This window comes from gamma proteobacterium SS-5 (genome assembly GCA_009497875.2).
Classification (GTDB): domain Bacteria; phylum Pseudomonadota; class Gammaproteobacteria; order Chromatiales; family Chromatiaceae; genus Magnetovirga; species Magnetovirga frankeli.
The window spans coordinates 3,240,001-3,352,547 of sequence record CP032508.2; the positions used below are offsets into that span (position 1 = coordinate 3,240,001).

General features: G+C 61.1%; 117 protein-coding genes and 2 pseudogenes (2 of these 119 only partly in view). 67 read left to right on the forward strand and 52 right to left on the reverse strand.

The features are described from left to right. Positions 1–1,394 carry the 3' portion of a peptidoglycan DD-metalloendopeptidase family protein gene (locus tag D5125_03125; GenBank protein QFY88548.1) on the forward strand. 124 nt of this gene lie to the left of the window's left edge, so the window shows 1,394 of its 1,518 coding nt (coding positions 125–1,518); the start codon falls outside the window, past its left edge; the stop codon is at positions 1,392–1,394. A 196-nt stretch (positions 1,395–1,590) separates the two neighbouring features. Here the strand turns inward: D5125_03125 and D5125_03130 are convergent, their stop codons facing one another. From D5125_03130 to D5125_03160, 7 genes are all read right to left on the reverse strand, one after another. Continuing rightward, the gene (locus D5125_03130) at positions 1,591–4,776 is read right to left on the reverse strand and encodes a transporter substrate-binding domain-containing protein (GenBank protein QFY88549.1); all 3,186 of its coding nucleotides are present in this window, start codon (positions 4,774–4,776) and stop codon (positions 1,591–1,593) included. A gap of 103 nt (positions 4,777–4,879) precedes the next feature. Next, positions 4,880–6,469: a BCCT family transporter gene (locus D5125_03135; protein ID QFY88550.1), complete on the reverse strand. Its 1,590-nt coding sequence runs from the start codon at positions 6,467–6,469 to the stop codon at positions 4,880–4,882. A 141-nt stretch (positions 6,470–6,610) separates the two neighbouring features. Beyond that, a complete protein-coding gene (locus D5125_03140) occupies positions 6,611–9,154 on the reverse strand; it encodes a TRAP transporter permease (GenBank protein QFY88551.1) in 2,544 nt (847 codons plus the stop codon). Positions 9,155–9,302: 148 nt separating this feature from the next. After that, on the reverse strand, positions 9,303–9,776 hold the full coding sequence (locus tag D5125_03145; GenBank protein QFY88552.1) for an ankyrin repeat domain-containing protein: 474 nt from the start codon (positions 9,774–9,776) through the stop codon (positions 9,303–9,305). A gap of 21 nt (positions 9,777–9,797) precedes the next feature. Next, complete coding sequence (locus tag D5125_03150) at positions 9,798–10,679, reverse strand: dihydroorotate dehydrogenase electron transfer subunit (GenBank protein QFY88553.1); 882 nt, start codon at positions 10,677–10,679, stop codon at positions 9,798–9,800. Continuing rightward, positions 10,676–10,960 carry a glutaredoxin family protein gene (locus D5125_03155; protein ID QFY88554.1) on the reverse strand — a complete coding sequence of 95 codons (285 nt, stop codon included), beginning with the start codon at positions 10,958–10,960 and terminating at the stop codon, positions 10,676–10,678. The genes D5125_03150 and D5125_03155 overlap by 4 nt, the downstream gene beginning before the upstream one ends. After that, the gene (locus D5125_03160) at positions 10,960–11,847 is read right to left on the reverse strand and encodes a phosphoribosylaminoimidazolesuccinocarboxamide synthase (protein QFY88555.1); all 888 of its coding nucleotides are present in this window, start codon (positions 11,845–11,847) and stop codon (positions 10,960–10,962) included. Before D5125_03160 ends, D5125_03155 begins: the two co-directional genes overlap by 1 nt. 53 nt (positions 11,848–11,900) lie before the next feature. Here D5125_03160 and D5125_03165 point away from each other — a divergent pair, with 53 nt between their 5' ends. From D5125_03165 to D5125_03175, 3 genes are all read left to right on the forward strand, one after another. Continuing rightward, positions 11,901–12,371 carry a hypothetical protein gene (locus D5125_03165; protein QFY88556.1) on the forward strand — a complete coding sequence of 157 codons (471 nt, stop codon included), beginning with the start codon at positions 11,901–11,903 and terminating at the stop codon, positions 12,369–12,371. Between the two features lie 129 nt (positions 12,372–12,500). Continuing rightward, a complete protein-coding gene (locus D5125_03170) occupies positions 12,501–12,917 on the forward strand; it encodes a DUF2384 domain-containing protein (GenBank protein ID QFY88557.1) in 417 nt (138 codons plus the stop codon). 122 nt (positions 12,918–13,039) lie between these two features. Further along, positions 13,040–13,471, forward strand: a complete 432-nt coding sequence (locus D5125_03175) for a hypothetical protein (GenBank protein ID QFY88558.1) — start codon at positions 13,040–13,042, stop codon at positions 13,469–13,471. Positions 13,472–13,511: 40 nt separating this feature from the next. Here D5125_03175 and D5125_03180 read toward each other — a convergent pair whose 3' ends face one another. Further along, the gene (locus tag D5125_03180) at positions 13,512–14,558 is read right to left on the reverse strand and encodes a type IV pilus twitching motility protein PilT (GenBank protein ID QFY88559.1); all 1,047 of its coding nucleotides are present in this window, start codon (positions 14,556–14,558) and stop codon (positions 13,512–13,514) included. A gap of 151 nt (positions 14,559–14,709) precedes the next feature. Here D5125_03180 and D5125_03185 point away from each other — a divergent pair, with 151 nt between their 5' ends. The 5 genes from D5125_03185 to D5125_03205 all read left to right on the forward strand — a co-directional run bounded on the left by D5125_03185 (position 14,710) and on the right by D5125_03205 (position 19,550). Continuing rightward, the gene (locus D5125_03185) at positions 14,710–15,411 is read left to right on the forward strand and encodes a YggS family pyridoxal phosphate-dependent enzyme (protein ID QFY88560.1); all 702 of its coding nucleotides are present in this window, start codon (positions 14,710–14,712) and stop codon (positions 15,409–15,411) included. A 302-nt stretch (positions 15,412–15,713) separates the two neighbouring features. Beyond that, positions 15,714–16,547 (forward strand): pyrroline-5-carboxylate reductase, encoded by an 834-nt coding sequence (locus D5125_03190; protein ID QFY88561.1) that lies wholly within the window; start codon positions 15,714–15,716, stop codon positions 16,545–16,547. Further along, complete coding sequence (locus D5125_03195) at positions 16,540–17,121, forward strand: YggT family protein (protein QFY88562.1); 582 nt, start codon at positions 16,540–16,542, stop codon at positions 17,119–17,121. Before D5125_03190 ends, D5125_03195 begins: the two co-directional genes overlap by 8 nt. 10 nt (positions 17,122–17,131) lie before the next feature. After that, positions 17,132–17,428, forward strand: a complete 297-nt coding sequence (locus D5125_03200) for a YggU family protein (protein QFY88563.1) — start codon at positions 17,132–17,134, stop codon at positions 17,426–17,428. Positions 17,429–17,582: 154 nt separating this feature from the next. Next, a complete protein-coding gene (locus D5125_03205) occupies positions 17,583–19,550 on the forward strand; it encodes a dynamin family protein (GenBank protein ID QFY88564.1) in 1,968 nt (655 codons plus the stop codon). A gap of 170 nt (positions 19,551–19,720) precedes the next feature. On the opposite strand, the gene rpmG is transcribed toward D5125_03205, so the two are convergent. The 3 genes from rpmG to radC all read right to left on the reverse strand — a co-directional run bounded on the left by rpmG (position 19,721) and on the right by radC (position 20,926). Beyond that, positions 19,721–19,888: a 50S ribosomal protein L33 gene (gene rpmG / locus D5125_03210; GenBank protein ID QFY88565.1), complete on the reverse strand. Its 168-nt coding sequence runs from the start codon at positions 19,886–19,888 to the stop codon at positions 19,721–19,723. Positions 19,889–19,898: 10 nt separating this feature from the next. Further along, positions 19,899–20,135 (reverse strand): 50S ribosomal protein L28, encoded by a 237-nt coding sequence (gene rpmB / locus D5125_03215; GenBank protein QFY88566.1) that lies wholly within the window; start codon positions 20,133–20,135, stop codon positions 19,899–19,901. A gap of 116 nt (positions 20,136–20,251) precedes the next feature. Next, complete coding sequence (gene radC / locus D5125_03220; protein ID QFY88567.1) at positions 20,252–20,926, reverse strand: DNA repair protein RadC; 675 nt, start codon at positions 20,924–20,926, stop codon at positions 20,252–20,254. 65 nt (positions 20,927–20,991) lie between these two features. Here radC and coaBC point away from each other — a divergent pair, with 65 nt between their 5' ends. The 3 genes from coaBC (at position 20,992) to argB (ending at position 23,889) form a co-directional block, all read left to right on the forward strand. Then, entirely contained in the window at positions 20,992–22,275 is a 1,284-nt protein-coding gene (gene coaBC / locus D5125_03225; GenBank protein QFY91041.1) for a bifunctional phosphopantothenoylcysteine decarboxylase/phosphopantothenate--cysteine ligase CoaBC, read from the forward strand. Positions 22,276–22,352: 77 nt separating this feature from the next. Continuing rightward, the gene (dut, locus tag D5125_03230; GenBank protein ID QFY88568.1) at positions 22,353–22,808 is read left to right on the forward strand and encodes a dUTP diphosphatase; all 456 of its coding nucleotides are present in this window, start codon (positions 22,353–22,355) and stop codon (positions 22,806–22,808) included. Between the two features lie 184 nt (positions 22,809–22,992). Next, positions 22,993–23,889: an acetylglutamate kinase gene (argB, locus tag D5125_03235; GenBank protein QFY88569.1), complete on the forward strand. Its 897-nt coding sequence runs from the start codon at positions 22,993–22,995 to the stop codon at positions 23,887–23,889. 36 nt (positions 23,890–23,925) lie between these two features. Here the strand turns inward: argB and D5125_03240 are convergent, their stop codons facing one another. Further along, a complete protein-coding gene (locus tag D5125_03240; protein QFY88570.1) occupies positions 23,926–24,861 on the reverse strand; it encodes a DUF4124 domain-containing protein in 936 nt (311 codons plus the stop codon). Positions 24,862–24,917: 56 nt separating this feature from the next. Then, the gene (gene pyrE, locus D5125_03245) at positions 24,918–25,562 is read right to left on the reverse strand and encodes an orotate phosphoribosyltransferase (GenBank protein ID QFY88571.1); all 645 of its coding nucleotides are present in this window, start codon (positions 25,560–25,562) and stop codon (positions 24,918–24,920) included. 289 nt (positions 25,563–25,851) lie between these two features. Between pyrE and D5125_03250 the strand changes: the two genes are divergently transcribed. From D5125_03250 to ubiB, 4 genes are all read left to right on the forward strand, one after another. After that, positions 25,852–26,229 carry a DUF971 domain-containing protein gene (locus D5125_03250; protein ID QFY88572.1) on the forward strand — a complete coding sequence of 126 codons (378 nt, stop codon included), beginning with the start codon at positions 25,852–25,854 and terminating at the stop codon, positions 26,227–26,229. Between the two features lie 157 nt (positions 26,230–26,386). Continuing rightward, positions 26,387–27,136 carry a bifunctional demethylmenaquinone methyltransferase/2-methoxy-6-polyprenyl-1,4-benzoquinol methylase UbiE gene (ubiE, locus tag D5125_03255; protein QFY88573.1) on the forward strand — a complete coding sequence of 250 codons (750 nt, stop codon included), beginning with the start codon at positions 26,387–26,389 and terminating at the stop codon, positions 27,134–27,136. Continuing rightward, on the forward strand, positions 27,136–27,750 hold the full coding sequence (locus D5125_03260; GenBank protein QFY88574.1) for an SCP2 sterol-binding domain-containing protein: 615 nt from the start codon (positions 27,136–27,138) through the stop codon (positions 27,748–27,750). Before ubiE ends, D5125_03260 begins: the two co-directional genes overlap by 1 nt. Before the next feature lie 400 nt (positions 27,751–28,150). Then, complete coding sequence (gene ubiB, locus D5125_03270) at positions 28,151–29,800, forward strand: ubiquinone biosynthesis regulatory protein kinase UbiB (GenBank protein QFY88576.1); 1,650 nt, start codon at positions 28,151–28,153, stop codon at positions 29,798–29,800. A gap of 10 nt (positions 29,801–29,810) precedes the next feature. On the opposite strand, the gene D5125_03275 is transcribed toward ubiB, so the two are convergent. The 11 genes from D5125_03275 to napF form a co-directional block, all read right to left on the reverse strand. Continuing rightward, positions 29,811–30,332, reverse strand: coding sequence for a hypothetical protein (locus tag D5125_03275; GenBank protein ID QFY88577.1), 522 nt, complete (start codon positions 30,330–30,332; stop codon positions 29,811–29,813). Further along, the gene (locus D5125_03280; protein ID QFY88578.1) at positions 30,329–32,416 is read right to left on the reverse strand and encodes a YgiQ family radical SAM protein; all 2,088 of its coding nucleotides are present in this window, start codon (positions 32,414–32,416) and stop codon (positions 30,329–30,331) included. The genes D5125_03275 and D5125_03280 overlap by 4 nt, the downstream gene beginning before the upstream one ends. 116 nt (positions 32,417–32,532) lie before the next feature. Continuing rightward, positions 32,533–33,204 carry a guanylate kinase gene (gene gmk, locus D5125_03285; GenBank protein ID QFY88579.1) on the reverse strand — a complete coding sequence of 224 codons (672 nt, stop codon included), beginning with the start codon at positions 33,202–33,204 and terminating at the stop codon, positions 32,533–32,535. Between the two features lie 31 nt (positions 33,205–33,235). Then, entirely contained in the window at positions 33,236–33,814 is a 579-nt protein-coding gene (mobB, locus tag D5125_03290) for a molybdopterin-guanine dinucleotide biosynthesis protein B (protein ID QFY88580.1), read from the reverse strand. Between the two features lie 66 nt (positions 33,815–33,880). Continuing rightward, positions 33,881–34,483: a NapC/NirT family cytochrome c gene (locus tag D5125_03295; GenBank protein QFY88581.1), complete on the reverse strand. Its 603-nt coding sequence runs from the start codon at positions 34,481–34,483 to the stop codon at positions 33,881–33,883. A gap of 34 nt (positions 34,484–34,517) precedes the next feature. After that, positions 34,518–34,994, reverse strand: a complete 477-nt coding sequence (locus D5125_03300) for a nitrate reductase cytochrome c-type subunit (GenBank protein QFY88582.1) — start codon at positions 34,992–34,994, stop codon at positions 34,518–34,520. 99 nt (positions 34,995–35,093) lie between these two features. Further along, positions 35,094–35,957 carry a quinol dehydrogenase ferredoxin subunit NapH gene (gene napH, locus D5125_03305; protein QFY88583.1) on the reverse strand — a complete coding sequence of 288 codons (864 nt, stop codon included), beginning with the start codon at positions 35,955–35,957 and terminating at the stop codon, positions 35,094–35,096. Then, the gene (gene napG, locus D5125_03310; protein ID QFY88584.1) at positions 35,954–36,814 is read right to left on the reverse strand and encodes a ferredoxin-type protein NapG; all 861 of its coding nucleotides are present in this window, start codon (positions 36,812–36,814) and stop codon (positions 35,954–35,956) included. Before napG ends, napH begins: the two co-directional genes overlap by 4 nt. Positions 36,815–36,989: 175 nt before the next feature. After that, positions 36,990–39,563 carry a nitrate reductase catalytic subunit NapA gene (gene napA, locus D5125_03320; GenBank protein ID QFY88586.1) on the reverse strand — a complete coding sequence of 858 codons (2,574 nt, stop codon included), beginning with the start codon at positions 39,561–39,563 and terminating at the stop codon, positions 36,990–36,992. Positions 39,564–39,781: 218 nt separating this feature from the next. Continuing rightward, on the reverse strand, positions 39,782–40,027 hold the full coding sequence (locus D5125_03325) for a chaperone NapD (GenBank protein QFY88587.1): 246 nt from the start codon (positions 40,025–40,027) through the stop codon (positions 39,782–39,784). Further along, positions 40,028–40,579: a ferredoxin-type protein NapF gene (gene napF, locus D5125_03330; GenBank protein ID QFY88588.1), complete on the reverse strand. Its 552-nt coding sequence runs from the start codon at positions 40,577–40,579 to the stop codon at positions 40,028–40,030. It lies immediately after the preceding gene. Positions 40,580–40,861: 282 nt separating this feature from the next. Here napF and D5125_03335 point away from each other — a divergent pair, with 282 nt between their 5' ends. The 4 genes from D5125_03335 to D5125_03350 all read left to right on the forward strand — a co-directional run bounded on the left by D5125_03335 (position 40,862) and on the right by D5125_03350 (position 45,585). Further along, complete coding sequence (locus D5125_03335) at positions 40,862–41,851, forward strand: hypothetical protein (GenBank protein QFY88589.2); 990 nt, start codon at positions 40,862–40,864, stop codon at positions 41,849–41,851. A 3-nt stretch (positions 41,852–41,854) separates the two neighbouring features. After that, positions 41,855–44,806, forward strand: a complete 2,952-nt coding sequence (locus D5125_03340) for an EAL domain-containing protein (GenBank protein QFY88590.1) — start codon at positions 41,855–41,857, stop codon at positions 44,804–44,806. Between the two features lie 114 nt (positions 44,807–44,920). After that, positions 44,921–45,178, forward strand: a complete 258-nt coding sequence (locus D5125_03345; protein QFY88591.1) for a hypothetical protein — start codon at positions 44,921–44,923, stop codon at positions 45,176–45,178. Continuing rightward, positions 45,175–45,585 (forward strand): type II toxin-antitoxin system VapC family toxin, encoded by a 411-nt coding sequence (locus tag D5125_03350; protein QFY88592.1) that lies wholly within the window; start codon positions 45,175–45,177, stop codon positions 45,583–45,585. The genes D5125_03345 and D5125_03350 overlap by 4 nt, the downstream gene beginning before the upstream one ends. 207 nt (positions 45,586–45,792) lie before the next feature. On the opposite strand, the gene D5125_03355 is transcribed toward D5125_03350, so the two are convergent. Beyond that, on the reverse strand, positions 45,793–46,533 hold the full coding sequence (locus D5125_03355) for a pteridine reductase (GenBank protein ID QFY88593.1): 741 nt from the start codon (positions 46,531–46,533) through the stop codon (positions 45,793–45,795). 120 nt (positions 46,534–46,653) lie between these two features. On the opposite strand from D5125_03355, the gene D5125_03360 reads away from it, so the two are divergent. Together D5125_03360 and D5125_03365 are read left to right on the forward strand one after the other, a co-directional pair. Next, positions 46,654–47,850: an SAM-dependent methyltransferase gene (locus tag D5125_03360; protein QFY88594.1), complete on the forward strand. Its 1,197-nt coding sequence runs from the start codon at positions 46,654–46,656 to the stop codon at positions 47,848–47,850. Between the two features lie 179 nt (positions 47,851–48,029). Beyond that, positions 48,030–48,833: a sulfite exporter TauE/SafE family protein gene (locus tag D5125_03365; GenBank protein ID QFY88595.1), complete on the forward strand. Its 804-nt coding sequence runs from the start codon at positions 48,030–48,032 to the stop codon at positions 48,831–48,833. On the opposite strand, the gene D5125_03370 is transcribed toward D5125_03365, so the two are convergent. Beyond that, complete coding sequence (locus tag D5125_03370; protein ID QFY88596.1) at positions 48,817–49,389, reverse strand: hypothetical protein; 573 nt, start codon at positions 49,387–49,389, stop codon at positions 48,817–48,819. The two genes, D5125_03365 and D5125_03370, sit on opposite strands and share 17 nt — an antisense overlap. Positions 49,390–49,508: 119 nt before the next feature. On the opposite strand from D5125_03370, the gene D5125_03375 reads away from it, so the two are divergent. Beyond that, a complete protein-coding gene (locus D5125_03375) occupies positions 49,509–49,973 on the forward strand; it encodes an Rsd/AlgQ family anti-sigma factor (GenBank protein ID QFY88597.1) in 465 nt (154 codons plus the stop codon). 30 nt (positions 49,974–50,003) lie between these two features. Here D5125_03375 and tatC read toward each other — a convergent pair whose 3' ends face one another. From tatC to D5125_03405, 5 genes are all read right to left on the reverse strand, one after another. After that, positions 50,004–51,101 (reverse strand): twin-arginine translocase subunit TatC, encoded by a 1,098-nt coding sequence (tatC, locus tag D5125_03380; GenBank protein QFY88598.1) that lies wholly within the window; start codon positions 51,099–51,101, stop codon positions 50,004–50,006. Beyond that, a complete protein-coding gene (gene tatB / locus D5125_03385; protein ID QFY88599.1) occupies positions 51,094–51,414 on the reverse strand; it encodes a twin-arginine translocase subunit TatB in 321 nt (106 codons plus the stop codon). Before tatB ends, tatC begins: the two co-directional genes overlap by 8 nt. A 20-nt stretch (positions 51,415–51,434) precedes the next feature. Beyond that, entirely contained in the window at positions 51,435–51,692 is a 258-nt protein-coding gene (gene tatA / locus D5125_03390) for a Sec-independent protein translocase subunit TatA (GenBank protein ID QFY88600.1), read from the reverse strand. A gap of 309 nt (positions 51,693–52,001) precedes the next feature. After that, a complete protein-coding gene (locus D5125_03395) occupies positions 52,002–52,322 on the reverse strand; it encodes a phosphoribosyl-ATP diphosphatase (GenBank protein ID QFY88601.1) in 321 nt (106 codons plus the stop codon). Positions 52,323–53,220: 898 nt separating this feature from the next. Continuing rightward, positions 53,221–56,688 carry a hypothetical protein gene (locus D5125_03405; protein QFY88603.1) on the reverse strand — a complete coding sequence of 1,156 codons (3,468 nt, stop codon included), beginning with the start codon at positions 56,686–56,688 and terminating at the stop codon, positions 53,221–53,223. Here D5125_03405 and D5125_17305 point away from each other — a divergent pair. Together D5125_17305 and D5125_03410 are read left to right on the forward strand one after the other, a co-directional pair. After that, the gene (locus D5125_17305; protein ID QPB72198.1) at positions 56,663–56,833 is read left to right on the forward strand and encodes a hypothetical protein; all 171 of its coding nucleotides are present in this window, start codon (positions 56,663–56,665) and stop codon (positions 56,831–56,833) included. The two genes, D5125_03405 and D5125_17305, sit on opposite strands and share 26 nt — an antisense overlap. Positions 56,834–57,042: 209 nt before the next feature. Continuing rightward, positions 57,043–57,465, forward strand: coding sequence for a M50 family metallopeptidase (locus tag D5125_03410; GenBank protein ID QFY88604.1), 423 nt, complete (start codon positions 57,043–57,045; stop codon positions 57,463–57,465). Here the strand turns inward: D5125_03410 and D5125_03415 are convergent. Beyond that, on the reverse strand, positions 57,450–58,976 hold the full coding sequence (locus D5125_03415; GenBank protein QFY88605.1) for an Eco57I restriction-modification methylase domain-containing protein: 1,527 nt from the start codon (positions 58,974–58,976) through the stop codon (positions 57,450–57,452). The genes D5125_03410 and D5125_03415 overlap by 16 nt on opposite strands. 76 nt (positions 58,977–59,052) lie before the next feature. On the opposite strand from D5125_03415, the gene D5125_03420 reads away from it, so the two are divergent. Then, positions 59,053–59,727 carry a DNA adenine methylase gene (locus D5125_03420; protein ID QFY88606.1) on the forward strand — a complete coding sequence of 225 codons (675 nt, stop codon included), beginning with the start codon at positions 59,053–59,055 and terminating at the stop codon, positions 59,725–59,727. A gap of 8 nt (positions 59,728–59,735) precedes the next feature. Then, positions 59,736–61,166 carry an IS66 family transposase gene (locus tag D5125_03425; protein ID QFY88607.1) on the forward strand — a complete coding sequence of 477 codons (1,431 nt, stop codon included), beginning with the start codon at positions 59,736–59,738 and terminating at the stop codon, positions 61,164–61,166. Here D5125_03425 and D5125_03430 read toward each other — a convergent pair whose 3' ends face one another. From D5125_03430 to D5125_03445, 4 genes and pseudogenes are all read right to left on the reverse strand, one after another. Further along, complete coding sequence (locus D5125_03430; GenBank protein ID QFY88608.1) at positions 61,167–61,346, reverse strand: SAM-dependent DNA methyltransferase; 180 nt, start codon at positions 61,344–61,346, stop codon at positions 61,167–61,169. Beyond that, positions 61,339–62,397: pseudogene (locus tag D5125_03435) on the reverse strand (AccI family restriction endonuclease). The gene D5125_03430 and the pseudogene D5125_03435 overlap by 8 nt, the downstream one beginning before the upstream one ends. A gap of 168 nt (positions 62,398–62,565) precedes the next feature. Further along, a complete protein-coding gene (locus D5125_03440) occupies positions 62,566–62,970 on the reverse strand; it encodes a type II toxin-antitoxin system death-on-curing family toxin (protein QFY88609.1) in 405 nt (134 codons plus the stop codon). Then, entirely contained in the window at positions 62,967–63,158 is a 192-nt protein-coding gene (locus D5125_03445; protein QFY88610.1) for a hypothetical protein, read from the reverse strand. The genes D5125_03440 and D5125_03445 overlap by 4 nt, the downstream gene beginning before the upstream one ends. A gap of 239 nt (positions 63,159–63,397) precedes the next feature. On the opposite strand from D5125_03445, the gene D5125_03450 reads away from it, so the two are divergent. From D5125_03450 to D5125_03460, 3 genes are all read left to right on the forward strand, one after another. Beyond that, positions 63,398–63,586 carry a hypothetical protein gene (locus D5125_03450; protein QFY88611.1) on the forward strand — a complete coding sequence of 63 codons (189 nt, stop codon included), beginning with the start codon at positions 63,398–63,400 and terminating at the stop codon, positions 63,584–63,586. A gap of 152 nt (positions 63,587–63,738) precedes the next feature. Continuing rightward, positions 63,739–64,011 (forward strand): DUF1778 domain-containing protein, encoded by a 273-nt coding sequence (locus D5125_03455; protein ID QFY88612.1) that lies wholly within the window; start codon positions 63,739–63,741, stop codon positions 64,009–64,011. Next, on the forward strand, positions 64,008–64,502 hold the full coding sequence (locus D5125_03460) for a GNAT family N-acetyltransferase (GenBank protein ID QFY88613.1): 495 nt from the start codon (positions 64,008–64,010) through the stop codon (positions 64,500–64,502). Before D5125_03455 ends, D5125_03460 begins: the two co-directional genes overlap by 4 nt. A gap of 276 nt (positions 64,503–64,778) precedes the next feature. On the opposite strand, the gene hisF is transcribed toward D5125_03460, so the two are convergent. The 6 genes from hisF to typA all read right to left on the reverse strand — a co-directional run bounded on the left by hisF (position 64,779) and on the right by typA (position 70,415). Further along, a complete protein-coding gene (gene hisF / locus D5125_03465; GenBank protein ID QFY88614.1) occupies positions 64,779–65,534 on the reverse strand; it encodes an imidazole glycerol phosphate synthase subunit HisF in 756 nt (251 codons plus the stop codon). A gap of 112 nt (positions 65,535–65,646) precedes the next feature. Continuing rightward, positions 65,647–66,381: a 1-(5-phosphoribosyl)-5-[(5-phosphoribosylamino)methylideneamino]imidazole-4-carboxamide isomerase gene (hisA, locus tag D5125_03470; GenBank protein QFY88615.1), complete on the reverse strand. Its 735-nt coding sequence runs from the start codon at positions 66,379–66,381 to the stop codon at positions 65,647–65,649. A gap of 150 nt (positions 66,382–66,531) precedes the next feature. Further along, positions 66,532–67,155, reverse strand: a complete 624-nt coding sequence (gene hisH / locus D5125_03475) for an imidazole glycerol phosphate synthase subunit HisH (protein ID QFY88616.1) — start codon at positions 67,153–67,155, stop codon at positions 66,532–66,534. Beyond that, the gene (gene hisB, locus D5125_03480) at positions 67,155–67,745 is read right to left on the reverse strand and encodes an imidazoleglycerol-phosphate dehydratase HisB (GenBank protein QFY88617.1); all 591 of its coding nucleotides are present in this window, start codon (positions 67,743–67,745) and stop codon (positions 67,155–67,157) included. The genes hisH and hisB overlap by 1 nt, the downstream gene beginning before the upstream one ends. 129 nt (positions 67,746–67,874) lie before the next feature. Then, positions 67,875–68,312 carry a D-tyrosyl-tRNA(Tyr) deacylase gene (locus D5125_03485; protein ID QFY88618.1) on the reverse strand — a complete coding sequence of 146 codons (438 nt, stop codon included), beginning with the start codon at positions 68,310–68,312 and terminating at the stop codon, positions 67,875–67,877. Positions 68,313–68,603: 291 nt separating this feature from the next. Then, entirely contained in the window at positions 68,604–70,415 is a 1,812-nt protein-coding gene (gene typA / locus D5125_03490; protein QFY88619.1) for a translational GTPase TypA, read from the reverse strand. Positions 70,416–70,718: 303 nt separating this feature from the next. On the opposite strand from typA, the gene D5125_03495 reads away from it, so the two are divergent. From D5125_03495 to rpsT, 5 genes are all read left to right on the forward strand, one after another. Beyond that, the gene (locus D5125_03495) at positions 70,719–71,648 is read left to right on the forward strand and encodes an SPFH/Band 7/PHB domain protein (protein ID QFY88620.1); all 930 of its coding nucleotides are present in this window, start codon (positions 70,719–70,721) and stop codon (positions 71,646–71,648) included. After that, positions 71,645–72,130: an NfeD family protein gene (locus D5125_03500; protein ID QFY88621.1), complete on the forward strand. Its 486-nt coding sequence runs from the start codon at positions 71,645–71,647 to the stop codon at positions 72,128–72,130. The genes D5125_03495 and D5125_03500 overlap by 4 nt, the downstream gene beginning before the upstream one ends. After that, a complete protein-coding gene (locus tag D5125_03505; GenBank protein QFY88622.1) occupies positions 72,127–73,320 on the forward strand; it encodes a hypothetical protein in 1,194 nt (397 codons plus the stop codon). The genes D5125_03500 and D5125_03505 overlap by 4 nt, the downstream gene beginning before the upstream one ends. A gap of 63 nt (positions 73,321–73,383) precedes the next feature. Beyond that, entirely contained in the window at positions 73,384–74,163 is a 780-nt protein-coding gene (locus D5125_03510; GenBank protein QFY88623.1) for an SIMPL domain-containing protein, read from the forward strand. 75 nt (positions 74,164–74,238) lie between these two features. After that, positions 74,239–74,502 carry a 30S ribosomal protein S20 gene (rpsT, locus tag D5125_03515; GenBank protein QFY88624.1) on the forward strand — a complete coding sequence of 88 codons (264 nt, stop codon included), beginning with the start codon at positions 74,239–74,241 and terminating at the stop codon, positions 74,500–74,502. 187 nt (positions 74,503–74,689) lie between these two features. Here rpsT and D5125_03520 read toward each other — a convergent pair whose 3' ends face one another. Both D5125_03520 and gshB read right to left on the reverse strand, forming a co-directional pair. Beyond that, positions 74,690–75,724, reverse strand: coding sequence for an FAD:protein FMN transferase (locus D5125_03520; GenBank protein QFY88625.1), 1,035 nt, complete (start codon positions 75,722–75,724; stop codon positions 74,690–74,692). Between the two features lie 53 nt (positions 75,725–75,777). Beyond that, on the reverse strand, positions 75,778–76,710 hold the full coding sequence (gene gshB, locus D5125_03525; GenBank protein QFY88626.1) for a glutathione synthase: 933 nt from the start codon (positions 76,708–76,710) through the stop codon (positions 75,778–75,780). A 427-nt stretch (positions 76,711–77,137) separates the two neighbouring features. Here gshB and D5125_03530 point away from each other — a divergent pair, with 427 nt between their 5' ends. From D5125_03530 to D5125_03540, 3 genes are read left to right on the forward strand one after another with little or no spacing between them, the layout of a single operon-like run. Continuing rightward, on the forward strand, positions 77,138–79,144 hold the full coding sequence (locus D5125_03530; protein ID QFY88627.1) for a TonB-dependent receptor: 2,007 nt from the start codon (positions 77,138–77,140) through the stop codon (positions 79,142–79,144). A gap of 15 nt (positions 79,145–79,159) precedes the next feature. Then, positions 79,160–79,741 carry a YfiR family protein gene (locus D5125_03535; GenBank protein QFY88628.1) on the forward strand — a complete coding sequence of 194 codons (582 nt, stop codon included), beginning with the start codon at positions 79,160–79,162 and terminating at the stop codon, positions 79,739–79,741. After that, positions 79,742–81,652 carry a response regulator gene (locus D5125_03540; GenBank protein QFY88629.1) on the forward strand — a complete coding sequence of 637 codons (1,911 nt, stop codon included), beginning with the start codon at positions 79,742–79,744 and terminating at the stop codon, positions 81,650–81,652. Here the strand turns inward: D5125_03540 and D5125_03545 are convergent. Genes D5125_03545 through rsxA form a run of 6 tightly spaced genes read right to left on the reverse strand, consistent with a single transcriptional unit; the run spans position 81,649 to position 86,988 of the window. Then, positions 81,649–82,374: an electron transport complex subunit E gene (locus tag D5125_03545; GenBank protein ID QFY88630.1), complete on the reverse strand. Its 726-nt coding sequence runs from the start codon at positions 82,372–82,374 to the stop codon at positions 81,649–81,651. The genes D5125_03540 and D5125_03545 overlap by 4 nt on opposite strands. After that, a complete protein-coding gene (gene rsxG / locus D5125_03550) occupies positions 82,371–83,051 on the reverse strand; it encodes an electron transport complex subunit RsxG (protein QFY91042.2) in 681 nt (226 codons plus the stop codon). The genes D5125_03545 and rsxG overlap by 4 nt, the downstream gene beginning before the upstream one ends. Next, a complete protein-coding gene (gene rsxD / locus D5125_03555) occupies positions 83,048–84,091 on the reverse strand; it encodes an electron transport complex subunit RsxD (GenBank protein ID QFY88631.1) in 1,044 nt (347 codons plus the stop codon). Before rsxD ends, rsxG begins: the two co-directional genes overlap by 4 nt. A 4-nt stretch (positions 84,092–84,095) precedes the next feature. Next, on the reverse strand, positions 84,096–85,829 hold the full coding sequence (gene rsxC, locus D5125_03560; GenBank protein QFY88632.1) for an electron transport complex subunit RsxC: 1,734 nt from the start codon (positions 85,827–85,829) through the stop codon (positions 84,096–84,098). Then, entirely contained in the window at positions 85,826–86,407 is a 582-nt protein-coding gene (rsxB, locus tag D5125_03565; GenBank protein QFY88633.1) for an electron transport complex subunit RsxB, read from the reverse strand. Before rsxB ends, rsxC begins: the two co-directional genes overlap by 4 nt. Next, positions 86,407–86,988: an electron transport complex subunit RsxA gene (rsxA, locus tag D5125_03570; protein QFY88634.1), complete on the reverse strand. Its 582-nt coding sequence runs from the start codon at positions 86,986–86,988 to the stop codon at positions 86,407–86,409. Before rsxA ends, rsxB begins: the two co-directional genes overlap by 1 nt. 490 nt (positions 86,989–87,478) lie before the next feature. On the opposite strand from rsxA, the gene D5125_03575 reads away from it, so the two are divergent. Continuing rightward, positions 87,479–87,931 (forward strand): hypothetical protein, encoded by a 453-nt coding sequence (locus tag D5125_03575; GenBank protein QFY88635.1) that lies wholly within the window; start codon positions 87,479–87,481, stop codon positions 87,929–87,931. 123 nt (positions 87,932–88,054) lie between these two features. Continuing rightward, complete coding sequence (locus D5125_03580) at positions 88,055–88,489, forward strand: DUF1841 family protein (protein QFY88636.1); 435 nt, start codon at positions 88,055–88,057, stop codon at positions 88,487–88,489. A gap of 411 nt (positions 88,490–88,900) precedes the next feature. On the opposite strand, the gene rimO is transcribed toward D5125_03580, so the two are convergent. Both rimO and D5125_03590 read right to left on the reverse strand, forming a co-directional pair. Further along, positions 88,901–90,220 (reverse strand): 30S ribosomal protein S12 methylthiotransferase RimO, encoded by a 1,320-nt coding sequence (gene rimO / locus D5125_03585; protein ID QFY88637.1) that lies wholly within the window; start codon positions 90,218–90,220, stop codon positions 88,901–88,903. Beyond that, positions 90,217–90,552 carry a transcriptional regulator gene (locus tag D5125_03590; GenBank protein ID QFY88638.1) on the reverse strand — a complete coding sequence of 112 codons (336 nt, stop codon included), beginning with the start codon at positions 90,550–90,552 and terminating at the stop codon, positions 90,217–90,219. The genes rimO and D5125_03590 overlap by 4 nt, the downstream gene beginning before the upstream one ends. 298 nt (positions 90,553–90,850) lie before the next feature. On the opposite strand from D5125_03590, the gene D5125_03595 reads away from it, so the two are divergent. The 27 genes and pseudogenes from D5125_03595 to D5125_03715 form a co-directional block, all read left to right on the forward strand. Continuing rightward, positions 90,851–91,750 carry a prenyltransferase gene (locus D5125_03595; protein ID QFY88639.1) on the forward strand — a complete coding sequence of 300 codons (900 nt, stop codon included), beginning with the start codon at positions 90,851–90,853 and terminating at the stop codon, positions 91,748–91,750. Further along, on the forward strand, positions 91,747–92,223 hold the full coding sequence (locus D5125_03600; protein QFY88640.1) for a hypothetical protein: 477 nt from the start codon (positions 91,747–91,749) through the stop codon (positions 92,221–92,223). Before D5125_03595 ends, D5125_03600 begins: the two co-directional genes overlap by 4 nt. A 287-nt stretch (positions 92,224–92,510) precedes the next feature. Then, on the forward strand, positions 92,511–93,551 hold the full coding sequence (locus D5125_03605) for a porin (GenBank protein ID QFY88641.1): 1,041 nt from the start codon (positions 92,511–92,513) through the stop codon (positions 93,549–93,551). Positions 93,552–93,591: 40 nt separating this feature from the next. After that, complete coding sequence (gene proV, locus D5125_03610; protein ID QFY88642.1) at positions 93,592–94,782, forward strand: glycine betaine/L-proline ABC transporter ATP-binding protein ProV; 1,191 nt, start codon at positions 93,592–93,594, stop codon at positions 94,780–94,782. 2 nt (positions 94,783–94,784) lie between these two features. Then, positions 94,785–95,948 carry a glycine betaine/L-proline ABC transporter permease ProW gene (gene proW / locus D5125_03615; GenBank protein QFY88643.1) on the forward strand — a complete coding sequence of 388 codons (1,164 nt, stop codon included), beginning with the start codon at positions 94,785–94,787 and terminating at the stop codon, positions 95,946–95,948. Positions 95,949–96,011: 63 nt separating this feature from the next. Further along, positions 96,012–96,995, forward strand: coding sequence for a glycine betaine/L-proline ABC transporter substrate-binding protein ProX (proX, locus tag D5125_03620; GenBank protein ID QFY91043.1), 984 nt, complete (start codon positions 96,012–96,014; stop codon positions 96,993–96,995). A gap of 413 nt (positions 96,996–97,408) precedes the next feature. Next, positions 97,409–97,984: a GNAT family N-acetyltransferase gene (locus D5125_03625; protein ID QFY88644.1), complete on the forward strand. Its 576-nt coding sequence runs from the start codon at positions 97,409–97,411 to the stop codon at positions 97,982–97,984. A 164-nt stretch (positions 97,985–98,148) separates the two neighbouring features. Beyond that, positions 98,149–98,388 carry an acyl carrier protein gene (locus D5125_03630; GenBank protein QFY88645.1) on the forward strand — a complete coding sequence of 80 codons (240 nt, stop codon included), beginning with the start codon at positions 98,149–98,151 and terminating at the stop codon, positions 98,386–98,388. Between the two features lie 32 nt (positions 98,389–98,420). After that, positions 98,421–98,792, forward strand: a pseudogene (locus D5125_03635) (type II toxin-antitoxin system RelE/ParE family toxin). Then, positions 98,789–99,112 (forward strand): DNA-binding transcriptional regulator, encoded by a 324-nt coding sequence (locus tag D5125_03640; GenBank protein ID QFY88646.1) that lies wholly within the window; start codon positions 98,789–98,791, stop codon positions 99,110–99,112. The pseudogene D5125_03635 and the gene D5125_03640 overlap by 4 nt, the downstream one beginning before the upstream one ends. A 6-nt stretch (positions 99,113–99,118) precedes the next feature. After that, positions 99,119–99,889, forward strand: a complete 771-nt coding sequence (locus tag D5125_03645) for an SDR family oxidoreductase (GenBank protein QFY88647.1) — start codon at positions 99,119–99,121, stop codon at positions 99,887–99,889. Next, on the forward strand, positions 99,886–101,250 hold the full coding sequence (locus tag D5125_03650; protein QFY88648.1) for an AMP-binding protein: 1,365 nt from the start codon (positions 99,886–99,888) through the stop codon (positions 101,248–101,250). Before D5125_03645 ends, D5125_03650 begins: the two co-directional genes overlap by 4 nt. Before the next feature lie 51 nt (positions 101,251–101,301). Further along, positions 101,302–101,529 (forward strand): type II toxin-antitoxin system Phd/YefM family antitoxin, encoded by a 228-nt coding sequence (locus D5125_03655; GenBank protein ID QFY88649.2) that lies wholly within the window; start codon positions 101,302–101,304, stop codon positions 101,527–101,529. A gap of 2 nt (positions 101,530–101,531) precedes the next feature. After that, a complete protein-coding gene (locus D5125_03660) occupies positions 101,532–101,954 on the forward strand; it encodes a type II toxin-antitoxin system VapC family toxin (GenBank protein ID QFY88650.1) in 423 nt (140 codons plus the stop codon). An 11-nt stretch (positions 101,955–101,965) separates the two neighbouring features. After that, positions 101,966–103,021: an acyl-protein synthetase gene (locus tag D5125_03665; protein QFY91044.1), complete on the forward strand. Its 1,056-nt coding sequence runs from the start codon at positions 101,966–101,968 to the stop codon at positions 103,019–103,021. Further along, positions 103,011–104,306: a hypothetical protein gene (locus D5125_03670; protein QFY88651.1), complete on the forward strand. Its 1,296-nt coding sequence runs from the start codon at positions 103,011–103,013 to the stop codon at positions 104,304–104,306. The genes D5125_03665 and D5125_03670 overlap by 11 nt, the downstream gene beginning before the upstream one ends. 138 nt (positions 104,307–104,444) lie before the next feature. Beyond that, complete coding sequence (gene rfbF / locus D5125_03675; protein ID QFY88652.1) at positions 104,445–105,218, forward strand: glucose-1-phosphate cytidylyltransferase; 774 nt, start codon at positions 104,445–104,447, stop codon at positions 105,216–105,218. Then, complete coding sequence (gene rfbG, locus D5125_03680; protein ID QFY88653.1) at positions 105,215–106,273, forward strand: CDP-glucose 4,6-dehydratase; 1,059 nt, start codon at positions 105,215–105,217, stop codon at positions 106,271–106,273. Before rfbF ends, rfbG begins: the two co-directional genes overlap by 4 nt. Continuing rightward, on the forward strand, positions 106,270–106,473 hold the full coding sequence (locus tag D5125_17310) for a hypothetical protein (protein QPB72199.1): 204 nt from the start codon (positions 106,270–106,272) through the stop codon (positions 106,471–106,473). Before rfbG ends, D5125_17310 begins: the two co-directional genes overlap by 4 nt. Next, positions 106,463–107,023, forward strand: coding sequence for a dTDP-4-dehydrorhamnose 3,5-epimerase (gene rfbC, locus D5125_03685; protein QFY88654.1), 561 nt, complete (start codon positions 106,463–106,465; stop codon positions 107,021–107,023). The genes D5125_17310 and rfbC overlap by 11 nt, the downstream gene beginning before the upstream one ends. 130 nt (positions 107,024–107,153) lie before the next feature. After that, complete coding sequence (locus D5125_03690) at positions 107,154–107,627, forward strand: hypothetical protein (GenBank protein QFY91045.1); 474 nt, start codon at positions 107,154–107,156, stop codon at positions 107,625–107,627. An 84-nt stretch (positions 107,628–107,711) separates the two neighbouring features. Then, a complete protein-coding gene (locus D5125_03695) occupies positions 107,712–108,623 on the forward strand; it encodes an NAD(P)-dependent oxidoreductase (protein QFY88655.1) in 912 nt (303 codons plus the stop codon). After that, positions 108,620–109,567, forward strand: a complete 948-nt coding sequence (locus D5125_03700; protein QFY88656.1) for an IS1595 family transposase — start codon at positions 108,620–108,622, stop codon at positions 109,565–109,567. Before D5125_03695 ends, D5125_03700 begins: the two co-directional genes overlap by 4 nt. Positions 109,568–109,700: 133 nt before the next feature. Further along, positions 109,701–110,909, forward strand: a complete 1,209-nt coding sequence (locus D5125_03705) for a glycosyltransferase family 4 protein (protein QFY88657.2) — start codon at positions 109,701–109,703, stop codon at positions 110,907–110,909. A gap of 27 nt (positions 110,910–110,936) precedes the next feature. After that, positions 110,937–111,212 (forward strand): hypothetical protein, encoded by a 276-nt coding sequence (locus tag D5125_17315; protein ID QPB72200.1) that lies wholly within the window; start codon positions 110,937–110,939, stop codon positions 111,210–111,212. Continuing rightward, positions 111,209–112,036: an FkbM family methyltransferase gene (locus D5125_03710; protein QFY88658.2), complete on the forward strand. Its 828-nt coding sequence runs from the start codon at positions 111,209–111,211 to the stop codon at positions 112,034–112,036. Before D5125_17315 ends, D5125_03710 begins: the two co-directional genes overlap by 4 nt. A 2-nt stretch (positions 112,037–112,038) precedes the next feature. Then, on the forward strand, positions 112,039–112,547 hold the 5' portion of the coding sequence (locus D5125_03715; protein ID QFY88659.2) for a radical SAM protein. It continues 490 nt past the right edge of the window; only the first 509 of its 999 coding nucleotides appear in the window; it begins with the start codon at positions 112,039–112,041; the stop codon falls past the right edge of the window.

The window sequence follows — 112,547 nt, forward strand, 5'->3', positions numbered from 1 at the left end:
TGGGCGTCAGCTTTTTGGATTTCTCCGCCTTTAACGACAACCAACCCGATGCCGAACCCCTTCCCCCCATTACCTCTACCCCGCAGCTAGAACCCCTACCCACCAGACCCAGTGATGAGGTCGAACTCACCCCAGGCCTGGATCTGAACGGCAGCGACAAGACCTCGCCAACGGAACAGGAACTTACCGCCAGCCTGCCCAGTGAGGCGCAGCCCACTACAGAACCAGAACCAGAACCAGCACCAGAAGCAGAACCCGAGGCTGCCGCAGGCTGGCTGGAACACCGCATCAGCAACGGTGAATCCCTATCCACCATCTTCGACGACTTGGGCCTGAGCCAGGGCCTGCTGATCCGCATGGATCAGGCCGCGCCCAAGGGGCTGAGTCTGAGCAAGATCCGCCCCGGTCAGACCTTTCGCGTCAGGCTTGATGGCCAGGGGAGGTTCGAAGAACTCATCTGGATCAAAAATCCGGTGGAGAGCATACGCATCACCCCGCAGGGCGAAAGCTTTGATTATCAGCAGGAAATCAAGGAGCTGGAGCACAAAGAGAACCAATCCAACGGGGTCATCAACAACTCATTATTCATCGACGGACAGAAGGCCGGCATGTCCGACAACCTGATCATGCAACTGGCCAATGTGTTTCAGTGGGATATAGATTTCGCCCTGGGACTGCGCCAGGGAGACCGCTTCAACGTCATCTACGATCAGTACTACCTGAACGACGAAAAATACTCGGATGGCGAGATCATCGCCGCTGAGTTCATCAACAAAGGCAAGAGTTACAAGGCCATACGCTACCAACACAAGGATGGCCGCAGCGGCTACTATGACCCGGAAGGCAAGAGCCTGCGCAAGGCATTCATCCAGACCCCGGTGGAATTCACTCGCATCAGCTCCGGCTTCACCCCCAAGCGCTGGCACCCGGTGCTGAAGAAGTGGCGCTCGCACAAGGGCGTTGACTACGCCGCCCCCACCGGCACCCCGGTCAAGGCCGCCGGTGATGGCAAGATCAAGGTCAGCGGCTGGCAGGGTGGCTACGGCCGGGTGGTGATAATCGAGCACGAACGCAACTACACCACCGTCTATGGCCACCTGTCGCGCTTTGCCAAACGCAACGAGGTGGGAGGCCTGGTGAAACAAGGGCAGATCATCGGCTATGTGGGCCAATCGGGCCTGGCCACCGGCCCCCATCTACACTACGAGATCCGCATCAAGGGCAAGCATGCCGACCCGGTCAAGATCAGCGCGCTGCCCTCCACCAACAGCATTCCCAAGGCCGATCTGAAAAATTTCAAGGCCAGGGCCAACGAACTCCTGGCCCAGCTGGCCCTGGTCAACAGCGAGAAATTTGCCCAGCTGGAACAGGCAACCCAGGAAGAGAAACCCTGATTTCCCGGTCAAGTAGAGTCCCTCTAAGCCCTTATGCAGGGTACCAATAGACGTAAACGGCCTGCCCGTCCTGGCCCAAGGCGGCCGCCCATGACCGAGAAGGCTGTGGTGCAAGCCCACGACAAGACCTTTACAGACCATCAGCAACGGGCGCGAGGCGGCTGCGTCCGGGTGTGGACGGGGACGGCAGGCACAGCTAGCGCTGCATCGCGCAATTGAGATAGGACTGGATATCCACCTCATCGATCTGCTCTGCCAGCAGGTATTTTTCGGCGTACTCGCGGTAGATGCCGGAGTTGAGGAAGAGCTTGAAGACGTCGGCATCTATGTGGCCATCCCGGCACATGAAACCCATGATCTTGATCGACTCAGACAGGGTCTTGGGCCTCTTGTAGGGCCGGTCCGATGCCGTGAGGGCCTCGAAGATATCCGCCAGGGTCACAATGCGTGCCGCCATGGATAGCTGGTCCGCGCTCAGTTGACGTGGATAGCCGCTGCCGATGAGGGTCTCATGGTGGGTGCCGGCGTACTCGGGTACGCGCTTGAGGTTGTCCGGCAGGGGCAGGGCTTCGAGCATGCGGATGGTCATGATGATGTGCTCGTTGATCTTGAAGCGCTCCTCATCGGTCAGTGTGCCGCGAGAGATGCTCAGATTGTACAGCTCGCCATAGTTGTACAAATGCTCGGGCACAGCGGGCTTGAAGCCCTGGGCCTGATAGGCCGCGTGATCGAACTGGGTGCGCGGCAGTATATGCTCGGGGCGATCGTCCAGCAGGGGCTCCTCGACCGGCAGGGATTCTGCAGGGCGGTCGGCAAAGCGATTGAGCTCTTCCTCGGACAGCCCCAGCCGGTTGTCGAAGTGCCGCCGCCAGGTGCGTCCGGCGATCTGCTGTAGGCGCTCAAGCCTGTCTTGGCCCATGAACTCACCACCGATATTGCACTCGGCGATAAACCGGAAGTCATCTCTCAGGGATTGCCGCTGCTGCTCCAGCCAGGCATCCAGCTCGACACTATCCTCCCCCTGCAAGCGGCGTTGCAAGGCGCTGATTTCGGCATCACGCCAAAGTACCTCGAAGCGGGTGCGTACCTCGTGGATACGGTTATAGATGGTCTCCAGCTTGGTGGCCTTGTCCACCACATATTCCGGCGTGGTAACCTTGCCGCAATCGTGCAACCAGGCACCGATGCGAAACTCGCGCCATTCGTCTTCTGTTTGTAGGTGGAAGGGGGCAAAGGGGCCATGGTCGCGTTCATGGGCCTGGCGTGCCAGCATCAGGGCGATCTCGGGTACCCGGATGCAGTGCCCGGCGGTATAGGGAGATTTGGCATCGATGGCATCGGCGATGAGCTGGATAAAGGCATCCATCAGCGCCTCCTGGGATTTCTCATAGGCCTGGATGCTCTCGGCCATGTGAATCATCGAACAGGAGAGATCGCGCAACTCGCGGATATTGGTGTGAATCGGCTCTACATCGGCATAACGCCGCTGGGCGATCTTGTCGTTCTCGACCATCAAGGCCTTGACCGGTCGGTTGATCTTGGCGATGGCGTAGAGGATCACCGGGATGGTCACAAGAAGGATGACGAAGGCAAAATTCAGCGAGATCTTGACCTGCTGCATATAGGGGGAAAGGAAGCTGTCCGCCGCCTCCAGCAGCCCGAGGCGATGACCGCTGTCACCGAAAGTAGCCAGGGGCGCGCTGTGGGCGAAGTAGCGCACCCCGTCCTGCTCGAATTGAATCAGGCCGCTGGGGCGGTCCATGGGTGTCTGCATGAAGGCCTGGTTCACCACATCCCGGTTCAGTTGCCGTTCGCAGTCGGTGGCCCCGCTGCTACAGCCCTCTCCCTGCCAGTAGGCACGCAGCTGGGTCAGCTCCTCCTCGCTGACCGAGGCGATGGCTTTATTGATGAGATCGCGCAGAATCGGGCTGTCCTTCTGTAGCATGATGAACAGGTGCCGTGCCGCGCCCTCATCGAACTCCTTGAGCCAAGGCCCCAGCCGCAGGTTCTGCAGGCCGTATTTGCTGCTCAGATACTGCATCGACAGGGCATGATCTATGGTCGCATCGGCCTCGCCCCGATCCACCGCCAGGTAGGCGTCGAAGCTCTGCGGATACTCGACCACCTCAATCTCGGGGTATCCGGTGCGCACCTGATCAACGGTGGCCCAACCCTTGGGCAGGGCAATGGTCTTGCCCTTGAGATCGGCAAGCCCGGTGGCGTTCAACCCCTTGCGCAGGATGAGTGCCGTGCGGATCTCGTTGATCGGCTGGCTGAACAGGGCAATGCGCTCGCGCTCCTGGCTGTGGTAGGCCGAATGCAACATATCCAACTGCCCCTCGGCGAACAGATCCATCAACTCGCTCCAGGTGTAGCCGTTGACAAACTGCCACTGAATGCCGATCTTTTGCGCCAACAGTCTTAGGTAGTCGATAGAGAAGCCGTTGGGTACGCCACGGATAGCGAAGTCGAGCGGTGGCCAGTCGTTTTCGTTGGAAACGCGCAATACCGGATTCTCGGCCACGAAGGCACGCTCCTGCGCGGTCAGCTCGATCGGTTGCGTCTCGATCTGCAACGCGCCCTGTCTGCCGCTGGACTGGGACAGGGGTTTGGAGGAGGCGTATTTCTCGCCATAGCGGTCGTAGAGAAAGATCTCGCCACTGGAACCGAAATTGGCATCGACGAGGAATTCATTCATCGCCCGCATGGTGATATCCAGGGCCAGCACGCCGTTACCGGTTGCCAGCCTCTTGGCATAGGTGACGCCGGAGGAGTCGATGAAGCTGAACAGGTAGGGCTCGGTACGTATGACCTGATCCGATCTGGTAGCCTTGCGATACCAGGGACGTACTCGGGGTTCGTAATTGCTTGCCAGGGTCTGGCTGGCCAGGGTCTGCAACTGTTCATCGAGGAAGCGCAGGCGCTTGAGCCGATCCTTGCCGTTGCCGTGGATATGGATCACCGCCCAGCGGGCCGTCGAATCGGCCTGGAAGCGTTGATGCAGGCCGGGATAGGCCTCCAGGCTGATGACCTCGTAGAAATCCCCGCTGGCACTACCGACATAGAGGGCATAGAGATCGGGGTTGCTGCTCAGGATATTGATGAAGCTATCGATTTCATCATGCAGCCGACCCGGCTCGGGCAGATGGCCGATGTTCTTGTCCTGGGCCACCAGGTCGATGACGCTATTGTAGTGGGCATCGCGCTCCTTGATGAAGATACCCAGCCGGGCCGCCACCTGGGCAAAGGTGCCCTCTGCCGCCGAATCGGCCAGCTTCAGGCTGAAGTAATACTGCACCGAGATCAGCGAGATGGCAACAGCGCCGACGATCAGCAAAAAGTAGGTCAGCAGACTGATACGGATGGAGATGGGGTTGATCATGCCAATTTCCGTATGGATTCAAGCCGCCCAAGCTTAGCACAGTCGCTCGCAACAACCAGCCCGGAACAAGGCCCAGCGGGTCTAAGCCCGCTGGGTGGTGCCATCAGATCTTGCCGCTGCGGATCAGCCCCAACTCGTGGCGCAGGCCCATGTAGAGGCTGACGCACATCACCAGCAGCACCAGGGTAAAGGGCAGTCCGACGGTGATCGCCGCCGCCTGCAGGGCACCCAGGGCATCGGCCCCGCCGCCAAACAGCAGGGCACCGGCGACCACGCCCTCCATCACCGCCCAGAAGATACGCTGGGGCACTGGGGCATCGATCTTGCCGCCGGCGGTGATGCTGTCGATCACCAGGGAGCCGGAGTCGGAGGAGGTGATAAAGAACACCAGCACCAGACAGATGGCAACGAAGGAGATGATCGAGGTCAGCGGCAGCTGTTCAAACATCTGGAACATGGCCAGGGGTACCTCGCTCAGGCCATTGGCCAGGGCACCGACATTGGCCTGGACCTGCTCCAGGGCGGTACCGCCGAACACGCTCATCCACACCAGGGTGACCAGAGTGGGCACGATCAGCACGGCGGCGATGAACTGGCGCACGGTGCGGCCCTTGGAGATACGGGCGATGAACATGCCGACAAAGGGTGACCAGGAGATCCACCAGGCCCAGTAGAACACGGTCCAGCCGTGGTAGAACTTCTCGTCCTCGCGACCGATCCAGTTGCTCAGGGGGATCAGGTTCTCGATATAGCTCAGCCCGGTGCTGCCCATGGTGGTGAGAATGGCCAGGGTCGGGCCAACGGTAAAGACAAACAGCAGCAACACAAAGGCCATGCCCATATTGAGGTTGCTCAACACCTTGACCCCGCCCTCCAGGCCGCGCACCACCGAGATCAGGGCAATGGCGGTGACGCCGAGGATGATGGCGATCTGGGTGTTGATGGTATCTGGGATGCCGAACAGGAACTTCAGGCCGCTGGCTGCCTGTTGGGCACCAAAGCCCAGCGAGGTGGCCAGGCCGAACAAGGTGGCGAGCACGGCGACGATATCGATGACATGCCCAAACCAGCCCCAGGCGCGGTCACCGATCAGGGGATAGAAGCCGGAGCGAATGGTCAGCGGCAGGCCCTTGTTGTAGGCAAAGAAGGCCAGGGTCAGTCCGACCACGGCATAGATCGCCCAGGGGTGCAGGCCCCAGTGGAACAGGGTCGCGCCCATGGCCATGTCGGCCCCCTCCGGGGTGTGCGCCACGGCATTCAGCGGGGTGCCCCACCAGTCGGTGTAATAGGCGGTGGGCTCGGCCACGCTCCAGAACATCAGGCCTATGCCCATGCCGGCGGCGAACAGCATGGCGAACCAGGAGAGCAGGGAGAACTCCGGCCGCGCCTGTTCGCCACCGATGCGAATCCCGCCCACCGGCAGCACCAGCAGGGCCAGGCAGAACAGGACAAAGAGGTTACCGCCGACCATGAACAGCCAGTCGAAATTATTGATCGACCAGCTCTTGCTGCTGTCGAACAGGGCCTTGGCCTCGGTGGGGGCGATCAGGGTGGCGATAACAAAGACCAGCACCAGGCTGGCGGCGATGGGAAAGACCGGATGGTGGATATCCATGCCAAACCTCTGCAGGTTATCCTGACCGATCTCGTAGTCGGTGTTGTAGGGATCGTCGTGATCCAGGTTGTTTTTCATCTTGCTCGCTCCTGTTCTGGTCAAAAGCCCGGCCCGCCGATAGGGCGCGCTTGGCAGACTTGAGTCCAGGTTTGATTAAGACGCGGTACCCTAGCAAGATAAACCGGCAAGATCAAAACAACGGGCCGAAATACGGGCCGATCAGCCCCCGCGCCGCCGCCGTTGGGCCCAGGCGACCAGCCCCAGCAGGGCCAGGGCGGGGAGGAACATCAGGTACTTGGGCGGCCGCTCGGCGGCCACCTCCAGGGCGGTGATCTGCCAATCGAAGTCTATCCCCAGACGCTCGGCGGGGCTGCCAAAGATGACCGTATCCACCAGCACCCGCCCCCCTTCCTCGCGCAGTTCAAGCCCGGCCTGGCGTAGGCGCTGCTCGCCCCCCTGCACCGGCCCCAAGGGCAAAAGCAGGCGGCGTTGCAGCCAATCCCCCTCCAGGGTCTCGCCCTCTACCTGCAACCTGAGCTTGGCCTGGTCCGGTGCCTGCGCGGCCTGCTCCAGGATCTGACTGGCGGGCAGGGTCTGCATCGGTGGATAGATCGGGTCCCACCAAAAGCCGGGGCGGAACAGGGTAAAGGCCACCAACAGCAGGGTCAGGGATTCCCACCAGCGACTGCGGGTCAGCCAATAGCCCTGGGTTGCGGCGGCAAACAGCAGCATGGCGGCGGTGGCGGAAAGGACCACCAACGACAGATGCCAGAGGCTATGGATGCCGATCAGCAACAGCTCGGCATTGAAGATGAACATAAAGGGCAGGATGGCGGTGCGGATATCGTACATGAAACCCTGCACCCCGGTAGCTATGGGGTCACTCTTGGCAATGGCAGCGGCGGCGAAGGCGGCCAGCCCCACCGGCGGGGTGTCGTCGGCGAGGATACCGAAATAGAACACGAACAGGTGCACGGCGATCAGCGACACCACTACGCCCTCGTTCGCAGCCAGGGCCAGCACCACCGGGGCCATCAGGCTGGAGACGACGATATAATTGGCCGTGGTGGGCAGGCCCATGCCGAGAATGATGCAGATCAGCGCGGTGAGTACCAGCGCCAGCAGCAGGTGGCCGGCGGAGAGGAACTCGACGAACTCGATCATCACCTGGCCTATGCCGGTGAGGGTAATGGTGCCGACGATGATCCCCGCCGCCGCCGTGGCCACGCCGATGCCGATCATGTTGCGCGCCCCGCTCACCAGCCCTTCATGGCAGTCGGCCAGGGCCTGCCGGGCCGCCGGCAGCGGCGGCTGACGGCGCAGCAGGGCGAGCAGGGGGGCCTGGCTGAGCAGGATGAAGAGCATCAGCAGGGTCGCCCAGAAGGCCGACAGCCCAGGCGAGAAACGCTCCACGATCAGGCACCACATGAGCACCACCAGGGGCAGCAGAAAATGCAGCCCGGAGCGCAGGGTCGGCCCCAGTTCCGGGGTCTGCAAGGGGGCGGAATCCGACACATCCCAGGCCAGGTCGGCCTGCTGGCTGGCGTGGTAAAGCAGACCCAGATAGGCCAGCAGCAACAGCCCGATCAACCAATAGATGGCCCCATCCCCGGCCAGTTGCTTGATCCAGCCGACACCGAAATACACCAAAAGCCCGAGCAGGCACAGGCCCAGCAGCGAGCCCACCAGGTGCAGCAGGCGCTGCGCCGCAGACGGCCGATGGCGGCGCGGCAGGCCCTGCATGCCCGCCTTGAGCGCCTCCAGATGGACGATATAGATCAGGCCGATGTAGGAGATCAGGGCGGGCAGGATGGCGTGCTTCATTACCTCCAGGTAGGAGATGCCGACGTATTCGATCATCAAAAAGGCTGCCGCGCCCATCACCGGCGGGGTCAGCTGGCCATTGGTGGAGCTGGCCACCTCCACCGCCCCGGCCTTGCTGGCGGGAAAGCCCACCCGCTTCATCAGCGGGATGGTGAAGGTGCCGGTGGTGGCGACATTGGCGATGGAGGAACCGGAGATCAACCCGGTACTGGCCGAGGCCAGTACCGCCGCCTTGGCCGGGCCACCGCGCAGGTGGCCGAGCAGGGCAAAGGACAGCTGGATGAAATACTGCCCTGCGCCAGCCTTCTCCAGCAGGGCACCGAACAGCACGAAGAGAAACACAAAACCGGTGGATACCCCCAAGGCCACGCCGAACACCCCCTCGGTGGTAAGCCATTGGTGCGACATCACCTTGCTCAGGCTCTGCCCCTTGTGGGCGATGACATCGGGCATCCAGGGCCCGGCAAAGGTGTAGGTGAGAAACACCAGGGCAACGATCATCAGCGGCGGGCCGAGGGCGCGGCGGCTGGCCTCCAGCAACAGCAGCAGGCCGCTCAGGGCAACCACCAGGTCCAGGCCGGTGGGCGCGCCGGAGCGCTGCGCCAGTTGGTCGTAGAAGATCAGGATATAGGCGGCGCAAAAGGCGGCCAGGGCACCCAGCAACCAGGCCAGCAGGGGGACGCGGTCACGCGGGGCACTGCGTCGGGCGGGGAAGGCGGCAAAGGCCAGCAACAGGGCAAAGGCCAGGTGAACGGCCCGCGCCTGGGTGTCGTTGAACACGCCAAAACCGAGCTGAAACGCCAGCGGCGAGGCATACCAAAGCTGAAACAGGGACCAGGCCAGGGCCAGCAGCCCCAACACCCGCCCGGCCAGGCCCGCAGGGTGGCGCGGTCCGGACTCGACATCGGCGGCTATCTGCCGGGGTTGATCACTATGCATGACAATTTGACCTGTAAACCTGACGCAGGAGATCGGGCTGCCCGGTGGCAGGAGCTGGCCAATGAGGGTCGCGCCCCATGGGGTAGCCCAGCTGCCCTCGCGGGGATGCGCGGGTTGAGACCGCGCCCCCTGGCTCAGGCTTGATCCCTCAAGGGGCGGGCTCGCCCTCGGTGGCCCCTGCCTCGCTCAGGCGCTTGCCTGCCTGCTCCTGTTTGGCCAGCCCGGCACGTTTCAGGGCGGTCTGACCGGCCTTGTTGGCCAGATTCAGGTCGGCTCCGGCGCGGATCAGCAATTCCAGGATCTCCATCTGGCCACGGGCGGCGGCCTCCATCAGGGCCGAGTTACCGGCGGCATCCACGGCATTGACATCGGCCCCGCCGACGATCAGGGCCTGGACGATACGCCGACTGCCCATGGCGGCGGCGATCACCAGGCCGGGGCGGCCAACGCTGTTGGCGGCATTGGGGTCGGCCCCGCTGGCGATGAGATCCCGCACGGCGCTGGCCCGGCCCTGAGCGATGGCCGCCACCACCGGCGGATTGGCATCCGCCGCCGTCAGGGCCAAAGGGAACAACAGCAGGCCGATCAGGCCAGCAAGGATGGTAGGTGAACGCTTGGACATAACTCCTCCCCTTTGCGGGCCTCAGGTGAACACCGCCCGGGCATCGAACACCGGACCATCGACGCAGACCCGCTTCATCGCCAGCCCGTGTTCGGTCTGTACCGGCACCGTGCAACCGGCGCAGCCGCCAATGCCGCAGGCCATGTGTTCCTCCAGTGAGACCTGACAGGCCAGGTCGAATTCAACCGCCAGCGCCGCCACCGCCTTGAGCATGGGCTGGGGACCGCAAGCGTACAACACCAGCCCGGCTTGGGTGGCCGCATCCAGGGTCTTGAGCCAGTGCCGCGCCAGTTCGGTGACATAGCCCAAAAAGCAGCCGGCAAAGCCCTGCAGGCTGGCCAGGCGCGAGGGGATGCCCCAGTCATCCAGCAGGGGCATGGCGGCAATGGCCTCGGCGGGCAGGCCGGGCAGCAGGATCTGCGAGGGACGTGGGTCGAACGCAAAGGGCACTTCAGAGCCGAGGATCACCAGGGGCAGCGGCAGCCCGCTGCGCCGCAGGGTCTCGGCCAGGGCGATCATCGGCGGCATACCAACGCCACCGCCAATGAGCAGGGCGCGCTCCTTGCCCAGCGCCGGGGGCAGGTCGAAGGGGCGGCCGATGGGGCCGAGGATGTCCAGCGCCTCACCCGCCGGGCGTCGGGCCAGCAGGGCCGTGCCCTCGCCCACCACCTTGTAGAGCAGCTCGATCCAGCCCTGATCGGGGGCAAAGCGCAGCAGCGAGATGGGGCGGCGCAGCGGCCGCTGCGGGTCCACCTGGACATGTACAAACTGCCCGCTTCGTGCGCGGGCGGCGCACTCCGGCGCGTGCAGGCGCAGGATGTGCTGATCCCCGGCCAGGTGTTCATGGCCGAGGATCTCGGCCTGCTCGTTGTAGATGCTGTCTCTGTGTGCGGGCTGTGTCATGGCTTGTACTTGGTTGGCTGGTGTTTTGTCGTCCCGGCCAGCGCCTGGCCGATACGCTCGGGCTCGAATCCGGCGATCTGCCGCTGGCCGATCAGACTGACCGGCACCCCGCGCAGGCCAAGACGGCGATACTCGGCAGCGGCGCTCTTGCTGCGCTGGATGTTGCGCTCCCGGTAGCCTATGCCCTGGCGCTGTAGATATTGCTTGAGCTGGCGGCAGTAGGGGCAGTTGTCCCCGGTATAGATCAACAGCCTGGGCTGGGGTCGTTGCGAACGGGCCATCAGCGTCCGCTCAGCAGGCGTTCCGCCTCACGGTATTTGGCCGCGGTCTTGGCGATGATCTCCACCGGCAGCGGTGGCGGTGGCGGCTGCTTGTTCCACTCCAGGGTCTCCAGGTAATCGCGCACGAACTGCTTGTCGAAGCTGGGCGGGCTGATACCGATACGGTAGCCCTCCAGCGGCCAGAAACGGGAGGAGTCCGGCGTCAGCACCTCATCGATCAGGTGCAGCCGACCCTGCTCATCCAGGCCGAACTCGAACTTGGTATCGGCGATGATGATGCCGCGCTCGCGGGCAAAGGCGGCGCTGTCGCGGTAGATGCGCAGGCTGATGGCGCGCACCTGCTCGGCCAGCCCCTGACCGAGCAGCTGCGCCGTGCGGGCGAAATCGATATTCTCATCATGGCCACCAAGCGCCGCCTTGGTGGAAGGGGTGAACAGGGCCTCGGGCAACTGCTCGGCCAGCTGCAGCCCGGCGGGCAGACGGATGCCGCAAACCGCGCCGGTTTTCTGATAATCTTTCCAGCCCGAGCCGATCAGATAGCCGCGCACTATGGCCTCGATCGGCAGCGGTCTGAGCTTGCGCACCACAATCGCCCGCTCGCCCAGGCGTTGCGCCTGCTCGGCGTTGGGGATCACATCGCGCGGGTCTATGTCGCTGAGCTGGTTGGCAATCAGGCCCTGGGTACGGCCAAACCAGAAATTGGCCAGCCGGGTGAGCACCTCGCCCTTGCCCGGCACCGGCTCGTTCATGATCACGTCAAAGGCGGACAGGCGGTCGCTGGTGACAATCAGCAGATGCCGCTCATCGACATCATAGATGTCGCGCACCTTGCCGCGGTGCAGCAGTTGCAGGCCGCTCAGATCAGATTGATAAAGGGCTTGGGTCATGCGCCTGGTCCCGTTGGTAAAACCCCATTATAGCCCCCGTTGGATGAGAAATTATGCCGAAAACCCAAACCCAGGCCGCAGCGGCCGATACCCCGCCGAGGGATGATTTCATGCAGGCCTTTCGCGGCAGCTTCACCTCGGCACTGCGCTGGCATCATCTGGACAGCCTGTGGCAGTTGGTAAGGGCCGACGCCGGTGGCGGCTGGTATCTCTATGCCATAGGCACCCAGCCGCCGACCCAGCCGGCCAGCGCCGGGCAGGTGCTGCGTTTTGTCGATGAACTGGATGCCCTGCTGCGCCAGGAGCACGATGAGGACTACTGCGGCATCGTCTATGCCGATGACCTGAGCCAACCGGGCTTCATCAAGGTCTATGACCCCAACAACCTGGGGGTCAGCTGCGGTTACAGCGACAATCCGCCCCTGCCGGGCTGGATCCTGTGCAAGCTGCCGCCGAGCCTGCTCGCGCAGGACAGCCTGCTGGCCAAGGGCCGACAGCGCTGGTGGCAGCGGCTGTGGCGCTGAGGCCGCTATAACCAACCAAACAGGTAGGAATTGGATTGGGCCTGTGCTAGTCTTTGGCTCAGGCTTGACCCTCTCGCCCCCTGGGTGAAGGGAGGGTCGTCACACTGAATTTACACGAGGTACAAGGGCATGACAGCGGAACAGATTGTGTTGCAAACCACCGATGAGCGGATGGGCTTGACCCGTGCCACCATGCAGGTGCTGGACAACTGGGGCCTGGACGCGGCGCAGATGCATGCCCTGCTGGCCATGCCGGAGACGGTGCGCAAGCGCGCCTTCAACGGCTTTCGCAACCAGACCCCCTTCCCCGCCGACCCGGTAGTGGAAAAGCGCGCCGGTTATGTGCTGCGCATTGCCGAGGCCCTGCGCACCAGCTTTCCCACCAACCCGAAGATGGGTGGCCGCTGGCTGCGTCAGGGCCATCGCCGCTTCGGCAACCAATCCCCCCTGTCGGTGATGTTGCAGGGAGAGGACGGCCTGGTGGCCATCCTGGCCCAGGTGGATTGCACCTTCGCCTGGGACCAGTCCGGCTCCAGGGCGCACTGATCCGGCCTTGCCAGGCACGCCCCTGCCCTACCCGCGATTGATAAAGATCAACTGCTTGTCCCCTTCAGGTAATTGCACTAAATTAGCCTTCAGTAAGATGTTTTTTGTGTTCGGAGAGGGCAATGCAAGTGATTATCTGCCACATCCCAGCCAGGATCGGCCTGGGGGAGCTGTTTGCCTTTGCCGAGTCGGGGGCGCGCTCCCTGCTGCGGTTTTCGCGTAAACCAGCGGTGGTGGACTGCGAGATCCTGGAGATCACCAACCGACGGGATCTGAGCCAGGAGTTTCACGGCCTGGTGACCTACGCCAGCCCGGCCGATGGCGAGCGGGCGATCAAGGCCCTCAACGGCAAGCGGCTGGCCGGCAAGCTCGTGGTGGTGCGCGCCTATGTGCACCGCAGGCCGGGAGACCGGCGCGTGACCGCAGATACCTCAGGCCTGAACCGGCCGGAGAACCAACGCCGTCAGGACCTCATCATCCGCAAACGCAGCGATGCGGAGCAAATTGATGTGCGCGCCTACAAGGACGAGGCCCGCATCCACAAAAGCAAATAACACTAAGGCAAACAAGTAGTTGTCAGCGCCAGCGCCCCACTCAACCGCCGCCGGCGAACAACTCCTTGTTCATCGCCTTGGAGCGGGCATCCTGACGGCTGATCAGGCCCTGCTTGTAGAGGGTTTGCAGGTTCTGATCCAGGGTCTGCATGCCCACCGCCTGGCCGGTCTGAATGGATGAATACATCTGCGCCACCTTGTCCTCGCGGATCAGGTTGCGGATCGCCGGGGTGCCGATCATGATCTCATGGGCGGCGATGCGCCCACCGCCGATCTTTTTCAACAAGGTCTGGGAGATAACCGCGCGCAGGGACTCCGACAGCATGGAGCGCACCATGCCCTTTTCTGCCGCCGGAAAGACGTCGATGATACGGTCGATGGTCTTGGCCGCTGAACTGGTATGCAGGGTACCGAACACCAGATGCCCGGTCTCGGCGGCGGACAGGGCCAGGCGGATGGTCTCCAGGTCACGCATTTCACCCACCAGGATCACGTCCGGGTCTTCACGCAGAGCCGAGCGCAGGGCCTCGGTGAAGCCCAGGGTATCGCGGTGTACCTCGCGCTGGTTGATCAGGCACTTCTTGGATTCATGAACGAATTCAATCGGGTCCTCGACGGTGAGGATGTGCCCGTATTCGGTGTTGTTCTTGTGGTCCACCATGGCCGCCAGGGTGGTGGACTTGCCCGAGCCCGTGGGGCCCGTGACCAGAACTATGCCGCGGGGATAGTCGGAGATGTCCTTGAATATGGGCGGGGCCGCCAGCTGTTCCAGGGACAGGATCTTCGATGGAATGGTACGGAACACCGCGCCGGCCCCCCGGTTCTGGTTGAAGGCGTTGACGCGGAAGCGGGCAAGCCCTGGGATCTCGAAGGAGAAGTCACACTCAAGAAACTCTTCAAAGTCTTTGCGCTGCTTGTCGTTCATGATGTCGTACACCAGCCGGTGCACCTCAGTGTGCTCCAGGGCGGGTACATTGACGCGGCGCACATCGCCATCCACGCGGATCATGGGCGGCATACCGGCGGACAGATGCAGGTCCGATGCGCCGTGTTTCACCGAGAAGGCCAAGAGTTCCGAAATATCCATCGATCACCTCTGTTAAGCTAGAGCCTGAAGACCCTGGGGCGGATCGAACCGCCGCAGCTGGCTGGGTTCGCCCCGGCATCCCCAACCCAGGGGGCGATGCTCGGACTGCAACCCACAGCCGCCATTATTACCTATAACCGCAGGTTATGGCATGACCGAGATCGCAAAAAACCTCAATCAACTGCGTGAACAGATCCAGCAACTGGCGCAACGGCACGGATACCGCGCCGATGACATCCTGTTACTGGCGGTGAGCAAGACCAAACCGGCCAGCGCCATCCGCGCAGCCTTTGCCGCCGGCCAGCGCCATTTCGGCGAAAATTACCTGCAAGAGGCCCTGGAAAAGCAGGGCGAGCTTGCCGATCTGCCCCTTGAGTGGCATTTCATCGGCCGCATTCAGGGCAACAAGACCCGGCCCATCGCCGAGCATTTCAGCTGGGCGCATAGCCTGGACAGCCTCAAACACGCCCAGCGACTGGCCGAGCAGCGCCCCGCGCCGCTGCCGCCGCTGAATGTTTGTCTGCAGGTCAACCTCAGTGGCGAGGCGAGCAAGGGCGGCGTTGCGCCCGAGCAGCTGCCGTCCCTGGCCGAGCAGGTGGCGCAACTGCCCAGGCTGCGCCTGCGCGGTCTGATGACCCTGCCCGCCCCGGCCAGCGACCTGGCTCAGCAGCGGCGGCCCTTCCACCAGCTGGCCGAGTTGAAACAGCGGCTTTGCGCCCAGGGCCTGGCGTTGGATACCCTGAGCATGGGCATGAGCGCCGATCTGGAGGCGGCCATAGCCGAGGGTTCAACCCTGGTGCGCATAGGCACCGCACTTTTTGGCAGCCGTGTGGCTGGCCAGGGTGCAGGATAGGGCGCACAGAACGCAGAGTTGATAGAGTTGCCGCCGGCAGGCTAATCCGACCTGCCCGTGCCAGAAAATTGGTGGTTTATGCTTTAACCTATATACCGCAGATTACGCCGATTATCGCAGATTAAATTATGTATTTTCATTAGGTTAGAATAACTTAGCCAGTCACCCGCTGGATGAGTGGGTGCACTTGTCAAACACACTGAAAAATCTGTGTAAATCGGTGAAATCTGCGGTTCAACTGCCCTTTTTAGGTTTAAGCTAACATCATGGCCCATTGAATCCGATCCCAAGCAGCAGAACTCATGAACAAACAAACCCAAATCAGCTTCATCGGCGGCGGCAACATGGCCGCCAGCCTTATCGCCGGACTTATCGCCAATGGCCACCCGGCCGACTGCCTCAGGGTCAGTGACCCCAACCCCGAGGCTCTCGCCGCGCTGGCCCGCTTCGGTATCAGGCCCTGCGCCAGCAATGCCGAGGCCGTCAGCGGTGCCCAGGTGGTGGTGCTGGCGGTCAAGCCCCAGGTCATGGCCCAGGTGGCCCTGGAACTGGCGGCGGCCATCCAGGCAACCCGGCCCCTGGTACTGTCCATCGCCGCCGGGGTGCGCGAGGCCAGCCTGCTCGGCTGGCTGGGGGCGGACACCGCCCTGGTACGCACCATGCCCAATACCCCGGCGATGATCCAGGCCGGTGCCAGCGGCCTGCATGCCTCGGCCCAGGTGAGTACGGAACAGGCCAGCCTGGCGGAGTCCATCATGCGCGCCGTGGGGCTGATTCAGTGGGTGGAGGAGGAGACCATGCTGGATGTGGTCACCGCCCTGTCCGGCAGCGGCCCGGCCTATTTCTTCTTGATGATGGAGGTCCTGGAGCAGGCAGCGGTGGAGCAGGGCCTGCCCCAGGAGACGGCCCGCCTGCTGACCCTGCAGACCGCCCTGGGGGCGGCGCGCATGGCCCTGGAGAGCGAAGACAGCACCGAGCGACTGCGGCACAAGGTCACCTCGCCGGGCGGCACCACGGAGCAGGCGATCAATACCCTGGAGGAAGGGGATTTTCGTCAGTTGCTGGGGCGGGCCCTGGCCAACGCCCGCCTGCGCTCCGAGCAACTCTCCGGACTGATGGACAGCAGCCATGGATAGCGGCTACCTGACCAACCCGGCGGTGTTTCTGATCCAGACCCTGTTCGGGCTCTACATACTGATCGTCATGCTGCGCCTGTTGCTGCAACTGGCGCGGGCGGATTTCTACAACCCGGTGTCCCAGTTCATCGTCAAGGCCACCCACCCCCTGCTGCGCCCCTTGCGCCGCTTCATTCCACCCCTGGGGCCGCTGGATACCAGCTCCCTGCTGCTGGCCTGGGCGCTCAAGAGCCTGGAGATATTCATCCTGCTGCTGATCCTGGGCGTACCCCTGTCGCCGCTGATCGCCCTGCTCTGGGCCTTCCCTGCGCTGATCGAATTGGGCCTGAATATCTATCTGTTCGCCATCCTCATCCAGGCGATCCTCAGCTGGGTCAACCCCGACCCCTACAACCCGGTGATGGGCCTGTTGAACAGCCTGACCCGGCCGGTGCTGGAGCCCTTTCGCCGTCTGATGCCTGATCTGGGCGGTATCGACCTCTCGCCCATGGCGGCGATCATCGCCATCTATCTGCTGAAGATGCTGCTGTTGCCCCCGCTCAAGGCCATCACCGGCATGCCCGCCCTGTTCTGAGGGGGCCGGATTGGGCGACTGGTATCAGTGGCAGGGGAATGACCTGATCCTGCATCTGCGCCTGCAACCCAGGGCCAGCCGCGCCGGCTGGGTGGAGCCCATGGCCGGGGCCTACAAGCTGCGCATCCAGGCCCCACCGGTGGAGGGCAAGGCCAATGCCGAGCTGCTGGGCTTTCTTGCCAAGGCCTTCGGCGTGAGCAAGGCCGCCGTCTGCCTGGAATCCGGTCAGAACGCCCGTTTCAAGCGCATTCGGATTGCATCCCCCTCCCGGTTTCCAGATGAATTACATATAATTAAAGAAGCCTGATAAAGTCATTTCTACTTTAATACCAAAACCGGCTATACTCTCTCAGATTACCCAGACCCAACCCAAGGGCTTTGGCCCCTAACCAATAGGCACAAATCCTGCTAGAAATAAGCAGCACAGCCGGGAGTCATTGAGGAGCGTATTAAAGGCCGTCATGGTGGAAAAAACCCACAGCGAATCCCTGGAACAACGTCTGGGGGAACTCAATCGATGGAAGTTTCAACTCAAGAAAACCATCATCGAGTACTACGCCTGGCTGAAGAAGCACAACCTGCTCTCGGTGGAGACCGAGGAGCAGCTGCGCGCCGCCATCCACGCCATCAACACCGACGAGTTGACCGTCGCCCTGGTGGCGGAGTTCTCCCGTGGCAAGACCAACCTGATCAACGCCATCTTCTTCGCCGATTTTGGCCGCCAGTTGCTGCCCTCCACCGCCGGTCGCACCACCATGTGCCCGGTAGAGATGTTCCATGACCCCAGCACAGACCAGCCCTATCTGCGCACGCTGCCGATAGATACCCTGCTGGATCAGCGTTCCCTAAGCAGTTTCAAGGAATCCCGCGAGCACTGGCAGCAATTCGACCTCGACCTGTCCGACCCCGAGCGCCTGCAGCAGGTGCTGATGGAGGTGCGCCTGACCAAGCAGGTACCCCTGGCCGAGGCCCATCGCCTGGGTCTGGCCATGGACAACCCAGACCAGCCCGCGCCGGTCCAGGACAGCGACCCGGTCGATATCCCCAAGTGGCGCCATGCCCTGCTCAACTACCCCCATCCGCTGATGAAAAAGGGCCTGCGGGTGGTGGACACCCCTGGCCTCAACGCCCTGGGCAGCGAGCCTGAGCTGATCTTTGGCCTGCTGCCCACGGCCCAGGTGATCCTCTTTGTGCTGGGGGCCGACACCGGCGTTACCAGCAGCGATCTGAAGATCTGGCAGAACCACATCCGCGCCTATCAGCAACAGCGCCAGCAGGCGGTGATCGTCGCCCTGAACAAGATCGACATGCTGTGGGATGAACTCCTGCCCGAGGCCGAGGTGCAGCGCACCATAGAACAGCAGCGCCAGGGCACCGCCGACCTGCTCGGCCTGCCGTTACAGGCGGTGTTTCCGGTATCCGCGCACAAGGCCCTGGTGGCCAAGATCAAGCAAGACGGGCCGCTGCTGGCCCGCTCCGGCCTGCCGGTGGTGGAGGGCTATCTGTCCCGTGACCTGCTGGAGGGGCGGCGCGACACCCTGGTGGAGAGCTACTGCACCGGCATCGGCCACATGATCGATAACAGCCTGCTGTTGTTGCAGGGCAAGCTGGATGCCATGCAGGCCCAGCGGCGTGAGCTGTTTGAGCTGTCTGGCCAGAGCAATGCCATGATCGGCGACCTGCTGACCGAGACCCGCCAGCAAAAGAAGCGCCACCAGCAAAACATCAACGAACTGCTTTTAGGGCAGAAGGAACTGGAGGCCAAATCCGCCGAGCTGGCCGAGATCCTAAGCCTGGAGGCCATAGACCAGCTGATTGCCGAGACCCAGCAGCGGATGCAGGGCAGCTGGACCACCGGCGGACTGAGGCGGGCCATGCAGATACTCTTCGATCAGCTCAACAAGCGCATGATCGCCGTCAGTAACCGGGTGGACGAAAGCCGTGACCTGTTGCAGCAGATCTATCGCCGCTTCGAGACCGAGGAGGGCTTCAGCCTGGGCCAGCCGCGCACCTTCTCGATCATGAAGCACCGGGTCAAGCTGGACATGCTCTATCAGGAGGCCGAATCCTTCCGCAACAGCGCCGCCACCGCCCTGTCAGCGAAAAACACCGTGATCCAGCGCTTCTTCACCGCCCTGGCGGAGCAGGCCCGCGCCCTGTTCGCCGAGGCCTCGGAGGACGCCCGCGGCAGCTGGATCCGTCAGGCCCTGGAGCCGCTGAAATACCAGATCCGCGACCACCGCGACCTGCTCGACCGCAAGATCGACGATCTGAAGAAGATCGCCGAATCCCGCGACACCCTCACCGAACGCATCAAGGAGCTGCACCGCAGCATCAAGCGCCACCAGACTGAGATCCAACGCCTGGGGCAGATGCAGGCCAGCATCCAGCAACTCAGCAGCAATCGCCCCGACCCCGGCGAGACCTAAAACAAAAACCGGATCGCAAAGGGCACCAAGGTAACGCAAAGGAAGCAAAGGTTCAGAAGGTTTCTGATCCCTCCGTCCTCAGTCCTCTGTCTTCTGTCTTCTGTCTGCCGTCCTCTGTATAGCAAAAAACCGCCCGAAGGCGGTCTGTGCATCTGCCGGACGGGGTCCGGTTACTTGATCTTGGCTTCCTTGTACATCACGTGCTGACGGATGGTGGGGTCGAATTTCTTCATCTCCATCTTTCCGGGCGTGTTGCGCTTGTTCTTGGTGGTGGTGTAGAAATGTCCGGTCTTGGCGCTGGACACCAGTTTGATCTTGTCACGGGCTGATTTTGCCATCTTGAGTCTCCTAAATCTTTTCGCCGCGGCCGCGCATTTCAGTCAGCACGGCGTCTATGCCTTTCTTATCGATGATACGCATGCCCTTGGTAGTGACGCGCAGGCGCACCCAGCGCTTCTCACTCTCCACCCAGAAACGGTGGTGATGCAGGTTGGGCAGAAAACGGCGACGGGTCTTATTGTGGGCGTGGGAGACGTTGTTTCCCACCGCCGGGCGCTTGCCTGTGACCTGGCAGACTCGAGACATGATTGATTCCTCAGATAATTTTGCTCTGTACGACCGGCAGGCACAAGCCCACCGGGCGCTGAAAGGGGCGTATTTATAGCAGAACCCTGGGCCCGATACAAGCAGGACGCGTCGATTTACAGATAACCCAGCTCTGCCAGGGAGCGGACCTCGCCGTCGCCGATGATCATGTGATCCAACAGGCGCACGTCCACCAGCTCCAGGGCCTGACGCAGACGCTGGGTGATGTTGCGATCGGCCTGGCTCGGCTCGGCCACCCCAGAGGGGTGATTGTGCGCCACGATCAGGGCCGCGGCATTGTGCGCCAGGGCCTTGCGCACCACCTCGCGCGGGTGTACCGAGGCCCCATCGATGGTGCCATGAAACAGCTCTTCATAGCGGATCACCCGGTGGCGGCTATCCAGAAACAGGGCGACAAAGACCTCACTGGGGGCATCCCGCAGCTGGGTCTGTAGATAACGGCGCACGCTATCCGGCGACTCCAGGGCATCACCGCGCTTCAGTGTCTCCTGCAGGTGGCGGCGGGACATCTCGATCACCGCCTGCAATTGGCTGTATTTGGCCGTGCCCAGACCGTGGCACTGGCAAAAACGCTGCTCGTCCGCCAGCAGCAGGCCGCGCAGACCGCCGAACTCTTCCAACAGCTCACGCGCCAGGTCCACCGCCGTCTTGCCCGGCACGCCAATGCGCAGAAAGATCGCCAGCAGCTCGGCATCGGACAGGCTGGCCGCGCCCTCGCGCAGCAATTTTTCCCGTGGCCGCTCTGAGGCCGGCCAGTCAGTGATCGCCATTGCACTATCCTCCTTGGGTCCAGAGGGGGATAATAAGACAGTTTCGGGCCATTGCCAGCTTTTTTCTGGGGGATTTGGTGATTCAGCGCATTCTACTGGGGGTCAATGGCAGCATCGCCGCCTACAAGGCGGCGCAGCTGGTGCGCCTGCTGACCGGCCAGGGGTTAGAGGTGCGCGTGCTGATGAGCCGGGGGGCGCAGGCATTCGTCACCCCCCTGACCTTTCAGGCCCTGAGCGGACAGCCGGTGGCCAGCGAACTGCTGGACGCCGGGCAGGAGTCGGCCATGGGGCACATAGAGCTGGCCCGCTGGGCGGACCTGATCCTGATCGCCCCGGCCTCGGCCAACAGCCTGGCGCGGCTCGCCGTCGGCCTGGCGGACGATCTGCTTGGTGCCGTCTGCCTGGCCAGCCGCGCCCCCCTGTGGCTGGCCCCGGCGATGAACAGCGCCATGTGGCAACACCCGGCCAGCCAGGCCAACCTGGCCCTGCTGCAACAGCGCGGCGCGCATCTGCTGGAACCGGAGCGGGGCGAGCTGGCCTGTGGCGAGCAGGGTGATGGGCGCATGATGGAACCTGCGCAGATTCTGCAGCGACTGCTGGCGGCCCAACCCGACCAGAGCAAACCAGACCCGCTCAGGCCAACCCCGCTCAAGGGCCAACGCGCCCTGGTCACCGCCGGACCGACGCAGGAGCCGCTGGACCCGGTGCGCTACCTGGGCAACCGCAGCTCGGGCAAGATGGGCTACGCCCTGGCCGAGGCCCTGCGCGACGCCGGTGCCGAGGTCTGCCTGATCAGCGGTCCGGTGGCCCTGCCCGGTCCCGCCGGGGTCGAGCGCATCCTGGTGGAGCAGGCGCTGCAGATGCATCGGGCGGTGCTGGATCGGGTACAGGCCGGTGGCGTGGATCTGTTCATCGCCTGCGCCGCCGTGGCCGATTACCGGCCGGTGCGGGTGGCGACGGAAAAGATCAAGAAGGGCTCGGCTAGCCTACACCTGGAGCTGCAACCCAACCCGGACATCCTCGCCGAGGTAGCGGCCCTGCCCGCCGGGCTCAGACCCTTCTGCGTCGGCTTCGCCGCCGAGACGCAGGATCTGGAGCAACAGGCCGAGGCCAAGCGCCAAGCCAAAAGGGTCGATCTGCTGGCGGCCAATCGGGTAGGTCCGGGCCTGGGCTTTGGCCAGGAGGACAACCAGCTGCTGCTGCTCTGGGCCGACGGCCGCCTGGAATTGCCACTGCTGCCCAAGCGCCAACTGGCGCAGCGGCTGGTGGAGCAGTTGGTGAAACTTTCAGCGGCCAGCTGTCAGCCGCCAGCTAAAAATTCAAGCTGGCCGCTGAAGGCTGGAAGCTGAAGGCTGGAAGCTGAAGGCTGGAAGCTGAAGGCTGGAAGCTGAGGGCTGAGTGCTGACCACTTAACCGAGGGAAAAACATGCGACCTGTAGAACTGAAGATACTGGACCCCCGGCTGGGTAGCGAGTTCCCCCTGCCCCAGTACGCCACCCCCGGCTCGGCCGGCATGGACCTGCGCGCCATGCTGCAAGAACCCCTGCAGCTGGGGCCGGGGGCCTGCGAGCTGATCCCCACCGGCTTTGCCGTACACATGCAGGATCAGAACCTGGCTGCGGTGATCCTGCCGCGCTCGGGCCTGGGGCACAAGCACGGCATTGTGCTGGGCAATCTCACCGGGCTGATCGATTCCGACTACCAGGGACAGCTGTTCGTCTCCTGCTGGAACCGTGGATCACAGCCCTTTCGCATCGAGATCGGCGAGCGCATCGCCCAGCTTATGTTCCTGCCGGTGGTGCAGGTGCGCTTTGAGCAGGTGAGCCAGTTCGCCCAGTCCGAGCGCGGCGAAGGCGGCTTCGGCAGCTCAGGTAGAAGTTAGAAGCGTGAAGTTTGAAATAATTGGCCACAGAGGCACAGAGATCACAGAGGAAAAACAATAGAAGGCAGAGAAGCGCCCCACAGTTTCAAGGTCGGCAGTTTTAATGATGTAATTCTCTGTGTACTCTGTGGCTCTGTGGCAAGAACAAGGGCCCCTTAACCCTAATAATCCGAGAGTCCAAATCATGAGCCTGACGCAAAAAGCCGCTGAAAACATCGCCCACGTTCTGACCGAGGCCCTACCCTATATCAAGCGCTTTCAGGGCCGCACCCTTGTCATCAAGTACGGCGGCAACGCCATGGAGGACGATGCCCTGAAGAGCGGCTTTGCCCGCGATATCGTGCTGATGAAACTGGTGGGCATCAACCCCGTGGTGGTGCATGGCGGCGGGCCGCAGATCGGCGGGCTGCTCAAGCGCCTAGGCAAGGTGACCGAGTTCGTCCAGGGTATGCGGGTGACCGACAGCGAGACCATGGACGTGGTGGAGATGGTGCTGGGCGGGCTGGTGAACAAGGAGATCGTGAACCTGATCAACCGCCACGGTGGCTCGGCGGTAGGCCTGACCGGCAAGGACGGCGACCTGATCCGCGCCCGCAAGATGGTGCTCACCCGCCACTCGGAAGAACTGCAAGAACCGGAGATCATCGACATCGGCCACGTCGGCGAGGTGGAGAGTATCGACGCCAGCGTGGTCAACATGCTGGTACAGGGTGACTTCATCCCCATCATTGCCCCCATCGGCATCGGCGAGGACGGCCATTCCTATAACATCAACGCCGACCTGGTGGCGGGCAAGATGGCCGAGGTGCTGCAGGCGGAAAAGCTGATCCTGCTCACCAACACGCCAGGCCTGCTGGACGGCGAGGGCCGGTTGCTCACCGGTCTGGACACCCAGCGCGTGAACGCCCTGATCATGGACGGCACCATCCACGGCGGTATGTTGCCCAAGATCGGCTGCGCCTTGGAGGCGGTGCAGGCCGGGGTCAACACCGCCCACATCATCGATGGTCGGGTACAGCACGCGGTGCTGCTGGAGCTGTTCACCGACGAGGGCATAGGCACCCTGATCCGCCGTCATTGAGTTATTCGGCCACGGGGCCGCAAGCCCCGTGCCGCGCTATTTCAGCCCGCGAAAGGCCTGTAGCAGGGCCTTGGCCTGTTCCCCTGCGCAGCGTTCCGCCCCGGCCAGGGTGTCGCGGCACTGCAGGTCGAGAAAGATCTCCTCGCTGCCATCGGCGTGCTGGTTGCGCGAGGCGGTCAGGGCTATATCCTGATCCTTGCTCGGCGGCTTGGCCATGATCACCCTGTCCCCCGCCACCTCTATCGCCGTGCCGGAGTTCTGCCGCACGAAGGCCTCCACCCTTTGCCACAGGGCATCGCAGTCGCCATCGCAGATGAGCAGGTTGTCCAGCTGCACCAGCGGCGACTCCTGCAAGGTCTCGGCAATACTCTGCTGGGGGCTGGCCTGGCGCGGATTCTTCAGCTCGCGGTAACGCGACAGCTCGCCGGCGTAACGGGTGCGGATGTCCTGCTTCTGCCGCTCCAGAACGATGATGTCACCGTAGTTGCGTTTGATCTGCCCCTCCAGCTTGTCGATGTCGGCCTGGGCCTTCTTGTTCGGCTTGGCCCCGGCCCGGGTCTTCAGCCGCGCTAGGCGCTCCTGGGCGTAGCGCAGGCTGGTGCGAAGGATCTTGATCCGCGCATCCACCGCCCTGAGCTTGCCGTCACGGGTACCGATGATGTCGTCCTCGTGCTGATAGGTGGACAGCAGCAGCTCGTCCTTCTGTTTCTGCTCCTCGGCCAGGCGCTTGAGTTCCTGACGGCGGCGCTCCAGCTCCTGCTCACGGGCGATTTCCTCCGGGGTCCGGGCGCGGCTGGTGCTCTCCACCACCATACCCCGGTCATCCAGCTGCTTGCGCTCGTGCTGGGCCTCGGATGGCGGTACCTTGTCGGAGAAAAAGACATTGCCGTTCTCGTCCACCCAGCGATACAGCTTGGCGGCCTCCAGGTTACCGGCCAGCAGGGCCAGCAGCAGCAGGGGTATGAATCTCATAGGGTTCCTCCTCGGTTTGTTCAATCGGTTCGGCCGGTTCAGGCGTTGCAGGCGGCTCAGGGCTGGACGCCGTATTGCGCCCTATAGGCCAGGATCCGCTCCAGGTTGGCCGCCTCGGACTTTTCGCCGAGGTATTCCACCAGCTGATCCAGGGTGACTATGCTGATCACCGGGATGCCGAACTCCTGCTCCACCTCCTGGATCGCCGAGCGCTGGCCCTGGCCGCGCTCCTGCCGATCCAGGGCGATGACCACCCCGGCGGGCCGCGCCTGCTGGGCCTGGATGATATCCATGGACTCGCGGATGGCGGTACCGGCGGTGATCACGTCATCGATGATGAGCACCCGCCCGCTCAGGGCGTGGCCGACGATGTTGCCGCCCTCACCGTGGTCCTTGGCCTCCTTGCGGTTGAAGGCATAGGGCAGGTCGCGCCCGTGCTGCTCGGCCAGGGCTGCTGCGGTGACCGCCGCCAGGGGTATGCCCTTGTAGGCCGGCCCGAACAGCAGGTCGAAGTCGATCCCCGAGGCCACTATGGCCTGGGCATAGAAGCGCCCCAGACGCGCCAGACAGGCACCGGTATTGAACAGCCCGGCATTGAAGAAATAGGGGCTGACGCGGCCGGACTTGAGGCTGAACTGACCAAAACGCAAGACACCTGCGCCAAGGGCAAAATCGAGAAATTCCCGTTGATAATCCTGCATGGCGTTACCTGTTGACTAACGGACATGGAGCGGACAGCGCCACCCCGGAACATGAAACATCTCTTGGCGGCTCCGGGACTCGGGACTCGGGACTCGGGAGTTGCCACGGATGTTTCACAGTAAAGATGGGCGGCCGACCCGCCGGGTGGGCCTTATCTGCCATCAGTGTACCCCGAAACGCCCGCGTTGGCAGCGCCCCGGCATGGGCTTTCCCCCAATGCCTGAGCGGGCAGCCTGGCCTTGGCCGGGGTAGAATAGCGCCTGTCTCGATTTACTGGAGGAAAACCCAATGACCCATGCCAATGCTCACCCGGCACCCACCGAACTCAATCTGCACAAGCTCTCCCGCGTACTGGAGGTGGAGTTCAGCGACGGCCAGCGCTTTAAGCTGCCCTGCGAGTACCTGCGCGTCTATTCCCCTTCCGCCGAGGTGCAGGGCCACGGCCCGGGCCAGCGCACCCTGCAGATCGGCAAGGAGGACGTGGGCATAGACCGCATCGAACCCACCGGAAACTACGGCGTCACCATCCACTTCGACGACGGCCACAACACCGGCATTTACGCCTGGGAAACCCTGTATAATCTGGGCAAGAACTACGAAACCCTGTGGCCGCAGTACCTGCAGGAGCTGGAAGCCGCCGGCCACAAGCGCAAGCAGGCGTCTTGAACCCCAGCCGCCAGCAGCCAGCCTCCAGCAGTCAGCCTAAAGCTGGCCGCTGATGGCCGACAAAGTAGCAAATGACGGATCTTTTCCCCTTTGCGTTCTTTGCGTTTCCTTTGCGCCCTTTGCGATCCAGTCAAGGGCCTAACCGGCGAGATCGAGCATGACTGAGCAACAGAATACCCATTTTGGCTTTCAGCAGGTGCCTGTGGGCGAGAAGGCCCAGCGGGTGCGGCAGGTGTTCGATTCGGTGGCCGATCGCTACGACCTGATGAACGATCTTATGTCCCTGGGCATCCACCGCCTGTGGAAGCGCTTCGCCATCGACCTGGCCGGGGTGCGGCCGGGCCAGCGGGTGCTGGATTTGGCCTCGGGCACCGGCGATCTGGCTGCCCGCTTTGCCGGTCTGGTCGGCCCCGAGGGTCGGGTGGTGGTGAGCGACATCAACAACGCCATGCTCAACCGTGGCCGCGACCGCATGCTCAACGAGGGCCGCGTCGGCAATCTCGAATATGTGCAGATCAACGCCGAGGCGATTCCCTTTGACGACAACAGCTTCGACTGCGTCAGCATCGCCTTCGGCCTGCGCAACGTCACCGACAAGCAGCGCGCCCTGGGGGAGATGTTCCGCGTGCTCAAGCCCGGCGGTCGCCTGCTGGTGCTGGAGTTTTCCAAGCCCACCGACCGCCACTTCAGCAAGGTCTATGACCTCTATTCCTTCAAGCTGCTGCCGCTGATCGGCCAGCTGGTGGCCAAGGATGCCGACAGCTACCGCTATCTGGCCGAGTCCATCCGCATGCACCCGGACCAAGAAACCCTCAAGGCCATGATGGAGCAGGCCGGCTTTGAGCGCTGCGACTTTCACAACATGACCGGCGGCGTGGTCGCCGCCCACCGCGGCTTCAAGCTCTGATGCTGGCCGATGCCCTGATCTCCGCCCTGGAAGGGCTGCTCAACGCCACCCTGCGCCTGGACCCCCAGGCCCTGCAGCGGCTGGCGCGGCTGCAGGGCAAGGTGATTTGCTTTGATTTCAGCGGCTTTGAGCAACAGCTGTATTTTGTCCCTACCGCCGAGGGCCTGCAGCTGCACGGCCGCTTCGAGGGCGAGCCGGACTGCCGTCTCAGCGGCTCGCCCCTGGCCCTGGCGCGGCTGGGGCTGGCGGAGAACAAGAGCGGCGAGCTGTTCGGCGGCGGTGTCAGCATCCAGGGTGACGGCACCCTGGCTCAGCGCTTCGGCAAGATCCTCGCCGATCTGGACATCGACTGGGAGGAGCAGCTCAGCCGCCTGGTCGGCGACATCCCCGCCCATCAGGCCGGTCGCGCCTATCGCTCAGCCCGCCACTGGGCCGAGCAATCCCGCCACAGCCTGGAGCTGGACCTGGGCGAATACCTGCAGGAAGAACTCGGCTGGCTGCCGCGCCCGGAAGAGCTGGCGCAGTTCAGCAGCGGGGTGGATGAACTGCGCGACGACGTCGAACGCCTGCAAGCGCGAGTGAATCGCCTGCTCGGCTCTGTGGCCGGGTCCTGACTATGCTGGCTTTTTTTGGACGCAGAGCACGCAGAGAAGCGCAAAGGGCGCAGAGTCGATTGGCTACTGTAGCCCGGATGGAGTGCAACGGAATCCGGGATTGCCACAGGGCATGGCCTACCCGGATTCCGCTACGCTTCATCCGGGCTACAACTGGTTTGGACTTATACCTCCGAGCCAGCGCTCGGAGCTCCCAGGATGAGAGGCGAACCCCGATGTTGTTACACAGAAAGGGGTGGATCTTCTCGAAATCTGTTGATAAAGCCTGCAAACCCGAGTGGCCCACCCAAATCCCCTCTGCGTCCTTTGCGCTCCTCGACTTTGGCTTACTGCTTCGTTCTACCTCCTGCATCCATGCAGTCGTTTGCGCCCTCTGCGTCCCTTTCTTTAGGCAGCACCTGTGAGACGCCTGGCCCAGCTCAGTCGGTTGATCCACATTGCCTGGGTGCTGTTGCGCAACGGCCTGGATGAGGTGCTGCTGGCCACCCACCTGTTCCGCCCGCTGCGCTTTCTCAAATTCACCTCGCCCTGGTACTGGCTCAACCGCCATCAGAACCGCAGCTTTGGCCTGCGTATGCGCGTTGCCCTGGAGGAGCTGGGACCGATCTTCGTCAAGTTCGGCCAGGCGGTATCCACCCGCCGCGACCTGCTGCCGGAGGACATCGCCAACGAGCTGGCACGACTGCAGGACCGGGTACCGCCCTTTGCCGATGAGCTGGCGCAAGCGCAGATTGAACGCGCCTTCGGCCAGCCCATCGAGGCCATCTTTGCCGAGTTCGCCGCCAGCCCCCTGGCCTCGGCCTCCATCGCCCAGGTCCATGCCGCGCGGCTGAAGGACGGCAGCGATGTGGTGGTCAAGGTGCTGCGGCCGGGGATCGAGCGCATCATCCGGCGTGATGTCGATCTGCTGTTCACCCTCGCCCGCCTGGGCGAGCGCTTCTGGTCCGAGGGCAAGCGCTTTCACCTGGTGGATATCGTCAGTGAATACGAAAAGACCGTGTTCGACGAGCTGGACCTGACCCGGGAAGCAGCCAACGCGGCCCTGATCCGGCGCAATTTTGAACAGCGCGACCTGCTCTATGTGCCGGAAATCTACTGGGATTACACGCGCAAGAACGTGCTGGTGATGGAGCGCATCTACGGCATCCCGGTGAGCAATCTAGCCGAGTTGCGCGCCCAGGGTATCGACATGAAGAAACTCGGCGAACAGGGCGTCGAGGTGTTCTTCACCCAGGTGTTCAAGGACAACTTCTTTCACGCCGACATGCACCCCGGCAATATCTTCGTCTCCCCTCGGGGGCAGTACATGGCGGTGGATTTCGGCATCGTCGGCTCCCTCACCAAGGAGGACCAGCGCTACCTGGCCGAGAACCTGCTGGCCTTTTTCAAACGCGACTACCTGCGCGTGGCCGAGCTGCACGTGGAATCCGGCTGGGTGCCCAGGGATACCCGGGTGGAGGAATTTGAATCGGCCATCCGCACCGTGTGCGAGCCGATCTTTGAAAAGCCCATCAGCGAGATCTCCTTCGGCCACTTCCTGCTGCGCCTGTTCCAGACCGCCCAGCGCTTCAACATGGAGGTGCAGCCGCAGCTGGTGCTGCTGCAAAAGACCCTGCTCAATATCGAGGGCCTGGGCCGTCAGCTCTACCCGGAGCTGGACCTCTGGGTCACCGCCAAGCCCTTCCTGGAGCGCTGGGCCGACGAGCAAATGGGCTGGCGCGCCTTCCTCCGGCGCAGCAAGGACAACCTGCCGCTGCTGTCCGAGACCCTGCCGGAGCTGCCATTCAAGGCGCACAAGCTGGTGGACGATGCCCTGCAGGGCCGACTGCAGGTGAACTGGAAGTCCGAGACCCTGGACGGCCTGCGCCAGGACCTGAGACGGCAGAACCGCCGTACCATCCAGGCCATCGCCGGTGGCTCCATGCTCATCAGCGGCACCCTGCTGCTCACCTTCAGCCCGGTGCTGCTCAGCACGGCGGCGGCCATCGCCTTCGGTACCGGCCTGGGCCTGTCGGGCATGATCCTGCTCGCCGCCGCCGGGCGTTATTAGCCGTACCCCCTCACTCGGCAGGCAGGGGCTTGAGGGTCGGCCCCTCGCTGGGCTGTAGCCGCTGACCGACCAGATCCAGAATACCGCCGAGCACCTGCTCCGCGTAGGGCACCAGGGGGTCATCGGCGGGCACATTGCGGCGCAGGTTGTCGTAGGACTCCAGCGCCAGCCGCAGATAGAGCATGCCCATGTTGTGCCAGGCACGGCCATCCTCCGGCTTGAGCAGCTGCGCCTTGCGATAGGCGGTCAGGGCATCCATCGGCTGCACCAGCTGGGTGTAGAGATTACCCAGACGAAACCAGGCCTCATGGTCCCTGGGATTGTACTCCAGCCAGGTCTCATAGCCTGACCGGGCCTGTTCGTAGCGACCCGCCGCATAATCGGCATCCGCCTGGGCCCGGCCCGGGCCGGGAAAGAGGTCCTCGTTGGCGGTGAGGGGCTGGCAGAACAGCAGCAGAATGAGGGCCGCCAGCGGCCAGCTCCAGGCCCAGCGTTTCTGACGATTCGATTTGAACACAGCTAAGTGACTCATCGCTCGCCCTTGCCCCCTTTACTCGGCTTGGCTCTGGACACCTTCTTCGGCTGAAGGCTGGCAGCTGGGGGCTGACGGCTATTCGCTGGCTGACGGCTGGCAGCTGACGGCCAGCGGCCATTCGCTGGCCGCTGGCCCCGCCCCCCTCCCGTACCGGCCGGCTGAAAGCTGGGCACCAGGTGCCGCTTGCCGTTGCCGATGAGATCGGCCCGGCCCATGGCCTTGAGGGCCTCCCGCAGCAGGGGCCAGTTTTCCGGATCGTGATAGCGCAGAAAGGCCTTGTGCAGGCGGCGCTGGCGGCCGCCCTTGGGCACGCTGATGGCGGCATCGCCGGGGTGGAGTTTTCTCAGCGGGTTGCGCCCGGAGTGGTACATGGCGCTGGCCAGGGCCATGGGGGTGGGCAGGAAGGCCTGCACCTGATTGGGCTTGAAGTTGTTGCGCTTGAGCCACAGGGCCAGGTTGAGCATGTCCTCATCGCGGGTGCCGGGGTGGGCAGCAATAAAGTAGGGTATCAGGTATTGCTCCTTGCCCGCCTGCTGCGAGTACTTATCGAACAGGCGCTTGAAGCGCTCGTAACTGCCAATGCCGGGCTTCATCATCAGCTGCAGCGGCTCGGCCTCGGTGTGCTCGGGGGCAATCTTCAGGTAGCCGCCGACGTGGTGGGTGACCAGTTCGCGCACATATTCCGGCGTCTCCACCGCCAGGTCATAGCGCAGGCCGGAGGCGATGGCGATCTTCTTGATCCCCGGCAGGGCGCGGGCGCGACGGTACAGGCGCACCAGGGGCATCTGGTCGGTGCCCATGTTGGGGCAGATCTGCGGATAGACACAGGACAGGCGGCGGCAGCTGGCCTCGATCTTGGGGTCCTTGCAGCGCAGGCGCCACATATTGGCGGTGGGGCCGCCCAGGTCGGACACCTGGCCGGTGAAGCCGGGCACCGAGTCACGCAGGGTTTCGATCTCGCGGATGATGGAGTCTTCCGAGCGGTTCTGGATGATGCGCCCCTCGTGCTCGGTGATGGAGCAGAAGCTGCAGCCGCCGAAACAGCCGCGCATGATGTTGATCGAGAAGCGGATCATCTCATAGGCCGGGATGCGCGCCTCGCCATAGGCCGGGTGTGGGCGGCGCTGGTAGGGCAGCTCGAACACCCCATCCAGCTCCGGCGTGGTCAGGGGGATAGGCGGCGGATTGATGCGGATGTCGCGCTGGCCGTGGCGCTGCAGCAGGGTGCGGGCGTTGCCGGGGTTGGATTCCAGGTGCAGCAGGCGCGAGGTATGGGCGTACAGCTCCGGCTTGTCACGCACCTGCTCGAAGCTGGGCAGGCGCAGCGCCTCGTGCAGGCGATCCCGCTCACCACGCGGTGCCGGCAGGTCGGCCAGGCTGCTGGCGTCGATCTCCAGCCAGCCCGCGCCCAGGCCCTGATGGGGCACCACGCTGCCGCGCAGGTCCTGAATCTGCGCCATCGCCTCACCGGCGGCCAGGCGATGGGTCAGTTCCACCACGGCGCGTTCGGCGTTGCCATAGAGCAGAATGTCCGCCTTGCTGTCCAGCAGCACCGAACGGCGCACCTTGTCTGACCAGTAATCGTAGTGGGCGATGCGCCTCAGGCTGGCCTCGATGCCGCCGATCACCAGGGGCACGTCCTTATAGGCCTCACGACAGCGCTGGCTGTACACCAGCACGGCGCGATCCGGGCGCTTGCCGCCCTCGCCGTTGGGGGTGTAGGCATCGTCCGAGCGCAGCCGCCGCTCCGAGGTATAGCGGTTGACCATGGAGTCCATGTTGCCGCCGGTGATGCCAAAGTAGAGGTTGGGCCGGCCCAGGCGGCGGAAGTCCTCCGGCCCGCTCCAGTCCGGCTGGGCGATGATGCCAACGCGAAAGCCCTGTGCCTCCAGCACGCGGCCGATCACCGCCATGCCGAAGCTGGGGTGATCCACATAGGCATCGCCGGTGATGAGGACGACATCGCAGCTGTCCCAGCCCAGCTCGTCCATCTCCGCCCGCGACATGGGCAGAAAGGGCACCGGGCCGAACTTGTGCGGCCAGTATTTACGGTAGGAGAACAGGGGCGTGGTGTCTTGCATGGGGCCATTGTAGCAGGGGGGCCTCAGCAGGCCGGTAAGATTGCCATACCCCCTGCCCCTGGCGGCCTGTCGATTTTACTCTGAACGTCACCAAGCGCTCTTTTGCCCCATGATCCTTAGCTGCTCAGCAGGCGGTTCATCAGGTCGGCGTGGCGCTGTACCTGCCGCTGGCGGCGCAGGCGCAGGGTGGTGAGCAGGCTGCGTATCTCGGTCAGGGCCTCGTTGAAGTCTTCGTTGATCACCAGGTAGTCGAATTCATGCACATGGGCCATCTCTGCCTGGGCATCGCGCATGCGCCTTTCTATCACCTCCTCGTTATCCTGGCCGCGCGCCCTGAGGCGCTTGCGCAGTTCCTCCAGGCCTGGCGGGGCGATGAACAGACTGATGCAGTCGGGGTAGAGCGTGCGGATCTGTTGCGCCCCCTGCCAGTCGATCTCCAGGATCAGGTCTATGCCCTGCTGCAGGGGGTCCTCCAGGCTGGATTTGGCGGTACCGTAGAAGTTGTCGAATACCTGGGCGTGTTCGATAAAGGCCCCCTCCCGCACCATCTGCTGAAACCTCTCCTTAGCCACGAAATGGTAGTGCACCCCATCCTGCTCACCGGGCCGGGGGGGCCGCGTGGTGTGGGATACCGCCACCTGGACATTGGCGGTGGATTCGATCAGGGCCTTGACCAGGCTGCTTTTACCGGCCCCGGAGGGGGCCGAGATCACGATGAGACTGCCGTTCACCAATGTTCTCCTTAAGTGTGGGATGCTATAGGGTACCGAGTCGGGCAGGCCGTGCATAGGGCGGGCCGCCCCGCCGCAGGGCCTGCGCTCAGGGCTCGCCCCCGTCAGGCTCAACGTCCAGGGTCTGCTCTGTGCGCATCCAGTGGAGGATGAAGGCGAGGATCTGCTGCGGCTGGTTGAGCCCCAGCTGGGGGATATCCGGGCGGGCTGGCTCGGCCGATGAGGCTGGCTTTGATAGCGGCACATCGCTAGCGATGGCGATGATGTTGGGGTCTTGCGGGTAAAGCAGGGGGTGACCCAGGCTGGGGCGGTGCAGCTCGATCTTGCTGAAGGGGGCGTGACGGAAGCCCTCCACCAGCACCAGGTCGAGGGCGGCGCGGTCCAGCTGTACCAGCATCCGCTCCAGATCGGGCTCGACCGGCTGTTCAAGCTCTGTGATCAGGGCCCAGCGCCGCGGCGAACAAAGCAGCACCTGCTCGGCCCCGGCCTGGCGCAGCTCGTAGCTGTCCTTACCCGGCACGTCCACCTCGAAGTGGTGATGGGATAGCTTGATCAGGCCGATACGCAATCCCTGCTGGCGCAGCAGGGGGATCAGCCGCTTCAGCAGGCTGGTCTTGCCTACCCCGCTGAAGGCGGCAAAGCCCAGCACCTTGGCTGGATCGGGCACTAGATCAACAGCCTTCAGCCTGCAACGGCCAGCCCTTTCCGACCGGCCGCGACCGCGCCTCTAACATCAATTGGCCACTGAGGTGGCCGCCGGGCGCAGCAGGGGGTCGGCCTTGACCGCCGCTTCCCAGCCCACCGGCAGCTTGTGGGCTATGCCCTTGTGGCAGTCGATGCAGGTCTGGCTGGGGTCCTTGCCGTCGTGTACCTCCCAGAAGTGGGGCTCGTGGCGCTCGGCGCTGCGTTCTTCCTGTTTGGCCAGGTCCATGGAGGCGAAGTCGTGGCAGTTGCGGCATTCGCGGGAGTCACTTTGCTTCATCCGCTTCCACTCACTCATGGCCATGGTCAGGCGGTAGTCGTCGAACTTCTGCGGCGTGTCTATGGTGCCCAGCATCCAGTGGTAAAGTTCCTTGGAGGCCTTGATCTTGCGCACCACCTTGTGGGTCCATTCCTTGGGTACATGGCAGTCCGGGCAGGTGGCACGCACCCCGGTGCGGTTGGACCAGTGCACGGTCTGCTGTAGCTCCTGATAGACATTGGCCTCCATTTCATGACAGCTGATGCAGAACTGCTCGGTGTTGGTCAGCTCCAGCGACCAGTTGAAGCCGCCCCAGAGCAGCACGCCCAGCACCATGCCGATGACCAGGGTTGAAGAGAGGATTTTTTTGAACATGACTCCGTCCTTCTTGTAATGGGTAGAGGGAAGATCAGCGATTTCCTTGAAACAGGTTCTCCACCAGGGGTGGGGCGTTTACCTGCGGGGCATGGCACTGGGTGCAAAAGTAGCGCCGACTGGCGATGCGCGTCAGCTTGTTGCCCTGGCGGTCCATGAAGTGGGTCTCGCTCAGGGCGGGGGCCTTTTCCCGCTGAAAGTTCTCCGGGGCATGGCAGCGCATGCAGCTGTTGCCGCGCAGGCTGATGGATTCCTTCTCGATATTGTGTGGGATCATGGGTGGTTGCAGCTCATAGGAGCGGCCAAAGCCACCCCCCATGCTGGCCGGGTTACGCTTGCCGAATACCGGGTTGTTCTGTTGCAGGTCAACCTGGCCGCGCAGCGACTCCAGCGCCGCCAACGGCTGACTCAGCAGGCCCAGCAACAGGACCAGAAACAGGCCCTTGAGGTATCTTCTTGTTGCCGCACCCGTCGGTGCGTTTTTCGATGTACTTACAGATCGGTTCTTCATTGCATGCCTCCACCAGCTAAAAGCCAAATATGATTTATTGCCAACCCCGTTCGGGCCATCCTCTGCCCTTTGCCAGGCAGGCCATATCCGTCTGCGCCCTTATTCAGACCTGTTGTTCAGACGGCTACCAAAGTGAAACACCGATTTGCCGCAGACATCGATACAACGGCCGCAATTGGTGCAATGGCCGGCCATGATCACCGGCCCCAGCCCCTGCCCGGCACCCTTGAGGGCGGGTTTGATCACCTGCGGCTCGGGGCAGACGGCGAAGCAGTCCATGCAGTCGTCGCAGGCGGCGCGATTGTCCGCCCGCACCCGCAGCAGGCTGCCCTCGCCGAGCAGGCCGTAGAGCGCGCCCATGGGGCAGAGGTGGCCGCACCAGCCTTGCCGGGCGATGAGCAGGTCAAACAGAAAGATGCCCAGCAGCACCAGCCAGGCGCTGCCGATGCCAAAGATGATCCCCCTGTGGGTGAGGGACACCGGGTTGATGCTCTCGTAGGCCAGCGAGCCCGTGATCAGCGACAACAGCGCCACCGTGGCCAGCAGCCAGTAGCGCAGCTGGCGCGACAGCCTGAGCCCGCCGCGCAGGCCCAGGCGCTGGCGCAGCCAGTGGGCGGCATCGGTCACCGGGTTGAGCGGACAGACCCAACTGCAATAGGCGCGCCCGCCCACCAGCAGATAGAACAGCAGCACCAGGGCCAGGCCGGTCAGGGCCAGGCCCGCCGGGATGAAGCCCGCCGCCAGCATTTGCAGCATCAGGATCGGCTCGGTCATGGGCACTGTGTCCAGGGTCATGCTGGAGGACAGGTTGCCCTTGATCAGCCAGATGCCCGCCAGCGGGCCGAGCAGGAACAGGCCAAGCACACCGACCTGACTGAGGCGACGCAGGATCAGCCACTTGTGGGCCTGCCACCAGCCCTTGACCTGGATCGCGTCCTTGCCCACTTCGGCGTAGGGCTTCACAGGCGATCCTCCATTCCCCGGTTGAGGATATCAATGGCGCTGGGGCCGGACCCCTGGTCCGCTTTCTCCTGAATCAGGCCCTCGCCGCCGTGGTCGTACTTCATCCCCTCGGGCAGGTTGTACTGGTGTTCCACATCCGGCGTGACCAAGGCCTGACCGGCGGCGGCCTTCTGCTCCCAGCCCAGACGGTAGTGCTTGCCCAGCTCGCCCTTGACCAGGCTTGGCGGCAGCACGCGGATGGCCGCCTGATCCAGCACGCAGGCCTCTTCACACTTGCCGCAGCCGGTGCAATGATCCGAGTGCACCACAGGGATGAACACGGCGTGCTTGCCCGAACGGTCGTTGTGTCTGCGATCCAGGGTAATGGCCTTGCCACGCACCGGGCAGACGTTGAAGCAGACCTCGCAGCGCAGGCCAAGGAAGGCAATGCAGGTCTCCTGATCGGACAGCACTGCCAGACCCATGCGCGCCTGATTGATGTCGGTCAGACCATGATCCAGCGCCCCGGTGGGACAGGCAGGTACGCAGGGGATGTCATCGCACATCTCGCAACCGGCCTGACGGGCGCGAAAATAGGGCGTACCCACGGGCACATCGCCGCCCATCCGGCCCAGGTGCAGCATCTCATAGGGGCAGGCGCGCACACACAGGCCGCAGCGGGTGCAGGCGGAGAGGAAGTCCGTCTCCGCCAGCGCCCCCGGTGGGCGCAAGGCATCGGCCGGCAGGGCCGAGGCCCGATTGGCATGCAGGCCTATGCCCAGCCCGAGCAGGCCCATGCCGCAGACGCCACGGGCCAGATCGGTCAGAAACTGACGGCGCTGGACCGGTCGGGCCGGTTTCTGTACTGAATCATTCATAGTGACTTCTCAAGAATGAACCTAACCCGGCGAGGCCGGAACAAAAACAGGGACGCAGAGGCCGCAAAGAAAACGCAAAGGACGCAGAGATCAAAAAAACCAGCAACTCTGCGCTCTCTGCGCTTCTTTGCGCACTCTGCGTCCTGAGGATCCTGGCCCACCCAGTTTTGCCCCATCAGGCCTTGACGATCTTCACCGCGCATTTCTTGAAGTCGGTCTCCTTGGACAGCGGGCAGGTGGCGTCCAGGGTCAGCTTATTGATCAGGCGACCGGCGTCGAACCAGGGTACGAACACCAACCCCTTGGGCGGTTTGTTGCGGCCACGGGTCTCCACCCGGGTGAGGATCTCGCCCCGGCGGGAGATCACCTTGACCTCGGAGCCACGCCGCAGGCGGCGCGCCTTGGCGTCGTCCGGATGCATATAGACCAGGGCGTCGGGCACGGCGCGGTGCAGCTCGGGCACCCGTTGGGTCATGGAGCCGGAGTGCCAGTGCTCCAGCACGCGGCCGGTACAGAGCCACAGATCGTATTCGGCATCCGGGCTCTCCGCCGGTGGCTCATAGGGGGCGAAGATGATGTTGGCGCGGCCATCCTTGTTGCCGTAGAACCTGACATCGCCTTTGGCCACGCCGTCGGCGACCTTGACATGGGGATCGAAGCCCTCGCGGAAGCGCCACAGGGTCTCCTTACCGTCGATCACCGGCCAGCGCAGGCCTCGGGCCTGGTGATAGGCCTGGAACTCGGCCATCTCATGGCCCTTTTTGATGATGTCCGGGCCAGAGTTGAACAGGCGGTATTCCTCGAACAGGCCCTTTTGCACGTAGTAGCCGAAGTGGGCCGACTCGTCGTTGTCGTAGCTGTTGCCCCGCTCGTCGCTGATCTGGCCGTCGAAGGGGAACTGATTGACCTGGCCGTTCTCGTACAGCACCTGATACAGGGTCTTGCCCCGGTAGTCCGGCGCCTGGGCCAACAGATCCTCGGGCCAGACCTCTTCCATGGTAAAGCGCTTGGCGAATTCCATCATCTGCCAGAGGTCGGAACGGGCCTCGCCCGGCGCCTTGACCTGCTGGCGCCAGAACTGGGTGCGCCGCTCGGCATTGCCGTAGGCGCCTTCCTTCTCGATCCACATGGCGGTGGGCAGCACCAGGTCGGCGGCCATGGCGGACACCGTGGGATAGGGGTCGGAGACGGTGACGAACACCTCGGGGTTGCGCCAGCCCGGATAGGACTCCTCGTTCATGTTGGGCGCGGCCTGCATGTTGTTGTTACACAGCTGCCAGTAGGTGTTGAGCTTGCCGTCCTTCATCATGCGGTGCATGAGTACGGCGTGAAAGCCCACCTTGCCGTTGAGGGCACCCTCGGGCAGCTGCCACATCTTCTCGGAGAAGGCGCGGTGCTCGGGCTTGGCCACTACCAGGTCGGCCGGCAGGCGATGGGCGAAGGTGCCCACCTCGCGCGCCGTGCCGCAGGCGGAGGGCTGGCCGGTGAGGGAGAAGGGGCCATTGCCCGGCTCGGAGATCTTGCCCACCAGCAGATGCACGTTATACATGTTGCCGTTGACCCAGCTGCCCCGGGTGTGCTGGTTGAAGCCCATGGTCCAGTAGGAGGTGACCTTCTTGTTCGGATCGGCATAGAGCTTGGCCAGGCGCTCCAGGTTCTCCTTGGGCACGCCGGACAGCTCGGCGGTGTATTCCAGGGTATAGGGGGCGACGGACTTGGCGAATTCCTCGAAGCTGATGGCCTCGGTCTTGCCCTTGCCGGGGTTCTTGGCCGCCTTTTCCAGTGGGTGGGTCGGGCGCAGGCCGTAGCCGATGTCGGTGGCGGTCTTCTTGAAGTTGACGTGCTTTTCGACGAATTCCTTGTTCACCGCGTTGTTCTGGATGATGTAGTTGGCGATGTAGTTGAGTATCGCCAGATCGGTCTGGGGCACGAACACCATGGGGTTATCCGCCAGCTCAAAACAGCGGTGCTCGTAGGTGGACAGCACATGCACCTCGCAGCCCTCCTTGGTCAGGCGGGTATCGGTCAGACGCGACCAAAGAATGGGGTGCATCTCTGCCATGTTGGAACCCCAGAGGACGAAGGCGTCGGCGTGTTCCAGGTCGTCGTAGCAGCCCATGGGCTCATCGATGCCGAAGGCGCGGATGAAGCCCACCACCGCCGAGGCCATGCAGTGGCGGGCGTTGGGGTCCAGGTTATTGGAGCGCAGACCGGCCTTCATCAGCTTGGAGGCGGCATAGCCCTCCCACACCGTCCACTGGCCAGAACCGAACATGCCCACCCTGGAGGTCAGTTCATTGGGCTTTTTACCCTTGTTTTCTTCCATGCTGCGGGCGATGGCCTTTTTCCAGTGCTTGGCCATGACATCGAAGGCCTCGTCCCAGCTGACCTCCTCGAACTGGCCGTTCTTATCGTACTGGCCATTGGTCTTGCGCAGCAGGGGCTTGGTCAGGCGGTCCTTGCCATAGAGGATCTTGGGCAGGAAGTAGCCCTTGATGCAGTTCAGCCCGCGGTTGACCGGCGCGTCCGGGTCACCCTGGGAGGCCACCACCTTGCCGTCCTTGACCCCCATGAGCACGCTGCAACCGGTGCCGCAGTACCGGCAGGCGGCCTTGTCCCAGCGGATGCCGTCGTCGGCCTGGCCCTCGGCCGCCAGGGCCTGTTGCACACCGGGGATGCTGACCCCGGCGGCGGTGGCCGTCACCGCAATGGCGTTGTTCTTGATAAATTCCCGACGGGTCTGTTTCATGACAAGGTTCCCCTGTTTCTATAAAGTTCATGGAGCGGGCTAGGAGCCTGTCGGATTCAGGATGCTCCTACTGCGCCGGTGGGAAGAACGGCCCAAAATTGTTTTAAACATTGGCCCCGATTTTTCGTTGCGTAGGCCAACTATGCGCCTCAAAATCGTGAAAATTTGTTCTCGTTCTCCCACCTTGCTCGCTACGGGCACCTAAACCCGACAGGCTCCTAGGCCAGCTCTTCGTCTTCTTCGCGGTGGTGGTAGATCATGGATGCGGACAGCACGCCCTCGACGCGCTGGATGGCGAACATGGACTCGGCCATGCGCTCTTCGTCTTCCTCCTCCAGGGTGACCACGGTGCGGCCCTCCTCGCTGATGCCGTGGATCTCCACCCCTGGGATCTGCAGCAGTCGCTGCTTGACCTCCTCGAAGGACTCCGGGTGCAGATGCACCATGATGCCGCAGATATTCATTCACCGATCTCCCGTGGGTCGATCATCAATAGGGTTTTGCGTCGCTGTATCGACCGCCGAGCGCAGGCTTACCGCCTGTACCGGGCAGACTGCCTGGCAGGCACCGCAGCCGGTGCAAAAGCCCCGCTCCAGCAAGGGCTGGGCCCGGCCACCCAATTGGAGCTGAAAACGGATGGCGCGGGGGTCGCAGACATCACCACAACTGCGGCAGCTAATGCCCCGAACAGAGAGGCAGTCGGCACCGATCTCGGCCTTGATGCGCCAGGGCCGGGGCTGGGCCTTGTCCAGCGCCGCCGGGGCGCAGGCGCTGACGCATTCGGCGCAAAAGCTGCATGCGCCACGGCGGAAGTCCACCTCGGGGAAACCGCCATCGCCGCCGATCAGTATGCCCTCGGGGCAGGCGCGAACGCAGTCGCCGCAGCGGCTACAGCGCGCCTCAAAGCCCTCGCTCAGGGCCCAGGGCGGGCGCAATGGTGCATCCACCGGTCGCACCCGCCCCCGCAGCAGGTTGCGGCGACTTTGATCGACGGCCTGTGTTGAGGCCTGATTCATCGGCTGCCCCGGTGATACGGCATGGAGACTCTCCCCTCCTGAAGTTGGCACAGATTTGACAGGGTTTAGCCAAACCCCATCTTGATTTAGGTCAAACTCGTGGGGTTTTTATCCCGGACTAACTGATCCAGGTCAATTCGGGGCAAGATAGCCGGGCCTCGACCCTGATCTGCCAAACTGAAGCCTGGGTATTTCTGGCATCCGCCTTGGCCCGGCTGTACACTTACCGATTCTAAGTATTTTCGATACTCGCCTATGATCCCGCTGCGTTTCTTGATCCTGATGTTGCTGATCTGGCCGATACTGGACCTGGCCGCGCAGGGCCAGCCCCGGCACCTGCTCATCCTCGACTCCCAGTTCGGCAACCCCTATGACGAGATCCGCGCCGCCCTGCTCGACCGGCTGGCCGAGCTGGGCCATCGTCAGGGGGATAATCTGCGCATCAGCCTGCATACCGCAGACAACCGGGTCAGCGCCGCTGAGAGGCTGCTTGAGCAGGCCGCCAGGCAGGGCTATGACGCCATCTACGTCGGCGGCACCGTGGCCACCCTCGCAGCCCGGCGCAGCCTGTGGCGCAAGCCGGTGCCGGTGGTGTTTGCCGCTGCCACCGACCCGGTGGGCATAGGCGTGATCGACGGCTTTGAGCAGCCGCCCAAGGCCAACTTCAGTGGCGTCAGCTACCCCGTGCCGCCCAAGGCACGGCTGCGCTTCGTGCGTCAGCTGCTGCCCCAGGCCCGCACCCTGGGCCTGATCCATGCCGACATGCCCCAATCCCACAGCTACAACCGCTGGCTCAAGGAGCTGCTGGAGCAGGACCCCGAGTTCCAGGACCTGCGCATCCTGTTTCGCTCCGTACCCCTGACCACCGGCGAGCACGGCGACCGGCAGATGGCCGAGCGGGCCCTGCCCCTGATCCAGGAACTGGATGGCCAGGTGGACGCCTTCATCAAGCCCAACGACCAGCTGGGCACCCGCCGCGCCTTTGCCGAGGTGGTCCAGCGACACGCCAGCAAGCCACTGATCGGCCTGGTCAAGCACGATGTCACCCAGGGCTGGGGGGCCACCGCCGTGATCTATCCCTCGCACAAAAGCATAGGCCGCCAAGCCGCGCAGATGCTCCACCAGCTGTTCAGCGGCACGCCGATCCAGGCCATCCGGCCGCAGTGGCCGCAGCTGTACGGCTACGCGGTGGACCTGGGCAAGACCCGCCGCTTCGACATCCAGGTGCCGCTGGGGCTACTGCAACTGGCCGGTGAAAACGTCATTCATTAAGCCATGAGCCTGAACCGCAAAATCCTCGCCGTGATCATCGGCACCCTGTCGATCTTTCTGATCATCAACGCCAGCCTGACCATCGACCGCTTCCGCAGCCATTACACCAACGCCCTGATCAGCGGCAGCATGGGCCTGGCCTACAGCATCGAGGGGGTGGTCAACGAAATGCTCGCCCTGGGCCTGCCGCTGGACTCCCTCTATGGCATGAACAAACGCCTGACCGAGTTGCAGCGGCGCAACCCGAACCTGGGCTACATCGGCATCACCGACACCCAGGGCAAGGCCCTGTTCCACAGCGACTCCAAGCTGCTTGGGCGGGTCTTCGATGACGCTGCGGCACGCGCCGTGCGTGGCAAGACAGAGCCCTTCTGGCAGCTCTACGACCGCTTTGACGGCAAGCGTTACTATGACATTGCGGTACCCCTGAGCGATGCCAACAAGCAACTGGTGGGGGCCATCCGGCTGGGCTTTGGCAGCCAGATCATCGAAGACAAGGTGCATGAGGCGATCAGCCAGACCCTGATCATCGCCCTGCTCACCTTCGCCGGCATCGGCCTGTTGCTCAATCTGTTCCTAAGCCGCAGCATCATCGCCCGCATCCGCCGCCTGTCGGCATTTGCCCGCGCCATCACCCAGGGGGATTTCCCACCGCAGCAGGTCGGCGGCCGGGACGAGATCGGCGAGCTGGCCAACTCCCTGCGCGAGATGGGCGCGACCATCCAGGGCCAGATCCAGGCCCTGCAGCGGGCCGGCCTGGAGCTGGAGGAACGGGTGGCACTGCGCACCAACGAGCTGGCCCAGGCCAACGCCACCCTAGAGGCCAGCAACCGGGAGCTGAGCCAGGCGCTGAGCCGGGAACAGGCCCTGAGCGAGGCCCTGGGGGAGAGCGAGGAGCGCTTTCGAATGTTGTTCGAGCAGAACAAGGCGGTGATGCTGATCCTCGACCCGGACAGCAGCGCCATCATCGACGCCAACTATGCCGCCGCCGATTACTACGGCTACAGCCGCGAGCAGCTACGCCAGATCCGACTCAGCGAGATCAGCGCCCTGTCCGAACAAGAGACCCAGCGCGAGATCGAACTGGCGCGGCGCGAGCAGCGCGACCCCTTCTTCTTCCGCCACACCCTGGCCTCGGGCAAGGTGCGTGATGTGGAGGTCCACTCCGGCCCGGTGCAATGGCAGGGCCGCACCCTGCTCTATGCCATAGTGCACGACATCACCTCGCGCAAGCAGGCCGAATCCAAGCTGGAGCGCATGGCCCATTACGATGCCCTCACCGGCCTGCCCAACCGCCTGCTCAAGACCGACCGACTGCGCCAGGCCATCGCCATCTGCCGCCGCAAGCAGACCCAGCTGGCGGTCTGCTACCTGGACCTGGATGGCTTCAAGCCGATCAACGACCTGCACGGCCACGACGCCGGCGACCAACTGCTGGTCAGGATCGCCCAGCGCCTGGAAGAGAGCCTGCGCGAGGGCGATACCGTATCCCGCATCGGTGGCGATGAGTTCGTCCTGCTGCTTACCGAGCTGAGCGGCAACGAGGAATGCGAGGCCATTCTGCAGCGGGTACTGCAGGCGGTCAGTCGGCCGATGCAGATCGATGGTGCCGAGTTGCAGGTCTCCGCCAGCATCGGCCTGACCCTGTTCCCGGATGATGACAACGACCCCGACATCCTCCTGCGGCACGCCGACCAGGCCATGTATGTGGCGAAAAATATGGGCAAGAACCGCTATCACAGGTTCAACCCGGACGAGGACCGCCAGGTGCGCGCCCACCTGGAGGAATACCAGCGCCTGCGCCAGGCCCATGAACAGCAGGAGCTGTGCCTCTACTACCAACCCAAGGTCAACATGTTCAGCGGCGAGGTGATCGGCGTCGAGGCCCTGATCCGCTGGGACCACCCCGAGCGCGGCATCCTCCCGCCGGGGCTGTTCCTGCACCTGATCGACGGCACCGAGCTGGAGTTCGAGATCGGCCGCTGGGTGATCGACAGCGCCCTGTGCCAGCTGGAACACTGGCAGATGCAGGAACGCCCGCTGGGGGTCAGCGTCAACATCAGCGCCGCCCACCTGCAACACCCGGAATTCGTCACCCAGCTCAAACAGCTGCTGGCCCTGCGCCCAAAGGCCAACCCGGCCCTGCTGGAACTGGAGATCCTGGAGACCGCCTCGATCGACGACACCAGCCAGATCCTCTCCACCCTGCTGGGCTGCCGCGAGCTGGGCATCCACTTCGCCCTGGACGACTTCGGCACCGGCTACTCCTCCCTCTCCACCTTCCACCAGCTGCCGGTGGACGTGCTCAAGATCGACCAGGGCTTTGTCCGCGACATGCTCGAAGACCCCCAGGACCTGGCCATAGTCGATAGCGTGATACGTCTGGCCGACGCCTTCCAGAACCCGGTCATCGCCGAGGGCGTAGAGAGCCTGGAGCACGGCCTGAGCCTGCTGCGCCTGGGCTGCCACATGGGCCAGGGCTACGGCATTGGCCGACCCATGCCGGCCTATCAGCTCGACGCCTGGATCCAGGGCTGGGAAAACAACCCGGAATGGCAGCAACTGCACCAGAAGATCGACCTGGAACACAACATGGACTGGCAGGTGGCCACCGCCAGCCACAAAAAATGGCTCAAGGCCCTCAGCGCACAGATCCTGGCCGGCGAGCCCGTCACCCAGCCCCCCCTGAGCAGCCGCCACTGCGCCTTTGGCCGCTGGTTCCACGGCACCGCTTACCACCGCTACGGCTTTCTGCCCCTGTACGGCCGCATCAACCGCCTGCACGAACAGCTGCACCACCTGGCCCAGGAGCTTTCAGACCTGGCAGAACACAAGCCAACGGCGGCCCGCCAGCGCCTTGGCGAGCTGCACAAGCTCAGCGAGCAATTCATCAACAGCATCGGCCTGCTGGTGAAACAGGCCGACGCCGGCACCCTGCCGCCGGGCAAGGTCTGAGGTGTTAATCCACAAAAACGCCATGCCTGTCATCTTGACACCGACGCGCATCTGCATCGGACGGCCTCGGTGCTATCATTAGGCGCAGACAAACTGAGAGTGTGAGGTGCTCTGATGGCAAATCTGAGTGTACGAGGCCTGCAAACGGAAACCCTGGACGCCCTAAAGACCCAGGCCGGCCGAGAAGGCAAAAGCCTCAACGCCATGGTCGTGCAACTGCTTCAGAATGCCGTCGGCGGTAAGCCAAAGCCATGCCCACACACCGACCTGGACGCCCTGGCCGGCACCTGGAGCAGCCAGGATGCGGCAGACTTTACCCACGCCACAGCGGCCTTCAGAGCGATTGATGCCGACCTCTGGGACTCGGCATGAGACCCCTGCTTATCGACACCAATGTCTATGTTGGATTCATGCGTGGAGATCAGGCCCTGGTCCAAGTGATGCGCTACGCCGAACGCATCTACCTCAACAGTATCGTCCTTGGCGAACTGCTGGCCGGCTTTACGGTTGGAAGCCGGGAAGCCCAGAATCGCGCCGAACTGAGCCAATTCCTCAACTCCCCACGGGTCGATGTCTTGCCGATCAGCGCAGAAACCGCCGGCTGCTACGCCCTGATCTATGCCGCCTTACGCACCAAGGGCAAACCCATACCCGCCGATGTTCTCTGGATAGCCGCCAGCGCACTGGAGTACGGCACCGGACTGGTCAGTCTGGATGCACACTTCGGTCAGGTTGACGGACTGCACTGCGGCCAACGCCTGGAAGACTTCTTGCCCTGATAGCAACGATCACGAGCAACACCTCAGACCGTCAAGCCCCTCGCCCCTTGAGGGGGAGAGGGAACAAAGGGCATGAGCCGTTACCGGGCAGCTAGGATTTTTCTCTGCTGGCTCTGGGGTTGCGTGGCAAAAATACGCGCTTTGCGGTGAAACTCGCGGCAGCGACTGGCTTGCCATGCGGCATAGGGCGGGTCGCTATAGTCCAGCCTACTGCTGCAAGGTCCGGCCGCCGTCCACGGCGATGATCTGGCCGGTGATGTAGGGGGCATCGCGCAGCAGAAACAACAGGGTGCGGGCTATGTCCTGCTCCACTCCAGCCCGTTGCAGGGCGGTTCGTTGCAGCAGGGCCTCCTTGTCTGCCGGGCTCATGGTCTGATCGGGCCAGAGGATGATGCCTGGGGCAATGCCGTTGACCCGCACCTGGGGGCCCAGCTCACGGGCCAAGGCCTTGACCAGCATGGCGTTGCCGGCCTTGGCCATGGAATAGACCGCGAAGCCCGCCTTGGGCCGCTCGGCATGGATGTCCACCAGATTGATGATGCAGCCCTGCCGCTCGGCCAGCAGGGGGGCTGCGGCCTGGCTGAGAAAGAAGGGGCCCTTGAGGTTGCTGCCCATCAGATCGTCCCAGCTGGCCTCATCCACGCCGCCGATGGGCGTGGCATAAAAGCTGGAGGCATTGTTCACCAGCAGGTCCAGCCCGCCGAACCGCGCCTGGACCTGATCCACCAGACCGGGCAACTGCTCCACCCGACACAGATCTGCCTGGGCCAGGGCCACGGAGTCGGGGCGCAGGCCATTGAGTTCATCACGCAGGGCCTCGGCGGCCCCAGCCGAGCGCCGGTAATGCAACAACAGCTGCATCCCCTCGGTATGCAGCAAACGGGCAATGGCGGCCCCAATACGCTGGGCCGCGCCGGTGATCAGGGCCGTCTTTGCGGTTATGTCCAAGGGGGTTCAAACCTCGTGCAGGGATGGCTGAAGTGTCTGACTTGCCGGGGTAATTCCCAACAGCTCTTTGCGGTTTTTCTACTCCCGGCCCAGCCGGGGTCTGATTCAGCGAGTAACCCCATGCAACATACCCAAGAGGCGCAACTGACGCAACTGCCCCCGCCGGAGCCCGAGGCTCTGGCCCTGAGCCGGCAACTGCTGGGGCAGATACGCCAGGCGGCCGGGGCCGATGGCCTGCTGCCCTTTGACCGCTTCATGGAGCTGGCCCTTTACGCCCCCGGCCTGGGCTACTACGCCAACGGCCTGGAGACCTTTGGCGCGGCGGGTGACTTTATCACCGCGCCAGAGCTTAGCCCCCTGTTCGGCCGCTGCCTGGCACGCCAGACGGCCGAGGTGCTGGAGGCCATGGGCGGCGGCGATGTGCTCGAATTCGGCGCAGGCAGCGGCCGCCTGGCGCTGGACCTGCTGGCTGAACTGGACCGGCTGGGGCAGCTGCCCCGGCGCTACTGCATCCTTGAGCTGAGCGCCCGGCTGCGCGCCCAACAGCAGGCCCTGCTGGGCCGCCAGCGGCCCGATCTTTACCCTCGGCTGAACTGGCTGGAGCGCCTGCCGGAGGGCTTCTGCGGTGTAATGCTGGCCAACGAGGTGGTGGATGCCATGCCGGTAAGCCGCTTTTGCCTGCCACCGCCGACCCCGGCCGCTGCGCCCATGCCACCCCCCTTGGAGCAGTTCGTCGATCTGCGTCGGGATGCGCCGCAACTGTGCTGGCGGCCCCTGACCAGCCCCGGCCTGGCCGAGCCGCTGACCCATCTGACCCGGCGCTACCGGCTGGCGGCAGGCTATGAATCGGAGATCAATCTGCGCGCCGGGGCCTGGCTAGAGGCCCTGGGGCAGTCCCTGCGGCGGGGTCTGCTGCTGATCATCGACTACGGCTATAATGGCCAGGAGTTCTACCACCCGCAGCGTCGGCAAGGCAGCCTGATCTGTCACTACCGCCACCGCGCCCACGACGATCCCCTGCTCTGGCCCGGCCTGCAAGACATCAGCGCCAATGTCGATTTCAGCGCCCTGGCCGAGGCCGCCAGCGCGGCCGGATTCGACAGCCAGGCCTTCACCAGCCAGGCCTATTTCCTGCTGGCTAACGGCATTCAACAGCTGATCGAGCCGGCGGATGGCCCCCGGCGCGTAGTCGATCTACAGGCGGTAAAGCAACTGACCCTACCCAACGAAATGGGCGAACGCTTCAAGGTGCTGGGGCTAGGCAAGGGGCTGGACCGGCTACCACAGGGCTTCGCCCTCAGGTCCTATGCCTTGTGAGGCCGGGTTCGGGACTCGGAACCCTTCACTGAGCGAAGTCGAAGTGAAGGGTTTTGAGTCCCAGCCACGAAGCGCTCAAAATCGTTTCATTCTCTGGAGTGACGCTGCCCGCCCCATGATAGTCAGCTTGAACGCATGAGGCTTTTTACTCCCGGCCGGGCCGGGTCAGGTGCGAGACGATGAACCCCGAACTCTTTCTGATCTACCCCCTCATCGGCATGGTCTCCGGCGTGATTGCCGGTCTGCTGGGGGTGGGTGGCGGCCTGGTGCTGGTGCCGGTGCTGATGTACAGCTTTCGCCTGCAGGGCTATGACCCGAGCCTGGTGCTGCATCTGGCCCTGGGCACCTCGCTGGCGGTGATTGTGTTCAACGCCCTGTCCTCCATCCGCGCCCACCAACAGCGTGGTGCCATCCGCTGGGAACTCTTTGCCCAGCTCACCCCCGGCCTGTTGCTCGGCACCCTGCTGGGCAGCCTGCTGGCGGCACAACTGAACACCCTCTGGTTGCAGCGCATCTTTGGCACTTTTGCTTTGCTGGTGGGCTTGCAGATGCTGTTGATGGTCAGGGCCAGCGGTCGCTTCACGCTGCCGGGGGCCTGGGGACAGGGCCTGGCCGGGGGGCTGGTGGGGCTGGTCTCGGCCCTGGTGGGCATAGGCGGCGGCTCCATGACGGTGCCCTATCTGAGCGCCTGCCGGGTGGACCTGCGTCAGGCGGTGGCCACCTCGGCCGCCTGCGGCCTGCCCATCGCCCTGGGCGGCACCCTGGGCTATCTCTATACCGGCTGGAGCAACCCCCTGCTGCCGGCCCAGGCCCTGGGCTATGTGCACGGGCCGGCGCTACTCAGCATCGCCTTGCTGGGCATGTTGTTCGCCCCGCTGGGGGCGCGGCTGGCCCATAGCCTGCCGGTACTGACCCTCAAGCGCCTGTTTGGCCTGCTGCTGGTGTTGCTGGGGGCACGCATGTTGTTCAGCGCCGGCCTTTAGGCCGCTGCATGACATCCAGATTGAGACGCCGGTAGAGCAGGATCTGACCCTGTTCACCGCGCATGGCCAGCTTGCCGCCGCGATAGACGAATTCGAACTCATGCAGGATGCCGCTGTCCAGATTGCGGATCTGCAGCAGGGGCGGGTCGAGGTAGATCTCGGCGTCCTGGGAATGGGCCAGGCTGTAGGCAAAGACGCGCAGATAGCCGTCGCGGATCATCAGGATGGAGCGGTTGCGCCCCATCCAGATGCCATCCAGCAGCTGGGTGCGCGAGGCCGCCGAGCGCGCTGGCGCGCCGGGCATATCCCGATACAACAGCCGCAGGTCGTCGTACTCATCGCCATAGCCGAAGCGCCGATCCACCAGCTCGCCCAGGCCAATGCCGCTGCCACGGCGGCTTTCTACATAATCGGACATGGAATCGACCATGGCCTGCATGGCATCGAGCATGGCGCTGCTCGGCCGTACCGCCTGGGCATCGGAGGCCAACAGGCAGAGCAACAGCGCCAGGACGGTGCCGATGCGGTAGCTATGCCGGGCGGTGAACTTGTTCATTCTTGCATTGCAATACAGGGTAAAATAGGCCGCTGATCGAGTGATCCCGAGGGTTCGCCCCGGTTGCAACACAGGCTGCGCACCCGCTAAAACTGACCAACCTATTCGAGGAAAATTCCATGAGCAAATCCACCAGCAGACAAGCGGCCGAGGCCAGCAGCGAGCATCTCGTCCAGGAGTTGCTGGCGGAGCGGCAGAAGATGCTGGGCATGTTCTGCAAGGTCTCTGGTCTGGAACCCTTCCACCACGAGAAGTCCATCCGCGAGGAGCTACAGGAGTTCTGCCAGATCCTGATCGATTATACCGCCTTGCTGCACCTGGAGATCGAAGAGCGCATCGTCGAAGGCAAGGAGACCCGCCCGCAGGTGGTGGAGATTATCGAGTCGATGCACGAGCAATTGGTGGAGCTGACCACCCTGATTGTGGACTTCAACGATAAGTACGACGAGTCCAGCCACCAGCTTATCATGGATGATCTGAAGCAGGACCTGTCCCGGCTGGGTGAGGTGCTGGCCGTTCGGGCCGAGCTGGAGGACCGCATCCTGGCGGTCATGCAGGGCGAGGGGATTGAAGATCAGGCCTGAGCGTCCCTCGCGGGGGAGAATCCCTGGCCGCTATTCGTCCATCTGCTGCAATATGTTGCGCGCCACTTCCACCTGTTTGTCATCGCCAAAGCGCAGCACCTCATAGAGCAGGTCGCGGGCCAGGGCGTCTTCGCCCTTCATGCGCAGCTCGTGGGCATGTTTGAGGTTGTCCTCCAGGGCGTCTGCCGATGGGCTGGGGGTGGCATCTTCGTCGTCATCCGCCCCTTCATCATCCCCTTCGGAGGCCTCTATGGCATCCAGCTCCGCCTCCATCTCCTCCTCGGTCAGGGGCACATAGCGCGGTGGCTCCGCGTCTCGGTCTGTGCCCCCTTCGGCACTGGCGGCCGCGCCTGCCGTGACCGGGACACGGGCCGGTGGCGGCTTCGGCCCTTCGTCTTCGTCCCCTTTGCCGGGGATAAACAGGCGCGAGAAGATGATGCCGGCCTCGAACAGCAGCCACATGGGGATCGCCAGCAGGGTCTGGGAGATGACGTCCGGCGGGGTGAGGAACATGCCCACGACGAAGGCCACCACGATCACATAGGGCCGTTTCTTGGCCAGGCTCTCGGCATTGGTCACCCCGGTCCAGACCAGCAGGAAGGTGGCTATGGGCACCTCAAAGGCGATGCCGAAGGCAAAGAACAGGGTCAGCACAAAATCCAGATAGGCGGCGATGTCGGTCATCATGGCCACCCCCTCCGGGGTGACGCCGACCAGGAACTTGAACACCAGCGGAAACACCAGGTAATAGGCGAAGGCCATGCCCAGGTAGAAGAGTATGGTGCTGCTGGCCAGCAGGGGCATCACCAGCCGCTTTTCGTGCTGGTACAGGCCAGGGGCAACGAAGGCCCAGAACTGATAGAGGATCCAGGGGATAGTGAGGAAAACCGCCGCCACCAGGCTGAGCTTGAACGGCGTCAGAAAGGGCGAGGCCACCTGGGTGGCGATCATCTGGGTGCCTTCCGGCAGGTGCGCCAGCAGGGGGGTGGCGATGAAGTGGTAGATCTCGTTGGCGAAGGGAAACAACACCAACAGCAGCACCAGAATGCCAAGGATCATGCGCAACAGGCGGTCGCGCAGTTCCAGCAGGTGGGCGATGAAGGGCTGACTGGCCTGGTCTTCAGTCATCTTTCCTGGCGTCCTGGGTGAGGGATGTCTCGATCTGCTCGACGTCCTTTTTCACCTCGCCCAGGCCCTGCCTGGTCTGTTCGACGATCTCTTCCAGGGGGTTGCTAAGCCGGGCCTGTTCATCGAGGATGCGCTTGAGTTCCTCGGCCTTGAGTTCCTTGTCGATATCCGCCTTGACGTTGCCAACAAAGGCCCGCGCCCGGCCCACCCAGGCCCCGGCGGTGCGCGCCAGCCCCGGCAGGCGCTCAGGCCCCACCACCAGCAGGGCGACCACGCCCACCAGCAGCAGCTCCATGAAGCCGACATCAAACATGACCCGTCAATCCGCCCCGATCAGACCTTGTCCTTGTCCTTTTCCTTTTGCGCCTCGCCCTCGATAACCTCGCCCTCGCGCTGTTCGATCTTGGCCTGATTCTGCGCCTGCTGGTCCTGCTCCTGCTGGGCCTCGCCGTCCTTGATGGAGTTCTTGAAGCCCTTCACCGCGTTACCCAGATCACTGCCGATATTGCGCAGGCGCTTGGTGCCGAACAACAGCAGCACTATGACCAGAACGATCAACAACTGCCAGATACTGATGCCGCCAAAACCCATGATATGCCTCCAGATATTCTTGCGAACGATGTTATTGGTATTGATCTAAAAAGGGCATTTAGCCACAGAGTCACAGAGCACGCAGAGAAAAACCAAGGGGTTGGCCCCTGATTGTCGAACCGGTTCCAGGTACGCGTGATCGAGATCTAACTTATTGAGAAACCAATACTTCCAGTATCTCTGTGGCCTAACCGCCGAATTTTAAGGTTAGAGCAACCGCTTGCACTCCCAGGTGGACGGGGATTGGCCGAAGCAGTTGCTTAAAGAATGGGCGATGATACCCCAGCGCCGGGGTTGAGGCCATCGGCTTCACACGCCGCCACGACGGGCCTTCTCCTCCAGCCCGGACAGTCCGAAACGCCGCTCCAGTTCATCCAGTACCTGCTGCGGCTTAAGGCCCTGTTGCGCCAACAGTACCATCGAGTGAAACCAGAGGTCCGCCACCTCGTAGATGATCTTCTCCGGCACCCCGTCCTTGGCCGCCATCACCGTCTCGGTGGCCTCCTCGCCGATTTTCTTCAGGATGGCATCCAGACCCTTGTCGTAGAGCTTGGCGACATAAGAGGACTCCGGATCGGCGCCCTTGCGGCCCTCCAGCACCTCGGCCAGTTGGTTCAATACATCGGTCATGGGTACTCCAAGAGTTGGGGCGCAGAGAAAAACCTGGTGCTTCACGAAAAAAGTCAGCAAATAAAAACTGATGGGTCAATTATAAGATTTTATGGCCACTGATTTTGCTAGAAAAAGTCCATTTTTCATACAAATATAATTTTCAGCATCCCAAGAAATGCTTCACTCGCCATGGTTCACGGCAACCCTCAGAGGACGGAGTGCCTAACCATGCTTCGTCCTACCTCCTCCATCCGTGGAGTCGTCGACTCGGGCTCCAGGCTTCGTCCTACCTCCTCCATCCCTGGAGTCGTCGCGAGTTTCACAGTAAAGATATCAGAAGCAGCCGTGGTGAAAAACTCGGCGATCATGAAGCTTGCTTCTTCCCGAATAACGACCTTGCGCGGGCTGGTTCAGTGTAGATGGGTTCTGCTTGCAAACAAAATGTCCATTAGGCTTTTCCTGATTACCCACAAATCTCAGCCAACCCAATAGGGCGGCCCGTGGCCGCCGAGCAACCACTAGGGGCAGGCCTCATTACCGTGACCTGGCGGCGGGCGTGGCCCGCCCTATGCCGCACGGCAAAGCCGGCCTCCCAGCCCAGGACGTGCACGGCCAGCGAGCCATGGATGGTGCGGCTGGATGGTTGGCGATCCCGGTCTGCGTAAGTTTCAGGCTGGATAACTCATCGTCCCGCGTCACCGCAGTCTGCGAAGCGCCCGGCTGGCCATCAAACAGCGCCACCACGGACTGGATGCCCGCAAGCTGGTCGTCCTGATTGGCATCGAATGGCAGCTTCATGGGAGAGTCCACAAGGTCTTTATGGAGTCTCCATGCGCAACAAGGTCTCTTGTGGAGTCCAAAACGCAAAATAGACTCCGCAAGAGCTTTTGTGGAGTCCAGAGACTACGCAACAGATTCATAAGACCTTACCCTCGGCAAGGTTGATCAGGCGCGGAAAGCACAGCGTGGCCGCCCGGTGCTTGGCCAAGTCAGCTCCTGCTTCACGCAATTCGTTGGCCAGCTCAACCTGCTCTGGGTACGGGTTATTGAAGACAGCGGCGTTGTCATCAATCTCAGACCGCCACATGCCGTCCTCGTCCTGATACCAGCCGGTCGCTTTCCATATCGTCGGCCCATCGGCCCCGTCCGCCAGCATCTGCTGGGCGTTGTCCAGGGTCTGAGCATTGGCGGTCTTGGCGTTGGGGCCGGCGAAGGAACCACTCACCACCTCGCCCCCCTCGCGCACACGCCCCTCAGCGGCCTGCTTCATGTCGTGCTGGACCATGGCCAGGATATCATCCACGGAGAGCCGTACCGGCGCTCCCAGGCGGCGCAGACCGGCGCGCACCACGGCTACATAGTCGCGGATGATCTTGCCCAGGCGCTTACCGAAGGTCTTGTCCACCCAATCCATGAAGCGCCCATCCACGGCGCTGTAGCCTTCCTGCCGACCTTGGTTAGCGGCCAGCTCCACGATGTAGGCGGGGGCCTCGTCGATGTCGATGATGTTGCCGTCCTTGTCCAGCGCCCCGGCTGAGCGCATCCGCGCCTTCACCTGAGCCAGTAGGTTCTTCAGCTTCTGGCCTTGGCGGTCGGCGGTGTTGAGCAGGCGGGCAGCGGCTTGGTTGACGCTATCACGCTGCGCGCTATGGGTGACTTCGTGGAGGATGACACCATTGGCGGTGTCGGCGTCCAGGTTCTCGCCGACCAGGAAGGTCAGGCCGGATTGGGGATCGAACAGGCCTTGGATGTTGCCGTTCTGGGAGAGTTTTACACGAACTTGATGTTCGGATTCCTTTCCTTCATTGCCTGTATCCAGCTTTCGTGCGTTTTCGTTAGCAAGTCTAGCTCTGAGGGAGTCAATAGAACCGTACCTGAGTAAAGCTCTTGCTTCGGACTCGGTGAGGGCTTCGATTTTTCCTGCGATGTTGTATTGGTAGAGGACATTTTCTAGCTCCGATACATTGAACTGGTCTCTAAGCGCGGCCAGTGTGCCGGGCTTAACGGCAATGATATTACTCCCGGCGGAAAACGACAAGGAGAGAACCGCCACGGCATCCCCGCCAGAGTTGGCCAGATGGTGGCGAAGTTCGTGCGCGGTGCCACCTTGAGTAAGCACATCGTCAACAAGGATGTATTTTCCGCCTTTAACGACCTTTCCGGCAAAGCGTTTTCTTTCCAACAGCCTTTGCGCGGCATTCAAGTTCTTCCGTTTACCTGAACTGGTCTGTTTAATGTTTCTATCAATTTTTAGCCCCGCGTCAGACAGAAGCTCTGCCAACGCAAGGGGTATTGCGTTAGTACCAGAAGACTCGACCTCGACTACAGGCACCACAATCGCGTCAGGGAACTTCTGCGCCAAAGCCTTGATACGCTCGGGTTTAACTAGGTCTCGCACTAGCCTACGGGCCGCATCAAGGTCTCCTGCTTTCGCCTTCTTGAAATCCGGGTGCGTTGTTACTTTCGTGTTCGTTGTGTTGACTACGGCAGGGGGGAAATCCTCAGGCCAAGGCACCACGCTGTCTCGGCTGAACTTCAACGCCGCCCGCGCCTGCTCCAACGTCCTACCCGTCTTGGCGGCAAATTCAGCGGCCAGATCGTCCGCCTTCTGCACGAACACGGCACCGCCACGCAGGCCCTGTTCACCACGGGCCAGCATCTTGTCCAGGGCCTTGCTCAGATTGGGGAACTGGTTGGCGAAGGCCTGTTTGATCCCGGCCAGGGTGGTGCCCTGGGCCTTGGTGGGGTTGCGGGAGAGCCAAGGTCCAGCGGCATTATGCAGGTCGCCATATTGTGTTTCCCTCTGGACCGAACTTCTCAATTCGCCAGGCGTAGCCCCAGGTTCGCCGGAGAGCAGTACGTCCAGCAACCGGAGCTTTTTAGCATGATTCAGGAACTTGGCCAGGTTCTTGGCGGCCTCCGCGTCTGAGGACTTGATGATCCCGGCGGAGGCATTCGTCTTGCTGATTCCCTGAAGTACCCGACGGACCTGCCCGTCTTGACGTAGCGCCGACATCTCTTTCGGGGTGAGTGAGATAACCCCCACCACGCCGTGCCGGGTATCCAACAGGACCAAGGCGTCCTCGCTGGACAGCCCCTCAGCAACGCGCTTGGCAGCTTGCGGGGTGGTGATAAACTCCCTGTCCTTCGGTGGGTGCTTCCGAATAGCCAACTCCGTGACGGCAACCCGGTTCTTCCGGGCGCCTGGGGCAATGGGAACGGTGCCGAGAGGGGAGCCGTCGGCGGCCAGGTGGACAGCCGAGTTACTGCCTAGCGCCACCACCACATGGCCTTGAACTGCCACACCAGACCCTTCGAGAAAACGGTTTAGCGCGTTGGTGGCTGTAACGTCCGCTTGGGAGGGTGCCATGTTACCGGAGGGGTGGTTATGGCCAAACCACACCTTGGTTCCCCCCTCCACCGCAGCGATAGCGGGTCCGACTACTTCATACGGGACAGCCGAGAAATCACGCCCCCCTTTGGTGTGCAGCTGGAGGGAGAGAATCTTGCCCGCGTCGTCGGTGACCAAGGCGTAGAAAAACTCTTGGGCCTTCTTGCGCAAGAAGGCCATGACGTGCGCCGCCTTGGCGGCAGAGTCTATCCGGTCGAAAGCAACGGCGACTTCGCCGACGGGAACTTGATGATATTCGACGTAGAAGTTGTCTCGGGATTGGGCACGAGCGGTAGGTACGGCGGCGGCGGGTCGTAGGTCGAAAGCGAGTTGGGTCGGCGTGGCAGTTGCACCACGTTGTGACTCAACCTGTAAACGGCTATTGTCTCGGTCATTTGTTGAGTATAACCCATCAGGCTCAAAAATCTCCCTCTGCCAGGCAGCCGCCAGTTGATCCCGCGCAGCGCCTGGCTTGCTAACAAGAGAGTCGATCTTGTTCTGCTCTTGGGCGGTAGGTTCGAACCCACCAAAGAACTCAACAAAGCGGGTTTCCGCCGTTCCAGCGTTCCAGTCAGAGCCGCCATCCGAGGCTCGTGTGATGTAGCCGTACTTGCCTTGCGCGAACGCTTTGGCTTCTTTCAGTGTGCCGAAACGCTTGGTTTCAGTGGTGCGTCCCTTCCCTTCCTGCTCGGTGTAGTTGACGAACCAATCCACATACTCCGTCTTACGCTGATTTGATTGCGCGTTGGATTGCGCGTCAGCATTTATTTGCGCATTAGAAAAGGGTAGCTCCCTCTGCCAGGCAGCCGCCAACTGGTCCCGCTCGGCGTTAGAGCCTGTGAGGTTGAACCCCGCCGGGCCGGGGGCGTCTTGGTTCAGTCCGTTGCGGGCGGCGTCTTTTTCCCGCTCACGGTCGGCCAGGGCCTGACGCTTGGCGACTGCGGTCTCCGAGTCGCCAAGCAGGTCTATGTCGTCTCGCAGGGACCACTTCATCCAGGGTGCCCCGGTCTGGCAGGGCCGAGAGCAGCGGGTCTATGTGGTCACCATTGATCCACCGCCCGAACAGGCGCCCCTCCACGTCCGCTGGCCCCGGCTGGTGTCGGTGGTGGATGCGGTGGCTGTAAGCCACCAGCCATAACCGGCAGAAATAATGCTGGCGATTGCGGTTGCAGGGTTTTATCCTGAGTCGGCAGAAGCGGTGGTGGACTGTTTAGGCTTCAGGATGGCACGGGAGTTTAAGGACAACATCTCCCCAGGCAATGTGACTGTTGCCTCTGCCACCTGCCCTGCCGGGCAAGGTGCCGGGCAAGGCAATACCCAATCACCAACACCATCGAAGGACTGACCATGCACCTACGCAGCCACTACCTCGCCACCGCCTACCACGAATCCGGACATGCCATCGTCACCCTGTTGCTCGGGCACCAGGTTGAATCCATCAACATTCTGGATGCCTGGAGTGGCTATGTCATGGGGAACGACCAAGCCCCAGAGATTGCCCACTGGATTGAGCGTTCGGAGGAAAATGGACGAGTCGCGGCCCAACTCGGCCGTGCCTGGCGAGAGGCGTACCTGATTCTGCATGCCGGTGAGGTCGCCGAGCGGGATCTCGCACCCCTCAGCGGCGGTAATATCAGCCGGGGGTGCAGCGGCGACTTGTTCAATAAAATTGGCCTGATGCCATCCGAGGAATGGGTTTCTGATTTCATCTGGCGCTTCTTCACCACTAATTTCGAAGAAACCGATGGCCTCCACTACGAAGTAAAATGATAACCTGAATAAATAAATGACGCAGAATTGCCGACTGCCTTAACGCTATTTTGGTCCATCGATACTCGTTTTTCGTCAATGATCCTTTGGATTAGCACATTACTCATTTGAATAGCCTGTGTCTCGTCAATAACAGCAATTTTAACAATCTCATTCGCTTCATCCTCTGAAATCATTTCGAACTGAGACATATTTGGTAGCAAGATATCATTAAGATCGCCAGGTTCAAATTTGTCAAGATTTCCACCATAGCTTCTTTTATTAGACTTCATTATCCTTTGGCCAATATTACTTAGCATATAAATAAAGATCTTGTTCAGTAATTTTTCGCCAAACATATTCGGATAAAAACAATGAAAGCAGGTGAAAGAAATGGCTTCTGACAGATTTCGAATCACCTTTATTCTTCCACGGTTAAATACACCACAAAGTATTGGGGCCGACTTCCGCTTTTCTAATTTATACCAAGGGTTTCTCATCTTCGTAAGGTATCTCTCATGAAAACCACAAGATTCGCCTCCAGCAATATATTTCATTACCTCATCAGAAGGTTTGTCGGTGATATTTAAACAGTAAACAGGCTTATCTAGATCATAAAGCTTATCAAAATCTTCATGTGTAAATACTAGCTTGCGAATTTGTGAGCTCTTTGTGATGCATTTGCAAATAAACTTATCAGGCAAGCTATTATTAAAAACATCACTCTTTCTAAGAGCGAAAAACTCGTTTGCACCAGTTGCTATTCCACGAGTGAATGACCCATAAGTCGATAGATGAACAAAATCATTTGGGGGAGGGGAGCTAGAAAATAATGACAACAGGATAGGCGTCCACTTTTCTTTAGATGGCAATCTTGAAGGCTCTATCGTTTCATGATAGTACTGGCTTATATCAGTAATCCTTGATAGATCATGATTTGAATTAATTTGTGTAATTTTAATGCGTTCTTCAACTCCGTCATTTTTGCAAAGTAAGATACAAACAGTTGTAATAGCATCTGGGAAAATCTCCTTTTCGTTCGAGAATACAACTATCTGTTTTAACAATTTATTATCCAGTAAACTTTGTTTAATTTCTCTTCCATAACCTGTATTAAAAAACTCAAATGGCATAATAAAAGCCAATCTCCCATTCTTCTTAAGCTCATTTAATGCTTTCACAAGAAAAACAGACGCAATATTTGAATAACCTATCAGTTTTTTTCCAATTTGCTTTTCAATAATCGGCAAGACATCATGCCTATTTAAGAACTTTTGAAATCTCATATACGGCGGATTACATATAATAGAATCAAACAATGCAGGCTCAGCTCCAAGATAATCTGAATTGCATAGCGTCAAATCCGCCTTATCTTTTACACCATTTAGGTACGAAATGATTTCTCCATCTATTTCATAGCCATAAATCCTAATCCGCCTATCTCTAACTAAATTTTTAATGTAACTATTCAGGGGCGCTTCAATAAAGTGCCCGTCAGAGCCAAGCCATAACTCTCCGAACCAAAAAATCACCTACATTTGCCCTTGACAGCATAGGAAGGCCCATCTATGCTGTGTTCCATCCTCTGTTTGAGAATGGGCTGTTCTCATGAGCAACTACTTTGGTTCCAAAGCGACTTCAGGTCTGTGTCAACCGATCATTGCCCTGATGCCGCCCCACGACACCTATATCGAGACCCATCTTGGCGGTGGCACCATCATGCAGCGCAAGCCACCGGCGCTGCGCAATATTGCCATTGATCTCGATCCGGCTGCACTGGCCCACTTTGAGTGTGACTATCCGATCGAGAAGGTCTGTGGCTGCGCCCATCAGTTTCTCCGCTCGTTCGACTTTCAGGGTCGGGAACTGATTTATTGCGATCCCCCTTATTTGCACCACACCCGCCGTTCCAAACGCCGTTATCGTTTCGAGTACGAGGAAAGTGATCATGTGCAATTGCTGGAACTGCTCAAGCAATTGCCTTGTGCGGTGATCCTCTCCGGCTATCCCTCGGCGCTCTACGACGATCTGCTGGGAGAGTGGCGTACCTTGGAACTGCAGGTGATGAATCAGGCCGGGGTCAGAACCGAGAAGCTGTGGTTCAACTTCACCCCGGACCGGGTGCACTGGCCGAGCTTTGCGGGGCGCAACTTCACGCACCGCCAGAGCATCAAACGCAAGGCACACAGTTGGGGGCGACGCTATCAGGCCATGCCTCCTGCCGAACGGCTGGCGGTACTGTCCTCGATCATGGCGGTGGAAGCCGGCGAAGTGTTCGAGTAGCCCGGCCCATGATAATCGACAACATCCCGGTCGAGCAGACCCTCGAGTCGGTCAGACGGCAGCTCGACGAGGAGAAAAACCTCTCACCGGCGCTGCGTGCATCGCTGGAGCTGCTGCTGACCCTGACCACGTTGCTGTTGAACCGACTGGGTCTCAATAGCCGCAACAGCTCCAAGCCCCCGTCCACTGACCCCAATCGCAAGAAGGCGGGGAAAAACGGCAACAACAATACCCCCGGTGCCCAGAAAGGCCATACGGGCCACCACCTGGAACTGGTCGATGATCCGGACCATGTCGAGTGGCTCCCGGTGGATCGTGCCACGCTTCCCACCGATGGCATCTTCCGGTGTATCGGCTATGAGCGCCGCCAGGTGTTCGATATCCACATTTCCCGGGTGGTCACGGAATATCGGGCCGAGATCCTGGCCGATGCACGGGAGCAACGCGTGGTCGCTCCCTTCCCGGATCATGTCAAGGTCAAGACCCAGTACGCCGCCGGGGTCAAAATCCACTCGGTTTACATGTCGCTGTTCCAACTGCTGCCCTACCAGCGCATCGAGGAGCACTTTGCCGATCAGTTCGGCCTTCCCTTGAGTGCCGGCAGCCTCTACAACTTCAACAAGGAGGTTTACGAAATGCTGGCCCCGTTTGAGGACTGGGCAAAGCGCGAGCTGTCGCGGGCGCTCCTGTTGCATGCCGACGAGACCGGGATCAACATCGGCGGAAAACGCAAATGGCTGCATGTGCTATGCAGTGCCACCCTGACCCTGCTGATGCCCCATGACAAACGCGGTGGCGAGGCCATAGCGGCGATGGGGGTCCTTCCCGGGTACACCGGCACCCTGGTACACGACCACTGGAAGCCCTACTACCAGCTTCTTTGTTACCACGCGTTGTGCAACGCTCACCACCTGCGGGAGCTGGAGCGCGCCTGGGAGCAGGATCAACAGCAGTGGGCCAAACAGGTGCAGGAACTGCTGCTGGAGATCAACAAAGCTGTCGATGAGGCGGGCGGTGTGTTGAACAGCACGCAGGCCGAGGCCTTCCGGGAACGATACCGACAACTGCTCAAAGCGGGACAGATCGAGTGTCCACCACCGGATGAGTCTCAGCGGAAATCGGGACAGCGGGGCCGGCTGAAACGATCCAAATCTCGAAACCTGCTGGAACGGTTGATTCAGTTCGAGACCGATGTCCTGCGCTTCATGGTGGAACGCGACGTGCCCTTTACCAACAATCAGGGAGAACGGGATCTGCGCATGAGCAAAGTTCAGCAGAAGATCTCCGGCTGTTTCCGTTCAGAGCTCGGGGCAAGAATCTTTGCACGCATCCGCAGCTATCTGTCCACCTGCCAGAAAAATGGGGTATCTTCCGAACAGGCATTGCGGCTCCTCTACGAGGGGCGGTGGCCCGATTTCATGGGGATGACCCCTGAATAGTTACTTTTTAATTTCATCATAAAATACTCCAAGACCAAACGCAGGGTCTAAGATAGTTTCTGCCTTATCCTGTAAAATCCATTGCGCCATAAGACGAGAAACCAACTTCGGAGTAAAATACTGCCCATATTTTTTCCTGTGAGAAATTGAGGTATTTTTAATATATTCAGACTCATGCATTAATAACATCTCTTGTAAATATAGTGTTATCTAGGTACCCTCTACCGCCCTCAAACTTGACATAAAATAGGAGGCGCCCTCGGTCCAACTCCTTCATAACTGATTTATGTTCTGGCATATCAATTCTACCTATTAACTCCTTTCCCACTTTAACATTTATTTTTATTGTTGTTTTTCCCTGATTTTTCACATCACGTTCAATAGAAAAACCACTCCCCTCGTTCTCATCATTTCCGACAAGCTCGAGAATTTCTTTAAAAGAGATAACATATGCCTTATCGAAAAATACTTGTAAATAGAAATGTTTGACATTAAATTTCTGAATCCACCTGTTCACCAGGGCAATATCTTCCATTTTTGGAGTAATGCTTAGATAGTCTCTTTTATGCAATGTTTTAATATTTGTTTTCAATTCACTTAACCTACTAGTTAAGTCTTGAAGCTCATTAGTTGACGACCAATTCTGCCGTCTAAAATCTAGCTCTTTAAATGTTTCTGAAGTTGCAGAACTTATTAGATCATAAATTTTTTCATTTTTACTTTTCAGCAGCTCTGCTAGGCTGCCGCCTAATATATAATCGCGTATTTCTAGGCACTTATTTGTCGCACAATCTAGCCTGTCCGCCATAAATGCTGATTATTTGTCAATTAGAAAAGAACTCGACCTGACCTCTAAAGCAACCAAGGCTTTTTTAATATGATCATCATTTTCAACGTCAACTTCCATAGTTGGAAAATCAGATTTACTAAAAATTAAAAGATCCGGCTTCTTCCCAATTGTATTAAGTTCCCTTTGATATTCAGAGTAGAAATCTTTAAAACCATCATCACCTGCAGATATGGATTCGGAGCGCCCATATCTAACAGCAAAGTAATCATGTGAATTTTCGTTAATAGCCTTATGCACTACTTGCTCAGCCCAATCGCCTTGCATCTTATTGGTTAGAAATTCAGAGTTAGCTGTAGTGGGTGGTCGTCCCAGAACCTCTATATCCGTATCTATATCTAGAGGTGATTGTTTTATTAGATTAAAAATATCATATTTATACATTATGGCTCCTTTCATTAAACACTTTAGATGGCAGTTACTTTCATTGCCGGCTCAGCCTAGCACCCCACCTACCTGCATCATGTCTGGCTGCTAATAGTAAAACTTCTAGGAAAATAATAGTGGACGTGTCCCATTGTCCGGGAACTAAAAATCCGCCCTGTCGGCCATCTAGCCTGACAGGGGGGATGAACGCTCAAAGACAACCTTGCGTAACCAGTCTTCAAGGTCTGCTCTAGTACAACAACCGCTGGCCACATCCAGTATCCGGCGCTCCTGTTCATCGACAGAGGCCCGGATTTCCATGCCATGCATCTGCAAAACCACTTCCATGGCCGCGTGGCCAATGCGCTTGTTGCCGTCCAGAAAAGGATGGTTGCTGATTAAAAAGAAGCCTAGCGCGGCAGCCTGGGCAATGAGATCGGGGCACAAGAGTTGACCGGCAAAGGCCTGGCTCGGCTGGGCAAGGGCAGAATCCAACGCCTTGGCGTCACGCAATCCCTCGGCGCCTCCAGATTGGCTGATGATGGCACTGTGCAGACGCTCCAGTTGCGCCTTGGTCAGTAGTGGCCTCATGCCAACCGCTTGTAGAGTTCAGCATTCTTATCCAAGGTATGCGCCATGGCTTCTTCAAAACTCAATGCTTGAGGATGAGAAGACGGGGTTTGCTCCAGGATATGCACTCTATCCTCGGGAAACTGGCGCAGCAAAGCCAGCAAGGGTTCATACAGCTTTTCGTCGATCTCTACTGACAAATGTTTCATTGAATGCAGACTCCTAGGTTTTGCTAGACAGGTGCTCCCTATAAGCCGGAAACAGATTCTCAGGCTCCTGCAAAATAGGCGGCGTACCCCTATTGCCAGAGTATGCCCAGCAGTTATGCCCGGATTATGCCTCAGCCAGGGTTTTGTGCAAGCGGCTGGCTGGGGTGGCAAGGAATAATAGGGGACGCACCCCGTTTAGCGGTAATGTGTCAGCGTAATTCGAACAACTGGAAACCCTGGTGGCCGAGGCCCGGCGCAAACACAACGCCGTGGAAATGGCCGAATGGGGGGCGGATTGCGGCTTGATGCATAACGGCGGCAACGAGGTGTCCACAGGGATTGCAACCGTCCAAGCCGTCAATACACCGGAAAGCCATGGCCCCATCGTTTCGCCCCTTAAGGTAATCCGTTATGAGAACGAACCCTGAACTCGAGTGCGTGCGCATCAAGCACCGTGCCGCCGAACATGTGTCCCGTGTAAACGATAACGCGCGACAAGCGCCGCGACCGCGTGTTGACAATGGCTACACGCTGGACCATGATTCGTATATCTTTTGTGTATGCGCACTGGGAGAGGTCAATGCGTGACGCCGCCATCAATCTGCGGGCCCTGCCTGAACAGCGTGATCTGATCGATCACGCGGCCAGCCTGCTTGGCAAAAACCGCTCGGACTTCATGCTCGAAGCGGCCTGCGAGCGTGCTCAAGCCATTGTGTTGGACCAGGTCTTTTTCAGCCTGGACGCCGACAAGTTCAAGCAGTTCACCGCAATGCTGGATGCGCCCCCTGAGCCGAATCCCGGGCTGGAACGCCTCATGGCCGTCAAGCCTCCCTGGGATACTGGCGGGGCATGAGCTTGCGGCTGAGGGCACCGCAACCACTCGCTACCACCCAGGTTCTGGATCAATTCGCCTGCGGGGAATCCAGCCTTGACGAATGGCTCAAGCGCCGGGCGCTAACCAACCAGCTGAGTGGCGCGAGCCGCACCTTTGTCGTCACTGATCAGGACGATCGCGTGTTTGGTTACTACGCAATGGCTGCAGGTGCGGTTTCACACCAGGCGACCACCAGTAGCGTGCGACGCAACATGCCCGACCCGGTGCCCGTGCTGGTTCTGGCCAGACTCGCCATTGACCACCGTGCCCAGGGCAGAAAACTTGGCACCGCTCTGCTTCAAGATGCGGTCAATCGGGCCGTGGCCGTGTCGCAAAACGCTGGCGTGCGAGCCTTGCTCGTCCACGCTCTTCACGACCCTGCAAAGCGGTTTTATGAACATTACGGCTTTCGTGAATCGCCACAGCAGCCGATGACACTGATGCTGCGTTTGAACTCCGTCAAGACGTGAGGACAGTCGTTATGCTGGGTGCATATGAACCGAGCGGTCTTGCCTTTTGTCCCAGGTTGAAAAGGAGGCTGCCATCGATACAGAACCTGCTTTAATGCTGTCACCGTAATTCCCGCTGTTGGGTATAGCCCGGAATCAAGGCCCATTGGCATCAACTTAAGCTGTTCGTTGTCTCCGCAGCGCGGAGGTGCTGCATTCCCACGCAGCGCGTGGGAACGAGAAAACGCGAATGGACGCCAATAAAAACCCTGCGCGCTTCTTTGCGTTCTCTGCATCCTAAATGCGGACCTCGACGCCGCGCTCGGCCATGTAGCGTTTGGCCTGGCCTATGCTGTACTCGGCGAAGTGGAAGATGCTGGCGGCGAGCACGGCGTCGGCCTTGCCTTCGGTGACGCCATCCACCAGATGCTGCAGGTTGCCGACGCCGCCGGAGGCGATTACCGGGATGCTCACCGCCTCGCTGATGGCGCGGGTCAGCTCGTTGTCGAAGCCGATTTTGGTGCCGTCGCGGTCCATGCTGGTGAGCAAGATCTCGCCTGCGCCGTAGTCCTGCATCTTGCGCGCCCAGGCCACCGCATCCAGGCCGGTGGGCTTGCGCCCGCCGTGGGTAAAAATCTCCCAATGATCGTCAACACGCTTGGCGTCGATGGCGACGACGATGCACTGGGAGCCGAAGCGGTCGCAAACCTCTTTGACGAACTCAGGGTTGAACACCGCAGCGGTGTTGATCGCCACCTTGTCGGCACCGGCGTTGAGCATCCTCAGCACATCCTCGGGCTGGCGGATGCCGCCGCCGACGGTGAGCGGGATGAACACCTCGGAGGCCACCTGTTCCACTACATGCACCAGGGTGGCGCGGTTGTCGGAGCTGGCGGTGATGTCGAGAAAGGTGATCTCGTCGGCACCTTCCTCGTTGTAGCGCCGGGCGATCTCTACCGGGTCACCGGCATCGCGGATCTCGACGAACTTGACCCCCTTGACCACGCGGCCGTTGTCCACGTCTAGGCAGGGAATGATACGTTTGGCTAGCATGTTGTGTTCCTCTGGACGCAGAGGACGCAAAGAAGCGCGGAGATCGCAGAGTTTTTTAGAAATTCTCTCTGCGTTCTTTGCGCTTCTCCGCGATCTCTGCGTCCTGCTCTAATCAGCTCAACTCATCCGCCAGGCGCTGGCCTGCGGCGAAGTCCAGGCTGCCCTCATAGATCGCCCGGCCGGTGATGGCACCCATGATGTTGTTGGTGTCGGCGGCGCAGAGGCGGCAGATGTCGTCCAGATTGGTGATGCCACCGGAGGCGATGATGGGTATCTTCACCGCGTTGGCCAGATCGGTGGTGGCCTCGACATTGCAGCCGGTCATCATGCCATCACGGCCGATGTCGGTATAGACGATGGCGGAGACGCCAGCCTGCTCGAAGCGTTTGGCCAGATCGCTGACCTGGATATCGGTGACCTCGGCCCAGCCGTTGATCGCCACCTTGCCCTCCTTGGCGTCCAGGCCGACGATGATGTGACCGGGGAACCGACCACAGGCGCGGGCGACAAACTCGGGATCTTTCACCGCCTGGGTGCCGATGATGCAGAAGTTGACGCCCATATCCAGGTAAGCCTCGATGGTGGCCTCATCACGGATACCGCCGCCGACCTGGATCGGCAGCGTCGGCCAGGCCTCGCAGATGGCCTGGATCACCTCGCCGTTGACCGGCTGACCGGCAAAGGCACCGTTCAGATCCACCAGATGCAGGCGCCGGGCGCCCGCCTGCACCCAGCGCGCCGCCGGGGCCAGGGGATCGGCATCAAATACCGTGTCGTCCTCCATGCGCCCCTGACGCAGGCGCACACAGTTGCCGTCTTTCAGATCAATGGCAGGTATCAGTAGCATGGTTTGTCCTGGATGATTGAAAAGGGTCCGCAAATGAACGCGAATGAACGCAAACGTTTGGACGCAGAGGCCGCAAAGGAGCGCGGAGATCGCAGAGTTGTTCAAAAATTTCCTCTGCGTACTTTGCGCTACTCCGCGTTCTCTGCGTCCTTAAACCTGCCAGCGCACGAAGTTCTGCAGCAGGCGCAGGCCATTGTCGGCGCTCTTTTCCGGGTGGAACTGCACCGCGAACAGGCGGCCCTGGGCGATGGCGCTGGTGAATGCGATGCCGTAGTCGGTGGTGGCGGCGATCAGCCCCGTGTCTTGCGGCACCACGTGGTAGCTGTGCACGAAGTAAAAGCGACTACCCGGTTCTATGCCCGCCCAGAGGGGGTGCTCGCGGCTCGGCCGCACTCGGTTCCAGCCCATGTGCGGCACCTTCAGCTCGGATGTAGCAAAGCGCCGCACCTCACCGGGAAACAGCCCGAGCAAATCCGTACCGCCATTCTCCTCGCTGTGGCTCAGCAGCACCTGCAAGCCCATGCAGATACCGAGGAAGGGCTTGCTCGCCGCGGCCTGACGGATGGCCTGGTTCAGATGATGCTGACCGATAGCAGCCATGCAATCTCGCGCCGCGCCCTGACCGGGAAAGACCACGCGGTCGGCGCTGGCGATCCAGGCCGGGTCATCGGTCACCCGCACCTCATCAGCGGCGGCACAGACGTGCTCCACTGCCTTGGACACCGAGCGCAGGTTGCCCATGCCGTAGTCGATGACGGCGATCTTCTGGCCCATCAGAGGCTGCCCTTGGTGGAGGGAACGACATCGGCCATGCGCGGATCAGGGCTCAGGGCCATGCGCAGGGCGCGACCAAAGGCCTTGAATACCGTCTCGGCGATGTGATGGGCGTTGCGGCCGCGCAGGCAATCCACATGCAGGGTCATGCCGGCATGATTCACCAGCCCCTGGAAGAATTCGTGGAACAGATCGACATCGAAGCTACCGATCATGGCGCGCCGGAAATCCACCTGGAACTCCAGCCCCGGCCGACCGGACAGGTCGATCACCACCCGTGACAGGGCCTCGTCCAGGGGCACATAGGCGTGACCGTAGCGCAGCAGGCCTTTCTTGTCGCCGATGGCCTGGGCCAGGGCCTGACCCAGGCCGATGCCGATGTCCTCAACGCTGTGGTGGGCGTCGATGTGCAGGTCACCCTCACAGCGGATGTCCAGGTCGATCAGGCCATGGCGGGCCACCTGATCGAGCATGTGCTCCAGGAAGGGGATGCAGGTCGCGAACTGGCCACGGCCACTGCCGTCCAGGTTCAGCTCAACCCGAATCCGGGTCTCCAGGGTGTTGCGTTCAACAAGTGCGGTTCTGGGCATGGGTTTTCTCAGAAATCAGGGACGCAGAGGGCGCAGAGAAGCGCAAAGTACGCAGAGTTTTTCATTTCTCTGCGCACTCTGCGCTACTTTGCGTTCTCTGCGTCGAAAATCGAAACAAACTCTAGCACATCAACCCTCCAGCCAGAAGGTTACCGGGCCGTCGTTGCACAGGCTGACCTGCATGTCGGCACCGAACACGCCGCTGGCCACCGGCTGGTGGCGCTCGCGGGCCAGCCTTAGCAGTTGCTCAAACAGCGCCCTGCCCTGCTCCGGCAATGCTGCCGGGGTGAAGCTGGGTCGCATGCCCTTTTTGCTGTCCGCCGCCAGGGTGAACTGGGGCACCAGCAGCAGGCCGCCCTGGATGTCTTGCAGGCTGAGGTTCATCTTGCCCTGTGCGTCGGGGAAGACGCGGTAGCCGAGCAGGCGCTGTAACAGTCGCTCGGCGTTGGCCGGGGTGTCGGCCCGGACCACGCCGATCAAGGCCAGGACGCCTTGATCGATAGTTCCGGCGATTTTTTCGCCTATTTCTACCTTGGCGTGTGTAACTCGTTGAATCAAGGCGATCATTAGGTCTTTATTAATTAAATATGATTATATGCCTATCGAAAACTTTTTAAGGCTATGGTCATTTGTTTACAAGGAGACTGTCAAAAAGCCATATATTGGCACCTCTCGCCTGAACATAATGGTTCCCGTCGCCGGAGCAAGGAGAACAGGGAATCATGGGCAAGGATGCCAGGGAGAGGAGGCCAGGACAGCAACATTGCCAAGCGGCTCAGGACCAGTGTACCAACCAAGTCGGCGATTCTCGGCCCCGCACGGATGCGGGGTTTTTTTTGGCCAGCGTTCGGCCGTCAGCTAGCCCCGGCTGGCGCGTTTGCGCTCGATCTCGGTGAGCAGCTTCTTGCGCAGACGGATGTGGTTGGGGGTAACCTCCACCAGCTCGTCGTCGTCGATGAATTCCAGCGCCTGCTCCAGGGTGTGCACCACCGGCGGCGTCAGCACCTGAGCCTCGTCGGTGCCGGAGGCGCGCACGTTGGTCAGCTGCTTGCCCTTGAGGGCATTGACCACCAGGTCGTTGTCGCGGGAATGCAGGCCGATGATCATGCCCTCATAGACCTCGGTGCCGTGGCCGATGAACAGCCGCCCGCGCTCTTGCAGGTTGAACAGGGCATTGGTCAGGGCCTTGCCGGGGGCATTGGCGATCATCACGCCGTTCTTGCGGCTGCCGTAGTCGCCGCGCTTGAACGGGCCATAGTGGTCGAACACGCTATAGATCAGCCCCGAGCCCTGGGTGGCGGTAAGAAACTCGGTGCGAAAGCCGATCAGGCCACGGGCCGGCATGATGTAGTCCAGGCGCACCCGGCCCTGGCCATCGGGGGCCATGTTCTTCAGGTCGCCACCACGGGAGCCGAGCCGCTCCATCACCCCGCCCTGATGCTGTTCCTCCACATCCACGGTGACCTGCTCAAAGGGTTCCTGGGGTTCGCCATCTATGGTGCGCACTATGACCTCGGGGCGGGACACGCCCAGCTCGAAGCCCTCGCGGCGCATGGTCTCTATCAGCACAGATAAATGCAGCTCGCCGCGGCCGGAAACGCGAAACTTGTCCGGGTCCGAGCCCTGTTCCACCCGCAGGGCGACATTGTGCACCAGCTCCTGCTCCAGCCGTTCCTTGATCTGGCGGCTGGTGACGAACTTGCCGTCACGCCCGGCAAAGGGCGAGTTGTTCACCTGGAAGGTCATGGTCACCGTCGGCTCGTCCACCGACAGGGGGGCCAGGGCCTCCACCGCGTTGGGGTCGCACAGGGTGTCGGAGATGTTCAGCGGATCCAGCCCGGTGAAACAGACAATATCCCCGGCCTGCGCCTCGCTCACCTCCACCCGCTCCAGCCCCATGAAACCGAACAGTTGCAGGACGCGGCCATTGCGCCGGTTGCCCGCTTTGTCCACCAGGGTGACGGCGGTGTTGGTCTTGACCCGGCCACGGCTGATACGGCCGATGCCGATGACTCCCACATAGCTGTTATAGTCCAGCTGGGAGACTTGCAGCTGGAAGGGGTCTTCCGGCTCCACCTGGGGTGGATGCACACGATCGACGATCAGTTGCAGCAGGGGCTCCATGTTGCCCTCGCGCACCGTGGATTCCAGGCCGGCAAAGCCGCCCAGACCGGAGGCATAGACCACCGGGAAGTCCAGCTGCTCATCGGTGGCACCGAGGCGGTCGAACAGGTCGAAGGTCTGATCCAGGGCCCAGTCGGGTCGTGCCGCCGGGCGGTCGATCTTGTTGATCACCACGATCGGATGCAGGCCCCGGCGCAGGGCCTTCTCGGTAACGAAGCGGGTCTGCGGCATGGGGCCTTCCACCGCGTCCACCAGCAGCAGCACGGAATCCACCATGGATAGCACCCGCTCCACCTCGCCGCCGAAGTCGGCATGCCCTGGGGTATCTACTATATTGATATGGTACTGACCCCAGTTGATGGCGGTGGGCTTGGCCAGGATGGTGATACCGCGCTCCTTCTCCTGGTCGTTGGAGTCCATCACCCGCTCTACCGGGCCGAAGCGGTCACCGAGGGTGCCGGACTGTTTCAGGAGTTCATCAACCAGGGTGGTCTTGCCATGGTCAACGTGGGCGATAATGGCGATATTGCGCAGGTTTTGTATCACGCGGGCATGCTCTGAGGAAAAGGGGCCGGATTATACCCCAGACCGGGGCCAGGGGCCTGTCGGATTTGAGGGCCCCGACCGGGGCCGGATTGAAGGCCGCTGCGCAGCGGTAATTGGCGCTTCTGGCCAAATCCAGTATTCTTTGACCGGGGATGGCGCGGAGCCGATGGGGTGGGACCAATGGCTTCAAATTAAAGTCGTTGAGCCCGACCAGGCCCAGTGAACGGCCACTTGTCGGGCCGTTACAGATTGCAGCGCCAAGGTTCATGCTAATTCAATAATCTTACGAGAGGGGGAGTGGTTATGGAGATCGGAGCGGTTGTTATTGCCCTGGCCGTGCTGGCCGGTTTCATTGTTGTCCTTGGGGTCAAGCGCGTGCCCCAGGGCTATGAATACACGGTGGAGCGCTTTGGCCGCTACACCAAGACCCTGACGCCGGGGCTGAATCTGATCATGCCGGTGATCGATACCATAGGGGCCAAGGTGAACATGATGGAGACGGTGCTGGATGTGCCCTCCCAGGAGATCATCACCAAGGACAACGCCATGGTGCAGGTGGATGGCGTGGTCTTCTATCAGGTGCTGGACGCGGCCAAGTCGGCCTATGAGGTCAATCAGGTGGAATACGCCACGCTGAATCTGACCATGACCAATATCCGTACCGTGATGGGCTCCATGGACCTGGACGAGGTGCTGTCCGAGCGCGACGCCATCAACACCCGCCTGCTCAACGTGGTGGACGAGGCCACCACCCCCTGGGGGATCAAGGTCACCCGCATCGAGATCAAGGACATCACCCCGCCCCGTGACCTGGTGGATTCCATGGCCCGCCAGATGAAGGCCGAACGGGAGAAGCGCGCCGCCATCCTGGAGGCCGAGGGCAAGCGGCAGGCCGCCATCCTGGAGGCCGAGGGCGAAAAACAATCGGCCATCCTGGAGGCCGAGGGACAGAAGGAGGCCGCCTTCCGCGAGGCCGAGGCCCGCGAGCGCCTGGCCGAGGCCGAGGCCCGCGCCACGGCCATGGTCTCCCAGGCCATCGCCAAGGGGGATGTCAACGCCATCAACTACTTCGTGGCGCAGAAATACACCGAGGCCCTGACCCAGATCGCCAGCGCCGACAACCAGAAGATCATCATGATGCCGCTGGAGGCCAGTAGCCTGATCGGCAGCGTCGCCGGTATCGGCGAGATCGCCAGGCAGGCCTTCGGCCAGAAAAAGGCCGAGGCCGAATGATGGAATTCAGCCTGCAGATCGGTTACTGGCACTGGTGGGTGCTGGGGGTGGTCTTCATCGTCCTGGAGATCCTCTCACCAGCGGTCTTCTTCCTTTGGATGGGCCTGGCCGCCGGAGTGGTGGGCCTGATCCTGCTGCTGTTCCCCGGCCTGGCCTGGGAGTGGCAGGTACTGCTGTTCGCCATCTTCAGCCTGGCCAGCATCCTCGCCTCCCGCCGCTACCTGGACCGCCATCCCCTGCACAGCGACCACCCCCTGCTCAACCGGCGCGGCCAGCAATACGTCGGCCGCACCTTCAGCCTGTCCACCCCCATAGTCAACGGCTACGGCAAGATCCGCGTCGATGACAGCAGCTGGAAGGTCAGCGGGCCGGACTGCGCCGAGGGCAGCCAGGTGCGCGTCGTCGGCGTGGATGGCGTGGTGTTGCAGATCGAACCCCTAGAGCAGCCAACCCAGGCCGAGCAAGAGGCAAACGACCCATGAGCGATGAATACTACGTCAAACTGACCGGCAACCTGATGGAGGGGCGCTCGCCGGACCTGGCCGCCCAATTCCTCTCCGACAGCTTTCACATCCCCTGGGAGACCGGTCGCACCTACTTCAACGGCTCGCCCACGGTGCTGAAGAAAAAGCTGGACCGGGAAACGGCGGAAAAGGTCTGCCACCGCCTGCGCAACACCGGTGCCGAGTGCGAGATCGAGGCGGTGCCCGACCTGGGCTTCACCCTGGAGCTGGTGGAAGACAGCCCCGAGGCCAGCCCGGCATCGAACCCCGAACCCGCCCCTGAACCCGCCGCCGCGCAGGCCCCGGCCCAGGAGGACGACTTCTCCCTGGAGTTGGTGGACGCGGCACCCGCACCCGCGCCGCAGCCCGAGCTGCAACCCCCGGCCGAGCTGGAAGACGAGCTGCACCTGGACACGCCCGATCCCTCGCCGCAGCAGGCCCCAGATCGGCCACCAGCGCAACCGCCCGCACCGCCACCGCCGCCCGGCCCAACCGCAGCCTCCGGCCTGGATGCGCCAGCACCGGCCAGCGGCCCACCGCCAGTACCCACTGGCACCCCGGCAGAGTCCGAGGAAGACAAATCCGAGCAGGTGGACATAGGCGATGTCAGCACCGATGTGGGCGCAGGCGTGGGCGGCATGTTGCCGCAGGCCTCCACCGCCCCCAGCTTCCGGCGTCCGGGCCTGGGCCGGGCCGAAGAAGGCCAGGGCGGGCCGGGCAAAAAAATGCTCCTGCCCCTGGCCGCCGGTGCCGGCCTGCTGGCCCTGGCCGCAACCGCTTACTTCCTGCTGCTGACCGAACCCGCCCCACCACCGGCACCAGCAGCGCCGCAAGCCACAACTCAGCCCCAGACCGCGCCCGAGCCGGTGGAGATCGATAACAGCATGATCATCGCCTTGCAGCGTGACGAGCTGAATGTCCGCTTCGACAACCTGCTCGGCACCATCGCCACCTGGCAAGAGGAATTCGCCGCCAACAGCGCCCAGGCCAGCACCCCGGAACAACTCAAGGCGGCGCTGAAGACCGACATGGGCATCACCGAACAGGACTGGCAAGACCCCTGGGGCGGCAGCATAGAGATACGCATCGGCGAGAACGGCTTCAAACTGGTCTCCCCCGGCCCCGACCAGGAGCTGGGCAACGCCGACGATGTGCTTAAGGAGCAATAGGCTGATAGCTGAAGGCTGAAAGCTACCAAGCCCCGAGTTTGATCCACACTGGAGACAACCACCATGAAAGCCAACCCCATCTCCTTGCAATCCTTGCTGCTCTTGCCGTTGCTGCTGAGCAGTCTGGCGGTACAGGCGGAAGAGACCTACGAGCGCATCATGCTGGCGGTGACGGTCAAGGCCGATGTGCGCCAAGAGCGCCTGCGCGCCGTGCTCTTTGCCGAGGAACAGGGGCTGGACACGGCGCGACTGGCCGACGCCGTCAACCAGCGCATTGCCCTGGCCCTGGATCTGACCAAAAACGAGCCGGGCATCAAGGCCCGTACCCTGGGCTACAGCAGCAGCCCCATCTACCGTGAACAGCGGGTAGAAGGCTGGCGGGTACGTCAGACCCTGGAACTGCAAGGCGATGACGCCAGCGCCTTGGGGCTGTTGATCGGCAAGCTGCAATCCGACCTCAACGTGGAGTCGATCAACTACTCGATCTCCGAACAACAGCTGGATACCACCACCGAAGCACTCATCGACCAGGGCCTGACGGCCTTCCGCCAGCGCGCCCAGCGCATCGCCATGGGCTGGGGCCGAGATGGCTACCGGCTGGTGCAGATGGCCATCCAGAGCCGACAAAACCCGCCGCCCCAGCCCATGCCCCTGCAGGCCGCCCTGGCCCGATCCCCGGTGGAAGCGGTAGCGCCACCCAGCCTGCAAGGCGGCGAGCAGCAGGTCAGCGTCACCCTCACCGGCACCATAGAACTCAAACCGGACCCAGCAGCGCCAGACAACGCCGGGCCGCCAACCGGAGAAGCGGCGGAAGAACCAACAGGGGAACAGGCGGCAGAATAGGATTTGACAGCGGGGCATCCGGGGCCGATAATCACGCCCTTTCCGTTGAGTGCAGAGATTTTTTAGGAGACCAGTGTGGCCAATTCCGCCCAAGCCCGTAAACGCGCCAATCAGGCAGAGAAGCGCCGCCAGCGCAATGCCTCCCGGCGCAGCATGATGCGCACCTACCTCAAGAAGGTGCTTCACGCCATTGAAGCCGGAGATAAGACCCTGGCCAGCGAGAGCTATGTCAAGGCCGTGTCCTTGCTCGATCGCGCCGCCAACAAGGGCCTGATCCACAAGAACAAGGCCGCCCGGCACAAGAGTCGCATCCATGCCCGTATCGCCGCCATGGCCTGATGTGCGCCATGGCGTGCTTCAAAAAAACCGGCCTTGGCCGGTTTTTTTGTGTCTGCCCCTAACGGACATGGAGCAGACAGCGCCACCCCGGAACATGAAACATCTGTTGGCGGCTCCGGGACTCGGGGTTCGGGACTCGGGACTCGCGAGTTGCCACGGATGTTTCACAGTAACTCTGCTCCGCCCGCTATCCCCCTTCTCGGGGGGATACCACGCTCAGGCGTACCTTGGTGTTGAGCAGCTTCAGGCGCCTTTCCATCTGTGGCGTCAGGTAGAGGTGGCCCTGATCGTCCAGTAGGGCCACCTCGCTGATACCCATGCGCTGGGCGATCTCCTGCCAGCGCTCCGGCCCGGCAATGAACAGGGCGGTGGCGGCGGCATCGGCAGTGGCGGCGTTCTTGTGAATCACAGTAACCGAATCGGTGCCACGGGCCGGGTAGCCGGTGCGCGGGTCGATGATATGGTGATAGAGCTGGCCGTTACAGCGGTACTGGCGCTCGTAGTTGCCGGAGGTGAACACGCTCTCATCGCCGCTGATCTCCAAGGCCCCCAGCACGCTACCATCGGGGTGCTTGATGCCGATACGCCAGGGCCGCCCGGAGCGGTTGCCGATGGCGCGCAGATCACCACCAGCATTGACCATGGCGTGTTCAATACCCAGCCCGCGTAGCCGTTCTATAGCCAGGTCCACGCCATAGCCCTTGCCGACGGCACCAAAGTCCAGGCGCAGCGCCGGGTTGCCGCTGCTCAGTTCATCCCCCTGCCAGCTCAGATCGGACAGACGCGGATTCTTTGCCACCAGGGCCTTGATGGCCTTATCATCGGGCAGGTGGTCACAGGTGCCGGGCTTGCCCTGGAAGCCCCACAGGTCGATCAGATCACCCACCGCCGGATTGAACAGGTGGTCCGAGTCCTCGGCCAGGGGGATGGAGAGCCTGAGCAGGGGTGCCACCACTGGGCTGGGCACCAGGGACTCCCCGGCACGCAGGCGGGCGTTTATCTGCTGCACTGGCCCCTGCTCCCAGGCATGCCAGTCCCGATGCAGCTGGGTGAACAGGCCTTGCAGTTGCTCCATGGCTGCCTTGGCCTCGGCCTTGGTGGCCCCGACGATGGTGACATCGATCAGGGTGCCAAAGGCGAGGATGCGCTCGCTGATGGCCGGATTTTTATTACCGACGCAGCCGGCCAAGAGCAGGCCGGAAAGGAGGCCGACCAGCGCCATCTTAAATAAACCCTGGCAACTGACGAGTCCCGATGCGATCAAAATTATTCGGCTCACTTTTCCAACCTCTGCTCCAACACATCCAGCAAATCGCCCGCGATATTGATGCCATAGGCCCGATCCAGCTCGCGGATGCAGGTGGGACTGGTGACATTGATCTCGGTCAGATAATCGCCAATCACATCCAGCCCGGCAAAGCCGATACCGCGCTCACGCAGCACCGGGCCGACCCGCTCGGCGATGCGCCTATCCCCCTCGCTCAGGGGCTGGGGTCGGCCGCTGCCGCCAGCAGCCAGGTTGCCCCGGTTATCCCCTGGACGGGGGATACGCGCCAGCACATAGGGCACAGGCTCGCCGTCGATCATCAGGATGCGCTTGTCGCCCTGCTCAATGGCCGGGATAAAGCGTTGCGCCAGGGCATAGCGGCGGCCCTGAGCGGTCAGGGTCTCGATGATCACCCCGCTATTGGGATCACCGGCGCGGACACGAAAGATCGAGGCCCCGCCCATGCCATCCAAGGGCTTGAGCACCACATCCCGCTGCTCGGCGATGAAGCCATGCAGGCGTGCGCTACTGCTGCTCACCAGGCTCGGCGGACAAAGCTCGGGAAACCAGCTGGCAAACAGCTTCTCGTTGCAATCACGCAGGGCCTGAGGCCGATTGACCACCAGCAGCCCCTGGCGCTCGGCCAGCTCCAACAGCTGGGTGGCGTAGAGGAACTCGCTATCAAACGGCGGGTCCTTGCGCATCAGCAGCAGGTCCAGTTCGGCCAGGGGCTGATCGGACTCGGCGCCCAGGCTGAACCAATCGCTGGCGCTATCCCTGACCTCAAGCTGGCGCATACGGCCCCAGCTCTGACCATCGCGCAGCCACAAATCGCCCAGCTCCATATAGGCCAGGGACCAGCCGCGCCGCTGCGCCTCCAGCAGCATGGCCAGGCTGGAATCCTTGCTGGGTTTGATGTCGGCGATGGGGTCCATCACCATGCCAAGGCGGAGGGGACGGGAAGGAGCGTTCACTGTCGCGGGCAGGCCTCATCAATGCAGTAGCCGGGCATTGTCGGCAGAATAGTGGGCTCAAGCAAGTCGCAAATGCGCAATCCAAATCTCTCGCACCCTTGGCGAACTTCTACAAATTGCTTGGCTTTCAGGGTAATCTAGGAGCCTGTCGGATTTAGGATGCTCCTACTGCGCCGGTGGGAAGAACGGCCCAAAATTGTTTTAAACATTGGCCCCGATTTTTCGTTGCGTAGGCCAACTATGCGCCTCAAAATCGTGAAAATTTGTTCTCGTTCTCCCACCTTGCTCGCTACGGGCACCTAAACCCGACAGGCTCCTAGGAACTATACTAAATGTACCGGACCGCAGCAGCCATGCTACCCTCCCGCAAAATCCCGACATCAACGGCAACCCTATGAACCACACCCCAGTCACCCTGCTGCTGTTGGCCAGCCTGTCGGGCCCGGCTCTGGCCAACACCGGCAACCTGGACCAGCTGCTGAGCATGGACCTGGAACAGCTGATGCAGGTAAAGGTCAGTATCTCCAGCGTCACCCCGCAGCCTATCGCCAAGGCCCCCTCGGTGGTCTCCGCCATCACCGCCGAGGACATCAAGGCCACCGGGGCGACCAACCTGATCCAGGTGCTGGAGTCCGTGCCGGGCGTGCATATCCGCTACAGCGGCTTTGGCAACCGGCCCCTGATCCACTTTCGCGGTGCCAGCGCCAACCAGACCCTGCTGATGGTCAATGGCCGACCGATGAAAGACCTGGTCTGGGGCTATGGCATCTTCTGGAAGGGCCTGCCCGCCAGCATCATCGAGCGGGTCGAGGTGTTGCGTGGCCCCGGCTCCGCCCTGTTCGGCGCCGATGCCTCCGCCGGGGCCATCAATGTCATCACCAAGACCGCCGCCCCCATTACCCGTGCCGAGGCCGGGCTGCGCCTGGGCAGCTTCGACAGCCAGCAGGCCTGGGGCCAATTCGGCGGCCAGGTCGGCGGCTATGAGCTGGGCCTCACCGCCGATGTCTCCAGCACCGCGGGCCATGATCCCCTGATCCTGCGCGATGCCAACGGCGCCAGCGGCATAGCCCCCTACGGCTGGGATAATATGGACCTGCGCCTGTCCCTGGCCCGTGGCCACTGGCGCCTGCTGGCGGACTACATGCGCCACGACAACCTGGAGACCGGCCTGGCCGGGCGCGGTGTGCTGGATGAGCTGACCTCCGCCGAGGACGAGCGCCTGAGCCTGGACCTGCTCTACGACAACCCCCACTTCAGCCGACACTGGGGGCTGAAGTTCAAGCTCGGCGGCCAGCAGCTGAGCTACGACTCCGGCAGCGGCTTTCGCGAGCAGCCCCCCAGCCTGCTCTATCCCCAGGGCGAGCTGAACCAGATGGCCTCCGCCGAGCGCCAGCTGGGGTTTGATCTCAGTGGCCGCTACAGCGGCCTTGCCGACCACAGCATCACCCTGGGCCTGGGCTTCAGCCAGCAGGACCTGTACCGGGTCGAGCAATGGGTCAACGCAGGCACCGGCCCCGATGGCCTGCCCCTGCCCGTCGGTAGCCCCCTGGTGGAGCTGAGCGACAGCCCCTATGCCTTCGCCCCCGAGCGCAGCCGTGAGATCCGCTACCTGCTGGTACAGGACGAATGGCAGCTGGCGAAGGACTGGCAGGCCACGCTGGGGGCGCGCTATGACCAGTATTCCGACTTTGGCGGCACCTTCAACCCGCGTCTGGCCCTGGTCTGGAACACCAGCGCCAAGCTCACCAGCAAGCTGATGTATGGCCAATCCTTCCGCCCGCCATCTTTTCTGGAGAGCTATCCGGTGGTCACCGGCGCCCTGGCCAACCCGAATTTGGCACCGGAGGAATCCGAGACCTGGGACCTGGCCTTCAGCTACGCCGCCAGCAAGGACCTGCGCCTCAATCTCAACCTGTTCTACTACCAGCAGGACAACATGATCGGCTACGACCGCCTGCTCAATCAGTATCGCAACAGCGGCAGCCATGATATCCGTGGCTTGGAGCTGGAGGCCTGGTGGCAGATCCATGACCGCCTGCGCCTGTCCGGCAATTACAGCCGCAACCACCACAGCGATGAGGGTAACCGCTTCTACAGCACGCCGGATCAGGAGGCCTACCTGCGCCTGGACTGGGAGCTGGCCCCGCGCTGGCAGCTCAATCTGCAGGCCAACTGGAGCGATGAGCGCGAACGCGCCCCCAGCGATGCCCGCGCCGATCTGGACAGCCACTGGCTGGCGGACGCCACCCTGCGCTACAGCCCGGACCCCCACTGGGAGCTGGCCGTATCCCTGCGCAACCTGTTTGACCAAGAGGCGCGCAGCTACACCGGCAGCGGCCTGATCGACGATCTGCCCCTGGCTGAACGCAGCGCCTTTGCCGAGTTGCGCTACAGATTTTAACGTGCATGGAACGACATGATGACGATGCTGCCTGCGTCTGAGAGCCAAGCAACCTCGGCGAATCGCACCCCCCCCCAGCGCTACCTGCTGCTGGGCTGCTGTCTGCTCGCCTGCCTGCTGGCCGACCCGATCTGGGCCAAGGGCCAGGCCCAGGAGCGCCTGCTCAAGGCCGCCTTTGTGTATAACTTCGCCAAGTTCACCCAATGGCCGACGAGCAGCTTCAGTGACGGGGAGGCCTCGCTGAACCTGTGCCTGATCGGCCAGGATGGCCTCAACGGCGACCTGCGGCGGCTGGATGGCCGCTTGGTCAAGGGTCGCACCCTCAGGGTCAAGGCGCTGGACGGCAACACCCTGCCCGATTCCTGCCACATGGCCTACATCGCCCGCTCGGAAGGCTCCGGCCTGGCGCGTCAGTTGGCCGGTCGGCCGGTGCTCAGCATCAGTCAGATCAGCCGTTTCAGCCGCAGCGGCGGCATCATCGAACTCTACCGGCGTAACGGCAAGATACGCTTTCGGATCAACCGCAGCGCCGCGCAGCGGGCCGGACTGAGCATCAGTTCACGCCTGCTCAAGCTGGCGGATGTGGTCGGGGGCTGAATGAACCTGCGCGACGCCCCCATCCGCTACAAACTGATGGCCATCATCCTGGGCACGGCAGGGGTTGTGCTGCTGCTCAGCCTGCTGCTCCTGTTTCTGATCAACCTGACCAACGCCCGCAATGAGGCCAGTGGCCGCCTGCAGGCCCTGGCCTCGGTGCTCAGCGCCAACAGTAGCGCCGCCCTGGCGTTTGACGACCGTGCCAGCGCGGCAGAGGTGCTGGCCACCTTGCGCAGCCAATCCGACATCGTCCGCGCCCAGATCCTGGATCCCCAAGGCCGCCTGTTTGCCGACTACCAGACCGGCGACTTCGCCGGGCTGAAGTTGCAGGATGGCCTCCAGGGGCTGTTGCTGCTGGGGCACATCCGCGTGGTTGAACCTATCCTCGTCGATGGCGAGATCCTGGGCCAGGTGGAGCTGATCGGCGACATGCGCCGCGCCCGCGTCACCCTGCTGCAGCAGGCCCTGCTGGTAGCGGCGATGTTCGTGGTGGCCATGCTGCTGGCGCTGTGGCTGTCCAACCGGCTACAGCGGGTGGTCTCCCTGCCGGTGGGGCGGCTGCTGCACAGCATGGAAGAGGTCACCGAGCGCAAGAACCTCAGTGCCCGCGCCGAACCCACCGGACAGGACGAGCTCGGCGGGCTGATCCGTGGCTTCAATCTGATGCTCGACCGGCTGGAGGCCAACGACCGGGAACTCAGTCGCCACCGCGAACAGCTGGAACAGCTGGTGGACGAGCGCACCGCCGAGCTGCAACAGGCCAAACAGCGGGCCGAGGTGGCCAATCAGGCCAAGTCCGACTTCCTGGCCAATATGAGCCACGAGATCCGCACCCCGATGAACGGCGTCATGGGCATGACCCAGGTGTTGCTGGACACCCAGCTGGACCGCGAGCAGAAACGCTACGCCGACGCCATCCTGCACTCGGCGGATAATCTGGTACGCATCCTCAACGATATCCTCGATCTGACCCGTATCGAATCGGGCAACCTGGAGATCCGGCGCGGTGACTTTGCCCTGCAGGAAATCATCGACCAGTGCAACAGCCTCTACCGCCACCAGGCCGAGGCCAAGGGCCTGGCCTTCAACCTGGAGCTGGACGACCAGGTGGCCCCCAGGGTGTATGGCGACAAGACCCGTCTGCTACAGGTGATCGGCAACCTGATCAGCAATGCCATCAAGTTCACCGAGCAGGGCCATGTCAACTGTCGGCTGCTGCTGCGCCAGGCCCCGGCCCAGCGCCTGATCCTGCGCGTCGAGGTAGAGGACAGCGGCCCCGGCATCCCCGCCGAGCTGCAAGGGCGTGTGTTCGACCGCTTCGTCCAGCTCAGCCAGGGGTTCAGCAAGCGCCACGCCGGCACCGGCCTGGGCCTGGCCATCAGCCGCCTGCTGGTGGATCAGCTGGGCGGTTTCATCGGTCTGCGCTCCTCGCCGGATCAGGGCAGCCTGTTCCACATTGAGATCCCCCTGGAGCCGGCCCAGCAGCCCGCCCCCCAATCCCAGCCCAAGGCCCAGGTCGGCAGCCCCTCGCTAAAGGGGCTGCGCCTGCTGGTGGTGGACGACGACGAGATCGGCCGCACCGCCGCCGAGCTGCTGCTGGGCCGCGCAGGCCTGGCGGTCAGCACCGCCAGCGACGGCCGACAGGCCCTGCAACAGCTGGAACAGCAACCCTATGACGCCGTCCTGATGGACGTCCACATGCCCGGCATGAACGGCATAGAGGCCACGCAACAGATCCGCGCCCACAGCGACCCGAAAATCGCCCGGCTGCCCATCATCGGCCTCACCGCCGCCGTGCTCAAGGACGAATGCCAGACCTACCTGGACATCGGCATGAACAAGGTCCTGGCCAAGCCCATCAACCTGGAGACCACCCAACAGGTGTTGCAGGAGGTGTTGGAAATAGACTAGGCGCGCTCAGCCTTCAGCCCTCTGTCCTCTGTCCTCTGTCCTCTGTCCTCTGCCTTCTGTTCCCGCTCCTCGATCAGGTTCTTCAACGCAATCAGCAGCCCCAGGCCGATAAAGGCGCCGGGGGGCAGAATGGCCAGGAGCATGCCGCGAAAGTCCTCGCCCAGGCTCAGGGTCAGGCCACGGGCGGCCTCGCCGAACATCAGGTGGGCCTGATCGAACAGGGTGCCCTGGCCCACCAGCTCGCGCATCCCCCCCAGCACCAGCAGCACCAGGGTGAAGCCCAGGCCTATGGCCAGGGCGTCCACCACCGAGCGGGTCAGGTTGTTTTTGGAGGCAAAGGCCTCGGCGCGGCCGATGATGGTGCAGTTGGTGACGATCAGTGGGATGAAGATGCCCAGCACCTTGTGCAGCTCGTGGAACCAGGCGCTCATGCTCAGCTCCACGGCGGTAACAAAAGAGGCGATGACCAGCACGAACACCGGCAGGCGCACCTCGGGCCGCACCAGATTGCGGATCAGCGACACCGTGCTGTTGGACAGCAGCAGCACCAGGGTGGTGGCCAGGCCCAGGCCGAGGCCATTGATGGCGCTGTTGGTCACCGCCAGCAGGGGGCAGAGGCCGAGCAGGGCCACCAGGGCCTGATTGTTGTGCCACAGGCCGTCACGCACGATCCGGGCGTATTCGGCTGCCGGGCCTGCGCTCAGGGGTTTGGCTTGGCTCATGGGGTTGTCTCCTTGGATTTGGCCTGGGCCGGTGGTGCCTGCGCCGGGCGCTGTACCTGTCGAGGGCGATACAGGCGTTCCTCGCCCTGCTCATGCACATAGTCCAGGGCCTTTTTCACCGCCGCCACCACGGCGCGGGGGGTGATGGTGGCGCCGGTGAACTGGTCGAACACGCCGCCATCGCGCTTTACCTGCCACTGCTCCGGGGCGGGGTTGCTGCGGCTCTTGCCATCGAAACCGTAGATCCAGTCCGATTTCTCCTCATCCATCTTGTCCCCCAGCCCTGGCGTTTCCTTGTGGGCAATGACCCTTACCCCGGCCAGGCTGCCGTCCCGGTTTACCGCCACCAGCAGGTTCATCGCGCCGCCGTAGCCCTGGGCCAGGACGGGATTGAGCACCACCGCCACCGGCTCACCGCGCAGTCGGCCCCGGTACAGCCGAGTCACATTCGCCCCGAGCAGGTCGGCGCGGCGGACCTCTATGCGGTCTTCGATCATGTCGTTATCGATGCGCTCGGGGGGGATCAGCCGTTGCAGCTTCTCCAGCAGGGCCTGGCGCTCGTTTTCGGCGATACGCTCCCAGGTCTGCTGATGGACAAAGGCCACCAGCCCGGTGCCCACCAGGGCGAAAAGCGCCAGCAGCAGGCCGGCCTGGATGATCTTGCGCGCCCCGCTCACGGCCCCAGCCTCCGTTTATGCCCGGTGACTCGGGGCTGGGTGTAGTGGTCGATCATGGGCACGGCCATGTTCATCAGTACCACGGCGAAGGCCACGGCATCGGGATAGCCGCCCCAGCTGCGGATGGCAAAGACGATAACGCCGATGGCGGCGGCGTAGATCAGCCGTCCCAATGGGGTGGTGCTGGCGGTGACCGGATCGGTGGCGATGAAGAAAGCGCCGAGCATGGTGCCGCCGCTGACCAGGTGAAAAAAGCCCACCGGATAGCGCTGCGGGTCGAGTAGGAAGAACAGAAAGGCCAGGGCGCTGAGGGAGCCGAGAAAGGCCAGCGGGATATGCCAGCTGATCACCCGCCGATAGATCAGCCACAGGCCGCTGATAAAGAGCGCCAGGGAGACCCATTCCCAGGGCTGGCCGGTGAGGTGGCCCCAGAAGGAGCCGGAGTGGATCTGATCCACGCGCAGGCCCATGGCCAGTTTGGTGCGCAGCTCATCCAGGGGGGTGGCGCCGGTGAGTGCGTCCCAGGTGGTGCCGGGAGGGATGACGCGCAAGAAGCTGATCTGCAGGGATTGCAGCAGGTCCGGCATGTGCTCGCGGGGGATGCTGGGGGAGAGGCGCTGGGTCATCTCCATGGGGTAGGAGATGAGCAGCAGCAGATAACCGGCCATGGCCGGGTTGAAGGGGTTGTAGCCCAGCCCGCCGTAGAGTTGCTTGACCACCACTATGGCAAACAGGCTGCCCAGTACCACCATCCACCAGGGCAGGATGGTGGGCACGGCGATGGCCAACAGCCAGGCGCTGACCAGGGCGCTGAGGTCGAACAGGGCCGGACGCACCGGGCGGCGGCGCAGGCGCAGCACCGCCGCCTCCGCCAGCAGGGCGGTAGCGCTGGCCAGGGTCAGGTTGATCAGCAGGCCGAAACCGAAGAACCAGGTGATAATTGCTATGGCCGGGATCAGGGCCAGCAGCACCTGCAGCATGAGCCGATTGACCGGCCTCGCCGGGTGGTCGTGGGGTGAGGATAGGACCTGGAAGGGCATGGGGCTATTCGGACTCCTGCTGGCTGGCCGCCTGGGCGCGGCGTTTCTCTGCCGCCTCGACCTGGCGCTGCTGGGCCGGGGTGAGCTCAGCGGTGTTCTTGGGTTGCACGCCCTGCTCGGCCAGGGCCGCCTTCTTCGCCTTGGCGCGGGCCAGGGCGGCGGCAATGGCGGCCTTTTTTGGGTCGGTCTCGGCCTCGTTTCCGCTGGGGTTTCCGGCAGCATCAGGCTTGCCCTGATCTGAGCCGGGCTTGTCCTTCCGCCGCAGGGCCTCGTTCTTCTGCCGGATCTTCTCCTTGCGCTCGCGCTCCACCCGCTCCAGTCGTTGCTGGCGGGCCTCGTGGCGCTGGCGCGCGTGCTCGGCCTTGCGCTTCTCCTCCGCCTGGGTCCAGATGCTGTTCTTGGCGAAGCGGTAATACTGCACCAAGGGAATGTGGGAGGGGCAGACATAGGCGCAACAGCCGCATTCGATACAGTCGAACAGGTTGTAGTCCTGCACCTTGTCCATGTCCTTGGCACGGGTGTGCCAGTACAGCTGTTGCGGCAGCAGTTGCACCGGGCAGGCATCGGCGCACTGGCTGCAACGGATGCAGGGACCGGCCGGGGCGGAGGCGTCCAATTCAGCAGGGGCCGGGGCGAGCAGGCAGTTGGCCCCCTTGGTCAGAGGTACCTGGTCTGAGTGCAGGGCCTGGCCCATCATAGGGCCGCCCTGGATCAGGCGCGTTACGCCGGGCCTGTAGCCGCCGCGCTGGGCGATCAGGTCCGCCGCCAGGGTGCCGATGAGTACCTCCTGATTGCCCGCTTGGGCCAGGCCACGGCCGGTCAGGGTGACTATCCGGGAGATCAGGGGGATGCCGCGCAGCACGGCATCGGCCACCGCCACGGCGGTGCCGACGTTGTGGCAGACCATGCCGATCTGCGCCGGGATGCCCTTGCTGGCCAGCTCCTGGCCGGTGAGCACCTGGATCAGCTGCTTTTCACCGCCGCTGGGGTAGAGGGTGGGGATCACTACCAGCTCGGTGTGGGCCGGGGCATGGGCCGCCAGGGCCTGCTGCAGGGCGGTGATGGCCTCGGGCTTGTTGTCTTCGATGCCGATCAGGCATTCGCCGGTGACCCCCAGTACGTGGCGCAGGATGTGGATGCCCTGTACCAGCTTGGCGGCATCCCGGCGCATGAGCATGTCGTCGCAGCTGATGTAGGGCTCGCACTCGGCGGCGTTGATGATCAGGCTGTGGATCGGCAGGTCCGGCCCCGGCGCCAGCTTGATGGCACTGGGGAAGGCCGCCCCGCCCAGGCCGACGATGCCAGCCCAGCGGATACGCGCCAGCACCTCGCCGGGGTCGCGCTGGGCGAAGTCGGCGAGGGGCTCGGGCAGCTCGGCCCTGCGCTCCTCGCCATCGGGCTCCAACAGGATGCAAGGCGCGTTCAGGCCGGAGGGATGGGCCACCGGGTGCTCGCCGATGGCGCTGATCTGGCCTGATGTGGGCGCGTGCAGGTTAGCGCTCACCGCGCCATCGGCCTGGGCAATCAGCTGCCCCTTGAGCACCCGCTCGCCCACCGCCACCAGCGGTTGGGCCGGGGCACCGATGTGCTGCTGCAGGGGCAGCACCAGTCGGTCGGGGATCAGGGCCGGGGCTATGGGCGCGGCGGTGGACAGGGCCTTTTCCTCGGGCGGATGCACGCCGCCGTGGAAGCGCCACAGGCGCCGACCGGAGGGCGACAGATCGCGCGGCAGGCTCATGGCTTGGCCTCCTCGGTCTTTACGGCAGGGCTTGGCAGGGCGGCGGGGCTACGGTTCGGGTCGGGCCAGTTCCAGTGCGGGATGTCGCCGCCGATGGGGATCATCTTGATGCAATCTACCGGGCAGGGCGGCAGGCACAGCTCGCAGCCGGTGCATTCCTTGGCGATGATGGTGTGCATGTGCTTGGCCGAACCAAGGATGGCGTCCACCGGGCAGGCCTGCAGACAGAGGGTGCAGCCGATACAGGTCTGCTCGTCGATAAAGGCCACCGCTGGCGGCTTTTCCACCACCTCGGGGTTGGCCGCCGGGGGCTCGCGGCCGAGCAGGTCGGCCAGGGCGATGATGGTCACCTCGCCGCCCGGCGCGCACTGGTTGATCTCCGCCTCGCCGGCGGCAATGGCCTCGGCATAGGGCTTGCAGCCGGGATAGCCGCACTGGCCACACTGGGTCTGCGGCAGCAGGGCGTCGATCTTATCCACTATGGGGTCGCCCTCGACCCGGAAGCGAATCGCCGCATAGCCCAGCAGCAGGCCGAACACCAGCGCCAGCAGGCCGAAAAGCAGAATGGCCTCGATCACTAGCCCTTCACCAGTCCAGCAAAGCCCATAAAGGCCATGGACATCAGCCCGGCGGTAATCAGGGCGATGGCGCTGCCCTGGAAGGGTTGGGGCACGTCAGACACGGCGACCCGCTCGCGCACCCCGGCAAACAGCACCAGCACCAGGGAGAAGCCCAGCGCCGCGCCAAAGCCATAGAGAATGGACTCGATAAAGCCGTGCTGCTCCTGCACATTGAGCAGGGCCACGCCGAGCACGGCGCAGTTGGTGGTGATCAGGGGCAGGAAGATGCCCAGCATCTGATAGAGCACCGGGCTGGTCTTGTGCATCAGCATCTCGGTGAACTGCACCACCACGGCAATCACCAGGATAAAGCCGATGGTGCGCAGATACTCCAGGCCCAGGGGCAGCAGCAGGTATTCGTTGACCAGATAGCTGCACAGGGAGGACAGGGTCAGCACAAAGGTGGTGGCCAAGCCCATGCCAAAGGCCGTTTCCAGCTTCTTCGACACCCCCATGAAGGGGCACAGGCCAAGGAACTTCACCAACACGAAGTTGTTGACCAGTATGGTACCTATGAGGATGAGTGCGTATTCCTGCATTCCCGCCCAAGCCTATTGAAAAAAGCGCGATTGTATCTGACCTTCGGCCAAGCATGGTATCACCGCCCCGCCCCTGGCCGCAGTGCGAAAAGTCAGCAGAAGCGCTGGGGTGTTTTGCCAGACGGGCATGGAGCGACCACCGCAGCCCGTGGCGGCCGGCTTTTTGCTCCTAACCCAATGGGACGCAGAGGACGCAGAGGAGCGCAAAGGACGCAGAGAAGAATGAGGAAGCGTTGCGCCTCCGAACGCCCATTCGGCATTTCAGGGCTCGGAGCTCCCAGGCCTCACGGCAAGTCAAAGCCAGCGCCGGCGCCTGTCGGCGGCCCTGGCTGCGAAGGGCGCTTGCCCTTGAGCTAAGCCCGCGCCCTGGCTAAATTTAATTTATTACATTAAGTAAATCGCTTAACACGCTTGAAAACAAGCATTTTTATGCTATTATCTTCTTTCAGTTAACTACCCCTGCCTGCCGCCTCTGAAGGAGCCAAGCACCATGAAAGCACTGATCACCAGCATTCTCATCGGCTTCAGCCTCGCCCTCTACGCCCAGCTCAGCTCGGCCGAGGAGGGCTTTAACGCCAGCTTCCTCGACTGGACCCATACCTCGACCTACAGAGCGCCCTCCCAGACGGCAAGCCCGTCGGCCAACACCCCCGAGGCCAGCGAGTCCAGCCAGCAGACCCCGCCGGTGGAAAGGCCCAGCGGCGATACCGCCAGCGAGATCGCCCTGCGCCCCCTGCATCCCGGACTCAGCCCCAGACTGGCCGCCCTAGAGCCGGGCCAGCCCCTGCTGGATGACATCCAGGTGCGCGATGAGGCCCCCCTGGAGGTGGACCCCGAGGCCCTGGCCGACATGGGCTTTCACGACCTGAACAGGCCCGTGCCGGTGCAGGCGGAAACCGGCAGCACCAGCCTGGCGGCCAGCTTCAAGCAGTGGCTTCAGTGAGTTGGGAGGAGAAACACGGGAGGTGGGGCTCTGTTCGGCCCACAAGGGTCAATTCCATAACCCCTGCGCTCCTCTGCGCCCCGCTGTAGCCTCCGGCCTCGCCGGGGTAGGATAGGAGGCAGCATGTACGCCAACGACCGCCACTCCATGCGCCAATTCTTTCTGCACTGCCACAACAGGCAGCGCGAGGGCGCGCCCCTGCAGCCGCTGGAGCGGCTGGTGGCCGAGGTCATCGCCCTGCACCCGGAATACCAGGCCCTGCTGGAGACCGGCGAGCAGGCACTGGCGCAGGACTTTGCCCCCTCCGGCCAGCCTCAGGGCAATCCCTTTTTGCACATGGGCCTGCACATCGGCCTGGGCGAGCAGCTGCTGGCCGATCGCCCCGCTGGCATCCGTCATCTCTATCAGCGCCTGCTGGGCCAGTACGCCAACGACCGTCACCAGGCCGAACACGCCATGCTGGCCTGCCTGGAGCACAGCCTCTGGCAGGCCCAACGGCAACAGACCCTGCCAGACGAGGGGCGCTACCTCGAATGCCTGCGGCGGTTATTGGACTGACCCGCCAGGCGGTTGTGCCTGACCTGCCGCGGCGCAACGAAAACCGGGGCGCAAGGGACACAAGAACGGGCAAAGGTCGCAACGAACCCAAGATCAGCCCCCCCTCTCACCCTCTCTTCAGCCTCATTTGTGGATTGGAAAATACTTCCCGCCCAACGGACATGGGGCGGGCGGCATCACCCCGGAACATGAAATATCTCCTGGCCACCTTGGGACTTGGTAGCTCCTGTAGCCCGGAGGAAGTGCAACGGAATCCGGGATTGCCGCTGAAGCCTACCCCTTTTCACCTCCGAGCCGGTGCCCGGAGCTATCAGGATCATAGGCAAACCCCAATGTTGTTTCACAGCAAGGGGCGAGAGGCCTTCCCGCCTCATGTTTCTCTGCGTCCCTTTGCATTTTAGCAAGTCAGCCCTAATCGACCGGTTCGCCATAGAGGTCGTGCTCGTCGGCACCGGTTACCCGCACCTCGACGAAGTCTCCCGCCTCCAGCTCCCATTGGTTGGCGATGATCAGGTTGCCGTCGATCTCCGGCGCGTCGCCGGGGCCGCGGCAGATGATGGCCTCGTCTTCCACCTCGTCCACCAGCACGATCATGCGCTGGCCGATCTTCTGCGCAAGCTTGGCGCGGCTGATGTCTGCCTGTAGCGCCATCAGCCGCTCATAGCGCTCCTGCTTGATTTCCTCGGCCACCGGGTTGGCCAGCCGGTTGGCGCTGGCGCCGACCACCGGCGAGTAGGTGAAGCAGCCGACCCGATCCAGCTGGGCCTCCTGGAGGAAATCCAGCAGGCACTGGAAGTCCGCCTCGGTCTCGCCGGGGAAGCCGACGATGAAGCTGCTGCGCAGGGTCAGCTCGGGGCAGGCTCGCCGCCACAGGGCCATGCGTTCCAGCACCTTCTCGCTGGCGGCGGGGCGGCGCATGGCCCGCAGGATCGGCTCGCTGGCGTGCTGCAGGGGCATATCCAGGTAGGGCAGGATGCGCTCGTCCAGCATCAGCGGGATCAGGTCATCTACATGGGGGTAGGGATAGACGTAGTGCAGCCGCACCCACAGGGGCAGCTCGCCCAGGGCATGGGCCAGGTCGCGGATACGGCTGTGCAGCGGCCGACCCTGCCAGAAGTCCGGGCGGTATTTGAGATCGACGCCGTAGGCCGGGGTGTCCTGGGCCACCACCAGCAGCTCGCGCACCCCGGCCTGGGCCAGGCGCTCGGCCTCCTGCAGGATCTCGCCCAGGGGCCGACTCACCAGCGGACCGCGAAACTGGGGGATGATGCAGAAGCTGCAACTGTGGTTGCAGCCCTCGGCGATCTTCAGATAGGCGTAGTGGCGGGGGGTGAGCTTGACCCCCTGGGGCGGGATCAGCTCCAGCCAGGGCTCGTGGGGCCGGGGCAGGTGCCGGTGTACCAGATCCATGACCTCGGCGTAGGCGTGGGGGCCGGTGATGGCCAGCACCTGGGGGTGGGCGGCGCGAATATCCTCGGCGCGGGCACCCAGGCAGCCGGTGACTATGACCCGGCCATTCTCCGCCAGGGCCTCGCCGATGGTGTCGAGGGATTCCTCTACCGCCGCGTCGATGAAGCCGCAGGTGTTGACCAGCACCAGCCCGGCCTCGGCGTAGTTGTCGCTCAGCCTATAGCCCTCGGCACGCAGCTGGCTGAGGATGCGCTCGGAGTCAACCAGGTTCTTCGGGCAGCCCAGGCTGATGAAGCCGATGACCGGGGCCGCGCCGGTCATTGCTTCTGCAGCAGGTCGATCAGGGAGACCTCGGGGCTGTCCGGGCGGACGTGGATGTTGATGCTCTCGCTGAGCACCAGGTCGCCATTGGCCACGTGGGGCAGCAACTGCTCGGCGATCTGCTGCGCCATCAGCATGCCCTGCAGGTTGCGCGGGTCCAGGTCGTCGGATTGCACCAGCTGGCCCAGACTGACCAGATAGTCACGAAAGGCGCGGTCCTGCTGGATCAGCGGCAGGGCCTGAAATTCCTCGGTGAAGTCGAGAAACAACTCATAACCGCCGCCCTGCTCGTCCTGGGCTACGGAAAAACGCAAAGGGCCTTCGATCTGCATGGGTGACTCCTGGGGCTGTGTGGGTGGGGGCATTCTAACAGAGGACTGAGGACAGAAGACGGGGGACAGGGGATCAGAGGACAGGGTTTTGTGTCGCTGCGCGACCTTTTTTCTGTCTTACCATGAAACATCCATGGCAATTTTCGAGTCCCGAGTCCCGAAGCAACCAAAGATATTTCATGTTCCGGGGTGGGGCAGTCCACTCCATGAGCGTTAGATTGACTTGATTCGGGTCAAAGCCTTTATACTGGCCTTCCATTAGCTTGTTCTTCCCCTCTGCCAACCAAGCCAGAATCCCGTGAACAGACTTGCCGCCCTGGGCGTTACCCGCCCCAATTTTCTCTTGCTCACGCCGGTGTGCATCGCCCTGGGGGTGGCCGCGGCGCTGTTTTCCGGCCAGGAGATCGACTGGAGCCTGCTCTGGGCCGTAGCCCTGGGCGGACTGATGGCCCATGCCAGCGTCAATGCCCTGAACGAATACGTGGACTTTCACTCCGGGCTGGACTTCACCACCCAGCGCACCCCCTTCAGCGGCGGCAGCGGCACCCTGGTGACCCATCCACAACTGGCCAGCACGGCGCTGGCTATCGGCGTAGTCTCCCTGCTCATCACCCTGCTCTGCGGCCTCTATCTGATGGCGCATTCCGGCTGGGGGCTGCTGCCCCTGGGTCTGCTGGGGGCCTTGGTGATTCTGTTCTACAGCGGGCCGATCAACCGCAGCCCCTTTCTGGTGCTCATCTCCCCCGGCCTGGGCTTTGGCCCGCTGATGGTCATGGGCACTGAATACGCCCTCACCGGCCAGTTCAGCCTGGTGGGGGGATTGGTGGCCCTGGTGCCCTTTTTTCAGGTGAGTAACCTGCTTTATCTGAACCAGTTTCCCGACATCCAGCCGGACCAGGCGGTGGGGCGCAAAAACTTCGCCATTGCCCTGTCCGCCCGGCCCAGGGCCAACCTCTATGCCCTGTTCGGCACGGCCCCCTTTGCCCTCATCCTGCTGGCGGTGCTGGCCGGGGCCTTACCGCCCCTGAGCCTGCTGGGGCTGCTTACCCTGCCCTTGTTCCTGCCCGTGGCGCGGGATGTACAGGGCTTTGACGGCAGAATACAGTCCCTGCTGTCAGCCATGGGCAGGAACGTCGCGCTCTGTCTGCTTACCCCCCTGTTGCTCGCCCTGGGTCTGGGGCTGGAGGTCTGGTCATGAACCTCAACCCGCGCCTGCTTTGGCTGATCATCGGTCTGCTCCTGCTGGCCCTGGCGGGGGTCGCCGTGTACAAGGCCTGGCCGGTGCTGTTTCCGCCGCTGGAGCAGCGTCTGGCACCAGACCCGGACTGCAATCTGCGCGCCGGTCCCTGCGTGACTACCCTGCCCGATGGCGGCGAGCTGAGCCTTTCCATCGAACCGCGCAACATTCCCATGGTCACCCCGCTGCACTTGCAGGTGCGCCTGAAGGGGGTCAAGGCGGATGCAGTGGAGGTGGATTTCAGCGGCGTGGACATGTACATGGGCTACAACCGCGTGTCCCTGGAGAACCAGGGCGATGGCCTTTATCAGGGCGAGGGCCGCCTGCCGGTATGCGTCTATGACGCCATGGAATGGGAGGCCCAGGTGTTGGTGAAAGACAGCAAGGGTCTGCTCTCGGTCCCCTTCCGCTTCATCACCGTCAAGGGCGGCTGATTTGTAATCCCCTCCCGGCTTGCCCATAATGGCGCAAGTTTTCGACCCAAGGATCAGGCCTGATCCCTGACCCTTGCCGCTCCCCAGGCCTTTCTGAGAGGGGGGAGCATGATCAATGCTACTCGTTCTGGGGCCCTGGCCAATGGCCTGGCCCCGCATTCAAACGGCCCATGTCGGCCCTTTGTCATCAAACAGGCCGCCTGCTTGGCGGTCGTCCGTTGCTGCCGCCAACCCCTTTTCTGGCGTGCCTCTGACTCCGCAATCCGTGACTATTCAGGTGTTGTTCCATGACCAAAAACAATCTCTCGCAGACCCTTTCCCGTTTGACGCCCTGCCTGGCCCTGCTGGCTGCCCCCCTGAGCTTCCCGGCCCAGGCCCTGGAGGTGGAGGGCTACGGCTCCCTGCGCATTGGCGTCGAGTTTGTGGACCCGGACAACCAGCCGGGCAACTTTGACAGCTATACGGCCCTGCGCGATGCCTATAGCCGGGTTGGGGTAAAGGCAACCCATAAACTGAACCAGGACTGGACCCTGATGGGCCAGCTGGAACTGCCGCTGGATCTGGTCAACCTGGAGATCCAGTCGCCCTACGACGACAACGACAACATGCGCATCGGCAAGCTACAGGTCAACGGCCCCCTGGGTACCCTTTGGTACGGCCGGGGCTGGATGGCCTACTACAACTACATCGCCTATCCGGTGGACTATTTCAGCAGCTACTACAGCGGTTGGGCCACCCTGACCACCTTCCGCCGCGAGGACACCCTGTACTACGCCACGCCGCGCATCCAGGGCGTGCAGGCGGCCTTTGCCAGCACCCAGGACAACGGCAGCCTGCCGGACCGGCGTAATCAGTACGTGCTCTCCTACGCCCGGGACGGCCTCAACCTGGCCCTGGGTCGGGACGATCAGGGCAGCGGCGGTTATGCCATCAACGGCATCTCCGCCAGCTACAGCGCGGGGCCCTGGTATATCGCCGGCAAGTACGAGGAGCTGGACACCACCGGCAGCAACGATGGTCGGAGTGCCAAGAACCTGTTGGTGCAATACGCCCTGGACAGCAAAAACACCCTGCGCGGCATGATCGCCGATGTGGATGCCTGGTCCTACGGCGACAACATCTATCACCTCGGCTGGGATCACCAGTACCGCGATGACCTCAAATTCTTCGCCGAGTACTACAGCGAGCAGACCACGGCGGCCATCTCCGATCAACGCCAATCCAGCTTCCTCGGCTCCGCCTCGTTCAACGCCCCGGCGGACAGCGGCGGCTCTGCCCTGTTTCTGGGGCTGCGCTACGACTTCAGCGGCAAGCTGGGCTCCCAATAGATCGCAACGGCCTAGCCGTCATGGCCCAAGGCAGCCGCCCATGACCGAGAAGGTTGTCGTGCAAGGTCTCTACAAGATCTTTGGAGACCATCCGCAGCAGGCACTGGAGCTGCTGCGTCAGGGTGTGGACAAGGATGAGATCTTCCAGCGCAGCGGGCAGACGGTGGGCGTGTGCGACGCCAGCTTTGCCATCGATCAGGGCGAGGTGTTTGTCATCATGGGCCTGTCCGGCTCCGGCAAGTCCACCCTGGTGCGCCTGCTCAACCGGCTGATCGAGCCCAGCGCCGGCCATGTGCTGGTGGATGGCCGGGACATCGCCGCCATGAACGACCGGCAGTTGCTGGAACTCAGGCGCAAGGATATGAGCATGGTGTTTCAGTCCTTCGCCCTGATGCCCCACCTCAGCGTGGGCCAGAACGCCGCCTTTGGCCTGGAGCTGGCCGGGGTAAGCAGGGCCGAGCGGGAGCGGCGCACCCTGCAGGCGTTGGATCAGGTTGGCCTCAAGGCCTGGGTCAACAGCTATCCCGACGAGCTATCCGGCGGTATGCAGCAGCGCGTCGGCCTGGCCCGGGCGCTGGCCAATGACCCCTCGGTGATGCTCATGGACGAGGCCTTCTCCGCCCTCGACCCCCTGATCCGCAGCGAGATGCAGGATGAGCTGATCCGGCTGCAAGGGCAGAGCAACCGCACCATCATCTTCATCTCCCACGATCTGGACGAGGCCATGCGCATTGGAGACCGCATCGCCATCATGGAGGGCGGACGGGTGGTGCAGGTGGGCACCCCGGACGAGATCCTGCGCAACCCCAGCGATGACTATGTGCGCGCCTTCTTCCGCGGCGTGGATGTGGCCGCCGTATTCAAGGCGGCCCATGTCGCCAGCCGCAAGCAGGTGACCCTGATCGAGCGCCAGCAAAGCGGCGTGCGCCTGGCCCTGCAACGGCTCAAGGAATATGACCGGGACTTCGGCTACGTCATCGACCGGGATCAGGGCTTCTGCGGCATCGTCTCGGTGGACTCACTCAGCGCCCAGCTGACGGCGGCCGAGCCGAGACTGGCCGACGCCTACCTCAAGGACATACCCAGCCTGGAGGCAGAGACCCCGCTGAGCGAGATCATCGGCGCGGTGGCGGCCAGCCCCTGCGGCCTGCCGGTGCTGGATGAAAAGCGCAAATACCTGGGCGTGGTGACCAAGGCGGCACTGCTGGAAACCCTGAACCGGGAGGGCTGAGAATGGCGCAGGACACAGACACCGATCCCTGGGCCAGCGCGCCGCACCCGGCCCCGCCGTCCAGCGACCCCTGGGGCAACCCGGCAACCGCCGACAGCGCGGCGGCCGACGACCCCTGGAGCGGGAGCGGCGATGGCGGCAGCGCCAGCCCGGCCGCCGAGGCCGATGTCTGGCTGAACGATTCGGCCGCTGGCGAGGCCGGGGCAATCGACTGGCTGCACCCCTTCCAGGGGGCGGTCATCCCCCTGGGCGACTGGGTGGAACAGGGGCTGGACTGGCTGGTGGGGAATTTTCGCGGCCTGTTTCAGGCCATCAAGTGGCCCATTGACGCCACCCTGAACCAGATCGAGGCGGCCCTGCTGGCGGTGCCCGATGTACTCATGATCGCCCTGATCGGCCTGCTTGCCTGGCAGGCCGGTGGCCGTCGGCTGGCCCTGGGCTCGATTGCCTCCCTGCTGCTGATCGGCCTGATCGGGGCCTGGGCGGAGACCATGGTGACCCTGGCCCTGGTGCTCACCTCGGTCTTCTTCTGCCTGCTGATCGGCCTGCCCGCCGGGGTCTGGCTGGCCAGCAGCGAACGCGCCAGCGCCATGGCCCGGCCAGTGCTGGACGCCATGCAGACCACCCCGGCCTTTGTCTATCTGGTGCCTGTGGTGATGCTGTTCGGCATCGGCAACGTGCCCGGCGTGGTGGTGACCATCATCTTCGCCCTGCCGCCCCTGGTGCGCCTGACCAGCCTGGGCATTCGCCAGGTACCGGCCGATTTGGTGGAGGCCGCCCGCTCCTTCGGGGCCTCGCCGCGCCAGCTGCTGTTCAGGGTGCAGATCCCGCTGGCCATGCCCACCATTATGGCCGGGGTTAACCAAACCCTGATGCTGGCGCTGTCCATGGTGGTAATCGCCTCCATGATCGCCGTTGGCGGACTCGGCCAGATGGTGCTGCGCGGCATAGGTCGGCTGGACATGGGCCTGGCCACCGTGGGCGGCCTGGGTATAGTACTGCTGGCGATTATACTCGATCGCATCACCCAGGCGATGGGGGTCGAGCAGCGCAGCAAGGCAGCGCGCCACTGGTACGACACCGGCCCAATCGGCCTGATCCGCGCACTGCTGGGCAAAGCGGGGGGCGGGGGCCTGTCTAAGCGAGACAGCATCAGGAGACACTGAGCCTATTCACACACAACCCAAGGGGGAAGCATGACATCAGCAAGCAACCTATTGACCCGCAACATGATAACCGGCCTACTGCTCCTGCTAATTGGCACCTTTGCCGGTCTCTCGCAGGCAGAATCACTACCGGGCCGAGGGGTGGTGGTCCAGCCCGGTCAGGTCTATGTCGATGGCGAGAACTTTCAGACCATCCTGGTGATGAAGGCCCTGGAGCGGCTCGGCTATGAGGTCAAGCCGGTGCAGCAGGCCAAGTATCCGGCCCTGCACATCGCCGTGGCCAATGGCGATGTCACCTTCATGGCCGACCACTGGGACCCGCTGCACCAGGCCTTCTATAACAAGGCCGGTGGCGCGGCCAAGCTGCAACGCATCGGGCAGCTGATCCCCGGCTGCGCCCAGGGCTATCTGATCGACAAAAAGACGGCGGAAAACCACAACATCGGCAACCTGGGCCAACTGGCCGATCCCAAGATCGCCCGTCTGTTCGATGCCAACGAGGATGGCAAGGCCGATCTGACCGGCTGCGTACCCGGCTGGGGCTGTGAGCGGGTCATTGAGCACCAGTTGGACGCCTTCAAACTGCGCCAGCAGGTGGAACACAATCAGGGCGAATACTCCGCCATCATCGCCGATACCATTGCCCGCTACCGTGATGGCGAATCCATCCTCTATTATACTTGGACCCCCTACTGGGTCTCCGGCGTACTGGTCCCCGGCAGGGACGTCACCTGGCTGGAGGTGCCCCACTCGGCCCACCCCAACGGGGTGGATACGGCCCTGCCCAACGGCAAGAACTACGGCTTTGAGATCAACACCCAGAAGATACTGGCGAACAAGCGCTTCCTGGCCGAAAACCCGGCAGCGGCCAAGCTGTTCGAGGTGATGCAGATCTCGGTCAATGACGTCTCGGCGCAAAACCTGAAGATGCAGGAGCAGGGCGAAGGGGGCTGGAAGGCCGCCGAACGCCATGCCGATGCCTGGATACGCGCCAATCAGAAAAGGTTCGACAGCTGGATTGCCACGGCCAAGGCGGCCGCCAACTAGGAGCCTGTCGGGTTTAGGTGCCCGTAGCGAGCAAGGTGGGAGAGCGAGAACAAATTTTCACGATTTTGAGGCGCATAGTTGGCCTACGCAACGAAAAATCGGGGAAATTTGAGCCGTTCTTCCCACCGGCGCAGTAGGAGCATCCTAAATCCGACAGGCTCCTAGGTGCGGGCCGCATCACCCCGGAACATGAGGCATCTCCTGGGTGTAGGAGCGGCCTTGGCCGCGAAGGGTGCTTAATAAAGTTAGACGGTTGAAGGGTGAAGTTTGAAGGAATGAGCCCTTCGGGCATTTTTTTGAATCGCGGGCAAGCCCGCTCCCACTGGGCCTACCCTATTGATGTGGCTAGAACAATTGGGTAATGCTCTCCAGCCAGGTTGTTTCACAGCAAACCCTTACCTCAAACCCCACCCATGCCCAAACTGCCAGATCAGATCCAAGCCTTTGCCGTTCGGCTTCTGCGCCTGCAACAGGGCCATATCGAGCAGGTACGTCAATGGCGCAATCACCCGGCGGTGGCACAACACATGCTCAGCCAGGGATACATCTCCCCCGAGCAGCAACAGGCCTGGTTTGAGCGCATTCAAACCGCCGCCGATCGGCGCTATTACCTGATCCACTGGCGGGATCAGGCCTGCGGCTTCGCCTCGGTCACCAGCACGGACAGCGTGCCCCTGACTCAAGCCGAAGACCTGGAGGCCGCTATCTACTTTGCCCCGGACAGCCCCCTGCGCGGCAATCTGCTGGCCTTTGCCCCGGCCCTGGCGTTAAATGACGCCTGCTTTGCCCAGCTGCCGGCCCAGCGCCTGCTCGCCCGGGTCAAGCCAGACAATCAGGCCGCGCTGAGATTCAACCAGGCCATGGGCTATCGGCAGATCGGCGAGGAAAACGGCCTGATCCTCCTGGCCATGAACGCGGCGGATTACCAGCGCGCCAGCCAGTCGATTCGGGCGCTGCTTAATCGACCTGGGCGCGGCGCTGTGGCATAGGAGATAAGCGCTCCCGGCTCCGTAGGAGCGAACTCTGCTCGCGATCAGCGCTGCTCTGGTGTGCCTAGGCTGGCTGCAGCAACACGCGCAGCGCCTTCGCGACCAAGGTCGCTCCTACCGGTTGAGCCGCGCTGCAGCTTGATCAACAAACCCGGAAAATACCGATGAACAACAACCAACGCCTATTCGCCAGCTTCGCCACCGCACTCAACCTCAGCCCAGAGCAGGTTCACGACGAGCTGGCCTATAACAGCATCCCGCAGTGGGACTCGGTAGCGCACATGGGCCTGATCGCCCAACTGGAGCAGGAATTCGGCGTCATGCTGGACACCGACGACATCATCGACATGAGCTCCCTGGCCAAGGCCCGCGAGATCCTGGCGCGACATGGCGTAGGGTTCTGATTTGACCCTCGGCCGGTGATACACTCAACCCCATGCAGCGCGTATTCAAAACCCGCCATTTCTGCCGTTGGATGCGCAAATTGGACCTTAGCGACCCAGTTCTATGTGATGCCATTGATGAGATGGCACATGGCTTGATAGATGCCGATCTGGGCGGAGGTCTATACAAAAAACGCATAGCCCTCAGTAACAGAGGAAAAAGCGGCGGTATCCGAACACTGATTGCCAGCAACAGAGACGACCGCTGGTTTTTTCTGTTTTGATTCGAAAAAAATCGGCGCAGCAATATCAATGCGGCAGAACAAGCCGCACTGCAAGCACTGGCAGCAGACTTGCTGGACCTCACAGCCCACAAGCTCAATAGCGCCGTAAGTGACGGTACTCTGGAGGAAATCTGTAGATGAACCCATCCATCCGTGGCAATACTGAGATACTTCAAGCCGTACATGAAACGGCTAGCGACCTGCATCGTGGCGGATTGATTGACGCAGAAAGGATGCAGCACTATGACCTACTCTGCCTGTCTCCAATCCCCAGCTATGACAGCGAACAAATCCGCTCTCTGCGTCAGCGTTTTCACATGAGCCAAGCCGTTCTGGCCCGACTGCTGAACACCAGCCTCTCCGCTGTACAACAATGGGAAGAGGGCGAAAAGCACCCCAGCGGACCCTCCCAAAAACTGCTCAATCTGCTGGAGCGCAAAGGCCTTGATGCCTTGCTGTAACGACCCATGGATGCCAAAACTTCAGCTGCAGAAAGCCCCCCAGCCATCGCCCTGATCACCGGGGCCAGCGGCGGCATTGGCCGGGCCACTGCTCTGCGTCTGGCAGAGCTGGGCTACGGGCTGATGCTCAGTGGTCGGGATGGCACCAAGCTGGAACAGCTGGCCGACGAGCTGCGCCAGCGAACCCAGGACAAATGCCAGGCCGACTACCATGCCGCTGATATCAGCGACGAGGCCGCGGTGAAGCCGCTGTTTTTACAGCTGCAGCAGCGCTTTGGTCGGCTCGATCTGCTGGTGAACGCCGCCGGCATCCTGCTTGAAGCCACCCTGGCCATGACCCGCAGCGCGGATTTGCAGCGGCTGTTTCAGGTCAACCTGTTCGCCAGCTACTACTGCTGCCAGTTCGCCGCCCGCCTGATGGCGCGGCAACGGCAAGGCTGCATCATCAACCTAGCCTCCAGCGTCGGTGAACAGGGCGCTGCAGGGCTATCGGCCTATGCCGCCAGCAAGGCGGCCATCAGCGGCCTGACGCTGAGCCTGGCCAAGGAGCTGGCGCCCCTGGGCATCCGCGTCAACGCCGTAGCGCCTGGCTTTATCGACACCGCCATGACCGCAGCCTATCAGGGCGAGCGTCGCGCCCAGGTGGTTGAACGCACCCTCAGCGGCCGCGCCGGTCGCGCCGAGGAGGTGGCCGGGCTGATTGCCTACCTGGCCTCCGCTGAAGCCGCCTACATCACCGGCCAGGTGCTGCGCATCGATGGCGGTCTGCAGCCGTGAAGCCCTTCTGGCAGCTGGAGCAGCACGGCGCATCGAGTGCCGTCGTGACGGACAGCGGTGCCTCCTGCAGCTACGCCGAGCTGGCCGCAGCGGCCGATGCCTGGGGCCAGCGCCTGGGGCCTCAGCGCCAGCTGATCTTTCTCCAATGCCGCAACAACCTCAGTAGCCTGGCTACCTACCTGGCCTGCCTGCGCCAGGGCCACTGCGTCCTGCTGCTGGCAGAGTCCCTCGACCCGGCACAGCTGCGCCAGCTGCAGCAGGCCTTCCAGCCCCATTGGCTGATCGAGGCCGATGGTACAGCCCAGCCGCTGAGCGCTCCGCCGCTGCAGGATGAGGGTGAAGCCGCCCTGCTGCTATCCACTTCCGGCAGCACCGGCAGCCCCAAGCAGGTGGCCCTGTCGCGGCAGAATCTGCAGGCCAATGCCGCGTCCATTCTTGACTACCTGCAGATCGGCGCCGACGAGCGGCCCATCAGCAGCCTGCCCATGCACTACAGCTACGGCCTGTCGGTGATCCACTCCCATCTGCTGGCCGGTGCCTGCCTGCTGCTCACCGACAAGCCTCTGGTATCACGGGAGTTCTGGGACTTCTTTCGCCAACAGCAGGCTACCAGTCTGGCCGGGGTGCCCACCAGTTACGAACTTTTGGAGCGGCTGCGGCTGGAGCGCCTGCAACTATCCAGCCTGCGCACCCTGACCCAGGCCGGTGGCCGACTGGCACCGGAGAAGGTGCAGCGGTTCGCCCGCCTGGCACGCGAACAGGGTTGGCGTTTTTTTGTGATGTACGGCCAGACCGAGGCCGGGCCGCGCATGAGCTACCTACCGCCGGAACTGGCGGAGGAGTTCCCCGACAGCATCGGCATCGCCATCCCCGGCGGCCGCTTCAGCCTGCTGGATGACCAGGGCCGAACGATCGAGGACATAAATCAGACCGGCGAGCTGATCTACCGGGGCACCAATGTCATGCTCGGCTACGTCAGCGACCGCGCCGACCTGAGCCAACTGGAGCACCCGACCCAGCTGCACACCGGCGATCTGGCCTACCGCAACGCCCAAGGGCTCTATGTCATCACCGGTCGGCTCAAGCGCTTCATCAAGATTCATGGCCACCGCCTGAGCCTGGATGAGGTGGAACAGTGGCTGCAACAGGCCGGCCTGGACGTGCGCGCCGCCGGCCGCGACGAACGGCTGGTCATCGCCCACCGGGATGCGGATGCCGCACCCGCCATCCAGCAACAGCTGGCCAAGCTCGGGCTGCAACCGCGCAGCTACCAGCTACTCTGGCTGCAAGATTGGCCGCTGACGGCCAATGGCAAGTTGGCTTATGAAGTCTTGCTAGGCAAGGCTGGGCTAGCAGACTAAGATTCCCACACGACGTTTTACCGGGAAACAAACATGACCAGAACCGTAAGCATGGCTGAAGCAAAGAGACACCTCAATGAACTAACTGAACTGGCATTGCAAGGTGAACCCGTATTGATCACCAGAAAAGGCGAGCCCAAGGTTCAACTCTGCCCCTTGGAGAGGCCTATCCAGCCGATTGATCTGGCAGCATTGCGTCGTCTAACTGAAGCGCTACCTTCGCAGCCAGACTCAGCCAGCGAACTCACTAGGCAAATGCGTGATAAGTCCCGTTTTTGAGCATGCTTTATCTTGACACCAGCCTGCTCATAGCTGCCCTGACGCGGGAAGCACGTACCCCTGAAATTCAAACTTGGCTATCGGCGCAGGATCCCGCCACACTGGCGATTAGCGATTGGGTCATCACTGAGTTTTCCGCTGCACTTTCGATCAAGATTCGAAAACAGCACCTTTCGGTAGCACATCGCGCAAAAGTACTCAGCGCGTTTAACTCCTTGGTCAAGCAAACACTAACACTGATCCCTTTATCCTCAATGGACTTCCTCACCGCAGCACGGCTTGCAGACCAGTACAGCACTGGACTAAGAGCTGGCGATGCACTTCATCTTGCTCTCGCATCATCCCAGGGGGCTTGCATCTATTCCCTTGACAAAACCCTGGTAACCGCAGCCATCCAGCTTGGTATCAGAGCAAAACTGCTGTGATCACCGGCTCCATGGACTCCACCCTTTTTGACCATCCTATATATGGGCTTGCACACACCAACAAGCAGGCCCTGCTGCTGCCTGAACTGCAACGCCTGACCCAGCACCATGCACAGCACTGCACCGAGTACGCCAACCTGCTGGACGCCTTTGGCGTTGACCCGGACCGCCCGCCGCAGCGGCTGGAGGACTTCTTCCCACTGGCGGCGCGCCTGTTCAAGAGCCACCGGCTCAAAAGCATCCCGGATGGGCAGGTGTTCAAGACCCTCAGCTCCTCCGGCACCTCCGGCCAACCCTCGCGCATCTTTCTGGACCGGGAAAACGCCGCCCTGCAATCCAAGGTGCTGGTGCGCATCATGCAGCACTGGCTGGGCAAGCAACGACTGCCCCTACTCATCGCCGATCACGCTGGGGTGATGGCCGACCGCCAAAGTTTTTCTGCCCGCGCTGCCGGCATCCAGGGCTTCTCCTTCCTCGGCCGCGACCCCTGCCATGCCCTCAAGGCGGACATGGGCTGTGATCTGCCCGCCCTGCTGGCCTTTGTCGAGCGCTATCAGGATCAGCCGCTACTGATCTTCGGCTTCACCTACATGGTCTGGCAGTACCTGCTGCCAGCACTGGAGGCCCATGACATCCAGCTGCCGCAGGCCATTCTGCTGCACGGTGGCGGCTGGAAGAAACTGCAGGCGCTGGCGGTGGATAATGCCGCATTCAAGGCGCGACTGGCCGGTCGCGGTATCCGGCGGGTACACAATTATTACGGCCTGGTGGAGCAAACCGGCAGCGTCTTTGTGGAATGCGAGCAGGGCCATCTGCACGCCCCGCTGTTTACCGATGTGCTGGTGCGTGATCCGCTGCGCGGGCGCATCTGTGAACCTGAAGAAACCGGCGCTTTGCAGCTTTTTTCCCTGCTGCCCACCAGCTATCCGGGGCATGTGTTGCTGACCGAGGATCTGGGCCAGGTCCTTGGCGAGGACGACTGCCCCTGCGGCCGCCAGGGCCGCTATTTTCGCGTGCTCGGGCGCATTGCCCAGGCAGAGAAGCGAGGCTGTAGTGATGCCTATTGAGGATCAACGCCTGGGAGCGCGGGCGGCTCGGCCGCAAGGGTCCACAACTGTAGTCAACCCAGCCTACAGTCAGCCGGACAACATCAGGCACCTACTCGGCCGCCCACCTGAAGAAGTCGCCAGGCAGCGGCCATTGCCGCTGTTCTCGGCTGAGGCCATGGGCTTTCTCGGCGCTCTATCCAAAGCCCTGCTACCCAGCGACGGCAGCCGAGTCCCGCCGGAGCTGGCCGCCCTCGGCTTTTGGCTCCGGCCCGCAGCCCTGGGCAAGCTGCAAGCCCAGTACTGCCCTGACGCCACGGGGCAACTGCTGCGCCCCGTCGGCTGCGTGTTCCACCTGCCCCCGGCCAACGTCCCTACCCTGTTTGCCTATGGTTGGGCTCTGTCTCTGCTAGCGGGCAACGCTAATATCATTCGCTTATCAAGCCGGCAGAATCCCCTGACCAAATCCTTGCTTGCGCAGATCGGGCGCCTGCTGGCAGCCCCCGAGCACAGCGCCATCCGGCAACGCAGCTGCCTGCTTAGCTATGGCCACGACGAGCAGATCAGCGAGCAACTCTCGGCCCTCTGCGCCCGACGTCTTATCTGGGGTGGTGATGCCACAGTCAGACATATCCGCCGCATCCCCCTGCCGCCATTGGCGCAGGAAATTGTCTTTCCCGATCGCCACTCTTGCAGCCTGATTCAGGCCGATGCCCTGCTGCGACAGGACTATCTAGCACCACTGATCCAGGCCCTATACCGCGACATCTTCGCCTTCCAGCAACAGGCCTGCTCTTCACCTCGGGTGCTGTTCTGGCTGGGCAAGGATGCAGACATCCAGGCCGCCAGGGCGCGGCTCTGGCCCGAGTTCGATGCCTTTGCAGAGGCGCAGCCGCATACCACCGAACGCTCCGACGCCATGGAGAAGCTTATCTGCCTGCAGCAGATGGCCCTCGGCGGCATGGTACGACGGATAGAACCCGGCTCACGCCTCACGCGCCTCCAGGTACATCCCGCCGCCTCGGCCCAACTCCTGGCCTACCATTGCGGTCACGGCATACTCCTGGAAGAACCAATCTGCCAACTGCAACAGCTCTCTGACTACCCAGGTCCGCGCATGCAGACCCTGAGCACCTGGGGCTGCCCGGCGCAGACACTGCACGACTGGCTGCAACAAGACCCCATGCCCCCCCTGGACCGGCTGGTGCCTCTAGGCCAAGCCCTCCGCTTCGACACCATCTGGGATGGCCTGGACCTGTTGCGCCAGCTAACCCGAACCCTTTACAGGGAATGCAGCCCATCCTAGGAGCGCCGAAAATACCAAACCAAACCCAGCCTGAAAGGCATTAGACCTGCCACTGGGTTTTGCTTGTGGATGACATTTCTTCACCGCTATACTGCCTGGAGATATCCACAAAATAGCCATAACCCAAGGAACTGAATAGTGAAAGCCGTCATCCTCGCCGGGGGCCTGGGCACTCGGATCTCTGAAGAGACCCATCTCAAACCCAAGCCCATGATAGAAATCGGCGGCCGCCCCATACTGTGGCACATCATGAAGACCTATTCTGCCCACGGGGTCAACGACTTCATCATCTGCTGCGGTTACAAGGGATACATCATCAAGGAATACTTTGCCAACTACTTCCTGCACATGTCCGATGTTACCTTCAATATGACCAACAACCAGATGGAGGTACACCAGAAAAAGGCCGAACCCTGGTGCGTCACCCTGGTCGATACAGGCGAAGACACCGCCACCGGCGGCCGACTCAGGCGTGTCGCCGACTACATCCGTCATGAACAGTCCTTTTGTTTCACCTACGGCGATGGCCTGGCCGATGTGGATATCAGTGCACAAATTGCCTTCCACCAAGCCCACGGCAAGCTGGCCACTGTTACTGCCGTACAGCCCCCTGGCCGCTACGGCGCCCTGGTGTGCCAGGGCAATCAGGTGCTTGGCTTCCAGGAAAAGCCCCCCGGTGATGGGGCCTGGATCAACGGAGGTTATTTTGTCCTCAGCCCTGCGGTACTGGATTTCATCCCACGGGATAACTCAAGCTGGGAGGCCGAGGCCATTGAACGCATAGCCCAAAGGGACCAACTGCAAGCCTTCGAGCACCGAGGCTTCTGGCAGCCCATGGACACCCTGCGAGACAAGGTCCATTTGGAAAAACTCTGGAACCAAGGCAAAGCCCCCTGGAAATGCTGGGAATGAAGCCCTACTCTGATAGCTTGAGCGGCAAGCGCGTATTGGTCACCGGCCATACCGGATTCAAAGGCGCTTGGTTGAGCCTATGGCTACAGCAACTAGGAGCCGAGATAACAGGTATTGCCCTGCCCGCGAACACCCAACCCAGCCTGTTCGAACTCCTGGGTTTGCGGGGGCAAATGGAGAGCCATTACTGCGATATACGAGATGCAGAGACGCTGAACAAACTGGTGCAAGAAACGCAACCGGAGTTCGTTTTTCACCTGGCGGCACAGCCCCTGGTGCGCGCCGGTTACCGCGATCCGCTTGGCACCCTGGAAACCAATATCATGGGCACGGCGAATCTGCTGGACACCCTGCGCGGCGTGGATTCGATACGGGTAGCCCTGATGATCACCACCGACAAGGTCTATGGCAACCTGGCGCAGCCCTACCCCTTCCGGGAGACCGATGCACTCGGTGGCCAGGACCCCTACAGCGCCAGCAAAGCCGCCTGTGAAATACTCATTGCCAGCTACCGCGATTCCTACCTCGCAGCGCAGGGAGTAGCACTGGCCTCGGCCCGTGCCGGTAACGTCATCGGCGGCGGCGACTGGGCTGAAGATCGTCTGATACCCGATGCCATCCGGGCCTGGCAGGCTGACAAAGCCCTGGAGATTCGCCGACCACAGGCCATTCGTCCCTGGCAGCACGTTCTGGAACCCTTGCACGGCTATTTGACCTTGGCGGCAAAACTCTGGCACCAGCCCGAATTGGCTGGTGCCTATAACTTTGGCCCCCCTACCCATGAGGCCGCTAGCGTCCGTCAGGTGATTGAACTGGCACGAAAGGCCTATGGCAAAGGTGATGTTCACTACAGCACAGGCGAGGACGGTCCTCGAGAGACCCACCACCTGGCCCTGGAAAACACCAAGGCACGGCAGACATTGGGCCTATCGCCCAAATGGAGTCTGGCGCAAGCCACAACGCGCACTCTGGCCTGGTACCAGGCTCAGCACGCTGGCGCTGATGCGCGACAACTCTGTCTGGCCGAAATTGCCGAGTTCGCAACTCAGTCATGAATCGCCTCAAGGTCAGTGACTTACCACTGCCAGGCCTGAAACAGGTGCAACGTCGGCACCTGGGCGACAGCCGAGGATTTCTGACGCGCATCTTTTGCGCCGAAGAGCTGGCCGAAGCAGAATGGAACCGGCAAATGTCCAAATCAGCTGGGCTTTACTCTAAACTCAGGTTTACGGCACTTAATAATCATGAAAAATAGGATTAAGAAAATAGTCACAACCCTAGAAGGCCTTTATTTGCTACAACGAAGCCCTATAGAAGACCAGCGTGGCTACTTCGAACGGATGTATTGTGCTGAGGAATTAAGAGATATTATTGAACATCGGAGCATAGTTCAAATCAACCATACTCAGACAGAAACAGCCGGTACGGTTCGCGGAATGCATTTTCAAAAAAAGCCTCATGCAGAACTAAAAATAGTAAGCTGTTTGATAGGTGAAGTTTTCGATGTCGCAATAGACCTAAGAAAAGGCTCCCCTAGCTTCCTTCATTGGCATGCAGAGCGATTGAGTTCGGTTAACCATCGATCTCTTATTATCCCAGAAGGATTTGCACATGGATTTCAATCGCTAACAGACTACAGTGAAATTATATATTTTGTAACATCAGATTATTTTCCCGATGCAGAAGAAGGAGTACATCCGCAAGATCCATTAATTAACATCTGCTGGCCATTACAAGTAAGAAATCTCTCCCCGCGTGATCAAATACTACCTTTTTTAAATGAGCAATTTCACGGTCTTTCATGATCAATATATTCATAAAAAGTTTTTTAGCAAATAAACGATGTGCTGATCGTACCCAACGGTGAGCCCGATGAACGACCGATCATCAACAACGACAGAAATCAAGGTCGAGTTATCGCACAGGTGCCATATGATAACTGATACGTTAAAAACGGCTCTCTGGGAGGCAGACCGCCATCTTGCCGTGCTAGAGGTGGCCCTGCACGATTGGCACGCCGTCCAGGTCACTGATCTTTCTGAGGTAGAAGATCCAAATCGGCTCAGAATCCTTGATCAACTGCTCTACCGCTATACCAAACTGCAAGATACCTTGGGCCAGCGCCTGGTTCCCGCCACCTTGGCGGTCTTGTCCGAACCCTTTGAGGAATGGCCGATGATCGACCGACTCAACCGGCTGGAAAAGCTCGGCTACATTGAAGTGGATTCTTGGTTAAGCTGGCGCGAGACCCGCAACCGCCTGGCCCAGGAATACCCAGAACAGGATGATACACGCTTTGCAGCTATCTTGGCCGCCGTGTCAACAGCGGCAGAAGTGGCTGCCAGCTACCGTAACTGGCATGCCAAACTGAATGCCATATTTCTCGATGACAAAGCATATGAACGATGAAGCCCTAAAACCCAGCATCTTCTACACCAAACCCTCCATCACCGAGCTGGGAATCCACTATGCCACAGATATGGTAAAGAACCAATGAGACGAATCCTGATCACAGGTGCAACAGGTTTTGTCGGCAGACAGATACTTAATGCATTAGACAGACCTGAAATTGCATTGGACCTGATCGTCAGAACGGGAAAAGAGCACCAAATTACCGAAAGAGGATGCCTGGGGCGCGTCAAGACTTCCCCGGATATTTTCAGTGAAAGCGAGGAATGGTGGGCGGAACAATGTCAAGGCATAGACACCATCATCCACGCAGCCTGGTACGCGGAACCCGGAAAATACCTTCAATCACCCCTAAACATGGAGTGCCTGCAAGGATCTTTACGGCTGGCCAAGGCTGCCGCGCAAGCCGGAGTAAGGCGATTTGTAGGGATCGGAACCTGCTTTGAGTACGATACCAGCAAGGCGGTATTGTCCGTTGACACGCCGCTAAGGCCATCGACCCCATACGCTGCGGCGAAGGCAGCATTGTTCTTTGGTTTGTCCAACTGGCTTCACACCCAATCAGTCGAATTTGTTTGGTGCAGGCTGTTTTATCTATACGGAATTGGGGAAGATAAGCGTAGGCTTGTGCCTTATATCCGCCATCAACTTGAAAATGGCCAGCCTGCGCAATTGACCAGCGGCAAGCAGATTCGAGACTTTCTTGATGTTGAGCAAGCTGGCAAGAAAATTGCAGAAATTGCACTCAGCGACATTACGGGCCCGGTGAATATCTGTTCGGGAATCCCGGTCACAGTACGTCAGTTCGCCGAGCATATTGCAGACCAGTATGGGCAACGCAATTTACTCCAGTTTGGAAAACGAATAGATAACATTACCGACCCTCCCTGCATAGTAGGCATTTCGAATATTAATAATTATATTCCTGATTACCCACAAAGATCAGCCTCGTTCACACAGGGAGCTATACTTGGTGCAGGAGGTATAACGCCATGAAAAACCGAGTGCAATTCCAGAAGGGCTACAGTCTAGCTGAATTTCTGCGTGACTACGGCACGGAGGAACAGTGTCGCCAGGCCCTGTTTCGATGGCGCTGGCCAGAGGGCTATGTATGTCCCGAGTGTGGTGGCCGGAAGTACTGCACCTTGCCATCCCGGGGTGGACTGTTTCAGTGCAATCATTGCCATCACCAGCATTCATTGACCAGTCGCACGATCTTTGACTCCAGCAAGCTACCGCTGACGGCCTGGTTTCTGGCCATGCACCTGCTGACGCAGGCGAAGACGGGGCTGTCCGCCTTGGCACTGCACCGGCAACTGGGCGTCTCCTACAACACTGCTTGGAGCATGAAGCACAAGCTGATGCAGGTGATGAAAGAACGGGATGACGGCTATACCCTATCCGGGACCATCCAGCTGGATGATGTTTACTGGGGTGGAGAGCATCGGGGTGGCAAGGTGGGTCGCGGCTCACCCAACAAGACCCCCTTTGTGGCGGCGGTTTCCACCACTGACGCAGGCCATCCGCTGTACATGAACCTGCAGGTAGTCAAGGGATTCCGCTCTGCCGAGATCCTGAAGTGGTCTCGCAACCAGTTGGCACCCGGCAGCACCGTCTACAGCGATGGTCTGGCCTGCTTTCGCGCCGTCACGGCCGCGGATTGTCAGCACATCCCGATTGTCACCGGCGGCGGTCCCGATAGCGTAAAGCATGAGGAATTCACCTGGGTCAACACGATGATCGGCAACGTCAAGAATGCCGTCACGGGTGTTTACCATGCCATGCAGCATAAGCACCTGCCACGCTATCTGGCTGAATACTGCTACCGCTTCAACCGACGCTTTGCTCTGGAGACGCTCCTGCCCCGGCTGGGCTGGGCCGCTGCACGAACGCCACCGATGCCGTACCAGCTCCTGAAGATGGCTGAGGTTTATGGGTAATCAGGATTATATTTGACATAATGTTAATCATGTATTTCATTATTTTATCATGAAAAGAATTAGAGTACTTCACATAACCCCTCACCTCGGTGGAGGTGTCGGTAAAGCATTGTCGTGTCTATGCCAGCAGTCAGTGCTCACAAACTCAATAATACAACATGTAATAGTATGCCTTGAACAACCAGAAAAAAAAGATTTCATTAATTCTATTGTTAGTATTGGCATACAGGTAGAGGTGTCACCAACACCAAGAATGCTAAATAAATTAATTACTGAAGCAGATATTGTTCAATTAGAGTGGTGGAACCACCCAACACTCTTCAGGGCATTATGTTCATGCAGCTTACCAACTATGCGATTGTTAATCTGGTGCCATGTTTCAGGGATTGAAAACCCTTATATCCCAGAATCATTGATTGATAGTGCTCATCAATTTGTTTGCACTTCTAAATGTTCTCTGCAGGCAAATGAGATTGCTAAACGAATTGCAGCAGGCGCAAAAAGTATTTCTTTTATATCAAGCGGTTGTGGCGTAGAAAAATTACCAACTCCTATATTCAATTATAGAAAAGAAATAAGTGCTGTATATCTAGGCAGTTTGAATTCAGCAAAGATTCATCCAGAATTTGTACAATTTGCAGCAGCGGTAGACCTACCAGACTTTTTTATTACAATGATTGGAGATTTGCAAGGAAGTAACCAGCTAAGTACTCTATGCGAAATAGAAGGGAAACCTGATCTTCTAAAATTCGTTGGTTATCAATCAGACATTGTCACGTCTCTCTCTGAGGCAGATCTATTAATTTATCTATTACATCCAAGTCATTATGGAACAGCTGAAAACGCCTTAATTGAGGCTATGGCAATGGGTATCATACCTATCGTATTAAACAACCCTGCAGAACGTCATATTGTAGATCATGAAGTAACAGGATTTATAGTAAAAACACCTACTCAATTAGCACAAGTAGTTAAACGTCTATCCAATGACAAAGATGAACTGAATAAAATGAAGCGTAAGGCAGCAAGAGCTTCAAGAGCTTCCTACAATAGTGCTCTAATGGAGCAACGTTTATCTGAAACCTACAAAAGCATAATCAAGATACCAAAAGAAATTTTTAACTTCAAAAAACTATTCGGATCAAACCCTTCGGCTTGGTTTTTGGCAAGTCAGGGCAAGAAAAACTCTTTTAATAAAAATGGAACAGTAACCATAGCAAACAAGGCATATCAACCTATTTTATTTGAGCAAACAAAAGGAAGCGTTTTTCACTTTCGGCACTACTATCCCGAAAATAAACTACTTAAAGCTTGGTCGAACGCCCTAGAAAAAATGAAGTAGACTTATAATTTAAAATAGAGATCTAACATGCATAGCTTAATCAAAGAAGCAATAAATAACATAAATAAAATTGACTACCCTTGCCTACTTTCTTTCATTGAAAATAATATTAAAGATAAGACAGTAGTAATTTATGGTGCAGGTGCCTTTGGACAGCAAACCGCGAATTTACTTAAAATTCATAAAATAATTCCTGACAAGTTTTTAGACATTAATCCAAAGTCGTTTATCAACGAGATACCTACAATACATCCACAGAAGTATAATAAAAAAATTCAACAATTATATTGTCAATTGTTATGACAAAACATCAGAGAAAAAATCTCGTTGCCTATTTAAAAAAACTAGGTTTCACAAAATTTATTGATGCTCAGTATCTACGGGCTATGACTATTAAAAATCAATACGAAGACCAAACAAACTATTACAAGCAACATGTCATAGACATACTAAAGCCTCTTGATTATCTAGCTGATGAAGAAAGCCGATTAACTTATACAAAAAACGTAATTTCTCATTTATTAAGAAGCTATGATAACGCACGAGAAAGCAATGAAAAAGAGCAATACTTTATAAGTCTAGACGGCTTTAGAAATAACTTTAATAATTTTATTGATTGTGGAGCTTATACAGGAGACACTTTTAATAAATTGATTAACATCAACCCTAATCTTAGGGAATATATTGGATTTGAACCAAATCCTAATTCTTACAATGAATTAGTTTCAACTACCTTAAATTCAAATATAAAAACTATTCTATTTCAGTCCGCTGTAAGCAACAAAACTGGATTAATATCTTTTGATGAAAATACTGGTTCGAGCAAAATTAGCAAAGAAGGTAAAATTTTTGCTAAATCTATTCGTCTAGATGAAACCCTCATAAATTATCCTGTTGAATTCTTAAAAATGGACATTGAAGGAGAAGAAATTAATGCACTTATTGGAGCAAGAGAATTGATTAATAATAATTCTCCACAACTAGCCATAAGCATCTACCACTATATAAATCACTTCTGGGAAGTACCTAACTTAATTAACTCTTGGAACCTTAATTATAATTTATTTATTAGATCACATTCCAGCGCATGCATGGAAACAGTATTATATGCTCAAAGGAATCAATAATCATGCTGCCTAAAAGAGAAAAGCTTGCTGATCGATTACCGCTCAAAACTCCTTTTTCAGTTCATATTTTTCCATCATATAAGTGTAATTTCAAGTGTAATTACTGTATACATGCAATTTCAAACGCTGAATTAAAGAAAAGGGGATTTAGTAAAGATGTTATGAATTTTAATACCTTTATTAATGCAATCAAAGGAATAAAAGATTATGAATCGAGAATTAAAGCGCTAATTTTTGCAGGCCATGGTGAACCCCTATTGCATCCAGACATTATAAAAATGGTTGACTTAGCAAAAAAAGAAAACATAGCAGAGAGAGTAGAAATAACAACTAATGCATCGATGCTGAGCAAACAAATGTCTGATAGTCTTATCGATGCAGGCCTGGACAGGCTTAAAATATCTATTCAAGGTACATCAGAGAAAAAGTACAAAGAAATATCTAATCACAACCTTATTTATAATGATTTTATTGACAATATTAAATACTTTTACAGTCAAAAAAAACATAC

Excerpts from the sequence above, each read along its gene's own strand:
- hisF (QFY88614.1), bottom strand. The coding sequence starts at position 65,534 with ATGCTAGCCAAACGTATCATTCCCTGCCTAGACGTGGACAACGGCCGC.
- rsxC (QFY88632.1), bottom strand. The coding sequence starts at position 85,829 with ATGAGCCTGCCGCGCGATCTGTCGCCCTCCGGTCGGCGCCTGTGGCGC.
- radC (QFY88567.1), bottom strand. The coding sequence starts at position 20,926 with ATGGCGATCACTGACTGGCCGGCCTCAGAGCGGCCACGGGAAAAATTG.
- napF (QFY88588.1), bottom strand. The coding sequence starts at position 40,579 with ATGAATCAGGCCTCAACACAGGCCGTCGATCAAAGTCGCCGCAACCTG.
- D5125_03345 (QFY88591.1), top strand. The coding sequence starts at position 44,921 with ATGGCAAATCTGAGTGTACGAGGCCTGCAAACGGAAACCCTGGACGCC.
- D5125_03520 (QFY88625.1), bottom strand. The coding sequence starts at position 75,724 with ATGGCGCTGGTCGGCCTCCTTTCCGGCCTGCTCTTGGCCGGCTGCGTC.
- D5125_03495 (QFY88620.1), top strand. The coding sequence starts at position 70,719 with ATGGAGATCGGAGCGGTTGTTATTGCCCTGGCCGTGCTGGCCGGTTTC.
- D5125_03535 (QFY88628.1), top strand. The coding sequence starts at position 79,160 with ATGATGACGATGCTGCCTGCGTCTGAGAGCCAAGCAACCTCGGCGAAT.
- rsxA (QFY88634.1), bottom strand. The coding sequence starts at position 86,988 with ATGCAGGAATACGCACTCATCCTCATAGGTACCATACTGGTCAACAAC.
- D5125_03275 (QFY88577.1), bottom strand. The coding sequence starts at position 30,332 with ATGAGTCACTTAGCTGTGTTCAAATCGAATCGTCAGAAACGCTGGGCC.
- D5125_03340 (QFY88590.1), top strand. The coding sequence starts at position 41,855 with ATGAGCCTGAACCGCAAAATCCTCGCCGTGATCATCGGCACCCTGTCG.
- D5125_03140 (QFY88551.1), bottom strand. The coding sequence starts at position 9,154 with ATGCATAGTGATCAACCCCGGCAGATAGCCGCCGATGTCGAGTCCGGA.
- D5125_03545 (QFY88630.1), bottom strand. The coding sequence starts at position 82,374 with ATGAGCCAAGCCAAACCCCTGAGCGCAGGCCCGGCAGCCGAATACGCC.
- D5125_17305 (QPB72198.1), top strand. The coding sequence starts at position 56,663 with ATGTCGTCTCGCAGGGACCACTTCATCCAGGGTGCCCCGGTCTGGCAG.
- pyrE (QFY88571.1), bottom strand. The coding sequence starts at position 25,562 with ATGCAGGATTATCAACGGGAATTTCTCGATTTTGCCCTTGGCGCAGGT.
- D5125_03395 (QFY88601.1), bottom strand. The coding sequence starts at position 52,322 with ATGACCGATGTATTGAACCAACTGGCCGAGGTGCTGGAGGGCCGCAAG.
- D5125_03365 (QFY88595.1), top strand. The coding sequence starts at position 48,030 with ATGAACCCCGAACTCTTTCTGATCTACCCCCTCATCGGCATGGTCTCC.
- D5125_03410 (QFY88604.1), top strand. The coding sequence starts at position 57,043 with ATGCACCTACGCAGCCACTACCTCGCCACCGCCTACCACGAATCCGGA.
- D5125_03530 (QFY88627.1), top strand. The coding sequence starts at position 77,138 with ATGAACCACACCCCAGTCACCCTGCTGCTGTTGGCCAGCCTGTCGGGC.
- D5125_03665 (QFY91044.1), top strand. The coding sequence starts at position 101,966 with ATGGACTCCACCCTTTTTGACCATCCTATATATGGGCTTGCACACACC.
- tatA (QFY88600.1), bottom strand. The coding sequence starts at position 51,692 with ATGGGTTTTGGCGGCATCAGTATCTGGCAGTTGTTGATCGTTCTGGTC.
- D5125_03135 (QFY88550.1), bottom strand. The coding sequence starts at position 6,469 with ATGAAAAACAACCTGGATCACGACGATCCCTACAACACCGACTACGAG.
- D5125_03370 (QFY88596.1), bottom strand. The coding sequence starts at position 49,389 with ATGAACAAGTTCACCGCCCGGCATAGCTACCGCATCGGCACCGTCCTG.
- proV (QFY88642.1), top strand. The coding sequence starts at position 93,592 with ATGACCGAGAAGGTTGTCGTGCAAGGTCTCTACAAGATCTTTGGAGAC.
- D5125_03500 (QFY88621.1), top strand. The coding sequence starts at position 71,645 with ATGATGGAATTCAGCCTGCAGATCGGTTACTGGCACTGGTGGGTGCTG.
- rimO (QFY88637.1), bottom strand. The coding sequence starts at position 90,220 with ATGACCGGCGCGGCCCCGGTCATCGGCTTCATCAGCCTGGGCTGCCCG.
- proX (QFY91043.1), top strand. The coding sequence starts at position 96,012 with ATGATAACCGGCCTACTGCTCCTGCTAATTGGCACCTTTGCCGGTCTC.
- D5125_03170 (QFY88557.1), top strand. The coding sequence starts at position 12,501 with ATGACAGCGGAACAGATTGTGTTGCAAACCACCGATGAGCGGATGGGC.
- D5125_03130 (QFY88549.1), bottom strand. The coding sequence starts at position 4,776 with ATGATCAACCCCATCTCCATCCGTATCAGTCTGCTGACCTACTTTTTG.
- D5125_03460 (QFY88613.1), top strand. The coding sequence starts at position 64,008 with ATGAGCTTGCGGCTGAGGGCACCGCAACCACTCGCTACCACCCAGGTT.
- D5125_03185 (QFY88560.1), top strand. The coding sequence starts at position 14,710 with ATGACCGAGATCGCAAAAAACCTCAATCAACTGCGTGAACAGATCCAG.
- tatC (QFY88598.1), bottom strand. The coding sequence starts at position 51,101 with ATGACTGAAGACCAGGCCAGTCAGCCCTTCATCGCCCACCTGCTGGAA.
- D5125_03540 (QFY88629.1), top strand. The coding sequence starts at position 79,742 with ATGAACCTGCGCGACGCCCCCATCCGCTACAAACTGATGGCCATCATC.
- napG (QFY88584.1), bottom strand. The coding sequence starts at position 36,814 with ATGAATGATTCAGTACAGAAACCGGCCCGACCGGTCCAGCGCCGTCAG.
- D5125_03205 (QFY88564.1), top strand. The coding sequence starts at position 17,583 with ATGGTGGAAAAAACCCACAGCGAATCCCTGGAACAACGTCTGGGGGAA.
- D5125_03325 (QFY88587.1), bottom strand. The coding sequence starts at position 40,027 with ATGAATATCTGCGGCATCATGGTGCATCTGCACCCGGAGTCCTTCGAG.
- D5125_03425 (QFY88607.1), top strand. The coding sequence starts at position 59,736 with ATGATAATCGACAACATCCCGGTCGAGCAGACCCTCGAGTCGGTCAGA.
- gshB (QFY88626.1), bottom strand. The coding sequence starts at position 76,710 with ATGGTGATGGACCCCATCGCCGACATCAAACCCAGCAAGGATTCCAGC.
- napA (QFY88586.1), bottom strand. The coding sequence starts at position 39,563 with ATGAAACAGACCCGTCGGGAATTTATCAAGAACAACGCCATTGCGGTG.
- D5125_03630 (QFY88645.1), top strand. The coding sequence starts at position 98,149 with ATGAACAACAACCAACGCCTATTCGCCAGCTTCGCCACCGCACTCAAC.
- proW (QFY88643.1), top strand. The coding sequence starts at position 94,785 with ATGGCGCAGGACACAGACACCGATCCCTGGGCCAGCGCGCCGCACCCG.
- D5125_17315 (QPB72200.1), top strand. The coding sequence starts at position 110,937 with ATGCATAGCTTAATCAAAGAAGCAATAAATAACATAAATAAAATTGAC.
- D5125_03670 (QFY88651.1), top strand. The coding sequence starts at position 103,011 with ATGCCTATTGAGGATCAACGCCTGGGAGCGCGGGCGGCTCGGCCGCAA.
- D5125_03710 (QFY88658.2), top strand. The coding sequence starts at position 111,209 with ATGACAAAACATCAGAGAAAAAATCTCGTTGCCTATTTAAAAAAACTA.
- D5125_03485 (QFY88618.1), bottom strand. The coding sequence starts at position 68,312 with ATGATCGCCTTGATTCAACGAGTTACACACGCCAAGGTAGAAATAGGC.
- D5125_03600 (QFY88640.1), top strand. The coding sequence starts at position 91,747 with ATGAACCTCAACCCGCGCCTGCTTTGGCTGATCATCGGTCTGCTCCTG.
- D5125_03575 (QFY88635.1), top strand. The coding sequence starts at position 87,479 with ATGAAAGCACTGATCACCAGCATTCTCATCGGCTTCAGCCTCGCCCTC.
- gmk (QFY88579.1), bottom strand. The coding sequence starts at position 33,204 with ATGCACGGCCTGCCCGACTCGGTACCCTATAGCATCCCACACTTAAGG.
- tatB (QFY88599.1), bottom strand. The coding sequence starts at position 51,414 with ATGTTTGATGTCGGCTTCATGGAGCTGCTGCTGGTGGGCGTGGTCGCC.
- D5125_03295 (QFY88581.1), bottom strand. The coding sequence starts at position 34,483 with ATGTTCAAAAAAATCCTCTCTTCAACCCTGGTCATCGGCATGGTGCTG.
- D5125_03350 (QFY88592.1), top strand. The coding sequence starts at position 45,175 with ATGAGACCCCTGCTTATCGACACCAATGTCTATGTTGGATTCATGCGT.
- D5125_03640 (QFY88646.1), top strand. The coding sequence starts at position 98,789 with ATGAACCCATCCATCCGTGGCAATACTGAGATACTTCAAGCCGTACAT.
- rfbC (QFY88654.1), top strand. The coding sequence starts at position 106,463 with ATGAAAAATAGGATTAAGAAAATAGTCACAACCCTAGAAGGCCTTTAT.
- D5125_03580 (QFY88636.1), top strand. The coding sequence starts at position 88,055 with ATGTACGCCAACGACCGCCACTCCATGCGCCAATTCTTTCTGCACTGC.
- hisH (QFY88616.1), bottom strand. The coding sequence starts at position 67,155 with ATGGGCCAGAAGATCGCCGTCATCGACTACGGCATGGGCAACCTGCGC.
- D5125_03605 (QFY88641.1), top strand. The coding sequence starts at position 92,511 with ATGACCAAAAACAATCTCTCGCAGACCCTTTCCCGTTTGACGCCCTGC.
- D5125_03505 (QFY88622.1), top strand. The coding sequence starts at position 72,127 with ATGAGCGATGAATACTACGTCAAACTGACCGGCAACCTGATGGAGGGG.
- D5125_03280 (QFY88578.1), bottom strand. The coding sequence starts at position 32,416 with ATGCAAGACACCACGCCCCTGTTCTCCTACCGTAAATACTGGCCGCAC.
- D5125_03240 (QFY88570.1), bottom strand. The coding sequence starts at position 24,861 with ATGAGATTCATACCCCTGCTGCTGCTGGCCCTGCTGGCCGGTAACCTG.
- D5125_03700 (QFY88656.1), top strand. The coding sequence starts at position 108,620 with ATGAAAAACCGAGTGCAATTCCAGAAGGGCTACAGTCTAGCTGAATTT.
- D5125_03695 (QFY88655.1), top strand. The coding sequence starts at position 107,712 with ATGAGACGAATCCTGATCACAGGTGCAACAGGTTTTGTCGGCAGACAG.
- D5125_03145 (QFY88552.1), bottom strand. The coding sequence starts at position 9,776 with ATGTCCAAGCGTTCACCTACCATCCTTGCTGGCCTGATCGGCCTGCTG.
- ubiE (QFY88573.1), top strand. The coding sequence starts at position 26,387 with ATGACTGAGCAACAGAATACCCATTTTGGCTTTCAGCAGGTGCCTGTG.
- D5125_03190 (QFY88561.1), top strand. The coding sequence starts at position 15,714 with ATGAACAAACAAACCCAAATCAGCTTCATCGGCGGCGGCAACATGGCC.
- D5125_03430 (QFY88608.1), bottom strand. The coding sequence starts at position 61,346 with ATGCATGAGTCTGAATATATTAAAAATACCTCAATTTCTCACAGGAAA.
- D5125_03150 (QFY88553.1), bottom strand. The coding sequence starts at position 10,679 with ATGACACAGCCCGCACACAGAGACAGCATCTACAACGAGCAGGCCGAG.
- D5125_03300 (QFY88582.1), bottom strand. The coding sequence starts at position 34,994 with ATGAAGAACCGATCTGTAAGTACATCGAAAAACGCACCGACGGGTGCG.
- hisB (QFY88617.1), bottom strand. The coding sequence starts at position 67,745 with ATGCCCAGAACCGCACTTGTTGAACGCAACACCCTGGAGACCCGGATT.
- D5125_03655 (QFY88649.2), top strand. The coding sequence starts at position 101,302 with ATGGCTGAAGCAAAGAGACACCTCAATGAACTAACTGAACTGGCATTG.
- D5125_03510 (QFY88623.1), top strand. The coding sequence starts at position 73,384 with ATGAAAGCCAACCCCATCTCCTTGCAATCCTTGCTGCTCTTGCCGTTG.
- D5125_03440 (QFY88609.1), bottom strand. The coding sequence starts at position 62,970 with ATGAGGCCACTACTGACCAAGGCGCAACTGGAGCGTCTGCACAGTGCC.
- dut (QFY88568.1), top strand. The coding sequence starts at position 22,353 with ATGCGACCTGTAGAACTGAAGATACTGGACCCCCGGCTGGGTAGCGAG.
- D5125_03420 (QFY88606.1), top strand. The coding sequence starts at position 59,053 with ATGAGCAACTACTTTGGTTCCAAAGCGACTTCAGGTCTGTGTCAACCG.
- rfbG (QFY88653.1), top strand. The coding sequence starts at position 105,215 with ATGAAGCCCTACTCTGATAGCTTGAGCGGCAAGCGCGTATTGGTCACC.
- D5125_03660 (QFY88650.1), top strand. The coding sequence starts at position 101,532 with ATGCTTTATCTTGACACCAGCCTGCTCATAGCTGCCCTGACGCGGGAA.
- D5125_17310 (QPB72199.1), top strand. The coding sequence starts at position 106,270 with ATGAATCGCCTCAAGGTCAGTGACTTACCACTGCCAGGCCTGAAACAG.
- rpmG (QFY88565.1), bottom strand. The coding sequence starts at position 19,888 with ATGGCAAAATCAGCCCGTGACAAGATCAAACTGGTGTCCAGCGCCAAG.
- D5125_03335 (QFY88589.2), top strand. The coding sequence starts at position 40,862 with ATGTTGCTGATCTGGCCGATACTGGACCTGGCCGCGCAGGGCCAGCCC.
- D5125_03160 (QFY88555.1), bottom strand. The coding sequence starts at position 11,847 with ATGACCCAAGCCCTTTATCAATCTGATCTGAGCGGCCTGCAACTGCTG.
- D5125_03155 (QFY88554.1), bottom strand. The coding sequence starts at position 10,960 with ATGGCCCGTTCGCAACGACCCCAGCCCAGGCTGTTGATCTATACCGGG.
- D5125_03180 (QFY88559.1), bottom strand. The coding sequence starts at position 14,558 with ATGGATATTTCGGAACTCTTGGCCTTCTCGGTGAAACACGGCGCATCG.
- D5125_03375 (QFY88597.1), top strand. The coding sequence starts at position 49,509 with ATGAGCAAATCCACCAGCAGACAAGCGGCCGAGGCCAGCAGCGAGCAT.
- D5125_03360 (QFY88594.1), top strand. The coding sequence starts at position 46,654 with ATGCAACATACCCAAGAGGCGCAACTGACGCAACTGCCCCCGCCGGAG.
- rsxD (QFY88631.1), bottom strand. The coding sequence starts at position 84,091 with ATGCCCTTCCAGGTCCTATCCTCACCCCACGACCACCCGGCGAGGCCG.
- hisA (QFY88615.1), bottom strand. The coding sequence starts at position 66,381 with ATGCTACTGATACCTGCCATTGATCTGAAAGACGGCAACTGTGTGCGC.
- D5125_03250 (QFY88572.1), top strand. The coding sequence starts at position 25,852 with ATGACCCATGCCAATGCTCACCCGGCACCCACCGAACTCAATCTGCAC.
- D5125_03260 (QFY88574.1), top strand. The coding sequence starts at position 27,136 with ATGCTGGCCGATGCCCTGATCTCCGCCCTGGAAGGGCTGCTCAACGCC.
- D5125_03175 (QFY88558.1), top strand. The coding sequence starts at position 13,040 with ATGCAAGTGATTATCTGCCACATCCCAGCCAGGATCGGCCTGGGGGAG.
- argB (QFY88569.1), top strand. The coding sequence starts at position 22,993 with ATGAGCCTGACGCAAAAAGCCGCTGAAAACATCGCCCACGTTCTGACC.
- D5125_03590 (QFY88638.1), bottom strand. The coding sequence starts at position 90,552 with ATGCAGATCGAAGGCCCTTTGCGTTTTTCCGTAGCCCAGGACGAGCAG.
- D5125_03645 (QFY88647.1), top strand. The coding sequence starts at position 99,119 with ATGGATGCCAAAACTTCAGCTGCAGAAAGCCCCCCAGCCATCGCCCTG.
- rpmB (QFY88566.1), bottom strand. The coding sequence starts at position 20,135 with ATGTCTCGAGTCTGCCAGGTCACAGGCAAGCGCCCGGCGGTGGGAAAC.
- D5125_03625 (QFY88644.1), top strand. The coding sequence starts at position 97,409 with ATGCCCAAACTGCCAGATCAGATCCAAGCCTTTGCCGTTCGGCTTCTG.
- D5125_03405 (QFY88603.1), bottom strand. The coding sequence starts at position 56,688 with ATGAAGTGGTCCCTGCGAGACGACATAGACCTGCTTGGCGACTCGGAG.
- D5125_03195 (QFY88562.1), top strand. The coding sequence starts at position 16,540 with ATGGATAGCGGCTACCTGACCAACCCGGCGGTGTTTCTGATCCAGACC.
- D5125_03445 (QFY88610.1), bottom strand. The coding sequence starts at position 63,158 with ATGAAACATTTGTCAGTAGAGATCGACGAAAAGCTGTATGAACCCTTG.
- D5125_03165 (QFY88556.1), top strand. The coding sequence starts at position 11,901 with ATGCCGAAAACCCAAACCCAGGCCGCAGCGGCCGATACCCCGCCGAGG.
- D5125_03455 (QFY88612.1), top strand. The coding sequence starts at position 63,739 with ATGCGTGACGCCGCCATCAATCTGCGGGCCCTGCCTGAACAGCGTGAT.